The organism is Enterobacter sp. MGH 24 (assembly GCF_000493015.1).
Lineage (GTDB): Bacteria > Pseudomonadota > Gammaproteobacteria > Enterobacterales > Enterobacteriaceae > Enterobacter.
This window is the reverse complement of record NZ_KI535657.1, coordinates 1,030,442-1,145,784: the sequence shown is the minus strand read 5'-3', so window position 1 is coordinate 1,145,784 and position 115,343 is coordinate 1,030,442. Positions and strand designations below refer to the sequence as shown.

Below are 115,343 nucleotides of genomic sequence, written 5' to 3'. Positions count from 1 at the left end.
GTGCGCCAAGCTGCGGGAATGAGCCATACAGCGCGCGCTTGCGCGCCGGGGCGTTCTCGGTGGCCAGCAGCGCCGCGCCGCCCCATTCACCGCCCAGGCCCAGACCCTGACCAAAACGCGCCAGCGCCAGCAGGACCGGCGCCAGAATGCCGATGGTTTCATAGGTCGGCAGCAGACCGATGGCCACTGTGGAGATGCCCATCGTCAGCAGCGAGGCCACCAGGGTGACTTTGCGGCCAATGCGATCGCCAAAGTGTCCAAACAGCGCAGAGCCAATCGGACGCGCAACAAACGCGATGGCAAAGGTCGCCAGAGACTGCAGCGTAGCCGCCGTCGGATCGCCCTGCGGGAAGAAAATATGCGGGAAGACGATGACCGCGGCGGTGGCATAAATATAAAAGTCGAAGAACTCAATGGCAGTGCCAATCAGCGAGGCGACGACGACTTTATTGCGCGAGTTTACCGGAACGTTTTCCGTTCCTGAGTCGAGTGTGGTGGCTGTTGCTTGCATAATATTTTCTTATTTTTGTCGAACGAAAGGCCATATTACGCACAGCAAAAGCGACATTTCAATCTGTAACAAAGCCGCGTGCTGGTTATAAAAGCAACAAAAAGCGGATAATTTTCAGGCCAGCCAAAACACGTCTATGAAATGCTTCACAGATTTTAAATATCAGTCAATTAAACTGGTTTTTGGTTAAATAAAAGTTACGGACTGGATTTATATGCTGAAATGATGAATCGGGCTGAAATTTCAGCCCGAGAGCGGAGTTACCGGTGCGTTTTGCCCGGCATTCGCGGGTCGTCTTTGTACTCGGCAGTGGCGATCCACGCCGCGCAGAACAGGGTTAAACGGGCGAAGAAGTAGAAGAACGCCATCAGCCCCAGCACCGAGCCAAACGCCGCACCGGAAGGGGATTTAACCAGTGACGGTAAGGTGTACGTCATCACGATTTTAATCACTTCAAAGCCGATCGCCGCAATCAATGTACCGCGGATCAGCGCCTTCTTGCGCGGACGATGGCGGGGCAAGCGCCAGAAGATCCAGAAGAACAGGAGGTAGTTGGCGAAGATAGAAATGGCCAGCCCAATGCCGCGCCAGGCGGGCTTCAGCCATTCGATATAATCAAGATAGAGCGCGGAGATGATCATCTGCTGCGCCGAGCCCGCCACGGAGGTAATGGAAAGCGTCACGATCAGCGCGACGAGCAGGCCAATCAGCGAAACAAAATCGCGGAGATACTTAACCCAAATTTTCTCCTGGTCCTGTGGCTTACGCTCCCAGACGTCGCGCGACTGGGCGCGGATGGCCTCGCGCAGGTTGCCCATCCAGTTAACGCCGGAGTAAAGCGCAATCAGTAAACCGACGATGCCGACGGTAGTACGCTGCTGAACGGCGGTATTGATGGTGCTCTTGAGCGTGCTGGCAAGGGTCGGGTCACTGACGTTATTCAGGATCTTATTGAAGATATCCTGCAGCAGCGTCGGGTGCGACGCGAGCACAAAACCGGCTGCCGCAAACGACACCATCAGGATTGGGATCATCGACAGGAACGAAAAATAGGTGATGGCGGCGCCAAACTGATTTCCCATGCGGTCATTAAAACGCTCGGTCGCGCGGATCAGATGCGCCACCATGGGAAACTGCTGAATTCTCGCGGCGATGCCGGTGACGGTCCCCAGCGCTTTACTGGCGGTGCCTGGTGAAGTGGCCTCTTCGGGCCCGGTTTCCATCTTTTTGACGGGTTCATACTCTAAATGTTGGGTGGGTCGTTGCGGATTGTTTTCCGGCGTCACGCGTCTTTTCCTTTTCGTTGAGCTGGATGTGTTTTTGAATTATAGCCTGCGACTAGTCCACGTAAGCTTTTGTGAGTTCAGTTAGCCACTCCATGAACAAATGTACTCTTCGGGAGAGGTTGCGGCGGTGGGGATAAATCAGCGAGACAGGCATCGGTTCGGCCCGGTATTGCGGGAGGATCTCAATCAGTTTCTTCGCGCGCAGTAAATCACGCACCCCAACCCGCGGAACCTGAATAATGCCCAGCCCGGCGAGACAGGCGGCCTGGTAAGTTTCCGTGCTGTTGACGGTTAACACCCCGCCCGTTTTTATCCACTGGGTCGCACTGCCGTTATAAAACTCAAAGCCCTGTGGGCGGGCTCCCAGCATCGCGGCGTAGTGGATCACGGCGTGTGAGCCTAAATCGTCCAGCGTTTCCGGGTAGCCAAAACGCGCCAGATAATCCGGGCTGGCGCAGTTAATCACCGACAGCTTGCCCAGCGGACGGGCGATCAGCCCTGAATCCTTCAGCGTGCCGACGCGGACGACGCAATCAAACCCTTCACGGATCACATCCACCAGGCGATCGCTGCTGCTTAGTTCCAGTTCAATGCCCGGATAGTGCTGCAGAAAAGCAGGCAGTTTAGGGATGACTAAATTTCGAGCAACGCCGACGGGCATATCCACGCGGAGCCGACCGCTGATGCTGGAGGGATCGTGCTGAAACATGCCGTCGAGTTCATCAAGGTTTGCCAGCAGATCTTTTGCCCGCTCGTAATAGACCATGCCGTCCTGCGTCAGGCTGACTCGGCGCGTGGTGCGGTGCAATAGCTGGGTGCCAAGCCGGTTTTCCAGGGCCTGAATTTGCCGTGAAACGCTGCCTTTCGGCAGGGTTAATGTTTCGGCTGCGCGGGAAAAACTCTCCAGTTCCGCGACGCGAACGAATAACTGCATTGCGTGAATTTTATCCATAGAGGAAGCTCATTGTTGTTGCAGTTGAAACAGTGAAGCGTTCTAACCCATCTTTATTGATTTTCTATCACCTAATAAGCTCTTTCTCAATCTCCATAACAGCCAAAACGAGGTATATGATGAGTGAACGTATCGCATTAGTGACGGGTGGTAGCCGCGGTCTGGGTAAAAACGCTGCGTTAAAGCTGGCGGCAGACGGCACGGGAGTCATCCTGACATACAACCGTAGCCAGCAGGAAGCGCTGGATGTTGTGCATGAAATTCAGCAAAAAGGCGTTAATGCAGCGGCATTACGGCTGAACGTCGGGGATATTACGGGTTTTGATAATTTTGCTCGACAGCTTCAGGAAATCCTCAGGACCGTCTGGCAGCGTGAAACCTTTGACTATTTATTGAACAATGCCGGGACGGGTTTATATGCGCCCTATACCGACACGACGGAAGCCCAGTTCGATGAGGCGCTGAACATTCATTTCAAAGGACCTTTCTTCCTGACACAGCGCCTGCTGCCGCTGCTTAACGACGGGGGACGTATCCTCAACGTCTCCAGCGGTCTGGCCCGTTTTACCCAGCCGGGCTCAGGGACCTACGCGGCGATGAAGGGGGCGATGGAAGTGCTGACGCGTTATCAGGCGAAAGAGCTCGGCGCGCGTGGAATTTCCGTCAATATCATTGCGCCGGGCGCGATAGAAACTGACTTTGGCGGCGGACGCGTTCGCGACAACGCGGAGCTGAACCAGCTGCTGGCCTCGCAGACGGCGCTGGGACGGGTCGGGCTGCCGGACGATATTGGCGATGCCATTGCGGCACTGCTCAGCGATAAACTGGGCTGGATGAACGCGCAACGTATTGAAGTATCAGGCGGCATGTTCCTGTGATGTACGCGCTTAAGGAAATCCTTAAGGCGAATGTGTCCAGATACTGACAGATATAAAGAACACGGGGGATTTGTAACGTCTCCATTCGTTGAGTTTTTTCTTAAACAACCCCTCTGTAGAATCGCCCTTCGCTATTCTCAGAGGGAGAAAAACGATGCGAGTAATCATGTTTGACAGGCATTCACTCTTTATTCACGGAGCGATACACAGCCTTCAGGCGTTAATTCCGGAAATAGATATGACAGGGACCTGTCAGGCAGACGATTTATGGACCCAGGTTTCCGCTTCGCCGTCAGCTATCGTCATAATTGACGGTAATGTCATCCAGGACGACGGGAGCGCTTTGCTGGAAGAGATGACGCAACGCTTTCCGGCGATACGCGTGATTCTGGTTCTGGCGAAAAAAGAGGCCAGATGGGTTGAGCAGTTGCGGCAGCGAAACATCATGGCCATTATTCCCCGAAATGCCCACCCCGAGCGGTTTTCCGCCGTGCTGGATTCGGTGTCCAGAGGGATGGTCTGTTTTCCCGGAGAGTGGGTCAGCCTGCCGTCGTCGCCTCAGGCGTTATTATCCCTGAGCGAGCGTCAGCGCGACGTGCTGAAACTGCTGGCGGCGGGGGAGTCAAATAAAGAGATCGGACGCAATCTCAACATCAGTGCGGCCACGGTAAAAGCGCACCTCGAGGCGCTTTTCCGGCGGCTGGACGTGAAAAACAGAACGCAGGCGGCCCTGCTCTATACCCGTGCAACGGCCTGAAAAATCGCGTTTGGGAGTGAAGGCATCACGCCGAAACTGAATATCATCATAACCAGCGCATCATGCTGCTGTTGGGTTAATGGACGCGTCACATTTTCCCGCAGCAGCGCCTCACAGAGCTGAATATCGTCATGCAACAAATCTTCTGCCTCGGCAGGCGTGACGGGACCGTGAAAATCCGCCCGATCGCAGATCACGTGGCCGTAGCCAATAACCCATAATCCGTTCTCGTCACGATATTTCTCCAGAGAAAGACCCTGATGTTTTTTTATTAACGCAATGGCGGCAGAAGATATTTTCAGCGCATGACCTTTCATATTCGTTTCCTCTTAATAGCGATACTGTAGACGAAACGATGTCCGAGAAATATCCGCCAAATGGCTGTTGATCAGGAATTATTATTCAGGTATTCCTGCTGTAATAAACCAAATAGCCAGTCATTTTGCCAGCGCCCCGCAAGGTAATAGCTCTCGCGTAATTCGCCTTCCAGGCGAAAGCGGGCTTTTTCCAGCAGGCGTCGTGAAGCGACATTCCCCGCGGTGACGGTGGCGGTGAGTCGCCGTATACCGCCCTGATGAAAAGCGTAATCGCAAAGCGCTTTCAGGGATTCAAAGCCGTAGCCTTTCCCCTGCGCCTCGGGTGCGAAAAGGAAGCCCACTTCAGCGCAGTCCTCCTCCCGATGAATATACCCGGTAACGCCCAGCGGAACCTGTGAGGCGGTATCACGTACGACGAGACAAAGCCAGTGCGCGCTGCCTGGTGACCATGGCGTCAGGCGCGAATCAAACGCCTCGCGGATCGCCGCGACGGGGCGGTCTTCCGCCACAAAGCGCATAACGTCGGGATGCTGCTGTAGCGCCAGAAAAAAGGGCCAGTCTTGTTCCTGCAGGGGCGAACAGGTAAGGCGAGGGGTAATTAAAACCGGCATTCGGATTCTCCTGAAACATTTTAAATGATTTTAGGGTTGTCACTTTATTTCAACAGAAAGTCAGGTATGGTTAACCGCGTATAAATAAAAAGAAAAAGGGCCGTCTCGTGCCCATTCCGGATGTCTCGTTGTCGCTTAAGGAAAACAATGACTCTCAGCACATCACACCATATTCGCGAACAGTTCGAACACTGTCTGGCGGTCATTCGCCATGCGTCGGTGGAAATTTTGCTTCTTCTGAATGTACATGCTTCTGAGGGCAAAGATCCACGATGGTTCCTGGAACAACTCGACAGCGCGCGATTAGCTCTGGGCGGCTGGGGAGCCGTTGCGAAAAAACTCAACCTGAATGATGCCGAGATGTCGGAATTTACGCTCCAGCTGCGCCTGCTGCAGCAGCGCGTTCCGCAGTATGAAAGCGGACAGGATGTGAGTGAAAACCAGCTTATTGCGGCGATGCGGTTTGTGACCGCGCTGGAACACCTGCGCCTGCAGCAGCCGCTGTTGACCTACAGCACGGACCTGGCGCCGGGAAGCGAACTTCAGCAGCAGCAGGCGCAAAAGCAGGTACGCGCAATTGAGCTGATGATTAAAGGGCTCATCCAGCAGGCCTGGCCCGATCAGGTGCGGCTGAACAACCATCTTAAGACCCTGTTTAACGCTGACCGCGTGCGGCGCTGGCTGAAGCTTGGCGAGATCAACGATGTCCTGAGCGGCATGATGTTCAGCGAGCTGGCGCAGATGCTGGTGGATAAAAAAGAGTTCAGCCGCTATTACGCCTCGCTGTTCAGCGACCCGTCTATGCTGACGCTGCTGGTTGAACCGCGCAAAACGCTGCAAACCTTCCTCGATGACATTCGGCAAATCCGCAACAACATTACCGTTCAGAAAACGTTAAGCTCGGCGCAAATTCAGCTGCTGGATAACTACTACGCGCAGATCGCGCGGCCAGTGCAACGCGCGTTTGAGGAGGGGAGAACGCGCGTCAATCCGGCCGGATTTATGGCGGTAGATGCCAGCGAATTGCATACCTTCTGGGAAAAAGCGCAGAAAATGGATCGGGTCACCGGTGGGGATCTGTTTGAAGTCCGTGACACCATTGAAAAGCCGACCCAGCGCGCGCCGCGCACCCCAGAACAACGCGAGCAGCTCATTTCCGGTGCGCTATGGGGAGCGGTTGGCGTCATGGTGATTGCCATCGTGGCGGGGGGCTTCTGGCTGGTGACCAGCAGCAAACCGCAGCCAGCCAGCGCCAGAGCGGCTGAAGCGGCCCCTCCGCAGGAAATGCGCGAGACGCCTTCCTCGCGCGAAACGCTCACGCGTATGGGCGTGACCTGGGACGAGAATAATTTCCGCTCGGCCATTAACCGCAACGATACTCGCGTAAGCCTGCTATTTTTGCAGGGCGGTATGGACTGGAAGCTCTCCTGGACCGAAGAGGCGATGTCGGCAGGCTATGACGATGTGCTGGAGTTGATGTTGCGCTACCGGCAGAACATGGCGGAAGAGAAGCCGTGCCGTCGCTTCATCAACACGCTCAGCCACGCCATGTCGAACGGCGAGTCTCTGACCTCGGTACGTAAAGAGTACCTCAAAGCCTTCTGCACCGTGCCTGCCGTGGTGAAACGCCAGCAGCACGATCTCGACATGGCCACACGCCGCGCGCAGTCACAGCCGGATGCCACCACGAAAAAATGGCAGTCTATTCAGAGTGCCATTTATGAGGTGATTCGCTAAAATTTTTCCCCTCACCCCAGCCCTCTCCCCAAAGGGGCGAGGGAGATAAAGAGCGCACCGTGCAGTCCCCTCTCCCCTCTGGGGAGAGGGTTAGGGTTAGGGTTAGGGTTAGGGTGAGGGGTGAGGGCACCAGACCGCACCCCACTCAAGGCTCCCCATACAACCCAATCAGCCGCCGCACCACGCCGTTCGTCCAGCCGAAACCATCCTGCAGCGGATACTCACCCCCGCCACCTTCTCGCGGCGTACTGCTGGCGATGTGGTACTTCTCAATCAGCTTATGATGCGTCTGATAAAAATGGTTCACCGTATGCAGCCAGCTCCACGCGATCTCATCGCCCAGCGAATCGTTGCCGTACTGCTTGAACCCCTGAATCGCCATCCACTGCAGCGGCGCCCAGCCGTTGGGTTTATCCCACTGCTCGCCGGTTTCGTACTCGGTTGCCAGAATTCCGCCCGGGGTCAGCAGCCGCGCTTTGACCGCGTCAGACAGGCGCTCGGCCTGCTCGTGCGTCGCCATGCCAACGTACAGCGGCACAATGCTGGCGGCAGAAAACAGCGCCAGCTCTTCTCGCCGCCAGTCGTAATCGCGGTAACAGCCGCTCTCCTCATCCCACAGATAGCGGTTCACCGCCGCGCGGCGATCGTTGGCTTTCTGGCGGAATTCCTCTGCCGTCTCTTTATCCCCTTTCGACGCCGAAATGTTGGCGATAGCGCTTTCCAGCTTGAACAGGAAGGCGTTCAGATCGATAGGAATAAACTGCGTCGTGCGGATGCTGGCGAGCCGCGACGGATCGCGCAGCCAGCGGGACGAATAATCCCAGCCGGATGCCGCACCCGCGCGTAGATCGCGATACACCTCATTGGGCGGACGACCCGAGTGGCGGGCCGTTTCCACGTCCTCAATCCACGATTCGTCGCGTGGGGTATCACGGTCGTCCCAGTAGCGGTTGAGCAATGAACCGTCCGGCATGCGCACGGCGCTTCGGTAAGCCTGGTTAAGCAGCAGCGACTCCGCGCCGTCCATCCAGAAGGCGTACTCCATTTTAAGGTGATCCAGATAGCGTTTCGCACCGCGCACGCCGTCCTCCTCGAACAGCTCCACCATCAGGGCAAAGACCGGCGGCTGCGAACGGCTGAGATAATAGGTGCGGTTGCCGTTGGGGATATGGCCGTAGCGTTCAATCAGCCAGGCGAAGTTGTCCGCCATACATTTCAGCAGATCGTTACGGCCGCTCTCCGCCAGCCCCAGCATGGAGAAATAGGAATCCCAGTAGTAGGTCTCGCTGAAGCGCCCGCCGGGGACGATATAGGCCTGCGGCAGCGCCAGCAGGGAAGACCAGGGAATATGATCCTGCGGCTCGCGCGTCAGCACCGGCCACAGGTTATCGATGTGCTCTTTCAGGGAGAGTCCCGGGTCGGAGACATATTCTGTGCCGTAGGTTTCAGGCATCCAGAAGTGGTTCTCCACAAACTGGCGCAGGTCGAAATCCCGGTGGCGTCTGACCTTGCGGTAGCGGATCAGGATATCCAGCGGATCCATCTTCGGCGCACAGTCGGGGAAGGTTTTACTGTCCGCAAACAGCCGCGACGACTGCACGTGCTCGAACAGTTCAAGGTAGCGGTCTGCGGGCGTCAACGCATCGGAGGCGGGTAGCCCCTCGATCATTTCGGGTTCCGGCTCCGCCTCAATCATTTCATCCAGTTTCAACTCGCAGGGATCGGTCTCGTAGCGCAGCTCTTCTGCAATCTCGAATTCGATGTTCTCGGTAGCCTGTAGTTTCTGGTTGAACATGGTGATAGGGACCTCCGGTTGTGTGTTCAAAAGACAGGTTTATCCGGGCGTCTTATAAGCGTAGACATTCGCTTCGGTAGTTGGGGAGGGATATGTGCGGTAGATCACTATTTTCGGAGCATTCGTTTTGCAACGATTTATGAATGTTAAAAAAAATGCCCCTCCGGGGAGGGGCATCAGGATTAACGCATGGTCACAAACTCTTCCGCGGCCGTCGGGTGGATTGCCACCGTGTTGTCGAAGTCTTTCTTGGTTGCGCCCATCTTCAGCGCCACGGCGAAGCCCTGCAGGATTTCATCCATGCCGAAGCCGATGCCGTGGATACCGACAATCTTCTCGTCCGGACCGGCGCAGACCAGCTTCATGCGGCACGGCTGACGGTGCGAGGTAACGGCGGTATACATCGCGGTGAACGCTGATTTATACACTTTCACCTGATCGTCGCCGTACTGCTCGCGCGCCTGCGGCTCGGTTAAGCCGACGGTGCCGATTGGCGGGTGGCTAAAGACTACGGTTGGGATAAGGTTGTAATCCAGATGCTCGTCCGGCTTGTTGTTGAACAGGCGCTCGGAGAGACGACGACCCGCCGCAACGGCCACTGGCGTCAGCTCAACCGCGCCGGTGTTGTCACCGACTGCATAAATGCCCGGTACGCTGGTATTCTGGAATTTATCGACGACGATATAGCCTTTTTCGTCGGTTTTCACGCCGGTCACGCCCAGGTTGAAGTTATCGTTCGCCGGTTCACGGCCAATCGCCCAGATCAGGCAATCGACGGTCTGGCTGCGGCCATCTTCCAGCTCCAGGGTCAGGCTGCCGTCCGCATTTTTCACCACCGCTTTTGGCACGGCGTTGGTGTGCAGGGTTGGGCCTTCGGCGTTCATCACTTCAACCAGCGTGTCGACAATCAGCGGGTCAAAGCTGCGCAGCGGCGCGTGTTTACGCACGAACAGGTGCGCTTCTGCGCCCAGGCCGTTAATCACGCCGGCCAGCTCTACCGCGATGTAACCCGCGCCAACAACGGCAACGCGCTTAGGCAGGGCAGGCAGCTCGAAGAAACCGTCGGAGTCGATGCCGTATTCCACGCCCGGAATATTCGGGTGGCTCGGACGACCGCCGGTGGCGATCAGGATGTGATCGGCGGTGATCGTCTCGCCGTTCACTTCGATCGTTTTCGCGTCCACAAAGCGGGCGAAGCCGCGGATCACGTCGACGTTATTTTTGCCCAGCACGTTGTCGTACGAGGTGTGAATACGGTCGATGTAGGCGGTACGGCTGGCGATCAGTTTGTCCCAGTCGAAGTTATTGATGGTAGTGTCAAAGCCATAATCCGGACCGTACATATGGATAGCTTCACGGATTTGCGCCGCATGCCACATCACTTTTTTCGGTACACAACCCACGTTCACACAGGTGCCGCCCAGCGCTTTGGCTTCAATCAGCGCGCACTTCTGGCCGTACATGGCCGCACGGTTGATGGAGGCGATGCCGCCGCTGCCGCCGCCGATTGCGATGTAGTCATAATGCTTAGTCATAGCTTTTGTCCTTAATCGTGAATTGCCGCGATTGTATACCTGAAATCAATAGTTTCCACCGATGGCTGCGATTACTCCGGCACGATCCAACTGACGGTGGCGTGGCCTGTACCCGCTGGCACCAGCGTTTTATGCAGCCACGGCAGCACGTTGTTCATCTGCGCTTCGAGCTTCCACGGCGGGTTGATCACAATCATCCCGGAGGCGGTCATGCCGCGCTGATCGCTGTCCGGGCGTACCGCCAGCTCAATCTGCAGGATTTTGCGGATACCGGTCGCTTCCAGGTCTTTGATCATGCGTTTGATTTGCGCGCGCAGAACTACCGGGTACCACAGGGCGTATGTCCCGGTGGCGAAGCGTTTGTAGCCTTCGTGGATACCGGTCACCACCGCCTGATAGTCGGTTTTGATTTCGTACGGCGGGTCGATCAGCACCAGGCCGCGACGGGAAACCGGCGGCAGCTTGGCTTTCAGCTGCTGGTAGCCGTCGGATTTTTCCACGCGGGCGCGGCTGTCTTTCTGGAATTCAGAACGCAGCAGCGGGAAATCGCTCGGGTGCAGCTCGGTCAGCTGGAGGCTGTCCTGCTCGCGCAGCAGCTGGCGTGCAATCAGCGGCGAGCCCGGGTAATAACGCAGCTGGCCGTTGCGGTTGAAGTGATTCACCACGCCGATGTACGGCTCCAGCTCGGCAGGCAGGTCGTCCTGCTGCCAGATGCGGGCAATCCCTTCCAGATATTCACCGGTACGCTCGGCATGCTCGCCGCTCAGCTGATAACGGCCCGCGCCCGCGTGCGTGTCCAGATAGAGAAACGGCTTCTCTTTCTCTTTGAGCGATTCGATGATCAGGCTCTGAACGGTGTGTTTAAGGACGTCGGCGTGGTTGCCTGCGTGGAAGCTGTGGCGATAACTGAGCATGGGTAATGATATTCCGCTGAATTGACGATTTGCCACAGTTTACAGCAGAACGGCGCAGATTACCCGTAGGCCCGGCAAGCGCAGTGTCACCGGGCGTTTTTCGACAACCTTCGGCATTGAAATCCTCTACACTTAACCCCATTCTAGATCCCATATGCACAGCGCCGGATGCGCGCTTCATTCACCTATTTCAACAGGACAGCGTTTATGACCAATCCATTACTGACGCCTTTTTCGTTGCCGCCGTTTTCTAAAATCCTCCCTGAGCATGTGGTTCCAGCCGTTACGCAATCGCTGGACAACTGCCGCGCGGCGGTAGAAAGCGTGGTAGCGCAGGGCGCGCCGTACACCTGGGAAAATCTGTGTCAGCCGCTGGCCGAAGTGGACGACGTGCTGGGGCGTATCTTCTCCCCGGTGAGCCACCTGAACTCGGTAAAAAACAGCCCGGAACTGCGCGAAGCCTACGAACAGACCCTGCCGCTGCTCTCTGAGTACAGCACCTGGGTCGGCCAGCACGAAGGGCTCTACAAAGCCTACCGCGACCTGCGCGACGGCGATCATTATGCCGAACTGAACACGGCGCAGAAGAAATCGGTCGATAACGCGCTGCGTGATTTTGAGCTGTCCGGGATAGGCCTGCCAAAAGAGAAGCAGACCCGCTACGGTGAAATTGCCGCGCGTCTGTCCGAGCTGGGCAACCAGTACAGCAACAACGTCCTCGACGCCACCATGGGCTGGACGAAGCTGATTACCGACGAAGCCGAGCTGGCAGGCATGCCGGAAAGCGCGCTGGCGGCGGCGAAAGCCCAGGCCGAAGCGAAAGAGCAGGACGGTTTCCTGTTAACGCTGGATATCCCGAGCTATCTGCCGGTGATGACCTACTGCGACAACCAGGCCCTGCGCGAAGAGATGTACCGCGCCTACAGCACCCGCGCCTCCGATCAGGGGCCGAATGCCGGTAAGTGGGACAACAGCCCGGTAATGGCGGAAATCCTTGCCCTGCGTCACGAGCTGGCACAGCTGCTGGGCTTTGAAAACTACGCCGATAAATCCCTCGCCACCAAAATGGCGGAGAACCCGCAGCAGGTGCTCGACTTCCTGACCGATCTGGCGAAACGCGCCCGTCCTCAGGGTGAGAAAGAGCTGGCCCAGCTGCGCGCCTTCGCGAAAGCGGAGTTCGGCGTGGACGAGCTGCAGCCGTGGGACATCGCCTGGTACAGCGAAAAACAGAAACAGCACCTCTACAGCATCAGCGACGAGCAGCTGCGCCCGTACTTCCCGGAAAACAAAGCCGTCAACGGCCTGTTCGAGGTGGTAAAACGCATCTATGGCATCACCGCCAAAGAGCGTACCGATATCGACGTCTGGCACCCGGACGTGCGCTTCTTCGAGCTTTATGACGAGAAAAACGAGCTGCGCGGCAGCTTCTACCTCGATCTCTACGCGCGTGAGAACAAGCGCGGCGGGGCGTGGATGGACGACTGCGTGGGCCAGATGCGTAAAGCCGACGGCTCTTTGCAAAAGCCGGTCGCCTACCTGACCTGTAACTTTAACCGTCCGGTGAACGGCAAACCGGCGCTGTTCACCCATGATGAAGTGATCACCTTGTTCCACGAGTTCGGTCACGGTCTGCACCACATGCTGACCCGCATCGAAACCGCAGGCGTGGCGGGCATCAGCGGGGTGCCGTGGGATGCGGTCGAGCTGCCAAGCCAGTTTATGGAAAACTGGTGCTGGGAGCCGGACGCGCTGGCGTTTATCTCCGGTCACTATGAAACCGGCGAACCGCTGCCGAAGGAACTGCTGGATAAAATGCTGGCGGCGAAAAACTACCAGGCGGCGATGTTCATCCTGCGTCAGCTGGAGTTCGGCCTGTTCGACTTCCGCCTGCACGCGGAGTTCAGCCCGGAGCAGGGCGCGAAAATCCTTGAAACCCTGGCCGAGATTAAAAAGCAGGTTGCCGTTATTCCTGGACCAACCTGGGGCCGCTTCCCGCATGCCTTCAGCCACATCTTCGCTGGCGGCTACGCGGCGGGTTACTACAGCTACCTGTGGGCCGACGTACTGGCGGCAGATGCCTTCTCTCGCTTCGAAGAAGAGGGGATCTTCAACCGCGAAACCGGCCAGTCGTTCCTCGATAACATCCTGACCCGTGGCGGGTCTGAAGAGCCGATGGTGCTGTTCAAACGCTTCCGCGGCCGCGAGCCGCAGCTGGATGCGATGCTTGAGCATTACGGGATCAAAGGCTGATTGTTACGTGAAGATCTGCTTAGTGGATGAAACGGGCGCCGGAGACGGCGCCTTATCTGTTCTGGCCGCCCGCTGGGGGCTGGAGCACGAAGAAGAAAACCTGATGGCGCTGGTGATGACGACAGCGCATCTTGAATTACGCAAGCGCGACGAACCGAAGCTCGGCGGGATTTTTGTCGACTTTGTCGGCGGCGCGATGGCGCACCGGCGCAAGTTCGGCGGCGGTCGCGGCGAAGCGGTGGCTAAAGCGGTTGGGATTAAAGGAAGCTATCTGCCGGACGTGGTTGATGCCACGGCGGGGCTGGGTCGCGATGCATTTGTGCTGGCGTCTGTTGGCTGTCACGTGCGGATGCTGGAGCGTAATCCGGTGGTCGCTGCGCTGCTCGACGATGGGCTAGCGCGGGGCTATGCGGATCCGGAAATCGGCCCTTGGCTGCAGGAACGACTACAGCTGATCCACGCGTCCAGCCTGACGGCGCTGACGGATATCACCCCGCGCCCGCAGGTGGTCTATCTCGACCCTATGTTCCCGCATAAGCAGAAAAGCGCGCTGGTGAAGAAAGAGATGCGGGTGTTTCAGTCGCTGGTGGGGCCGGATTTGGATGCAGATGGCCTTCTGGAGCCAGCTCGTCAGCTTGCAACGAAGCGGGTGGTGGTAAAGCGCCCGGACTATGCGCCGCCGCTGGCGGACGTTGCCACAACTAACGCGGTGACCACCAAAGGGCACCGGTTTGATATTTATTTGGGAACGCCAGAATAAAAAAGCCGGGTGGCGGCTTCGCCTTACCCAGCCTACGTCCTCGATCTATCCCCTCTCCCTGTGGGAGAGGGTTAGGGTGAGGGGAATTTAACGCACTTACTCGTCTTCTTCGTCACGCAGCGGAACAATCAGCATATCCACGTGAACGGTGTTAATCAGCTGGCGCGCTGAAGACATCAGCTTGCTCCAGAAGTCCTGATGGTGACCGCACACCACCAGGTCCATGTCGTATTTCTTGATCGCATCAACCAGTACCTGACCCAGGTCGCCGCTGCCGCTCAGGGTTTCGGTAATCGGGTAGCCCGCGTTGGTGGACAGTTCGCTCAGGGCGTGGTGAGTCTCTTCGGAGATGCGTTTCTGCATATCGCCAAGATTCACGTCGATCAGACCGGTGTAGAGGTCGGAGTAATTCACGTCAACGTGAATCAGCGAAACTTTCGCGTTGTAAGGACGTGCCATGGATACCGCTTTATCAACCAGCACTTTGCTCTCCGGGGAGAGGTCAACCGCGATGAGAATGTGTTTGTAAGCCATAGTGTTACTCCTTCCTTAAGTTATCGATGACTAAATGGGAAAGCCGTCGTCTGATGCTTTCATTACGGCCCAGTTAAACATATTTTTCAAGCTTTGGTGTTGATAACGATTAACCTTGTGGCAAAAAAATTAACGGATCTCCTACACTATTAAATGAGCCGTTCGGATATTAAAACGCGAACCGGATCGACTTTTGGTCATTCTTTCACTGAACTGTCTGTCAGGGCATTGGGGTGCGGTAGCTCAGGAGCCTTGCTTCGTGGGCGGACGCCGGGGAGGATGTATGATTAGCACCGTCGCATTGTTTTGGGCGTTATGCGTGGTTTGCATAGTGAATATGGCGCGCTACTTCTCATCGTTACGTGCGCTGTTAGTGGTACTTCGTGGTTGCGATCCGTTGCTTTATCAGTATGTGGACGGTGGAGGTTTCTTCACCTCGCATGGACAGCCCAGCAAGCAGATGCGTCTGGTGGGATACATCTACTACCAGCGCTACCGCGATCATCACGATGAAGAGTTTATTCGTCGCTGCGAGCGCCTGCGTCGTCAGTTCATTTTGACCAGCGCCCTGTGCGGGCTGGTCGTGGTCAGTATGATTGCATTGATGATTTGGCACTGAGCACCACAGCAGGCGGGGTCAGCCCCGCCTTCTTTCCTCTGGCTCAGGGCTTAACTGAGAACCGGAGATCGGAGATATCGCTCTCAATCGAAATAACCTTCCCGCTATAGGCAATTTTCACTTCCCCGCTTGTATCAATACTGGCTGAGGTTATCGTGCCTGTACCTTCGATGACAGGATACTTCATAGCAAGCTGATGGATAATGTCAGTGTCTTTCCCTGCGAGCGCCCCAGAGAGATAGTATCGGTAAATTGGTGGTACGGTTGTGCCACCCTGATTGTTCACGGTCATATAGAGCCAGACGCTATCGGATAATTTATAAACGCGCTGAAGTTCATCGTGATTTCGCTGATTAGGCTGGTGGTTTAGCCATACAAATCCAATGATCAGAACCAGAAGCGAAACGGTAACAAGGCGATGAATCCATTTAGTAGCCGTTTTGAATGGCATAGTCTATTCCGTCATGGGTGTTGTTTGGATTGAGAACATTCGCGAGGATAATAGTTATTTGTGAACTAAAAATCTGAACAGATAGTGTTCAGATTGCCCTGATTACAGCACTGGGTTGAGTAAAAAAAACAGCCATAAAAAAAGCGGGTCAGTTTCCTGACCCGCTTTTTGTCGCCTTCAACCGATTAAATCAGCTTCAGCGAAATCCAGTACAAACCGCCAGACAGCAGGATTGAGGCCGGAAGGGTGAACACCCAGGCCATCAGAATGTTGGTCACGGTTTTGCGCTGCAGGCCGCCACCGTCAACAATCATGGTACCTGCCACGGACGAAGAGAGTACGTGGGTGGTGGATACCGGCATACCGGTGTAGCTCGCCAGACCGATAGACACTGCTGCCGTCATCTGCGCGGACATACCCTGCGCATAGGTCATGCCTTTCTTACCGATCTTCTCACCGATGGTGGTCGCCACACGACGCCAGCCAATCATCGTACCGATACCGAGCGCCAGCGCGACGGCCATGATGATCCAGATTGGCGCGTACTCGATGGTGTTGAGCATATCGCCTTTCAGTTTCTTCAGGAGACGCTGGTCGTCAGCATTCACGTCAGGCAGCTTCGCCACTTTATCCGTCACATCAGAGATGCACAGCATAATGCGACGCAGCTGACCACGCTGCTCTACGGTCAGTTTGTCATAGCTTTCGATATTGCCCAGCATGCCTTTCGCACGTTCCAGCGCGTTAATCGCGTTTGCCGGATGGCAGTGGAACTCACCTGGTGCAGTTGTGGCACCGGCTTCCGGAGAAGGGATTAACTGGTCAACGCCGGTCGCTTTTTTCAGCAGCTCAGGGTGCTGCTGGAAATAGGTTTCGACGTTGTTCACCGCATCGCGGGTACGGGTGATTTCGTAGCCAGAGGCGTTCATGTTGACCACGAATCCTGCCGGTGCGACGCCAATCAGTACCAGCATCACCAGACCAATGCCTTTCTGACCATCGTTCGCGCCGTGTGAGAAAGCCACGCCGATAGCGGAAATGATCAGGGCAATCCGCGTCCAGAATGGCGGCTTTTTCTTGCCGTCTTTCTTTTCACGCTCTGCCGGCGTCAGGTGAATACGGGAGCGCTTTTTAGTATTGCTCCAGTAACGACGCAGGATGAAGATCAGCCCGCCAGCCACCACCAGACCCACGATAGGGGAGACGATGAGTGAGGCGAAGATCCCCAGTACTTTCGGGATATTTAACGCATCAACAACCGATGTACCGGTCATGAGGGCGTTCGTTAACCCGATACCGATAATCGCGCCGATGAGTGTGTGAGAACTGGATGCAGGCAGGCCGAAATACCAGGTACCGAGGTTCCAGATAATTGCAGCAAGCAGCATTGAGAACACCATAGCGAGGCCATGGCCAGAACTAACGTTAAGCAGCAGATCCGTTGGCAGCATATGCACAATGGCATACGCAACGCTCAGTCCGCCCAGGAGGACACCAAAAAAGTTAAATACCGCCGCCATAACAACCGCAAGCTGCGATCGCATTGCGCGAGTGTAAATAACCGTCGCTACTGCGTTTGCAGTGTCGTGGAAGCCGTTGATCGCTTCGTAAAACAGTACAAAAACCAGAGCAAGCAATAATAAAAGCCCGGTATGTAAATCCAGGCCGGCAAACAAATGTAGCATAGGACGTTACGCCATTTTGAGGACATGAACGCGGCGCATTATCCAGGACAAATGCACGGCGGGCAAAGTGAAATATAGACTTTTTTTGACATACCATCTGATTTGAGAAAAGTGCCTGAAAGGATATTCTTTAAATTTCAATGAAATGGCTTTGTAATATCTTTTTACGCTGGTGTGACCACAGAGGAAACTTTACAATCCGCGGCAGTTAACAAAGAGGGTTTTGACGTGGAAAGGTTTGATGCCGTGGTAATTGGCGCCGGTGCGGCGGGTATGTTTTGTGCGGCCATGGCCGGACAGGCGGGTCGTCGCGTGCTGCTGCTGGATAACGGTAAAAAGCCAGGCCGTAAGATCCTGATGTCCGGCGGCGGGCGCTGTAACTTCACTAATCTGTATGTTGAACCCGCGGCCTATTTGAGCCAAAACCGTCATTTTTGTAAATCTGCGCTGGCGCGCTACACCCAATGGGATTTTATCGACCTGGTGGGTAAGCACGGCATCGCGTGGCATGAAAAGACGCTGGGACAGCTGTTCTGCGACGACTCCGCGCAGCAAATTGTCGATATGCTGGTGGCCGAGTGCGAGAAGGGCGGCGTCGTTATGCGCCTGCGCACGGAGGTGCTGGACGTCACGCGCGACGAGCAGGGCTACACGCTGCTGCTGAACGGTGAAACCGCCAGCGCGGACCGCCTGGTGATCGCCAGCGGCGGCCTGTCCATGCCGGGGCTGGGCGCTTCCCCGTTCGGCTATAAGATTGCCGAACAGTTTGGCCTGAAAGTCTTGCCCACGCGCGCCGGGCTGGTGCCGTTTACGCTGCATAAACCGCTTCTTGTACAGCTTCAAACGCTGTCTGGCGTGTCTGTTCCCTCCGTTATTACCGCCGAAGACGGGACGGTGTTCCGCGAAAATCTGCTCTTTACCCATCGCGGCCTCTCCGGCCCGGCGGTGCTGCAAATCTCCAGCTACTGGCAGCCGGGGGAATTTGTGACGGTAAACCTGGTACCGGACTGCGATCTGGACGCGTTCCTCAACGAGCAGCGTACCGCTCACCCGAATCAGAGCCTCAAAAATACCCTGGCGATGCAGCTGCCGAAGCGTCTGGTGGAGTGCCTGCAGGTGCTGGGGCAGATCCCGGACGTGTCGCTCAAGCAGCTTAACAGCCGCGAGCAGGAAACGCTGGTCGAGACGCTAACAAACTGGCGCGTGCAGCCAAACGGCACCGAAGGCTACCGTACGGCAGAGGTCACGCTGGGCGGGGTCGATACGAATGAGCTCTCGTCCCGCACCATGGAAGCACGCAACGTGCCGGGGCTTTATTTTATTGGCGAAGTGATGGATGTGACCGGCTGGCTCGGCGGATACAACTTCCAGTGGGCATGGGCAAGTGCCTGGGCGTGTGCTCAGGCGCTGGCAGAAGACAAGTGACATAAGATCGCTGCCACTCGTCGCGGCTGGCTTTACGGACCGACGGTGGTGATGTCCGTCACGGCCAGAATATTGCTTGCGGCCACGGTTCCCATCTTGATATATGACGCTGCGGTAACGCCGCCAATATGGGGTGAAATGACCACGTTTTCTACGGACTGCCAGAGATGCGGCGCGGTCAGCGGCTCGTGGGTAAAGCTGTCCAGCGCTGCGCTGTGCAGCGTGCCATCTCGAAGCGCCGCCAGTAACGACTCACTGTGGATCAGCCCACCGCGTGCCGTATTGACCAGAATGGCGTTCCGCTTGCAGTGTGCGAGCGTCTCGCTATTGATCATCCCCCGATTCTCATCGGTCAGCGGACAGTGCAAAGAGATGACATCGGAACGGGAAAGAAGTCCGGTGATCGTCTCTGCGCGTTCGCACAGGGCAGGCATGGACTTCGCATAGGGATCGTAAGCCAGCACCTTCATGCCGAAAGCGTGCCCAATAGTCGCCACGCGCGAGCCGATAGCACCCAGCCCAATTAACCCTAGCGTTAAGCCCTCCAGTTCAATGGATTTATGCGTCGCCTTATCCCAGTGCCCGTCTCGCAGCCGCTTGTCCAGAGGCACCACTGACTTTGCGCAGGCGAGGATCAGCGCCCAGGTATGTTCAGCCACTGCCGCCGCGTTTGCGCCCGGGGCAGCGCGGACGGCGATGTTGCGCTCGGCCGCTGCCGTCTGGTCTATCACATCGATCCCGCTTCCGTGCTTGGAAATAACCTGCAAAGCCGGGGCGGCATCCATGACTTTCGCGGTGATCCTGCCGTAACGTACCAGGATCGCCACAGGATTGTGTCGTTTACACAGCGCGATCAGGTCATCTTCTGTGGGCTGGCGGCCCGCAAACACCACCTCAAAGCCCTGCAACATCACCATGGCCTGCTCCGCCAGGTCGCTTCCGGTAACCAGAACGACGTCTTTGCCCCTCATCACAGCGTCTCCCCGTTGCTCAACATACCTGCCTTACGAAGCGCGTCATCAAGCCAGTGTGGACGTAAATCGCCTTCACGGATGGCAGCAAGACGCCGGGTCTCCATCTCCAGCTTTTCTTTTGCCAGAGCGATAACCTCCTGAACCTCATCGCGCGGAATAACGACCACGCCGTCGATATCCGCGACAACCAGATCCCCAGCCTGAACCGTCGCCCCGGCGACTGAAATAGGATGATTCACCCGGCCAGAAATTAATTTTGTCGGGCCGCAGGGGTTCAGACCGGCAGAAAAGACGGGGTAGTGACCTTTGCTCAGGGTTTCGGCGTCACGTACAGCCCCGTCAATAATAATGCCCGCAATGCCGCTCGCCTGAGCCTGAGTGGCCATGATCTCCCCAAGCAGCGCGCAGCTCAGATCGCCTTTGCCATCGACGATCAGGACATCGCCGGGCTGCGCCACCGCCATCGCGGCATGAATCGCCAGATTATCACCCGGACGGACTTCAACGGTGATGGCCGGACCCGCAACGGACATATGTGGGGCCAGCGGTTTGATGCGGCCATGAAGCGTACCGCGGCGGCCAGCCACGTCGGCCAGAATAGCTGCCTGATACTCGGCAGCCCGACGAACGTCCTCGGCAGAAACGCGCTCGAAATGGCGATTAATCGGTTTTTTTTCATTAACGGACATAAATGCCTCCATATTGTTTTACTGAGTACAATGCAGGTGTACAATATGAAACAACTATAGCGGTGTTGCTTTCCTTTTAGCCAGACCCGAGAGGGGGTTTGTGATGTAAACACGAAGTGACTCACAAAATTTGAGGTACACTCACTGCCGGGCTAACAAGGAGATAATGATGGGGAATGAAGGCGTTGTAGCGGTTGAAAAAGCGCTGGCTTTACTGGATTGCTTCCGTCCTGGAGATGAGAGCCTGACGCTGACCAAGCTGGCACAGCTGTCGGGTTATCATAAAACCACGGTTTACCGCTTGATGAATTCTCTTGAACGGATGAATTACGTCGTCAGGCATGAAGACGGCAATTATGCGCTTGGCCCACGTCTGCTTTACCTCGGCAAGCTGTATGAACAATCTTTCCATCTTTCCCGGGTTGTTCAGCCAGAGCTTCAGGCCCTCTCCCTGGCGTCTCAGGAGAGTGCCAGCTGGTATGTGCTGGAGGGAGGGCAGCGCCTTTGCCTGTTTCGCGCGGAAGCGTCGCACGGCCTGCGACACAGCAATCTTCCCGGCAGCCAGTTCCCGCTCGATAATTCGGCCATCAGCAAGGTATTACGTCATTGGGGGCTCAATGAGAGCCTGCCGGAGGAAGATGCTGAACTCCCTTTCTACACGTCAGGCGCACGCGATCCCCACACCGCTGCGTTTGCGATGCCTGTCTTCGGCGTTCACGACAAGCTGGTTGCGGCGTTAGCCCTGACCGGCCCCATCTCACGGCTGACGGAAGATCGTCGTGAGAAGGAGATAGGACAGTTGATGAAGGCGGCTGCAAGCCGTCTGTCGCAGAAAATGGGCGCCAGCAAGCCCTTCTGTCAGCAGTTCTTTGGTGAAGCGAGCGATACGGCGGAAGAAAATCTATAAACGCAGAAGCGGGACAAATGTCCCGCTTCTGTCATCGTTAATGCGTAACCTGTTTTTCGTGTAGCTGAGCGCGGCGGGCCTGCCGCCCCATAATCAGCACCGCGATACCCCCGGCCACGCACAGCGCGGCCAGCGGAAGCATAGCCAGCGTGTAGCTTCCCGTCCGCTCATTGATAATGCCGTATGCGTTTACCATCACCGCCCCGCCTATCAGGTTTGCGATGGCGCCAATCGCGGCCAGTCCTGCCGCCGCTGAGGTACTGCTCATCCAACCGGACGCCAGCGCCCAGAAAGGCCCTTTCATTGAATAAGCGCCTATCAGCATAATGCTGAGGATAACGATCGTGGCAGACAGCGAGACGCTCACAAAGGCGGCAAACACGCCTGCGGCAATCATGAATAGCGTGAGTGCGGTATGCCAGCGGCGTTCGTTGGTACGATCGGAATTCCGTCCCCATACGATCATGAGAACAGATGCCAGACCGTAAGGAATGGCGTTAAGCAGACCTGTCTCAAGGTTATCGAGATGGAAGGATTTCAGCAGTTGAGGAGACCAGACGCTGATGGTGGTGCCCGCGGACGATGCGCCCGCGTAAATCAGCGCCATCAGCCAGATCTGGCGATGCTTCAGCAGCTGCCACGTGGTCTGGTGTCCGATATTCTTTTGCTGATTGCGCTCGGTCTCAAGCGTCGTTTCCAGCCATTGTTTCTGTTCTCTGCTAAGCCAGCTCGCCTGATGCGGGCGATCCCGGAGAATAAACCAGGCTGCAATACCCAGCAGCACCGCCGGCAAGCCTTCAATAATGAACAGCAGATGCCAGCCGCGAAGACCCAGCCAGCCATCCAGTGACAGTATCAACCCGGAAAGCGGGGAGCCGATGAAGTTAGCGAGCGGGATAGCGACCATAAAGGACGCAATAATGCGTGCGCGGTAGCGGGACGGGATCCACCAGGTCAGATACAGCACGACGCCCGGGAAGAAGCCCGCCTCTGCGGCACCGAGAAGAAAACGGACGATATAGAGCGACGTGGTGTTCTGCACCAGGGACATACACATGGAAACGATGCCCCAGCTGATCATAATGCGCGGGATCCACAGCCGGGCGCCGACTTTCTGCATGGCCAGGTTGCTGGGTACTTCAAACAAAAAATAGGCCACGAAATAAAGGCTGCTGGCGAAGCCAAACGCCGCTTTGCTGAGGCCAAGGTCCTCATTCATCTGCAGCGAAGCCATGCCGATATTCCCGCGATCGATAATGGAGACCAGGTAACTGACAATCAGAAACGGGAGAATACGCCAGATCACCTTCCGCATCGTCTCTCTTTCTATGTCCTCGGTGGCGGTAGCGCCGTTACGTAAATGTTCTGTCATTGTGTCCTCGCAGGGTTTGTTCTTTGTTTTATTAGGTACAACTCAGTTTTATTAAACAAAACCACTATAGCGACGGCGCGTTATTTTTATCCAGTTAATGGAAGGTTTAAATGATGTAAATAAGAGGTGACTCACAGATAGTGCGCTTCAAATCTATCGATCACAGCAGTCGAACCAGCCGCAAAGAGGGCACGCTGAAAGGGAAATAATCACGCAACGCAATTATTGCACCAACTTTTCCTCCCGATTCAACTAAGCTTCGACCGGTTGCCCCGCCGCGTTCGTGGGGCCTTATTCCTTTTTGGTCGAGCACGCGTCATGCAGCTACTCAGTATTATTATTTTGCTTACCCTCACCGTGGTGATCCATTCGCTGTGGATGTTTGGCGTTTTAAAATTCATCAAATTAGAAGTCGATTCGGCGGTACGCATTGTTTTACGCAATGTCGGCATCGTGATCTCCATGATCTTCGCCCATCTTCTTGAAGCCGGACTGTTTGCTGCGTTTTATTTCGTCATCGACGCGTTTAATGACTGGAACACCAGCTTCTATTTTTCACTGGTCAGTTACGCCACGGTGGGATACGGCGACGTCACATTACCCCAGCACTGGCGGCTTATCGGCGGTGTGGAAGGGCTGGTGGGCGCGTTGATGGTGGGCTGGTCTGTGGCGGTTCTGGTGGCAGTTCTGCAGCGTTTGCGCGGCATGAGCGCCTAAACGGCAGATGCACGATCCCCTTCGGGTAAGGTAAAGTACACCCCTCTTTACGCAGCCGACAGGGCTGCGGCTTTGAGGGCGAAGAGGCTGATTATCGGCCCGCCCTTTTCTGTTCCTGGTTTACGCCAGTTTGCATGGTGTTTTGTCTGCCAAAAGGGTTTTGTATGTCTGCTGCTCATCTCGGTTTCCCGACGGAAACCGTTGTTGTCTTTGTGGTGATGGCCGTTGGGGCGATGTTTATCGACCTCTTTATGCACCGTCACGATAAACCCGTCTCGCTGAAAAGCGCGGCGATGTGGTCCATTTTCTGGGTCATGATGGCGATGGCCTTCGCCGGATTCCTGTATGTTCACCACGGCGCCGAGATGGCGAGCCTGTTTCTCACCGGCTATGCGCTGGAGGAGGTGCTCTCCGTCGACAACCTGTTTGTGATGATGGCGATCTTCGCCTGGTTCGGCGTGCCGGATAAGTACCGTCACCGCGTGCTCTACTGGGGCGTGCTGGGAGCGATTGTCTTCCGCGGCATCTTTGTGGCTATCGGCACCAGCCTGTTAAGCCTGGGGCCGTACGTTGAGGTGATTTTCGCGCTGGTCGTCGGCTGGACGGCGGTGATGATGCTCAGGCGCAATGAAGAGAGCGACGAAGTGGAAGATTACTCGGGTCATCTCGCCTATCGCCTGGTGAAGCGCTTCTATCCGGTCTGGCCGAAAATCAGCAGCAACGCCTTTATTCTGACCCAGAAAGAGGTGGATGCGGAGCTTGAAAAACCGGAAAACCAGGACGTGATGGTTGGACGCGTGAAGAAGGCGAAGCGCTATGCGACGCCGCTGCTGCTTTGCGTAGCCGTCGTCGAGCTCTCTGACGTCATGTTCGCTTTTGACTCCGTGCCGGCCATTATTGCCGTGAGCCGCGAACCGCTGATTATCTACAGCGCCATGATGTTCGCCATTCTCGGCCTGCGTACGCTCTACTTCGTGCTGGAAGCGCTGAAGCAGTATCTGGTGCACCTCGAGAAAGCCGTGGTGCTGCTGCTGTTCTTCGTGGCGTTCAAGCTGGGATTAAATGCCACCGACCACTTCTGGCACCACGGTTACAGCATTGGCGCGACCGCCAGTCTGTTTGTGGTATTAGGCGTGCTGGCGCTGGGGATTATTGCGAGCGTGATGTTCCCGGGGAAACGTACTGCCTGATGCATCGCCCGGTGGCGCTTCGCTTACCGGGCCTACTGTTCGAATGTAGGCCGGGTAAGGCGCAGCCGCCACCCGGCAAAAAGGCTACTTGATGGGTGAATTCCGGCGCTTGCGCGGGTGATGGAAGTGCCGCCAGTGCGGATCCTGTGCGGCCGCCAGCAGCTCGTGGTCGCCGCGGGTGTCGCCCCAGGCGCGCAGGTGGTAGGCGTTCAGATCGCCATACACTTTCTCCAGCCTTGCCACCTTCTGGGCGCAGCGGCAGTTATTGCCCGTGATGCGCCCCGTCAGCTTGCCGTCTTTCACTTCCAACTGCGTGCCAATCAGCTTAATGCCGAGTTTGTCAGCCCACGGCTGGAGCACCAGCGCCGGGGACGCGGAACAGATGGTCACTTCCGCACCGGAATTCACCTCCGCCGCCACCGCCAGAACCCCTTCGGGGCGCATCAGCTTGTTCCAGTATTTTTCGCAAAAGGCTTCCGCCTGCTGGCGCAGCCAGTGTTCATCCACGCCCGTCAGGAACGTTTTAATCAGCACTTCCTTCAGCTCATCGCGCGTCAGCTTGCGACGCACGCAGTGGAGCGTGGGCAGCGCCATACGCACCAGGCGGCCCGCGAAGTAACGTTTACCGAAGGCAAAACGCAGGAAAGGAATAAAGCTGTCGTGGTGCGTTAACGTCCCATCAAAGTCAAAGACGGAGAGCACGCTGGATTTTGCCACCGTCTCGTCGGCAATCATATTGGTCATAAATACGTCTTAGCTGAAATACACATTCTGCGGATCAGTTTACCTGCTTTAGCTGGACAGTCCTTATATCACCACCATTTTTTTCTCGATCTTGCGATCTCAAAGTGAGTCCAATTTTGGCCTCGATAAGGATTGGTGAAAAAACGAACTGTCTATATTATCGCCACATCGCAAGATATTTCGGGGAACCATTGGGCCCCACAGGTAAGGAAAAACTCACTCACTACTTCTTTATTGATATGACTCTTAGATCGTTTATTTCAATCCTCACGTTAAGTTTTGCTTCGTTTTCTGCGTTCAGCTTTCAACTCCCAGCGTCGATGCTATCGATGAACAGTGAGCTGGCGGTATCGCCGGCGAAATCTGCGCTGGTGCATCCTGAAACAGGCCCGCTGCGCTCGCGTATTCTCGATCAATACCAGAAATGGAAAGGCACCCAGTACCAGTGGGGCGGAACCACGCATCGCGGGGTGGATTGCTCCGCGCTGATGCAGCACCTGTTCAGCGATGCGGCGCATCTTAATTTACCGCGCACGACGCGCGAGCAGATCCATCGCGGCGTTCAGGTGGCGCAATACCGCCTGAGAGCCGGCGATCTGGTCTTCTTCCAGACCGGCCCGAACCGCAAGCACGTCGGCGTTTATATTGGCAATAGCCAGTTTATTCATGCCTCAAGCAGCCAGGGGGTAACGGTCTCAACCCTGACGGATGATTACTGGCAGGCGCACTACATTACCGCCCGTCGGATCGCAGGCAGTGCGGCCTGACAGCATCAGATGATGTCATCCACGACGCCGCCGTCGACGCGCAATGCCGCACCCGAAGTGGCGGATGCCTGTGGCGAACAGACATAAATCACCATATTGGCCACCTCTTCAACCGTGGCCGCGCGCTGAATAACCGAGCTGGGGCGGTTGGCCATCACAAACTCTTTCGCCAGCTGCTCCAGCGATTTGCCGGTTTTTTCGATTTCATCTTTCATCATCTCGGCGAAACCGTCAGACATCGTCGGGCCCGGCAGTATGCTGTTGACCGTCACGCCGCTCCCCGCCACGAACTTCGCCAGCCCGCGCGCCAGCGAGAGCTGCGCCGTTTTGGTCACGCCGTAGTGGATCATATCCGCCGGGATATTGCAGGCCGACTCGGAGGAGATAAACACCACGCGTCCCCAGCCTTTCTGCACCATGCCCGGCAGCAGGGCGCGGGACAGACGCACGCCGGACATCACGTTGGTCTGCCAGTAACGCTCCCAGGTCTCATCGTCGGTGGCATAGAAATCCTGTGGACCGTAGATCCCGGCGTTGTTGACCAGGATATCGACGTTATTCGCCACCTTCAGGAGCGACTCGACCCCTTCCGCCGTGCTGAGATCGGCAATCGCGGCGCGCACCTGCACGCCCGGCACCACCTGCTGGAGCTGCTGAATGCCTTTATTCACCGATTCCGTGCTGCGGCCATTGACGATCACTTCGGCACCGCTTTCTGCCAGACCTCTGGCAATGGCGAACCCGATCCCGCCGGTTGAGGCGGTCACCAGCGCCACTTTCCCCGTAAAGTCGATTTTCATCATCTGCTCCTTATCGTTTTAACGTTCGGACCTTAAAGCGTAGCAGGTGAGGATGACGGCTCCTGGCTAAAAAGGCGCAGCAGCGTCTCAACCTGCTCATCAAGCGGGGCGAGGGAGCGCTTAACGATCAGGTGAAGCGGCGTTGCCCTGCGCGCACCGTGGCTCAGCGGCAGGCGTTTCAGTACGCCTTGATCCAGCTGGGTCTGGATGCGTTCCTCTGGCAGCCAGCCGTACCCGACCTGAGAGACGACGGCCTCTATGGCGGCATCGATGGTGGAAAACGTCCACGACTCGCCGGCAGCACGCGCGGCGGGCTGGCTGTCCGCAATCTGGATAAGCGGCCACGGGCGCAGCATCTCATCATTGAGCGGCGCGTCGAGGTGAAAGAGGGGATGCTGGTGATGGGCCACGGCAACAAAGTCGATATTCATCAGCCATTCGCCGAGCCCGGTAATGTCCTGGCGGCGGGTTAAGATCATCACGTCGGCTTCGTCGTTAATGGCGTCGGCGCGGGTATTTTCCAGCACCTCGGTGAGACGGACCTGGGTCTGCGGATACTGCTGCTGGAACTGACGCAGGATGGCGAACAGGCGGCGGCGCGGGAAAATGGAGTCCACCACCAGATCCAACCGCGTGCGCATCCCGTTGCGAAGGGTCGCTGCGCGCGTCTCGACGTACGAAAACGCTTTCAGCAGCGGTTTAACCTGGTTGAGAAGCAGTTCGCCGGCCGGGGTTAACACCGCCCGTCGCCCCTCCGGGACCAGCAGCGCCACGCCGAGCCGCTCCTGCAGCAGCGACAGGTTATAGCTCACCGAGGACTGGCTGCGGTGGGTTTCTTCCGCGGCTTTGGCAAAGCTGCCCGCCTCAACCACCTTCGCCAGTAAGGACCATTGTTCCAGCGTCGTCTTGTGCATAATTTATCTAAAATTTGGATGAATTTGATTAAAACATAGCGTTATTCATTCATTTTTTGAAGGGGTACGATCGTCTCATCAAAACAAAGGAGACATCTTATGAGCACCTTCGACAAACACGACTTAAGCGGCTTCGTTGGCAAACACCTTGTTTATACTTACGATAACGGCTGGAACTACGAGATTTATGTAAAAAATGAGACCACGCTTGATTACCGTATTCACAGCGGTCTCGTGGCCAACCGTTGGGTGAAAGATCAGCAGGCTTACATCGTGCGGGTAGGGGAAAGCATCTATAAAATTTCCTGGACCGAACCAACCGGTACCGACGTCAGCCTGATCGTGAACCTGGGCGACAAACTGTTCCACGGCACCATCTTCTTCCCACGCTGGGTCATGAACAACCCGGAAAAAACCGTCTGCTTCCAGAACGACCATATTCCACTGATGAATAGCTATCGCGATGCGGGCCCGGCGTATCCAACGGAAGTGATTGATGAATTTGCCACAATCACCTTTGTACGCGACTGCGGTGCAAATAATGAAAGCGTTATCGCCTGCGCGGCCAGCGAATTACCGAATGATTTTCCTGCTAATCTTAACTAAGCGCGACAGTTGAATTCGCGACAATTGATATTAATAGAAAGTTCCCGGAGGATGACGGAATTCCCGCCCAAACCTCCGGGATTTTTATTTTGGTTGAGTATTCATTTACTTTTCTTATAATTTTAATGTAAACGAAATGAAATAGTAGAGTAATCGCTGTGAGTCCATCCACAAAAAACAAAAAAAATAGTTAGAATCGCTATCTTGCTGTTGTAAAACAATTTTCTATTCTCTTCTATGTACTGTTTCCCTTCTGCTTCTCGCCTGTCTTAATTTTTTCCTAAGAAAACGACGTTACTTTTGCTTCAGTTGATGGTTTGTTGACATAACTGGTATCGCGACTTAATTTTATTTGGTCTTTATTTAATAACCATCTTGCATGATCCCATTGAGCTGCCCATTACGACAGCGCAGTAAAAGATGACGCCTTTAATACAGCAAGGAAATTAATAATGAGTGATTTTCTGCCTTTTTCGCGACCGTCGATGGGCGCTGAGGAAATTGCGGCGCTTCAGGACGTTTTGATGTCGGGCTGGATCACCACGGGGCCTAAGAATCAGGAACTTGAAGAGGCATTCTGTCAACTTACCGGGAATCAGCATGCGATTGCCGTCTGTTCAGCCACCGCAGGTATGCACGTCACGCTGATGGCGCTGGATATTGGCCCGGGCGATGAAGTCATTACGCCTTCCCAGACCTGGGTATCCACGCTGAATATGATCGTGTTGCTGGGTGCCACGCCGGTCATGATCGATGTGGACAAAGATACATTAATGGTGACGCCAGAAGCCGTTGAAGCCGCCATTACCCCGCGTACCAAAGCCATTATTCCCGTTCATTATGCCGGCGCGCCGTGTGAAATCGACGCTATCCATGCCATCGGTGAACGTCACGGTATTCCGGTGATTGAAGATGCGGCCCATGCCGCCGGAACGTACTACAAGAACCGTCATGTGGGCTGGAAAGGGACGGCGATTTTTTCCTTCCACGCCATTAAAAATATGACCTGCGCGGAAGGCGGCTTAGTCGTCACGGATAATGCCCAGCTGGCACAGCGGATCCGCAGTCTGAAATTCCATGGCCTGGGCGTGGATGCCTATGACCGGCAGACGCACGGTCGTGCGCCGCAGGCGGAAGTGATCGCGCCGGGCTATAAATACAACCTGGCAGACATCAACGCCGCGCTGGCGCTGGTGCAGTTAGGCAAGCTGAAAGAGGCCAACAGACGCCGCCAGGACATCGCCGAACGCTACCTGCGGGAGCTTGCCGATACGCCGTTCCAGCCGCTCACCATTCCGTCATGGCCGCACGTGCACGCCTGGCACCTGTTTATTATTCGCGTTGATGAAGCGCGCTGTGGGATCTCACGCGACAACCTGATGGCGGCGCTGAAAGAGAAAGGCATCGGTACCGGCCTCCACTTCCGCGCGGCGCACACCCAAAAATACTACCGCGAGCGTTTTCCTGATGTATCGCTCCCGAATTCTGAATGGAATAGCGCGCGTATTTGTTCCCTCCCTCTTTTCCCGGATATGACTCATGACGACACAACCCGCGTCATTACCGCACTCCATCAGCTTGCAGGACATTGATATGTTCAGTGCACCGCCAGTACAAAAAGTTTCCGTGGTAATCCCGGTTTATAACGAGCAGGAGAGCCTGCCCGAACTGATCCGCCGTACAACGGCCGCCTGCGACACGATGGGCAAGGCTTACGAAATTCTGCTGGTGGATGACGGCAGTAGCGATAATTCCGCGCTAATGCTGACCGAGGCCGCGCAGGCTGAAGGCAGCCACATTGTTGCCGTGCTGCTCAACCGCAACTACGGCCAGCACTCGGCGATTATGGCGGGGTTTAGCCACGTCACGGGCGATCTGATCATCACCCTGGACGCTGACCTGCAAAACCCACCGGAAGAGATCCCGCGTCTGGTCGCCAAAGCCGATGAAGGCTATGACGTGGTTGGCACGGTACGTCAGAACCGACAGGACAGCCTGTTCCGCAAGCTGGCCTCACGTACCATCAACCGTCTTATCCAGCGTACGACCGGTAAAGCGATGGGCGATTACGGCTGCATGCTGCGCGCCTACCGCCGCCATATTGTCGACGCCATGCTGCATTGCCATGAGCGCAGCACGTTTATTCCGATCCTCGCCAACACCTTTGCCCGTAAGGCAACGGAAATTCCGGTTCTGCACGCCGAGCGCGAGCACGGGGAGTCGAAGTACAGCTTTATGCGTCTCATCAACCTGATGTATGACCTCATCACCTGCCTGACCACCACGCCGCTGCGTCTGCTGAGCGTGTTCGGCAGCATCATCGCCGTGGCCGGGTTCGCGCTGTCCGTTCTGCTGGTGGTGCTGCGACTGGTCTTTGGCCCGCAGTGGGCGGCGGAAGGGGTCTTCATGCTCTTTGCCGTGCTGTTTATGTTCATCGGCGCCCAGTTTGTCGGGATGGGCCTTCTCGGTGAATACATTGGCCGTATCTATAACGATGTTCGCGCGCGTCCGCGCTACTTTATTCAACGTGTTGTCCGTCAGGAACACAAAGCATCTCAAGAGGAAATTCACCCATGAAAGCTGTTGTATTTGCCTATCACGATATGGGGTGCACGGGCACGCTGGCCCTGCTGGAAGCGGGCTATGACATTGCGGCAATCTTTACCCATCCGGACACGGCCGGAGAGAATAACTTTTTTGGCTCCGTGGCGCGTATCGCCGCCGAGCGCGGGATCCCGGTTTATGCACCGGACGACGTAAACCATCCGCTGTGGGTGGATCGCATCCGCGCGCTCGCGCCTGACGCGATCTTCTCGTTCTACTATCGCAACCTGCTCTCCGACGAAATCTTAGGTCTGGCCGCAAAAGGTGCCTTTAATCTTCACGGCTCTCTGCTGCCTGCCTACCGTGGCCGCGCTCCGCTGAACTGGGTGCTGGTAAACGGTGAAACGGAAACGGGCGTGACGCTGCACCGCATGGTGCGCCGCGCGGACGCGGGCGCTATCGTGGCACAGCAGAAGGTCGCTATTGACGCGGACGAAACGGCGCTGCAGCTGCATCAAAAGCTGAATGCGACGGCGCAGACGCTGCTGCGTGATGCCCTTCCCGCCATCCTCAACGGTACCTTCAGCGAGACCGCGCAGGATGAGAGCAAGGCAAGCAGCTTTGGCCGCCGCACGCCGGAAGATGGTCGTCTGGACTGGAATAAACCCGCCCGCCAGCTGCACAACCTGGTGCGCGCCGTGACCGACCCGTGGCCGGGCGCGTACAGCTTTGCTGGCGTAAGCAAATTTATCGTCTGGAAATCCCGCGTGCGTGACGACATCCCTGCCGCTAAACCGGGCACCGTCGTTTCTGTCTCCCCGCTGATTGTGACCTGCGGCGAGCAGGCGCTGGAGATCGTCACCGGACAAACCGACAACGGCCTGTACGTTCAGGGCACGCAGCTGGCACAGTCTCTGGGTCTGGTGGCCGGGGCGCTCATCACCAGCGCACCGGTTGTCGCCATCAAACGCCGTACCCGCGTGCTGATCCTCGGCGTGAACGGCTTTATCGGTAACCACCTGACTGAACGTCTGCTCAAAGACGATAACTACGAAATCTACGGTCTGGATATTGGCTCTGATGCGATCAGCCGTTTCCTCGACAACCCGCGTTTCCACTTCGTGGAAGGGGATATCAGCATCCATTCCGAGTGGATCGAATACCACATTAAAAAATGCGACGTGGTGCTGCCGCTGGTCGCCATTGCCACGCCAATCGAGTACACCCGTAACCCGCTTCGCGTGTTCGAGCTGGACTTCGAAGAGAACCTGAAGATCATCCGCGACTGCGTGAAATACGACAAGCGCATCATCTTCCCGTCCACGTCTGAAGTGTACGGCATGTGCACCGATAAGAACTTCGATGAAGACACCTCCAACCTGGTGGTCGGGCCGATCAACAAACAGCGCTGGATTTACTCCGTCTCCAAACAGCTGCTGGACCGCGTGATTTGGGCCTACGGTGAGAAAGAAGGTCTGCGCTTTACCCTGTTCCGTCCGTTCAACTGGATGGGGCCGCGTCTGGATAACCTGAACGCGGCGCGTATCGGCAGCTCCCGTGCGATCACCCAGCTGATCCTGAACCTGGTCGAAGGCTCGCCAATTAAGCTTATCGAAGGCGGGAAACAGAAGCGCTGCTTTACGGATATCAGCGACGGTATCGAAGCGCTGTTCCGCATCATCGAAAACAAAGATAACCGCTGCAACGGTGAGATCATCAACATCGGTAACCCGGACAACGAAGCGAGCATTCGCGAGCTGGCAGAGATGCTGCTGGCCAGCTTTGAGCGCCATCCGCTGCGCGATAAGTTCCCGCCGTTTGCCGGTTTCCGCGAAGTGGAAAGCAGCAGCTACTACGGCAAAGGGTATCAGGACGTTGAGCACCGTAAGCCAAGCATCCGCAACGCGAAGCGCTGCCTCAACTGGACGCCGACGGTGAAGATGGAGCAGACCATTGACGAAACGCTCGATTTCTTCCTGCGCACCGTGGAGCTCTCGGATCAGGCCTCATGAGAAAAGTCGGTTTACGCATTGATGTCGATACCTTCAGGGGAACGCGTGACGGCGTACCCAAACTGCTGGAACTGCTGAGCAAGCACGGTGTGCGTTCCAGCATTTTCTTCAGCGTCGGGCCTGACAACATGGGACGCCATTTATGGCGTCTGGTTAAACCGGCATTTCTATTCAAAATGCTGCGCTCGCGCGCGGCATCCCTCTACGGCTGGGATATTTTGCTGGCCGGCACCGCCTGGCCAGGCAGACGCATCGGCGCGGGTAATGAAGCCGTTATCTGCGAGGCGGCCCGGCTACATGAGGTCGGCCTGCACGCCTGGGATCACCATGCCTGGCAAGCCTGGGCCGGCGTCTGGGACATCCCGCGCCTGGCCCGTGAGGTCGAGCGTGGGATGCTGGAGCTGGAGGCCATTACCGGTCAGCCCGTGCGCTGCTCCGCCGTGGCGGGATGGCGTGCGGATCAGCGCGTCGTGAAAGCCAAAGAAGCCTTCGCGTTTCGCTACAACAGCGATTGCCGCGGAACCGGGCCATTTTTGCCGCTGTTAGGCGAAAATCGCTACGGTACGGTGCAAATTCCGGTCACGCTTCCCACCTGGGATGAGGTGGTCGGGCGCGAGGTGAAGGCCGATGAGTTCAATCGTTACATTCTGGACCGCATCCATCGTGACGCCGGTACGCCGGTGTATACCATCCATGCCGAAGTGGAAGGGATTGCGTATCAGCATGATTTCGACGAACTGCTGACGATGGCCGCTCAGGAGGGCATTGAATTTTGCCCGTTGAGCGAGCTGCTGCCGGACGACCTCAGCACCCTGCCTGTGGGCAAAGTCGTACGTAATGAACTGGCTGGCCGGGAAGGCTGGCTTGGCTATCAACAAACCGTGAGTCCGGCCCCATGAAAACAGCCCGTTATGGCTTAGCGCTTCTCGCACTGTTTATCGTTTACTACCTCATTCCGGTCGATATCCGCCTGCTTTGGCAGCCCGATGAAACGCGCTATGCGGAAATCAGCCGCGAAATGCTGGCATCCGGAGACTGGGTTGTCCCGCATTTTCTGGGGCTGCGTTACTTTGAAAAACCGATTGCCGGCTACTGGATCAACAGTATCGGACAATTGCTGTTTGGGCATACGAACCTTGCCGTGCGCGCCGGATCCATATTCTCTACCGGGTTAACGGCGCTGCTGGTGATCTGGATGGCCTGGCGTCTCTGGCGGGATAAGCGGACGGCCATTTTCTCCGGCCTTATCTTCCTGACTCTGTTCCTGGTATATGGCATCGGCACGTATGCGGTGCTGGATCCTATCATCACCCTGTGGCTGGTGGCGGCGATGTGCAGCTTCTGGCTGGCGTCGCAGGCCCAAACCGTTGCCGGAAAAGCGGGTGGCTATGTGCTGCTTGGGCTGGCCTGCGGGATGGGGGTGATGACCAAAGGCTTCCTGGCGCTGGCGGTACCGGTGATTGGCGTCCTGCCGTGGGTAATTGCCCAGAAGCGCTGGAAAGAGGTGCTGATTTTTGGCTGGCTCGCGATCCTGAGCTGCGTGCTGATTGTTCTGCCGTGGGCGCTGGCCATTGCGCACCGTGAGCCTGATTTCTGGCGTTACTTCTTCTGGGTTGAGCATATTCAGCGTTTTGCCCAGAGCGACGCGCAGCACAAGGCCCCGTTCTGGTACTACCTGCCGTTCCTGATTGCGGGCAGCCTGCCGTGGCTGGCGCTGCTGCCCGGCGCGTTTCGTCTCGGCTGGAATGACAGGCAAAACGCCGGTGGCGGGTTCTATCTGCTGGGCTGGGTGGTGATGCCGCTGCTGTTCTTCAGCATCGCCAAAGGCAAGCTGCCGACCTATATCCTGCCGTGCTTTGCCCCGCTGGCTATCCTGATGGCGCGCTATGCCTGCCTCGCGGCGGAAAAAGGTGCCAGAGCGTTACGCATTAACGGCGGAATTAACCTGGCGTTTGGCGTCATCGGCGTGATAGCGGCGCTGGTGGTCTCGCCGTGGGGGCTGTCTAAGCATCCGGTCTGGACGTCGGTCGAACTGTATAAAGTCTTCTGTGCGGTGGTGGCGTTCCTCATCTGGGCGGCGGTAGGCTGGTTTACGTTCAGACAGAGCCAGCAGCGCTGGTGGCTGGCGGCACTGTGCCCAGCAGGGCTGGCGCTGCTGATTGGTTTTGCCATTCCTAATCTGGTGGTGGATTCCAAACAGCCGCAGTCGCTGGTGGATACTGTGCGCGAGCCGCTTCAGGACAGCCGATTCGTATTGGCCAATAACGTGGGCGTGGCCGCTGGCCTGGCCTGGGAGCTGAAGCGCAATGACATCACGATGTTCGATCAAAGCGGCGAACTGCGCTACGGGCTGGATTATCCCGATGCGAAAGATCGTTATGTTGATAAAGATGACTTCGCGCAGTGGTTGTCGGAGCATCGTCAGCAGGGGCGCGTATCGCTGGTGATTCTTCTGTCAAAACACGATGAAATCGCGCGTGCGAATCTGCCGAAACCGGACAGCCTGTATATCCAGGGCCGTCTGGCCTACCTGCAGTATCTGCCGAAGTGATGACCTGGATCTGGTTGATACTGGCAAGCTTGCTCAGCTGCGCGGGGCAGCTGTGTCAGAAACAAGCTACCCGTCCGGCGAAAGCCGGGCGGCGTGGGGTGCATATCGCACTGTGGCTGGGTTTGGCACTGCTGGCGCTGGGGAGTGGGATGCTGGTCTGGCTGGTGGTGCTGCAACGGCTGCCCGTTGGCATTGCCTACCCTATGCTGAGCCTCAATTTTGTCTGGGTGACGCTGGCTGCGAAGGCATTCTGGCGTGAGCACGTTGCTGCGCATCACTGGCTGGGCGTGGGGTTCATCATCATTGGGATTATTGTGCTGGGAGGAAGCCTGTGAAAGGGGCGTTCTGGGCATTATGCAGCGTGCTGTTAGTCAGCGCGGCGCAGCTGTTGCTGCGCGAGGCCATGCAGGCATTGCCACCGGTCAGTGAGGCCATGGTGTTTGTTTCCGCGCTGTGGCACTTCTCGTCCGGCACCGGTGCCCTGATGCTGGGGTTGATGGGGTACGTGGCCTCTATGGGCTGCTGGTATCTGGCGCTGCATCGTATGGCGCTCAGCAAAGCCTATGCCTTGCTGAGCCTCAGCTATATTCTGGTGTGGGGTGCCGCGATCCTGCTGCCGGGCTGGGAGGAGCGTTTTTCCTGGCACGGACTGGTGGGCGTCGGGTTTATTATTCTGGGGGTGTTGACGATTTTTCGGCCAGCACGTCGTTAGCGGAATGGATCAACCCAGCCCTGAGCTCAAAGGGCGTCTCGGTACAGACCGCAAGACTCAGCGAGTCTATCCGGCAGTGGCTTACTGAGTGAAATGCGCGGGCAGTACTGTCAATGCTAACCATTTGCCAGGCGTGACCGCCGCTCTGTTTAACGATCGCTTCCTTCCGCGTCCAGATGCGCCAGAATGCGCTAAGCTGGCTCTCTGGCGTTTCCTTTTCCAGCTCTTCATGCTCGGCGCTGCTGAAGACGGCATTGGCGAGCGTGTGCCAGTTATCCTGGGGGCGAATACGTTCCAGTGAACAACCCACGTTACCTTCGTCACTGATAATTAACGCAATGTCATCATCCGAGTGGCTAAGGCTGAACCACAGCGGATAGTCGCCGGCAAAAAGGGGTTTCCCCTGTTCGTTGTGGATAATCTCCGGGAGTGACTTCGGCGCCAGCAGACGCGAAAGCAACCCGCGTCCCGCCAGCCAGCGCGCGCGCTGGGTGCCTTCGGGCGCGTGTCGGGAGAGTGCCTCTGCCCAGCGATTGGTGCTCAGCGAGGAGATTTTTCCCAGAAAAACCTGGTACATATAACGTCTGGCCTTCAGTCAAAACAGAGAGAGTCGCAAAGTTTCGCGGTGAAACCATTACTATAATCTATTGTCCCCGGTAATGGCTAACCATACGAGAATGCTTACCCAGGCAACCGGCTTTTCGGCCTCCCCGGCCCGAGCAGGATTGCCAGCTTGCTGCCACCTTTGGTGGTTTCCATCCAGATTTTACATACGCTGGTCAGGGGGACCGACAGCAGCATGCCGACCGGGCCCAGCAGCCATCCCCAAATCAGTAAGGATAAAAACACCACCAGCGTCGACATGCCCAGCCGGTGCCCCATCATGCGCGGCTCAAGAATATTGCCCAGCACCATATGCACGACGAGGAACAGCGCGCCGACCAGCATGCATTCGTAGAAGCCGTTAAACAGAAACGCCTGAATCATCGGCGGCACGGCGGAAAGCACCGCGCCAATATTGGGCACGTAGTTCAGCAGAAAGGCCAGTACGCCCCACATCAGCGCGAACTGCACGTCCATCAGCATCAGCCCCAGCCAGACAATGATCCCGGTCCATACGCTCAGGAGCGTTTTCAGCGCCAGATATTTAGAGACGCCCTTCAGTGCCCGGTGTAAGCCGGCAATGTGAATTTGGGGATTATTTAACGCAAAGCGCAGCTTATAGGGAACGTGGCGCACTTCGAACAGCATAAATACCACCGTCATGACCAGCAGCAGAATGCTGGCCATCGCGCCGGAAAGCCCCGTCATCAGGGTGGTGGCGTAGGTCATGACTTTCTCGGAATCCATCCTGCGCAGCATCCGTTCGGGTGAGATATGCAGATTAAGGAAGGGCACCATCTCCTGCAGCGCCACAATCTTACGCGTCAGCTCTTTGTTGTACTGCGGCAGCATGGTGGAGAATTCGCTCAGCGAGGCCGCCAGCACGCCGACGAGCGCCGTCAGGGCAATCATCATCACGATGACGACGATGGTGATAGCGACCGGGCGGCTAACGCCCCGGCGGAGAAACCAGGTGACCAGAGGATTAAGCACAATGGCAAAAAAGAGCGCCAGCAGGAGCTGGACAATAATGTCGGCGGCAGCATGGATACCCGCAAGGATAACCACCAGACAGGCGAGTTTTAATAAGATGTGGAGTCCTGCTTTGTCGGACGGGTTAGCGATCATGCGTGTTCCTTAATGTGATGACCCGGTAAGTGTAGTGCCCGGGCTCCGCTTCGTCTGGCACCGTTAATCTGAAAGTCGGGGCTGATTTTCTTATTGCGCCGTGGTAATAGTGAAACACTGTTGTGAAAAACCCAGGTAGAACCCCATGCCCGAACCTGCCGCTGAACCGGCACTGAGCGGACTGCGCCTCAATCTGCGCATCGTTTCCGTTGTGATTTTCAACTTTGCCAGCTATCTGACCATTGGCCTGCCGCTGGCGGTCCTGCCGGGCTATGTCCATGACGTGATGGGCTTCAGCGCCTTCTGGGCGGGGCTGGTGATTAGCCTGCAATATTTCGCCACGCTCCTCAGCCGCCCGCATGCCGGGCGCTACGCGGACACGTTCGGTCCCAAAAGCATCGTGGTGGTGGGGCTGTGCGGCTGTTTCCTCAGTGGCCTGAGCTATCTGCTGGCTGCCGCAACCAGCCACTGGCCGCTGGTCAGCCTGGCGCTGCTCTGCCTGGGCCGCGTCATTCTGGGCATCGGGCAAAGTCTGGCGGGAACCGGCTCGACGCTGTGGGGCGTGGGGGTGGTTGGCGCGCCGCACATTGGCCGGGTGATCTCCTGGAACGGGATTGTCACCTACGGTGCGATGGCGCTCGGTGCGCCGCTCGGCGTGGCCTGCTATGCGCTTGGCGGGTTATATGGGCTGGCCATCACCATTATGGCGGTCGCGCTGCTGGCGATCCTCTTTGCGCTGCCGCGCCCGAAGGTGAAGGCCAGCAAAGGCAAGCCTCTGCCGTTTCGGGCGGTGCTGGGGCGCGTCTGGCCGTACGGCATGGCCCTGGCGCTGGCGACCACCGGCTTCGGCGTGATAGCGACCTTCATTACGCTGTTCTACGACGCCAAAGGCTGGGACGGCGCTGCCTTTGCATTAACCCTGTTCAGCTGTGCGTTTGTTGGTGCCCGCCTGCTTTTCCCTAACGGCATCAACCGTCTGGGCGGGCTGAATGTGGCAACGATCTGCTTTGCGATAGAGATTGTTGGGCTGCTGCTGACCGGAATAGCGATGGTGCCCTGGGTCGCCAAAGTGGGCGTGTTCCTCGCGGGGGCAGGCTTTTCCCTGGTCTTCCCGGCGCTGGGCGTGGTGGCGGTGAAAGCCGTGCCGCAGCAGAATCAGGGGGCGGCGCTGGCGACCTATACGGTATTTATGGATATGTCTTTAGGCATTACCGGCCCGCTGGCGGGGCTGGTGATGGCCTGGGCAGGTGTTCCGGTGATCTATCTTGCCGCAGCGGGTCTGGTGGTGATTGCGCTGCTGCTGACGTGGCGGCTAAAAAAATGGCCCCCGGTGCAGGCACCGGAAGCCACGTCATCGTCGTGAAGCGTTACTGGATCACGATGGTGTTAATGATGTTTTCAGCAGCCGTCTGCGCTTTCTGCTGATCTTCCGCTGGCAGGGTGATCTGCAGGGTCAGCAGTTTGTTATCAACCTTGCCCAGCACCACAGAAGAGTAGGCGGTCTGGCCTTTTGCAGAGATGATGCTGTCGAGCTGTTGCAGCGTGTGGCCTTTCAGCTCGATGGATTTATTGGTGACGACCTGCAGCTGCGGATCGCGGCCGCGCTGCTGATCTTCCAGACGTTTGGACAGAACGGCCAGGTCTTCGCTGGTGTCGTCGCCCACAATGACAATGACCGCTTTCTGCCCGGTTGCGTCGGAGTAAACGTGCATGTTGTTCGCCTGGGTGCCCAGCTTGCCGCTCTGGTCAGTCATATCGGCTGGCAGAGAGAAACTGAGTTTGCCATCCATCAGATTCACCGGCTGGCCGGTCGCGTTGCTCTCTGCGGATGCGCCCTGAGCAGGCGTTTTCGTGTCGCTGTTATCACAGGCTGCAAGACCCACAACCAGCAGGCCAATCCCGACATATTTAACCAGATTGCGCATTGACTTCTTCCTTTCGATAAACGGCCATAACGGCTCATTCGCTCATCTTATCACAACTGATAAAGCGAACCCTTAACCAGCCTGCAATGCCGTGATTTCAGATTTATCTGCCAGCCTTTTCAGCAGCATATTGAGCAGCACGCCGTACATCGGCAGGAAGAAGACAATGCTGATGAGGACCTTGAAGCAGTAGTCCACCAGCGCGATTTCCATCCAGTGTTCGGCCATGAATGCATCCGGGCTGCGCCAGAAGGCGATGAAGAAGAAGGCCAGCGTATCGCTCACGTTACCGAACAGCGTGGAGGCGGTGGGGGCCATCCACCAGCGATGATTCTGACGCAGGCGGTTAAACACGTGCACGTCGAGGATCTGCCCCAGCGCGTAGGCCATAAAGCTTGCCGCGGCGATACGGGCAACAAACAGGTTGAAGTGAGTTAACGCCTCAAAGCCCTGCCAGCTTCCCATATAAAACAGAGAGGAAACCCCGTACGAGATGAACAGCGCTGGGAGCATGACGGCAAAAATAATGCGGCGAGCCAGCGGTGCGCCAAAGATACGCACGGTCAAATCGGTCGCGAGGAAAATAAACGGGAAGCTGAACGCGCCCCAGGTGGTATGAAAACCAAAGATGGAGATCGGGAGTTGCACCAGATAGTTGCTGGAGGTGATCACCAGCAAATGGAAAAGCGAAAGCCAGAACAACGCTTTTACGCGCTGTGATTCAGAAAACGACGTCATATTGTGACCTTTTTATACGTTGGGGTGAGGGAACCCAATAAAAACCGCAGCATGATACTGCTTTGGCAGGACATTGCAATGGTTAGTTTTTACGCAATCGTTAACCTAGTTTGCATTGATCGCAACCGGGCGTAAACTACAGCCGTTTTTATCTGACCGAGAAGATCATGACCGACCTGTTTTCCAGCCCAGACCACACCCTTGATGCCCAGGGCCTTCGCTGCCCGGAGCCGGTAATGATGGTACGCAAAACCGTGCGCAACATGCAGACCGGTGAAACGCTGCTGATTATTGCCGACGACCCGGCCACGACCCGCGATATTCCCGGTTTTTGTACCTTTATGGAGCATGAGCTGGTGGCACAGCAGACCGAGGCGCTGCCGTACCGGTATTTGATTCGTAAGGGTTAGATGGGCTGTCCTCTGCGGCCTGATGCCCTCACCCCGACCCTCTCCCACGGGGAGAGGGAGCAAACACTAAAAACGGCAATCTTTGATTGCCGTTTTGCGTTTACCTAGCCTTTCATCCACGCGCGGATCCCGTCCAGGAACATCTGCGTCGCCATCATCACCAGAATCAGCCCCATCAGGCGTTCCAGCGCGTTTACCCCTTTTTCGCCCAACAGGCGCAGGAACAGGGACGACTGCAGCAGGATAATGAACGTCCCGCCCCAGGCGATCAGCAGGGCAATCACCAGATGGCTCATCTGATTCGGATACTGATGCGACAGCAGCATCAGCGTGGCCAGAATGGTCGGCCCGGCAACGAGGGGAATCGCCAGCGGCACAATAAACGGCTCTTCACCCGCAGGCAGGCCGCTGCTGCTGCCTTCCGCGCTCGGGAAAATCATCTTAATGGCAATCAGGAACAGAATAATCCCGCCGGAAATCGACACGGTTTCAGCGCGCAGGTTCAGGAACGCGAGAATTTTTTCACCCGCAAACAGGAAGATAAACATCACCAGCAGGGCGATGAGCAGCTCGCGGATCATGATTGCCCGCCGGCGCTTCGGCTCGGTGTGTTTCAGCACCGACATGAAGATCGGCAGGTTTCCCAGTGGATCCATTATCAGGATCAATAAAACCGCTGCGGAAATGATTTCACTCATGTAAATTATCCCTGAATTTCTCTATGGTTATTATGATAATTAGCTGTATTTCTGATTGCCGGGCAATCATCGATTAATTTCGCTTGCGACTTTGGCAGCATTTTGTAATGTGAAGCATATCCCAGTTCAATACTGGCTTGCACAAACAGCACACACCCTCAGCAGGAAAAAAATGCTATGAAAAACGTTGGTTTTATCGGCTGGCGCGGTATGGTCGGCTCTGTACTCATGCAACGCATGGTTGAAGAGCGCGATTTCGACGCTATCCGCCCGGTCTTCTTCTCCACTTCCCAGCTCGGCCAGGCTGCTCCGTCCTTTGGTGGTACCACAGGCACGTTGCAGGATGCTTACGATCTGGAAGCGCTGAAGGCACTCGACATTATTGTGACGTGCCAGGGCGGCGATTATACCAACGAAATCTATCCAAAGCTGCGTGAAAGCGGCTGGCAAGGCTACTGGATTGACGCGGCCTCTTCGCTGCGCATGAAAGACGATGCCATCATCATTCTCGACCCGGTTAACCAGGGGGTCATCACCGACGGCCTGAACAACGGCGTGAAAACCTTTGTCGGCGGCAACTGCACCGTCAGCCTGATGCTGATGTCCCTCGGCGGCCTGTTCGCGCAGGATCTGGTGGAGTGGGTCTCCGTGGCGACCTACCAGGCCGCGTCAGGCGGCGGCGCGCGTCACATGCGCGAGCTGCTGACCCAGATGGGCCAGCTTCACCACAGCGTTGCGACCGAGCTGGCAAACCCGGCGTCCGCGATTCTTGATATCGAGCGTAAGGTCACCCAACTGACCCGCAGCGGCGAGCTGCCGGTGGATAACTTCGGCGTACCGCTGGCCGGTGGCCTGATCCCGTGGATCGACAAACAGCTGGATAACGGCCAGACCCGCGAAGAGTGGAAGGGCCAGGCTGAGACCAACAAAATCCTCAATACCGCGAACACCATTCCGGTTGACGGTCTGTGCGTGCGTATCGGCGCGCTGCGCTGCCACAGCCAGGCCTTCACCATTAAACTGAAAAAAGATGTGTCTATTCCGACCGTGGAAGAGCTGCTGGCCGCGCACAACCCGTGGGCGAAAGTGGTGCCAAACGATCGCGATATCACCATGCGCGAGCTGACCCCGGCTGCCGTTACCGGCACGCTGACCACGCCGGTTGGCCGTCTGCGTAAGCTGAACATGGGGCCGGAGTATCTCTCCGCGTTCACCGTTGGCGACCAGCTCCTGTGGGGCGCCGCCGAGCCGCTGCGTCGCATGCTGCGCCAGCTGGCGTAATAATTTGTTAACTACAGGGGGTGATTTTCACCCCTTTTTTTTGCGTACTACATGGAGTAACACGCGTATGTCTTATTTTTTATCAGGAGTCATCTAGAGCGTTGGCTATGCTTTAAGGAAGAGTCATTTCTTACCTGAGGTTCGAACGGAGCAGAATGGATGCACATTTTTGTGCTGTCCCGTTCAGGTCACATTAAAAGTCGTCCCGGAGCGCTTAAAAAGGACGACATAAAAAACAGGATGAATACCATGTCCGATCGTGTGGATAGAGACGTGATTAATGCGCTTATTGCGGGTCATTTTGCTGACCCCTTTTCTGTGCTTGGGATGCATCAAACTGAGGATGGCCTTGAAGTTCGGGCACTGTTACCGGATGCCACAGAGGTCTGGGTGATTGAACCCAAAACCGGCCGCAAGGTCGGTAATCTTGAATGCCTCGATTCCCGTGGCTTCTTCTCGGGCGTAATGCCCCGCCGTAAAAACCCTTTTCGCTATCAGCTCGCCGTCCTCTGGCACGGTCAGCAAAACCTGATTGACGATCCTTACAGCTTTGGCCCTCTGCTTAAAGAGATGGATGCCTGGCTGCTCTCCGAAGGAACGCATCTTCGCCCTTATGAAACGCTGGGTGCCCATGCCGATACCATGGACGGCATTACCGGCACGCGGTTCGCCGTGTGGGCGCCTAACGCCCAGCGCGTCTCCGTTGTCGGTCAGTTCAACTACTGGGACGGTCGCCGCCATCCGATGCGCCTGCGCCGGGAAACCGGCATCTGGGAGCTGTTTATCCCCGGCGCGCACCCCGGGCAGCTTTATAAATTCGAGATGATCGACGCCAACGGCAAGCTGCGCATTAAAGCCGACCCGTATGCCTTCGAAGCGCAGATGCGCCCGGATACCGCGTCGCTGATTTGCGGCCTGCCTGAGAAGGTCGTCCAGACGGAGGAGCGCAAACAGGCCAACCGTTTTGACGCGCCCATCTCCGTCTATGAGGTACACCTTGGATCCTGGCGTCGCCACACCGATAACAACTTTTGGCTGAGCTACCGGGAGCTTGCCGACCAGCTGGTGCCGTATGCCAAATGGATGGGCTTTACTCACCTTGAGCTGCTGCCGGTCAACGAGCATCCGTTTGACGGCAGCTGGGGCTATCAGCCCACCGGGCTGTATGCGCCAACGCGCCGCTTCGGCACGCGCGATGACTTCCGCTATTTCATTGATGCCGCGCACGCCGCCGGGCTGAACGTCATCCTCGACTGGGTGCCGGGCCATTTCCCGTCGGATGATTTTGCGCTGGCAGAGTTTGACGGCACGAAGCTGTACGAGCACAGCGACCCGCGCGAAGGCTATCACCAGGACTGGAACACGCTGATCTACAACTATGGTCGCCGTGAGGTCTCAAACTACCTGGTCGGGAATGCCCTGTACTGGATCGAGCGGTTTGGTATTGATGCCCTGCGCGTCGATGCGGTGGCGTCGATGATCTACCGCGACTACAGCCGTAAAGAGGGCGAGTGGATCCCGAACGAGTTTGGCGGCCGTGAAAACCTGGAAGCGATTGAGTTCCTGCGCAATACCAACCGCATTATCGGCGAGCAGGTGGACGGTGCCGTGACCATGGCGGAAGAGTCGACCGACTTTGCGGGCGTCTCCCGTCCGCCGTCATTAGGCGGCCTGGGGTTCTGGTATAAGTGGAATCTGGGCTGGATGCACGACACGCTCGATTACATGAAGCTGGATCCGGTTCACCGCAAGTACCATCACGATAAGCTGACGTTCGGGATGCTCTACAATTACACCGAAAACTTCATGCTGCCGCTGTCCCACGATGAAGTGGTGCACGGCAAAAAATCCATTCTCGACCGCATGCCGGGCGACGCGTGGCAGAAGTTCGCCAACCTGCGCGCCTACTACGGCTGGATGTTTGCCTTCCCGGGCAAAAAACTGCTGTTTATGGGCAATGAGTTCGCCCAGGGACGCGAGTGGAACCACGACGCCAGCCTCGACTGGCATCTGCTGGAAGGCGGTGACAACTGGCACCACGGGGTGCAGCGTCTGGTGCGCGACCTGAACCTGACCTACCGCCACCACAAAGCGCTGCACGAGCTCGACTTCGATCCGTACGGCTTTGAGTGGCTGGTGGTGGACGACCACGAGCGCTCGGTGTTTGTCTTTGTGCGCCGCGACAAGGCGGGTAACGAGATCATCGTCGCCAGCAACTTCACGCCGGTGCCGCGCGAACACTACCGCTTCGGCATTAACCAGCCGGGCAAATGGCGCGAAATTCTGAATACCGACTCGATGCACTACCACGGCAGCAACGCCGGTAACGGCGGGCTGGTACAGAGCGATGCCATCGAAAGCCACGGGCGACCCAACTCCCTGAGCCTGACGCTGCCGCCGCTTGGCACCATCTGGCTGATGCGGGAGGGCGAATGACGCAGCTTACGGCAGGTAAACCCGAACCGCTCGGCGCGCGTTTTGACGGAAAGGGTGTCAATTTCACCCTCTTTTCCGCTCACGCTGAGCGGGTAGAACTGTGCGTGTTTGATGGGGAAGGTAACGAGCACCGTTACGATTTACCCGAGCGCGCGGGGGATACCTGGCACGGCTACCTGGCCGGAGGACGGCCAGGCATGCACTATGGCTTTCGCGTACACGGTCCGTGGGATCCGGCGCAGGGGCACTGGTTTAACCCGGCGAAGCTGTTGATTGACCCGTGCGCGCACCGCGTGGACGGCGAGTTTAAAGACGACCCGCTCTTCCACGTGGGCTACGGCGAGCCCGACCACCGCGACAGTGCGCCCGTCGCGCCAAAAAGCGTGGTGGTGAACGATCTTTATGACTGGGAAGACGATGCCCCGCCGCAGACGCCGTGGGGCAATACCGTCATTTATGAAGCTCACGTCAAAGGGCTGACGTACCTGCACCCGTCGATCCCCAAAGAGATGCGCGGCACCTATAAGGCGCTCGGGCATCCCACCATGATCGCCTACCTGAAACACCTCGGCATCACCGCCCTGGAACTGTTGCCCGTCGCCCATTTTGCCAGCGAGCCGCGTCTGCAGCGGCTGGGGCTGAGCAACTACTGGGGCTATAACCCGCTGGCGATGTTCGCGCTCGAGCCGCGCTATGCCGCCCATCCGGAAAAGGCGCGGGACGAGTTCCGCGATGCGGTGAAGGCGCTCCACGCGGCGGGCATTGAGGTCATTCTGGACGTGGTGCTGAACCACAGCGCAGAAAGCGATCTCGACGGTCCGACGCTCTCCATGCGCGGAATTGATAACCGTAGCTATTATTGGATCAGGCAGGATGGCGATTATGAGAACTGGACCGGCTGCGGTAACACGCTCAACCTCAGCCATCCGGCGGTCACGCATTTTGCGTATGAATGCCTGAAATACTGGGTGGAAACGTTCCACGTCGACGGTTTTCGTTTTGACCTGGCGCCCGTGATGGGGCGCACGCCGGCGTTTAGCCAGCAGGCGCCATTGTTTGAGGCGATAAAAAACTGTCCGGTGCTCTCGCAGGTGAAGCTCATCGCGGAGCCGTGGGACATCGGTGACGGCGGTTATCAGGTCGGGAATTTCCCGCCGCTGTTTGCCGAGTGGAACGACCACTACCGCGACGCCGCGCGACGCTTCTGGCTGGAGCGGAATCTGTCGCTGGGGGAGTTCGCCGGACGCTTTGCCGCATCCAGCGATCTCTTTAAGCGCGACGGCAAACGCCCGTCGGCCACCGTTAATCTGTTGACGGCGCATGACGGTTTTACGCTCAGGGACTGCGTTTGTTTCAATCAGAAACACAATGAGGCAAACGGCGAAGAGAATCGCGATGGCACTAACAATAACCATAGCTTTAATCATGGTATAGAAGGGTTAGGCGGAAGCCTTGACGTTATCGAGCGGCGACGCGCCAGCGTGCATGCGCTGCTGACAACGCTTTTACTGTCGCAGGGCACGCCGATGCTGCTGGCGGGCGATGAGCACGGCCATAGCCAGCACGGTAACAACAATGCGTATTGCCAGGATAACACCTTAACCTGGCTCGACTGGGGTGAAGCCAACAGTGGGCTGATTCATTTTACCGCTGCGCTGATCCATCTTCGCCAGCAGATCCCCGCGCTGACCGCCAACAGCTGGTGGGAAGAGGGTGACGGCAACGTCCGCTGGCTGAATAAAGACGCGCAACCGTTAAGCGCGCAAGAGTGGCAACACGGCGTACCACGCCTGCAAATCCTGCTCTCGGATAAATGGCTGGTTACGCTGAACGCGACGGATGACGTCGCAGAGATTGTTTTACCTGAAGGGGAATGGCGAGCTGTTCCCCCCTTTGCCGGAGCGGATAATCCGGTAGTAATGGCTGTCTGGCACGGGCCTGCGCACGGAGTGTGCGTATTCCAAAGATGATAAAAAAGGAGTTAGTCATGGTTAGATTAGAGAAGAACGATCCCTTAATGTTGGCACGCCAGCTACCATTAAAAACGGTTGCCCTGATACTTGCGGGTGGGCGTGGTACCCGTCTGAAAGATTTGACCATCAAGCGCGCCAAACCGGCTGTTCACTTTGGTGGTAAGTTCCGCATCATCGACTTTGCGCTCTCCAACTGCCTGAACTCGGGCATTCGCCGTATTGGCGTCATCACGCAGTATCAGTCGCACACGCTGGTTCAGCATATCCAGCGCGGCTGGTCATTCTTCAGCGAAGAGATGAACGAGTTTGTCGATCTCCTGCCCGCTCAGCAGCGCGTTCACGGCGAGAACTGGTACCGCGGGACGGCGGATGCGGTGACGCAGAACCTCGATATCATTCGTCGCTACAGCGCGGAATACATCGTGATCCTCGCCGGGGACCACATCTACAAGCAAGATTACTCCCACATGCTCATCGACCACGTCGAAAAAGGGGCGCGCTGCACCGTGGCGTGTCTGCCTGTGCCCGTTGCTGAAGCGACGGCGTTTGGCGTGATGCACGTGGATGCCGACGACAAAATTATCGACTTTGTTGAAAAACCGGCGAACCCGCCAACCATGCCGGGCGATGACACCAAATCGCTCGCCAGCATGGGGATTTATGTCTTTGATGCAGATTATCTTTATGAACTGCTGGAAGAGGACGACAAAGACGAAAACTCCAGCCACGACTTCGGGAAAGACATCATTCCGAAAATCACGAAAGCTGGCATGGCGTATGCACATCCTTTCCCGCTGTCCTGCGTGCAGTCCGACCCGAATGCGGAACCCTACTGGCGCGATGTGGGAACCCTGGAAGCGTACTGGAAAGCGAACCTCGACCTGGCGTCGGTTACGCCTGAGCTGGACATGTACGACCAGAACTGGCCGATTCGTACCCATATGGAATCGCTGCCGCCGGCCAAATTTGTTCAGGATCGCTCCGGCAGCCACGGCATGACGCTGAACTCGCTGGTGTCCGGCGGGTGCATTATCTCCGGTTCGGTGGTGGTGCAGTCGGTGCTGTTCCCGCGCGTGCGGATAAATTCATTCTGTAATATCGATTCGGCAGTCTTACTGCCTGATGTCTGGGTAGGTCGCTCGTGCCGTCTGCGTCGCTGCGTGATCGATCGTGCCTGCGTCATTCCCGAAGGGATGGTGATTGGTGAAAACGCCGAAGAAGACGCGCGTCGTTTCTATCGTTCGGAAGAGGGGATCGTGTTAGTCACACGGGAAATGTTGCGGAAGCTGCAGATCAAACAGGAGCGATGATGCAGGTTTTACACGTATGTTCTGAGATGTTCCCGTTGTTAAAAACGGGCGGTCTGGCAGATGTTCTGGGTGCATTACCGGCAGCGCAAATCGCCGGAGGCGTGGATACCCGAGTCCTGCTGCCCGCCTTTCCGGATATCCGGCGTGGTATTCCCGATGCAAAAGTGGTGACCCGCCGTGAAACGTTTGCCGGACGCATCACCCTGCTGTTTGGACATTACAATGGCGTAGGGATTTACCTGATCGACGCGCCTCACCTGTACGACCGACCGGGCAGCCCGTATCACGATACGAACCTGTTCGCCTATACCGACAACGTGCTGCGCTTTGCGCTGCTCGGCTGGGTCGGCGCCGAAATGGCGACGGGGCTGGATCCGTTCTGGCGCCCGGATGTGGTGCACGCGCACGACTGGCACGCCGGGCTCGCCCCGGCGTATCTCGCGGCGCGCGGCCATCCGGCCAAATCGGTCTTTACCGTGCATAACCTGGCGTATCAGGGGATGTACTATGCCCATCACATGAGTGAAATCGATCTGCCATTATCGTTCTATAACATGCACGGGCTGGAGTTTAACGGGCAGATCTCGTTCCTGAAAGCCGGGCTGTACTATGCCGATCACATCACGGCGGTGAGCCCAACCTACGCCCGTGAGATCACCCAGCCGGAGTTTGGCTACGGTATGGAAGGGTTGCTGCAGCAGCGCCATCGCGAAGGCCGCCTGTCGGGCATTCTGAACGGCGTGGATGAACAGATCTGGAGCCCGGAAACCGATCTCCTGCTGGCGGCGCGCTATGGCCGTGATTCCGTGGAAGACAAAGCGGAGAACAAACGCCAGCTGCAGATTGCGATGGGCCTGAAGGTGAACGATAAAGTGCCGCTGTTCGCGGTGGTCAGCCGCCTGACCAGCCAGAAAGGGTTGGATCTGGTGCTGGAGGCGCTGCCCGGTTTACTGGAGCAGGGCGGGCAGCTGGCGCTGCTCGGCGCGGGCGACCCGGTGCTGCAGGAAGGTTTCCTTGCCGCCGCGGCGGAACATCCGGGGCAGGTGGGCGTGCAGATTGGCTACCACGAAGCGTTCTCGCACCGCATCATGGGCGGCGCGGACGTCATCCTGGTGCCGAGCCGTTTCGAACCCTGCGGCCTGACGCAGCTTTACGGCCTGAAATACGGCACGCTGCCGCTGGTACGCCGCACGGGCGGGCTGGCGGATACCGTATCCGACAGCTCTCTGGAAAACCTGGCGGACGGTATCGCCAGCGGGTTTGTCTTTGAGGACAGTAATGCCTGGTCGCTGCTTCGGGCGATTCGGCGTGCTTTCGTCTTGTGGTCCCGTCCATCGCTCTGGCGTTACGTTCAGCGTCAGGCGATGTCCATGGACTTTAGCTGGCATGTCGCGGCGCAGTCATACCGCGATCTCTATCAACGCTTGATGTAACGAGGCGAAGTTACTGATATGAACGCTCCATTTAGCTACTCTTCACCCACGCTCAGCGTTGAGGCGTTAAAGCACTCCATCGCCTACAAGCTGATGTTCACCATCGGGAAAGATCCGGTTATCGCCAACAAGCACGAGTGGCTGAACGCCACCCTGTTTGCGGTGCGTGACCGCTTAGTTGAACGCTGGCTGCGCTCAAACCGCGCCCAGCTCTCGCAGGAAACGCGTCAGGTTTACTACCTGTCGATGGAATTTTTGATTGGCCGCACGCTGTCCAACGCGCTGCTGTCGCTCGGTATTTATGACGACGTCAAAACCGCACTGGAAGAGATGGGGTTAGATTTAGAAGAACTGATCGATGAAGAGAACGACCCGGGCCTCGGTAACGGCGGTCTGGGCCGTCTCGCCGCCTGCTTCCTCGACTCGCTGGCAACGCTGGCGCTGCCGGGCCGCGGCTACGGTATTCGCTACGACTACGGTATGTTCAAACAGAACATCGTCGACGGGCGCCAGAAAGAGTCGCCGGACTACTGGCTGGAGTACGGCAACCCGTGGGAGTTCAAGCGCCACAATACGCGCTACAAGGTGCGCTTTGGCGGGCGTATCCAGCAGGAAGGCAAAAAATCCCGCTGGGTAGAAACGGAAGAGATCCTGGCCGTGGCCTACGACCAGATTATCCCCGGCTATGACACCGATGCTACCAACACGCTGCGCCTGTGGAGTGCCCAGGCCAGTAGCGAAATCAACCTCGGTAAATTCAACCAGGGTGACTACTTTGCGGCGGTGGAAGATAAAAACCACTCCGAGAACGTGTCCCGCGTGCTCTACCCGGATGACTCGACCTACTCCGGCCGCGAGCTGCGCCTGCGACAGGAGTATTTCCTCGTCTCCTCGACGATTCAGGATATCCTCAGCCGCCACCATCAGCTGCACAAAACCTACGCCAACCTGGCGGAGAAAACCGCGATTCACCTTAACGACACCCACCCGGTGCTTTCCATTCCGGAGCTGATGCGCCTGCTGATCGACGAGCATAAGTTCAGCTGGGATGACGCGTTTGAAGTGACCTGTCAGGTGTTCTCCTACACCAACCACACGCTGATGAGTGAAGCGCTGGAAACGTGGCCGGTGGACATGCTCGGCAAAATCCTGCCGCGCCATCTGCAGATTATCTTTGAGATTAACGACTACTTCCTTAAGACGCTGCAGGAGCAGTACCCGAACGATACCGGGCTGCTGAGCCGCGCGTCCATCATTGATGAATCGAACGGTCGCCGCGTGCGCATGGCCTGGCTGGCGGTGGTCATCAGCCACAAGGTCAACGGCGTGTCCGAGCTCCACTCGAACCTGATGGTGCAGTCGCTGTTTGCGGACTTCGCGAAGATCTTCCCGACGCGGTTCTGCAACGTGACCAACGGCGTCACGCCGCGCCGCTGGCTGGCGCTGGCCAACCAGCCGCTCTCTGAGGTGCTGGACGAGAATATCGGCCGTACCTGGCGGACCGATTTGAGCCAGCTGAGCGAGCTGGAACAGCATATTGATTTCCCGACGGTGAACAAAGCCGTGCGCGAAGCCAAGCTGCTGAACAAAAAGCGTCTGGCGGTCTGGCTGGCGATGCATCTCAACGTGGTGGCAAACCCGAAAGCGCTGTTCGACGTGCAGATCAAACGCATCCACGAATACAAGCGTCAGCTGATGAACGTGCTGCACGTGATCACCCATTACAACCGCATCAAGGCCGATCCAACGGCCGAATGGGTGCCGCGCGTGAAGATTTTCGCCGGTAAGGCGGCTTCCGCCTACTACATGGCGAAGCACATCATTCATCTCATCAACGATGTGGCGAAGGTGGTTAACCAGGATCCGGAGATTGGCGACAAGCTGAAGGTGGTGTTCATTCCGAACTACAGCGTCAGCCTGGCGCAGCTGATCATCCCGGCGGCGGATCTCTCTGAGCAGATTTCCACGGCGGGCACGGAAGCATCCGGCACCAGTAACATGAAGTTTGCCCTTAACGGCGCGCTGACCATTGGTACGCTGGACGGGGCGAATGTCGAGATGCTGGAGCACGTGGGCGAAGAAAATATCTTTATCTTCGGTAATACGACGGAAGAGGTGGAGGCGCTGCGCAGGAAAGGCTACTCGCCACGTCAATATTACGAAGAGGATGAAGAGCTACGCCAGGTGCTGACGCAGATCGCGACCGGCGTGTTTAGCCCTGATGAGCCGAGCCGCTATCGCGACCTGGTGGATTCGCTGATTAACTTTGGCGATCACTACCAGGTGCTGGCGGATTATCGCAGCTACGTGGACTGTCAGGATAAGGTGGACGAACTGTATCGTCAGCAGGAGAAGTGGACCAGCGCCGCGATGTATAACATCGCCAATATGGGCTATTTCTCGTCCGACAGGACCATCAAGGAATATGCCGAGACGATCTGGCATATTGATCCGGTGAGGTTGTAAAAACAAAGCCGGGTGGCGGCTTCGCCTTACCCGGCCTACTCGATCCCGTAGGCCCGGTAAGCGCAGCGCCACCGGGCTTTTTTTCTAATTACGACGCGAGTGACAATTCACGCTTTCCCGCATTTTGCAGCAACCACTGCGCCACGCGAGATTGCTGCTCGGCGTTGAGCCACATCCCTTCTTTGGTACGACGCCAGATAGCATCATCCAGACGACGAACCCACTCGTGCTCAACCAGATAGCGCAGCTCGGCTTCGTACAGCTCGTGACCAAAATGCTCGCCCAGATCCGCAATGTCCTTCGCATCGGCCAGGAACAGCTCGGTATTGCTGCCGTAGGTTCGGGCATAGTGGCGCGCCATCCCTTCGGTGATGAACGGGAAGCGACGGCGCAGCTTCGCGGCGTAATCATCGCGGTTGTCGCCGATATCACCGCCGGGCAGTACCGCGCCTTTGGTCCATGCCGGGCCAATGCCTTTATAGTACGGCGCCAGTTTTTCCAGCGCGTGCTCGGCCAGCTTGCGGTAGGTGGTCAGCTTGCCGCCAAACACGGAAAGCAGCGGCGCCTGACCGTCAACGTCGTGAATATCGAGCGTATAGTCGCGGGTAATCGCCTGCGGCGAGTCAGACTCGTCATCGCACAGCGGACGCACGCCGGAGTAGGTCCAGACCACGTCATCGCGTGACAGCTGTTTCTTAAAGTGCGCGTTATACACTTTGAGCAGATAGTTCACTTCGCTTTCGTCGATCTCGACGTTCTTCGGATCGCCTTTGTACTCCACGTCGGTGGTACCGATGATCGAGAATTCGTCCATCCACGGGATCACAAACACGATGCGTTTATCTTCGTTTTGCAGAATGTAGGCCTGCTTCTGCGTATGCACGCGCGGCACCACAATGTGGCTGCCCTTGATCAGGCGAATACCGTACGGGGAAGGCAGATGCATGCCGTCATCGAAGAACTGCTTCACCCATGGGCCGGTAGCGTTCACCAGGCCGCGCGCTTTCCAGCTGAATTTCTCGCCGGTATCGATGTCTTCCGCTTCCACAATCCACAGGCCGTTTTCACGGCGCGCAGCGGTCGCGCGGGTACGGGTTTTCACCTCGCCGCCTTTCTTCTCGACCATCTGGGCATTCGCCAGCACCAGACGCGCATCGTCCACCCAGCAGTCGGAATATTCGAAACCGCGCACGATTTCAGGCTTAAGGACCGATTCTGAGCCAAAACGCAAACCTTTCGAACCCGGCAGGCTGGTGCGTTTACCCAGATGATCGTACATAAACAGACCAATTCGGATCATCCACGCCGGACGCAGATGCGGGCGATGGGGCAGGCGGAAGCGCATCGGAATCGCCAGATGCGGGGCCATTTTCAGCAGCACTTCGCGTTCGGCCAGCGCTTCGCTGACCAGGCGGAATTCGTAGTGTTCCAGGTAGCGCAGGCCACCGTGAATCAGTTTGGAGCTGGCGGACGACGTCGCGCAGGCGAGATCGTTAGCTTCCAGCATCAGTACGGATAAACCGCGTCCTGCGGCATCAACCGCAATACCGGCACCGTTGATGCCACCGCCTATCACAATCAGATCTTTGGTTTCCATAACACCCTCATGCACTTTCGTTAAAGCTCAGAAATGTTCGATATCGCTCATAATAGCAAAGGAACGCGCTTTTGGTAACATCAAAAAAACAATTTAGAGTGATATGGATAACATAATGGCGTTTACCCGCCGCCAGGACGTACACTACGGGGTAAAATCTTGTCGTTGACCACAGTAAAGAGAACACCATGGATCAGTTTGAATGTATTAACGTAGAAGAAGCCCACCAGAAGATGCACCAGGGAAAAGCGGTGCTGGTGGACATCCGCGATCCGCAGAGTTTTGCGATGGGCCATACGCCGGGCGCGTTCCATCTCACGAACGACACGCTGGGCGCGTTTATGCGCGATAACGACTTCGAGACGCCGGTCATGGTCATGTGCTACCACGGCAACAGCAGCAAAGGCGCGGCGCAGTATCTGCTTCAGCAGGGCTACGACGCGGTGTACAGCGTCGACGGCGGCTTCGACGCCTGGCATCGTCATTTCCCGGCAGAAGTGGAATACGCTTTTGAGCGCTGATCCCGCTATACTGTCCCCTTTTGTGTGGAAATAAGCGACCGCTGCTCATGTTGATGATCACCTCTTTTACCAACCCGCGCGTCGCCCAGGCGTTTGTCGACTATATGGCGACGCAGGGCGTTATTCTGACCATTCAGCAACATAACCAGACCGACGTCTGGCTGGCCGACGAGAGCCAGGCCGCGCGCGTAAACGAAGAGCTGGCGCGTTTTCTTGAGAATCCCGGCGACCCGCGCTATCTGGCGGCCAGCTGGCAGTCCGGGCAGACCGACAGCGGATTGCATTACAGCCGTTTTCCCTTCCTTGCCACCATCCGCGAACGCGCGGGCCCGTTTACGCTGCTGCTGATGGCGGCCTGCATTATCGTCTTCATTATTATGAACGTGGTGGGCGACCAGAGCGTGATGATTGCCCTGGCCTGGCCCTATGACCCGTCTCTTGAGTTTGACGTCTGGCGCTACTTTAGCCACGCGCTGATGCACTTCTCGGTGATGCATATCCTCTTTAACCTGCTCTGGTGGTGGTATCTCGGCGGTGCCGTTGAAAAGCGTCTGGGCAGCGGCAAGCTGATTGTTATCACCCTGATCAGCGCCCTGCTGAGCGGTTATGTGCAGCACAAGTTTAGCGGACCGTGGTTCGGCGGGCTGTCGGGCGTCGTGTATGCCCTGATGGGCTATGTCTGGCTTCGCGGGGAGCGCGATCCGGAAAGCGGCATCTATCTGCAACGCGGATTAATAACCTTTGCGTTAATATGGCTAATTGCCGGATGGTTTGATCTGTTTGGTATGTCTATCGCCAACGGTGCACACGTCGCCGGGCTGGCCGTGGGGCTGGCGATGGCGTTTGCCGACACGCTCCATGCGCGAAAACGAACATAATTCTCAGGGATAATTGATGAAACAAACACAACGTCATGACGCTATTATCGAACTGGTAAAAAAACAGGGATACGTCAGCACCGAAGAGCTGGTGGAGCAGTTTGCCGTCAGCCCACAAACCATCCGTCGTGACCTGAACGACCTGGCCGACCAGAACCGCATTCTTCGCCATCACGGCGGGGCGGCGCTGCCGTCCAGTTCAGTCAATACCTCCTGGCACGATCGTAAAGCCACGCAGACGGCAGAGAAAGAGCGTATTGCCCGCAAGGTCGCCAGCCAAATCCCGAACGGGGCGACGTTGTTTATTGATATCGGCACCACGCCGGAAGCGGTCGCCCATGCGCTGCTGGATCACGAGAACCTGCGCGTGGTCACCAACAACCTGAACGTGGCCAATACCCTGATGCAGAAAGACGATTTCCGCATCATCCTCGCGGGTGGCGAACTGCGCAGCCGCGACGGCGGGATTATCGGCGAAGCGACCCTCGATTTTATCTCTCAGTTCCGCCTCGACTTCGGCATTCTGGGGATTAGCGGCATCGACAGCGACGGCTCGCTGCTGGAGTTCGATTATCACGAGGTGCGCACCAAGCGCGCGATTATTGAAAACTCACGCCACGTGATGCTGGTGGTGGATCATTCGAAGTTTGGCCGTAACGCGATGGTGAACATGGGCAGCATCAGCATGGTGGATGCGGTCTATACCGACGTGATGCCGCCGGCGGGCGTGATGCAGGTGATTAAGGATAATAATTTGCAGCTGGAATTGTGCTAGGAGAAGTGTGTCGGTTGGCGCTGCGCTTACCCGACCTACAAAACCCGTAGGCCCGTGCAAGCGTAGCGCCGCCGGGCAATGAATTACACTCCGTATCCCATCATCTTCAACAGCTGCTGCGCATGCTGTACCGCATCCTGGCGATGCGCCACACCCAGCTTCTGATACAGATTGCGGATATGCGTTTTGATGGTGGTTGCTGCCACCGCCAGCTCGCCGGCAATCTGCTCGTTGCTGTAGCCTGAATAGATCAGCCCCAGAACCTGCCACTCACGCTGGGTCAGCGGGCTGGTGCGGATAAGCTCCGGCACTTCCGGGTGGTTAAGCAGACGTTCAACGAAGTTCTCATCAAAATGTGCGAACTTATGCCGATGGTGCTGGTTAATCTCACGCAGAATACGCTGGGCGCGATGCTGATCCAGCTCCGGCAGCGTGTTGAGCTGAATAAGCTGACGCAGCTGCTGCGCCATCACTTCACCTTCAATCACAAAGTGGCTGATAAACCCGGTGCGGTTAGCCAGCTGCAGCGCTTCCAGCAGCACGCGCTGGGCATCGTTTTTACGACCCGCCTGCCAGTAGAGCTGGTTCAGCAGCAGCAGGTTGCGGTTCAGGTCGCTCATCAGACGCAGGCTGCGCGCGTTCTCGTTCAGCTCCTCCAGCACAATCTCTGCGGGCTCTACTTCACCGAGCAGGATCTGCGCGCGGGCAATGTTGCGCCACTGGCTCTGCAGGAAGTGGTTGTTAGCAAATTCCGGTTTTGGCGTCTGACGCAGCCAGTTGGCGGCGGATTTTTTATCGCCGGTCATCTGCCAGTAAATCACCCGGACCTTATCGGCGTTAGAGACCCAGTCGCTATGATACTGACCGTTGCCGAGCAGGTTCTCCAGGCGGTTAAGATGGTTGCGGGCGTTATCGAGATCGCCGCGCGCCAGCGAGCACTGCACCAGCAGCGCCAGACACTGCAGCTGCTGCTGAGGCTGGAAGCTGGAAAGGACATCCACACCCTGGCGGGCGCAGCTTTCCGCTTCATCCAGACGCGACCATGCCCACAGCAGCTGGGCGCGAATACGCAACAGAAACTCGTGCATCGGCAGCTGTTCCAGGTGCTGTTCACGAATCAGCTGGAACGCTTTTTCCTGATTTTCCCAGGCGGCCTGCAGGAACCCCTGCGCGAATAAAATCTCGCTCTGTTGGATCAGGCTCCACAGCGCGTAATGCCAGACATCATGACGACGCGCCATCTGTTCGGTTTGCTGCATCAGTGAAAGCGAACGCGTGAGGTCGCCCTTGCAGTGCAGCACTTCGCCGTGTACTGAGGTCGCCACGATGCGGCTGTAGAAGTTAGCCAGCGGCAGCTCATCCAGCGCGACCATCGCCAGCCGTTCGGCTTCCTCCGGGTCACCGTCGTTAATCGCCACCTGCGCACGCAGCGCGTTGAACTCGCCGTGCAGGGTGGTATCCATTTCGCTTTCCATCTCCTGCTCGGCGCGCGCCAGCAGGGTGTTCACTTCGCTGTAGCGGTGCTGGCTCTGCATCAGCCAGGCCTGCAGCAGCACCAGACGCGGGTTCTCGAGCAGGCTTTCCCACGGCAGGGCTTTGAGAGACTCTTCCAGCAGCGTCAGCTCGCTGTGGTTAAACAGGCCCCACGCGTGATTGAGGAGGATATCGCGCAGCATGCTGGCATCACCGGCGGCCAGCGCGTGGTGGATGGCTTCGCTCGGGAAGCCTTGTGCCATCCAGCTTTCGGCAGCGGCGCGGTGGATATCCGGAAGTTCAACCGCCAGTTCCCACTGACAGCGCTGGCGCAGGAAGCTACCAAACAGAGGGTGATAGCTAAACCACTCGCCCGGATCGTCCATGCGCGTCAGGAAAAGGCCCTGACGTTCAATCTCTTCGAGCTGTAGCTGACCGTTTTCACAGCCCGTCACGCGCACGATGAGCGCATCGTTCATGGAACGCAGCAGGGAGCTTTTCAGCAGGAAATTACGCGTCGAGGGCTCGACGCTGTTCAGAACCTCATCCACGAGGTAGTCAGAAAGGTGGCTGGCGTTGATGCCCGCCAGACGCCGCGCAGACTGATGCGCCGGACTGTTGTTTTGTCGGGCAGAGAGCGCGATGAGCTGCAGCGCCGTGGCCCAGCCGGCAACGTCATCACACAGACGGCTGCTTTCGGCGGCCTCAATAGGTGATGTCAGGCGGCAGTCAAAGAACTGTTTCGCTTCCTGGTGGGTAAAGGCCAGCTGCTGGCTCCCCACTTCCAGAAGCTGATCGCGCACGCGCAGGTTGGCAATACCCAGCTGCGGCAGGTTGCGTGACAGCACGACTAAGGTCAGGTTTTCCGGCTGATGGCGCAGGAAGAAACGCATCGACTCATGAATCACCGGGTTAGTGATGAGATGGTAATCATCAATCACCACGTAAAGCGGGCGATGCCATTCGGCCAGTTCGATAAACAGCTGCGAGAAAAGGGAGGACAGGCTGGCGTACTGGCGCTTTTGCACCATCACCTCACTGGCGACGCAGTGTCCATGGGTTGCTTGCTGTATGGCGGCAATCAGATAGCTGGCAAAACGCTCTTGCTGGTTATCGCCCTCGTCGAGTGAGTACCAGCCGAGATCGCTTTTACCCGCGGCCCATTGCGAAATGAGCGTTGTTTTTCCATAGCCTGCAGGGCTCGTAACCAGCGCCAGTCGGAAATTATGCGCGCCGGAAAGTTTAGCCAACAGACGCTCGCGGACCACTGTATGGTCAAGACGAACCGGGCGACTTAATTTAGACGGAATCAACATAGGTTTCACTTCACTGTGGGGAACGAGAGTTTTTATTTTTTTTGCGCTTCGTAATTAATACGATATAAAGTCGGCCAGAAAGAGAACTATTGCAAGTTATGTCTGGATTTGGTGGCTCTGAATTTGCACTCTGTCACAAAACATTCAGACAGATGATGGAACTTTGTGAAAAGGGCGTTGACGCCGCGTCAATGCTGGCTTGTATGGCTGTGCTGCGGCTGCGCTGAAACTGGTTTCAGAAAGGGATAGTGACGTCAAATTTAATAAAGTCTGGGTAAAGTTAAGGGAGATTAATAATCTCCTTAGTTATTATCCGATTGCAGAAATATTATTCTACGTAAGTAATCATTTCAGCGGGTTTTAATTTCACCCGAAACCGCATTTCATTTCTTTGACATTCTCGATGGTTACTTTTTTATCTTCAGGGCACACTCGAACTATGCTCTGAGAGTGGCCTTGATCACACTTTTCTGCTCATCCCCGCTACTCCTCCCTGTCTAATCCCCCACGGGAGGAGGAAGAGGGGAAATGAGCCAGGCACACTAGCGCCAACTTGTGTTTTCTTTCTAAAGGATGCCGATCCCCTATGTCACAGCCTACCTTCAACAAAGCTCAATTCCAGGCTGCCCTGACGCGTCAGTGGCAGCGTTTTGGCCTTCATGCTGCAAACGAAATGACGCCTCACCAGTGGTGGCAGGCAGTGAGCGGTGCGCTCGCAGAACAGCTGGATGCTCAGCCTTTGGCAAAGCCGGTGAAGAACCAGCGTCATGTAAACTACATTTCAATGGAATTCCTGATTGGCCGTCTGACGGGCAACAACCTGTTGAACCTCGGCTGGTATCAGGAGGTAGGGGACGTGCTGAAAGAGCACGACATCAACCTGACCGACCTGCTGGAAGAAGAGATTGACCCGGCGCTCGGCAACGGCGGCCTGGGACGTCTGGCGGCCTGTTTCCTGGACTCTATGGCGACCGTCGGCCAGTCGGCGATTGGCTATGGCCTGAACTACCAGTACGGCCTGTTCCGTCAGTCGTTTGCCGATGGACATCAGATGGAAGCGCCGGACGACTGGCATCGCAATACCTACCCGTGGTTCCGCCACAATGCGCAGCTGGACGTGCAGGTAAGCATTGGCGGGAAAGTCACAAAGCAGGGGCTCTGGGAACCGGCGTTCACCCTTACCGGTGAAGCCTGGGATCTGCCGGTGCTCGGCTACCGTAACGGCGTGGCGCAGCCGCTGCGTCTGTGGCAGGCGAAGCACGCGCATCCGTTTAACCTGACCAAATTTAACGACGGCGATTTCCTGCGCGCCGAGCAGCAGGGTATCGACGCCGAGAAGCTGACCAAAGTCCTCTACCCGAACGACAACCACCTGGCGGGTAAAAAGCTGCGCCTGATGCAGCAGTACTTCCAGTGCGCCTGCTCCGTGGCGGACATTCTGCGTCGCCATCACCTGGCGGGCCGCAAGCTGGCGCAGCTGCCGGACTTCGAAGTGATTCAGCTCAACGACACGCACCCGACCATTGCCATCCCGGAACTGCTGCGCGTGCTGATCGACGAGCATCAGCTGAGCTGGGACGACGCCTGGGCCATCACCAGCCGTACCTTTGCCTACACCAACCACACCCTGATGCCGGAAGCGCTGGAGTGCTGGGATGAGAAGCTGGTGAAAACGCTGCTGCCGCGTCATATGCAGATCATCAACAAGATTAACGACCAGTTTAAAAAGCTCGTGGATAAAACCTGGCCGGGCAACAAAGCGGTCTGGGCGAAGCTGGCGGTGGTGCACGATAAGCAGGTGCGCATGGCGAACATGTGCGTGGTCAGCGGCTTTGCCGTTAACGGCGTGGCGGCGCTGCACTCGGACCTGGTGGTCAAAGATCTGTTCCCGGAATACCACCAGCTGTGGCCGACCAAATTCCACAACGTGACCAACGGCATCACGCCGCGTCGCTGGATCAAGCAGTGCAACCCGCTGCTGGCTGGCCTGCTGGATAAAACCCTAAAGAAAGAGTGGGCCAACGATCTGGACCAGCTCATCAACCTGGAAAAATACGCCGACGACGCGAAGTTCCGCGAGCAGTACCGCGCGATCAAGCTGGAGAACAAGGTTCGCCTGGCGGAGTTCGTGAAAATGCGTACCGGGATTGAGATCAACCCGAATGCTATTTTCGATATCCAGATCAAACGTCTGCACGAGTACAAACGTCAGCACCTGAACCTGCTGCACATTCTGGCGCTGTACAAAGAGATCCGCGAGAACCCGCAGGCCGACCGCGTGCCGCGCGTGTTCCTGTTCGGTGCGAAAGCGGCGCCGGGCTACTACCTGGCGAAAAACATTATCCTCGCCATCAATAAAGTGGCGGCGGCGATCAACAGCGATCCGAAAGTGGGCGACAAGCTAAAGGTCGTGTTCCTGCCGGATTACTGCGTCTCGGCGGCTGAAATGCTGATCCCGGCGGCGGATATCTCCGAGCAGATCTCAACCGCAGGGAAAGAAGCGTCCGGTACCGGCAACATGAAGCTGGCGCTGAACGGCGCGCTGACCGTCGGTACGCTCGACGGGGCAAACGTCGAAATCGCCGAGAAGGTGGGTGAAGAGAACATCTTTATCTTTGGCCATACCGTGGAAGAGGTGAAAGCCATCAAAGCCAAAGGCTATGACCCGGTGAAATGGCGTAAGAAAGACAAAGTGCTTGACGCGGTGCTGAAGGAGCTGGAAAGCGGCAAATACAGCGACGGCGACAAGCACGCGTTTGACCAGATGCTGCACAGCATGGACAAACACGGCGGTGACCCGTATCTGGTGATGGCGGACTTCACGGCCTATGTCGAAGCGCAAAAACAGGTCGACGTGCTCTATCGCGACCAGGAAGCGTGGACCCGCGCGTGCATTCTGAACACCGCCCGCTGCGGTATGTTCAGCTCTGACCGTTCAATCCGTGATTATCAGGCCCGTATCTGGCAGGCAAAACGCTAAGGAAGCGCGATGGAGAGTAAACGTCTGGACAGCGCCGCGCAGGCGGCGGGGATCAGCCTCAGTTACATTAATGCTCACGGCAAACCGCAGTCTATTGGCGCCGATACCAAAAGACGTTTGCTGGATGCCATGCACAAAGCCGACGCGAAAGCGTCGGTTGCGCCGGTGCCGAACGTGAAGGTATTCACCGCTGGCAAAAAGATGCCGCTGGCGGTGGAGGGGCGCGGCGAGTTTAGCTGGCTGCTTACCACCGAAGAGGGGCATCAGTACAAAGGCCACGCCACCGGCGGCAAAATGTTAAACCTTCCGGCGAAGCTGCCGGAGGGCTACCACACCCTCACGCTCACCCAGGACGAGCGGCGCTTCCACTGCCGGGTGATCGTCGCGCCAAAACGCTGCTACGAACCGCAGGCGTTGCTCGAAGGCAAAAAGCTGTGGGGCGCCTGCGTGCAGCTCTACACGCTGCGTTCCGACAGCAACTGGGGCATCGGTGATTTTGGCGATCTGAAAAAGATGCTGGCATCCGTGGGCGAGCGCGGCGGCGCGTTCATCGGCCTCAACCCGATCCACGCGCTCTATCCGGCCAACCCGGAGAGCGCCAGCCCGTATAGCCCGTCGTCCCGCCGCTGGCTGAACGTGATTTATATCGACGTTAACGCGTTAGATGACTTCAAAAGCAGCAAAGAGGCGCAGGCGTGGTGGAAACTCAGCACCACGCAGCAGGCACTGAAGCAGGCGCGCGACGCGGACTGGGTGGACTATTCCACCGTCACGGCGCTGAAAATGGCCGCGCTGCGTCTGGCGTGGAAAGGCTTTTCGCAGCGTGACGACGAGCAGATGGCCGCGTTCCGCCAGTTTGTGACGCAGGAGGGCGAGAGCCTGTACTGGCAGGCGGCGTTTGATGCGCTGCACGCGTATCAGGTGAAAGAGGATGAAATGCGCTGGGGCTGGCCGGTCTGGCCGGAAGCGTATCAGTCCGTCGACACGCCGGAGGTCAAAGCGTTCTGTAAAAATCATGCCGACGAGGTGGACTTCTACCTGTGGCTGCAGTGGCTGGCGTACAGCCAGTTTGCTGCCTGCTGGCAGGTGAGCCAGGGCTATAAGATGCCGATCGGCCTGTATCGTGACCTGGCCGTGGGCGTGGCAGAAGGCGGCGCGGAAACCTGGTGTGACCGTGAACTTTACTGTCTGAAAGCCTCCGTGGGTGCACCACCGGATATTCTTGGCCCGCTCGGGCAGAACTGGGGTTTGCCGCCGATGGATCCGCACGTCATGGCGGCGCGCGCCTACGAGCCGTTTATCGACCTGCTGCGCGCGAACATGCAGAACTGCGGGGCGCTGCGTATCGACCACGTGATGTCCGTGCTGCGCCTGTGGTGGATCCCGTACGGTGAAACGGCCGACCACGGGGCGTACGTGCAGTACCCGGTTGACGATCTGCTGTCGATCCTGGCGCTGGAAAGTAAGCGTCACCAGTGCATGGTGATCGGTGAAGATCTCGGTACCGTGCCGGTGGAAATTGTCAGCAAACTCCGCGACAGCGGCGTCTACTCCTATAAAGTGCTCTATTTTGAAAACGACCATGAGAAAACCTTCCGCGCGCCGAAAGCGTACCCTGAACAGTCAATGGCAGTCGCGACGACGCATGACCTTCCTACGCTTCGTGGCTATTGGGAAAGCGGCGATCTGACGCTCGGCAAAACGCTGGGCCTGTATCCTGATGAAGAGGTTTTGCGCGGCCTGTATCAGGATCGCGAGCTCTCGAAACAGGGGCTGCTGGATGCGCTGCACAAGCAGGGCTGTCTGCCGAAACGCGCCGGACATAAGGCGTCATTGATGTCGATGACCGCTACCCTCAATCGTGGTTTGCAGCGCTATATTGCCGACAGCAACAGCGCCCTGCTGGGCCTGCAGCCGGAAGACTGGATTGATATGGCGGAACCGGTGAACATCCCGGGTACCAGCTATCAGTACAAGAACTGGCGTCGCAAGCTCTCCACAACGCTTGAGAAGATGTTTGCCGATGACGGGGTGAACAGGCTGATTAAGGATTTGGACAAGCGGCGAAAAGCAGCTGCGAAGAAGTGATAAAAAAACCCGCCAGTGGCGGGTTTTTTATTGCCCGGTGGCGCTACGCTTACCGGGCCTACATTGAGCGAGTAGGTCGGGTAAGGCGTAGCCGCCACCCGACTTATGGCATCAGACCACCATATTCAACAGCAGCACCCCGACCAGACCGCATACCGAAATAATGGTTTCCAGCGCGGACCAGGACTTGATGGTCTCACCGATTGTCAGGTTGAAGTACTCCTTGAACAGCCAGAAGCCAGGGTCGTTAACGTGAGAGAAAATCACGCTACCGGAACCGACGGCGATAACCATCAGCTCAGGGCTCACGCCCGTGGTCGCAATCAGCGGGGCAACGATACCGCCTGCGGTAATCGCCGCAACGGTTGCAGAACCCAGCGCAATACGCAGAACCGCGGCAATAGACCAGGCCATCAGGAGCGGCGACACGTTGGTTTCATGCATCATGGCAGCGATGTATTTGTCCACGCCGCTGTCGACCAGAACCTGCTTGAATGCGCCGCCACCGCCGATGATCAGGAGCATCATGGCAATAATTTTGATGGAAGAGGTCAGCGTATCGTTGATCTGATCCATTGAACGACCGCGGTTAAGACCGAAGGTGAACATTGCGATCAGCACTGCAATCAGCGTGGCCATCACCGGGTCACCCAGGAATTCCGCAACGGACAGGAACGCGTGACCTTTCGGCAGGATCATCTCCGCCACGGCGCGCATCGCCATCAGGATAACCGGTACCAGAGAAGTCCAGACGCTGACGCCAAAGCCAGGCATCTCTTCTTCGGTGAAGGTTTTGGCGCTGTACAGACCTTCCGGGATCGGCTTATCAATGCCTTTCAGGAAGCGGGCATAAACCGGGCCCGCCAGAATCACCGTCGGGATGGCCAGAATCGTACCGAACAGCAGGGTTTTACCCATATCCGCGTGGAAGATGGTGGCGATAGCGGTTGGGCCCGGGTGCGGCGGCAGGAAGCCGTGGGTCACGGACAGCGCCGCAGCCATTGGCACACCGACATACAGCAGCGGGATGTTTGCCGCAGCCGCGATGGTGAACACCAGCGGCAGCATCAGCACGAAGCCCACTTCATAGAACAGCGCGAAGCCGACGGTAAAACCGGTTAAGACCACGGCCCACTGAATGTGCTGTTTACCGAATTTGGCAATCAGCGTGGTGGCAATACGCTGCGCGCCACCGCAGTCCGCCAGCATTTTGCCGAGCATGGCGCCGAAGCCCATGATCAGCGCCAGGCTGCCGAGCGTGCCGCCGACGCCGGCTTTAATCGAACTGATGACTTTCACCAGCGGCATCCCTTGCATCAGACCGACTGCAAGTGCCACCAGAACCAGAGCGATGAATCCGTTCATTTTGAAACGGATCATCAAGAGCAGTAATAACACAACACCGATAGCAACGATGACTAATGGCATGATTTACCTGGCCTTTGAATTGTTATGGGTAACGTCATTGTTTCAACGACAAATTCCGATTGTCCCAACTGGGAACAGAGTTTTAACGGCACTAATACTGATGCCTTGGAAACCATTAAGTTTAGTCGGCTGTTATGAGTGTGCTTAGTGCCCACGAGAATGATACGGGTAACATGATGTGATTGAGAATCACCCAGGCAGGCAAAATGTGAATTATGAGACGCAGGTCAACATATAGAGGGGAGAGGTGGGAAAACAAAAGCCGGGTGGCGGCTTCGCCTTACCCGGCCTACGACTCGTGCAGACTGTTTTTGTAGGCCCGGTAAGCGTAGGGTATGAACCGGAAACATGGGTAACACTTTAGACCGGATACATGGGTAACAGTTATAACTGGCATAGAAGAGGAGACTCGCTATGCCCTGGACTGAGACCCGACCTATGCAACGCCTTGATTTTATCCGTGCCTGCCATGCAGGTACGGATTCTTTTTCAGCCCTCTGCCGTCTCTTCGGCATCAGCCGAAAAACCGGTTACAAATGGCTTCAGCGTTTTGACCCCTCTGACCTGTCATCTCTCTCTGACCGGTCGCGTGCTCCGCATTCCCACTCCCGGACGGTTCCTGATGATATCGCCGGGCAGCTTACGGCTCTGAGGCAAAAACACCCTGACTGGGGGCCGAAAAAACTGCGGATGTGGCTGCTCAATCATCACGTCGATTTTACCGTCCCTGCTGCCAGCACTATCGGCGATATCCTCAAGCGTGAAGGCCTGGTTCCGGATAAAAAGCGAAAACGCCGAACCCCGGGCAATCGCCAGCCCCTGACCATCATCAGTGAGAACAATCAGGTCTGGAGCGCTGATTTTAAAGGCAAGTTCAGGCTGCTGAGCAGAGAGTACTGCCATCCCTTCACCCTGACCGACAATCACAGCCGGTATCTGCTGAGCTGCCGGGGAACGGACCGGGAGAGCGAGCCCTTCGTCAGACAGTGCCTGACGGATGCGTTCCTGGAGTACGGTCTGCCGGAAGTGCTCAGAACCGATAACGGGCAGCCCTTCGCGGGAACAGGGATAGGCGGACTAAGTCGTCTTGCCGTCTGGCTAATCAAGCTGGGCATCAGGCCGGAGCGTATCAGAAAGGGTCATCCGGAAGAAAACGGCCGTCATGAGCGAATGCACCGCTCCCTGAAAAGTGCGGTGAAACAGGGCAACACCTTCATGACGATGGAAGAACAACAGCGGTGGTTCAGTGACTACCGGGAGGAGTTTAACCACGAAAGGCCGCATGAAGCCCTGGCGGGTGCAACGCCCGGAACGGTGTGGAAACCCTCGAACCGGCACTGGGATGGCAGTGTTCCTGAATACGCGTATCCGGAAGGCGGTACGGTCTACAGGGTGAAATCGCGGGGGACACTTTATATGGGGAAAAAGGGGACGGTGTTCCTGAGTGAAGCGCTGACTGATGAGTACATCATGCTGGAAGAACAGGATGATGGCCTGGAGGCCATCATCTTTAACGGAATAACGCTTGCGTACTACGACCGAAAAACCCAGAGTGTGCTCCGGATAGACTAAAAAGTGTTACCTATGTTCCCGGTCTGATCTGTCACCTATGTATCCGGTCATACAGTAGCGCCACCGGGCAATACAGACGCGTACTGAATTAGTAGTAGGAGTGCTCGCCGCGCTGGTGCTCGGTCAGGTCACGCACGCCTTTCAGTTCCGGGAACTCGTTCAGCAGCTGCTTCTCGATCCCTTCTTTCAGCGTCACATCGACCATTGAACAGCCGTTACAGCCGCCGCCGAACTGAAGGATCGCCAGACCGTCTTCCGTGATTTCCATCAGGGAAACACGACCGCCGTGGCCCGCCAGCTGTGGGTTGATCTGGGATTGCAGCAGATACTCAACGCGCTCCATCAGCGGGGCATCGTCAGACACTTTACGCATTTTCGCGTTCGGCGCTTTCAGGGTCAGCTGAGAACCCAGCTGATCGGTGACGAAGTCGATCTCCGCATCTTCAAGATACGGTGCGCTCAGCTCATCAACGTAAGCGGTGAGCTGTTCAAATTTAAGGGCAGTGTCAGTCGCTTCCACAGCGTCCGGAGGACAATAAGAAACACCACATTCTGCATTCGGAGTGCCTGGATTAATCACAAACACGCGGATCTGCGTCCCTTCTTCCTGATTTGCCAGCAGTTTGGCAAAGTGCGCTTGTGCAGAATCGGAAATACGGATCATAGCTTTGGCCTAATAGTTGACTAAATTACCTGGGTATAATCATACGCCCATTGAAGAAGGGCTACAAGGTACGGCACAGACACCATACCTGAACCGACGCGGCGCCGCTTCGCAAAAGCAGTCGGGAAAGTTCAGCAACGGTACTGCCCGTGGTGACGACATCATCCACAATTGCGATATGGAGACCGTCGACCGGCAATTCAAGGCGAAAGGCATTTTTGAGGTTTCTTTTGCGAAGCCGGGCGCTGAGCTGATGCTGGATGGCCGTTGCATGAACGCGTGTAAGCGCCCTGGCATCGTACCGACAGCCGAGCCACCGGGCGAGGGGGCGGCAAATCAGGTCACTCTGGTTATAGCCGCGCCGCCAGTGCCGACGTCGGTATAAGGGGACATTCACCACCAGATCGACTTTCGGCAGTGCGCGATGACGCCGTGCCTGCAAAACCGCCAGCAACAGCAGGCGGGCAAGGGGCTGAGCCAGCGAACTCTGCCCGGAAAACTTCAGCGCGTGAATCAGCCTGCTCAACGGTGGAACATAATCATTCACGGCCACCAGCGCGCTCCATGGCGGGGATTTTTTCAGGCAACGGCCACAGGGCAAAGAGGGATTTGTGGCCGGTAAACCACATTGTGGACAGATCCCAATACGCCATTCCAGCGATCGCGTGCAGACGGAGCAGACGCCCCACCGGCTGAGCGCCAGCGGCATTCTGCATAGCCAGCACAACCCAGGTGCTGTTAGCATGTGCAACCTCCATGTGAAAAAAGAGAACAGTAACTGATGAAGACGCTGTGGTGGCAGACCGTAGGGACAGGAAATTGCCATCTTGTGCTGCTGCACGGATGGGGCCTGAATGCGGAGATATGGCATTGCATACGTGAGGAACTAGCCTCGCATTTCACGCTGCATCTGGTGGACTTACCCGGCTTTGGCCGCAGCCGCGGTTTTGGCGCGTTATCGCTAGATGAGATGGCGCAGCAGGTTCTGGACGCTGCGCCGCAAAACGCGGTTTGGCTGGGCTGGAGCCTGGGCGGGCTGGTGGCGAGCCAGATTGCGCTGTCGCGGCCTGACCGCGTAAAAGCGCTGGTGACGGTGGCGTCGTCGCCCTGTTTTAGCGCGCAGGACGCGTGGCCAGGGATCAAACCTGACGTGCTGGCGGGCTTCCAGCAGCAGCTGAGCGACGATTTCCAGCGGACCGTAGAGCGGTTCCTGGCATTGCAGACAATGGGCACTGACACCGCGCGTAAGGATGCCCGCACGCTGAAGCAGACCGTGCTTTCGCTGCCGATGCCGGAGGTTGAGGTGCTTAACGGGGGTCTTGAGCTCCTGAAAACGGTTGACCTGCGCGAGCCGCTGGCAGCTCTGACGGTGCCACACCTGCGTATCTACGGTTACCTCGACGGGATTGTGCCGCGCAAAGTGGTTCCGCTGCTGGATTCACTCTGGCCGGACAGTGAATCGCAAATCATTGCCAAAGCCGCGCATGCCCCGTTTATCTCTCATCCGACGGAATTTTGTTCAGCGCTGATTGCGTTAAGTCAACGTTTAGACTGATTATTTTCTATCCAGCCTGGAAAAAGTTACACACCGCAACCATACTCCTGATGTCGTTGCGGTTGTTCTGCCTACGATAATCAAAACAACAATCCTATGGAGAGTCAGGTTATGAAACTTGTTACAGGTATTGTCACTTCTCTGGTTATTGGGTCACTGTCATTTGGCGTCTTTGCGGCAAAAGAGCTGGAAAAAGATAAAGTTGCCGGCATGAATCTGACGAAAATTGGTGAGATTTCTACGTCTGACACCACCGCGCCGATGGACGCGAGAAAAGAGCTGTCGAAGAAAGCGGATGAGCTGGGCGGAACGTACTACGTCGTCACCAGCGCTGAAAAACAGACCAAAAACGTACGCGCAACGGCGGACGTCTACAAGTAATACGATAAAGCCAGGCAGCGATGCCTGGCTTGATTAACGCAGTGCCCACCACTCCCTGAGACAGGCCTTTCCTTCCGGACAGCTTTTACAACTGCCGGAGAGACAACCGTCCGCGTCTTCCTGAATCCGCACGGCTTTCCCCATGGCTTCCAGTCTTTCCAGAATGGCATCGATCATCGGCTGCGGCGTATGCAGGCTGAGGCTCAGCTGTTTCGCCTCCATTCGCCCTTGCAGTGCCAGCAGATCACGAACCTGAATCAACGATGCCATGGTGTGCTCCTTAGTGACAGTCGCCCGCCGGGCTGCTGCAGCAGGTCGCGGCGGTTTTACGGTTTGCCAGCAGGTCGATGTCGACGCGGCTGCGTGCCCGCCGCAGAAGACCGAGCACTATTATGTTAAACAGCACAACCGCGAGAATGCAGACCAGGCTGTAGCGCGGATGCTGGCTGAAGTTAACGGTTTGATAAAAGAGCGTCGACAGCGAGTACGCAATGTTTAACCCCCACAGGATGGAGAAGCCCATCCAGCCGCGGCTGGACTCGCGGGCAATCGCCCCCATCACCGAGATGCACGGAATGTAGAGCAGAACAAAGATGAGGTAGCTGTAGGCCGCGGACGCGCTGCCAAATTTCTCGCTCATCACGCCCATGGCTCCCGTCGCCATTTCACCGTCGCCTTTGCTCGCTTCAATTGGGTTCGCCAGCACGCTCAGGCTGAAGGTGTCTTTCAGGCTCTGCCAGGTCTCCTCTACGGCACCCAGCAGTTCATGACCGAGATGAAACTCTGCCGGATTAAATTCCTGTTCCTGAATGTTCTCAGCGGTATAAAGCGTGTTCAGGGTGCCGACAACCACCTCTTTTGCCATCGCACCGGTGAACAGCCCGACGGTTGCCTGCCAGTTATCCTCATGCACGCCAATCGGTTTGAAAACGGGCGTGATGACGCGGCTGACGGAGGCGAGGGCCGAGTCGTTGATGTTATCTGCCGCCTGCCCGCTGAGGGTGAAGCTGTTCAGCGCGCTCAGGAAAATGCTGACGATGACAATCACCTTACCGGCGCGCAGCACAAAGCCTTTCAGGCGCTGCCAGGTCTGGATCGCCAGGCTTTTCAGATGTGGCACGTGATACACCGGCAGCTCCATCACAAACGGTGACGCTTCACCGCGCATGATGGTGTGCTTCAGCATCAGACCGGTGAGGATCGCCATCACAATACCCAGCACATACAGCGAAAAGACCGCCAGCGCGCCCTGTTGGCCAAAGAAGGCTGCGGCAAAGACCGCAAAGATGGCCAGACGGGCACCGCAGGACATAAACGGCGCCATCATGATGGTCATCAGACGTTCACGCGGCGCATCAAGCGTGCGCGCGCCCATCACCGACGGCACGTTACAGCCGAAGCCGACAATCAGCGGGACGAAGGATTTACCCGGCAGACCCAGCGCCTGCATCAGACGATCCATCACGAACGCGGCGCGCGCCATGTAGCCGGAATCTTCCAGGAACGAGAGGAACAGATACATCATGCCGATCTGCGGCACCAGCGGCAGAACGGTGTTGATACCGCCGCCGATCCCCTGCGCGAGGAAGATGGTTAACCATTCCGGGAAGTGCAGGGTGTAACCCACCCACTGAATACCGTGGACGAAGATCGCGACGGAACCGGCGTCGAAAATAGGCTGGAGTGCGCCGCCGATGTTAATGGCGAGCAGGAACATCACGTACATCACCAGCAGGAAGATGGGCAAACCGAGGAAGCGGTTAAGCACCACTTTATCCACCGCCGCCGTAAAGCGGCTGGGTTCTGCCGTCAGGGCGTTACTGACCACGTCGCAAATCGAGGCGATGGCCTGGTAACGTGCATCGGCGATGTGCAGCGCCGGGTCGTCCAGCTCGTCGCTAAGACGAGCTACCGTCGCGTCCAGCTTATCTGCCGCATGCCCGGCGTAAGCGCGGCTGTAGATATCCCCTTCCAGCATCTGCAGACCAAGCCACAGGCGCTGTTTCGCAGGCATGCTTGTGTCCATCTCCTGCGCCAGCACATAGGCTTCGCGCAGGAGAGGCTGTGCGTAATGCACCAGCTCAATGTCGCGATTACCCTGGTGACGGTCAATGGCCAGCTTCAGCGCATCAATACCGCGAGCGCGCGTCGAGACCAGCGGAACGACCGGGCAACCCAGGCGCGCGGAGAGGGCATCGACGTCGATACGCAGCTTTTGTTTCTCCGCTATGTCGAGCATGTTGAGCGCCACGATGCAGGGGATCCCCAGCTCCAGCAACTGCAGCGTCAGATAAAGGTTACGTTCGAGATTGGAAGCGTCGACCACGTTGATCAGCAGGTCCGCGTCGCCGCCAAGAATATAGTGGCAGGCAATCTGCTCATCCAGCGAAGTTTGCGACGAAATGGTGGTTAAGGAGTAGGTGCCGGGAAGGTCAACCAGCGTCACCTGGCTGTCCGTTGTCGTGAACTGGCCCTCTTTACGCTCAACCGTCACGCCCGCCCAGTTGCCCACGCGCTGGCGGGCTCCGGTCAGCTGGTTAAAAAGGGTGGTCTTGCCGGAATTAGGATTGCCAATTAAGCCAATAGTTAACTTTTTCATTTTTTTTAGACTCACTGAAACCGCTGGCTTGTTATCGGGATAAGGCTTCGACTTCAATTAACGCGAGGTCTTTCTTACGCAGCACCAGATTCACGCGGCGGGTTTCGATATGAACCGGGTCACCTAGCGGCGCCACGCGCACGACCTGGAATGACGAGCCGGGCAGCATGCCCAGCGACAGCAGCTTTTGCCGATAGGCCGGGCTAATTTCGCGGGTAAAACCGGTAATCTTCCATGCACTGTCTGGAGTGAATTGCATAACGCCTGATTCCACGAAAGGTTAAATTATCTACTATGGGATGATAATGAGAATAGTTTTTATCAGCAATATTAAAACTGTGACGGAATGTTGTTTGCGGTATTAATTTACGGCCTGTTTGACCTTGCTCAATATTTGCTGAATTGCCAGGAAAACGAAAAGGGGAGTATTTGTTAACGGGGTGATAATTCGTGGTTTAAATATGGCTACATCCTATTTATTTTAATTCGCTGCGGCCTGCTTGCCGGGCGGCACTGCGTTTGCCCGGCCTACAAAAGCGTAGGCCCGGTAAGCGCAGCGCCACCGGGCGTTGACAACCTTAGCGTTTCTTACCCATCGCTGCCGCCAGCGCATCCATCATCGCGCTGTTGCCTGCAGGCTGTGCATCACGTCCGCGAGGTTTCGCGGCCTTCGCGGCCGGGCGCTGCTGCTCGCGACCACCGCCATTGCCGCCACGACGCGCGTTGGTGTCGCCCGGCTGCTCGTCCAGACGCATGGTCAGGGCGATACGCTTGCGCTGCAGATCCACTTCCAGCACTTTGACCTTCACGATGTCGCCCGCTTTGACCACGGTGTGCGGGTCTTCAACGAACTTGTCGGCGAGGGATGAGATATGCACCAGACCGTCCTGATGCACGCCGATATCCACAAACGCGCCAAAGTTGGTGACGTTGGTCACCGCGCCTTCCAGCACCATGCCGGGCAGCAGGTCGTTCATGGTTTCCACGCCGTCAGCAAAGGTCGCCGTTTTGAACTCAGGACGCGGATCGCGGCCCGGCTTTTCCAGCTCTTTGATGATGTCGGTGACGGTTGGAACACCAAATTTGTCGTCGGTGAAATCAACGGCTTTCAGGTTGCGCAGGGCGCTGCTGTCGCCCATCAGGTCTTTCAGCGCCTGCTGGGTGGCGGCCAGAATACGCTCGACAACCGGATAGGCTTCCGGGTGAACGGTAGAGGCATCCAGCGGGTTATCGCCGTGGTTGATGCGCAGGAAGCCCGCACACTGCTCAAAGGCTTTTGGCCCCAGACGGCTCACCTTCAGCAGCTGCTGACGGTTCTGGAACTGACCGTTCTCATCACGCCAGGCGACGATGTTCTGCGCCATCATGCGCGTTAAGCCCGCCACGCGGGTCAGCAGCGGAACGGAGGCGGTGTTCAGGTCAACGCCGACGGCGTTTACGCAGTCTTCCACGACAGCATCCAGCTTGCGCGCCAGCTGCGTCTGGCTCACGTCGTGCTGATACTGGCCCACGCCGATGGATTTCGGGTCGATCTTCACCAGCTCCGCCAGCGGATCCTGCAGGCGGCGAGCGATCGAGACCGCGCCGCGCAGGGAAACGTCCAGGTCCGGGAACTCTTGCGCCGCCAGCTCGGACGCGGAATAGACGGATGCCCCCGCTTCGCTGACGATCACTTTCTGCGCCGTCACTTTCGGGAACTGCTTCTGCACGTCGAGGTAGAAACGCTCGGTTTCGCGTGAGGCCGTACCGTTACCGATGGCAACCAGCTCCACGTTGTATTTTTCGCACAGCGCCGCCACCACGACGGCCGCTTTCGCCGCCTGGCCGGTGTGCGGGTAAATGGTGTCGGTGGCAACCAGCTTGCCGGTGCCGTCAACCACGGCGACCTTCACGCCGGTACGCAGACCCGGATCGAGACCCATGGTGGCGCGCAGGCCAGCAGGAGCAGCCATCAGCAGGTCGTGCAGGTTACGGGCGAAGACGTTGATCGCTTCGTCTTCGGCGCGCTCGCGCACGGTGCCCATCAGCTCGGTTTCGAGGTGCATCAGCACCTTGATGCGCCAGGTCCAGCTCACCACGCCTTTGCGCCAGCTGTCCGCCGGGGCGTTGTTCAGGCGCAGGCCAAGATGGTCGATAATGATCTGCTCGCAGTGGCTCTCTTTCGGCGGCTCGTCGAACTGCGGGTCGGCGTTCAGGGAGAGCTGGAGCACGCCTTCGTTGCGGCCGCGGAACATCGCCAGCGCGCGGTGTGAAGGCGTAGTGGAGATCGGTTCGTGGTGATCGAAGTAGTCACGGAATTTCGCGCCTTCTTCCTCTTTACCCGCGACGACGGTAGAGACGATGTGGGCATTCTTCCACAGGTAATCACGCACTTTAGCGAGCAGGGCGGCGTCTTCGGCGAAGCGCTCCATCAGAATGTAGCGCGCGCCGTCGAGGGCGGCCTTGGTGTCCGCTACGCCTTTGTCGGCGTCGATAAATTTCGCCGCTTCGGTTTCCGGGTCATGGGACGGCTCGTTCCACAGCAGGTCGGCCAGCGGCTCAAGGCCCGCTTCAATCGCAATCTGCCCGCGCGTGCGGCGCTTTGGTTTATACGGAAGATAGAGATCTTCGAGTTCGGTTTTGCTCAGGGTACCGTTAATGGCGCTTTCCAGCTCGCCGGTCAGCTTGCCCTGTTCGCCGATGGATTTGAGGATCGCCTGACGACGTTCTTCCAGCTCGCGCAGATAGCCCAGACGGGTCTCCAGGTTACGCAGCTGCGTGTCGTCCAGACCGCCGGTGACTTCCTTACGATAGCGTGCAATAAACGGCACGGTGTTCCCTTCATCAAGCAGGCGAACGGCAGCTTCTACCTGTTCGGCTCTGGCCTGAATATCACCCGCAATAATGCGGCAGAGCGAATCTTTCATCATGGCTTTATCATCTGTTGAGTCGAAAAATCAGGGGATAGTTATACGGGCTGACACGGCAAAATGCCAGCCGGGGAGGGCGCTCTCGGACTATTTTACGTAGACGATCTCATTGACGTACCAGCTGGCTTCTCCGGCTGGGGTCTGAACGACGGCCAGGTCGCCCACTTCCTTTTTCAGCAGCGCGCGGGCCATCGGGGAGTCGATGGAGATGTAATCCTTACGACCAAAAATTTCATCGTAGCCGACAATACGAAAACGCAGGGTGTCACCGTCGTCGTTTTCAATCTCCACCCACGCGCCGAAGAACACTTTGCCCTCCTGCTGCGGGGAGTAATCGACAATTTTGAGATTCTCGAGGCACTTGGTCAGATAGCGAACCCGGCGGTCAATTTCGCGCAGCCGCTTTTTATTGTACTGGTAGTCAGCGTTTTCGCTGCGATCGCCCAGGCTTGCTGCCCAGGTGACCTTTTTGGTTACTTCAGGACGCTCCTCGCGCCAGAGGTAATCCATCTCTTTTTTGAGCTTTTCGTACCCTTCGCGGGTGATCAGGGGCGTTTTCATGGTAAAGCCTTTGCTGCCTGCCGGTTAACTGTCTTGCGCACAATACGTACCACACAGTGTAACAGACAGGATTAATAATGATTTATGTGATGAAATGAGCAGATAAGCTGCTGTTAAATATGCTTTGTAACAATTTCGACTAGAATTTATACCAGAATTAGCTGGTCGAATACGTGCACTTTTTTAGAATACGCTGTTACAAAGACTATCCGAACCTTTGGGAGTACACACAATGCAAGAGAACTACAAAATTCTGGTCGTGGATGACGACATGCGCCTGCGTGCGCTGCTGGAACGTTATCTGACCGAGCAGGGCTTCCAGGTTCGTAGCGTCGCGAACGCTGAGCAGATGGACCGTCTGCTGACCCGTGAATCTTTCCACCTGATGGTTCTCGACCTGATGCTGCCTGGCGAAGATGGGCTCTCTATCTGCCGCCGTCTGCGCAGCCAGAGCAACCCGATGCCGATCATCATGGTGACGGCGAAGGGCGAAGAAGTTGACCGTATCGTGGGCCTCGAAATCGGCGCCGACGACTATATTCCAAAACCGTTTAACCCGCGTGAACTGCTGGCGCGTATTCGCGCTGTTCTCCGCCGTCAGGCGAACGAACTGCCTGGCGCACCGTCGCAGGAAGAAGCCGTCATCGCCTTCGGCAAGTTCAAGCTGAACCTCGGCACGCGCGAGATGTTCCGTGAAGACGAGCCAATGCCGCTCACCAGCGGCGAGTTTGCGGTCCTGAAAGCGCTGGTCAGCCACCCGCGTGAACCGCTTTCCCGTGACAAGCTGATGAACCTGGCGCGCGGTCGCGAATACTCCGCAATGGAACGCTCTATCGACGTGCAGATCTCCCGTCTGCGCCGCATGGTGGAAGAAGATCCTGCGCATCCTCGTTATATTCAGACCGTATGGGGTCTGGGCTACGTGTTCGTCCCGGACGGCTCTAAAGCATGAGGCGAATGCGCTTCTCGCCGCGTAGCTCGTTTGCCCGCACCCTGTTATTGATCGTCACCCTGCTGTTCGTCAGCCTGGTGACGACCTATCTGGTGGTGCTGAACTTTGCGATCCTGCCGAGCCTCCAGCAGTTTAATAAGGTCCTGGCCTACGAAGTCCGTATGCTGATGACCGATAAACTGCAGCTGGAGGACGGCACGCAGCTCGTCGTTCCCCCGGCGTTTCGCCGTGAAATCTACCGTGAGCTGGGCATTTCGCTCTACTCCAACGAAGCGGCGGAAGACGCTGGCCTGCGCTGGGCGCAGCACTACGAATTCCTGAGCCAGCAGATGGCGCAGCAATTGGGCGGCCCAACGGAAGTGCGCGTTGAGGTCAACAAAAGCTCGCCCGTCGTCTGGCTGAAAACCTGGCTTTCACCCAATATCTGGGTGCGCGTCCCGCTGACCGAAATCCATCAGGGCGACTTCTCGCCGCTGTTCCGCTATACCCTGGCGATCATGCTGCTGGCGATAGGCGGGGCCTGGCTGTTTATCCGTATACAGAACCGACCGCTGGTCGACCTGGAGCACGCTGCGCTGCAGGTCGGTAAAGGGATTATTCCTCCTCCGCTGCGCGAGTATGGCGCTTCGGAAGTCCGTTCGGTGACGCGCGCGTTTAACCATATGGCGGCAGGCGTGAAGCAGCTGGCGGATGACCGTACGCTGCTGATGGCGGGCGTCAGCCATGACCTGCGCACGCCGCTAACGCGTATTCGTCTGGCGACGGAGATGATGGGGGAAGAGGACGGTTACCTTGCCGAGTCCATCAACAAGGATATCGAAGAGTGTAACGCTATCATCGAGCAGTTTATTGACTACCTGCGCACCGGACAGGAGATGCCAATGGAGATGGCGGATCTGAACGCGGTGCTGGGCGAAGTGGTGGCGGCGGAAAGCGGCTACGAGCGTGAAATTGATACCGACCTTCAGACGGGAGAGATCCAGGTTCGCATGCACCCGCTCTCCATCAAACGCGCGGTGGCCAACATGGTGGTCAACGCGGCGCGCTACGGCAACGGCTGGATTAAGGTCAGCAGCGGGTCTGAACTCAACCGCGCCTGGTTCCAGGTAGAAGACGACGGCCCGGGCATCAAGCCCGAGCAGCGTAAGCATCTGTTCCAGCCGTTTGTGCGCGGCGACAGCGCGCGCAGCACCAGCGGTACGGGCTTAGGCCTGGCGATTGTTCAGCGTATCATTGATAACCACAACGGGCTGCTGGAGATTGGCACCAGCGAGCGGGGTGGGTTGAGCATTCGCGCCTGGCTGCCGGTACCGGTGACGCGAGGGCAGGTGAAAGAGAGTTGAAAAAAGGGTGGCACGAGCCACCCTTTTTTGTAGGTCGGGTAAGGCGAAGCCGCCACCCGACATGGACTACAGTTTTGGACCCGCACTCACCAGCGCAGCACCCGCCGGGGTATCGGTGTACTTCTCGAAGTTCTCGATAAACAGCTTAGCCAGCGATTCCGCCTTCTCGCGCCACTGCTCCGGCGAACCGTACGTATTGCGCGGGTCGAGGATATGCGTATCCACACCCGGCAGCGACGTTGGGATCGCCAGGTCAAACATCGGCAGCGTGAAGGTTTCGGCGTCGTCCAGAGAACCATCCAGAATGGCGTCGATAATGGCGCGGGTATCTTTGATAGAGATACGTTTGCCGGTACCGTTCCAGCCGGTGTTCACCAGGTAAGCCTGCGCGCCGGATGCCTGCATGCGTTTCACCAGCACTTCAGCGTACTGCGTCGGGTGCAGCGACAGGAAGGCCGCGCCGAAGCAGGCGGAGAAGGTTGGGGTTGGCTCCGTCACGCCGCGCTCGGTACCCGCCAGCTTGGCGGTGAAGCCCGAGAGGAAGTGGTACTGCGTCTGGCTGGCCGTCAGGCGAGACACCGGAGGCAGCACGCCGAACGCATCCGCCGTCAGGAAAATGACCTTCGTGGCGTGACCCGCTTTTGAAACCGGCTTCACGATATTGTCGATGTGGTAGATCGGGTAAGAGACGCGGGTGTTTTCCGTTTTCGACGCATCGTCGAAGTCGATGGAGCCGTCTGCACGCACGGTGACGTTTTCCAGCAGCGCATCGCGACGGATCGCGTGGAAGATATCCGGCTCTGCCTCTTCAGACAGGCGAATGGTCTTCGCGTAGCAGCCGCCTTCAAAGTTGAATACGCCGTCGTCATCCCAGCCGTGTTCGTCATCGCCAATCAGGCGACGTTTTGGATCGGTGGACAGGGTGGTTTTCCCGGTGCCGGACAGGCCGAAGAATACCGCCACGTCGCCTTTTTCACCGACGTTAGCCGAGCAGTGCATGGAGGCGATGCCCCGCAGCGGCAGCAGGTAGTTCATGACGGAGAACATCCCTTTCTTCATTTCGCCGCCGTACCAGGTACCGCCGATCAGCTGGATACGCTCGGTCAGGTTGAAGGCAACAAAGTTTTCGGAGTTCAGGCCCTGCTCTTTCCACTGTGGGTTCGTGCATTTCGCCCCGTTCATCACGATGAAATCCGGAGTGAAATCCTGCAGCTCTTCGTCGGTTGGACGAATAAACATGTTTTTCACGAAATGCGCCTGCCAGGCCACTTCAGTGATAAAACGCACGGAGAGACGGGTGTCGGCGTTAGCGCCGCAGAAAGCGTCGACAATGAACAGACGCTTGCCGGAAAGTTGATGGGTGACGAGCCCTTTCAGGTGCTGCCAGGTTTCCGGAGAGAGCGGTTTGTTGTCGTTCTTCCCTTTGCCCTTGTCAGCCCACCACAGCGTATCGCGGGTGGTTTCGTCTCGGACGATATACTTATCTTTCGGCGAACGACCGGTAAAGATACCGGTATCGACGGCGATAGCACCAAGATTCGTCAACACACCGCGCTCGTATCCTTCCAGTGCTGGATTGAGCTCTTCCTGATACAGCGTATCGTAGTCGGGGTTGTAGACGATTTCCTGGACGTCGTGAATTCCATAAGCCTTGAGATCTTGCGGGGTTAAACCAGTAACACGCATATCACTGCTCCTTAGCCAATATGTACTGCCTGAAATTGTAGGGTTTTTCTGAGGTTGTTAACCGCGACGGGGCTCATAGATTTACGCATCTGGACAAAACCCTTACTAACGGAAAACGCTGCGACTCCAGTCACAGCGCAGGCGGATTATCGCAGGAATCGCTTTTTGGTTGGGGAAAATGTTCCGAAAAGGTTAAAGAGTGGTGATTTTATCGGAAAGAATGTGAATGTAATCGCATACACGTAAGAAAATTACGTAAGAGTTACATAGGGAAAACGATTCAGCTTATGCGGGGATTTTGACCCTCATCCCAAAGGGGAGAGGGTCAGGGTAAGGGGAAGAGGTTTAGTGAACCTGCGGATCCGCCGGGGAGGCGTTATTGCGGATCTCAGCGATATCCATCGAATTGAACACGTAGTGGGTACCGCAGTAGTCACAGTGCATATCAATTTCGCCGTCTTCCGCCATGATGCTGTCGATCTCTTCATCCGGCAGGGTTTTCAGTGCGCCAGCGCAGCGCTCGCGTGAGCAGGTGCACTTAAATTCCACCGCCTGCGGGTCGTAGACCGTCACTTCTTCTTCGTGGTACAGACGCCACAGCACGTCGGTCGCCGACAGGTTGAACAGCTCTTCCGCTTTGATGGTTTCGGTCAGCGTTGCCAGGTGCTCAAAGTCATTGGTCTGTGCGTCCTGCGCAGGCAGAACCTGCAGCAGCATACCGCCCGCAGCAGGCTGACCGTCCACTTCACCGGTGCGGATGAAGAGACGCGTCGGCAGCTGTTCAGAACGCATGAAGTAATCTTCCAGGCAGGCTGCCAGCGTATCGCCTTCCAGACCCACCACGCCCTGATAGCGCTCGCCTTCCTCAGGAGAGATGGTGATCACCAGGTAGCCATTACCCACCAGCGTCTTGAGGTCCGCATTTTCAGGCACGTCGCCCTGAACGCGCGCCACGCCGCGCATTTGCTGCTGGTTGTTGCCGTTGATCACCGCCAGCGTCATCGGGCCGTCACCCTGCAGCTGCACGGTGATATCACCGGCAAACTTCAGCGTCGCCGTCAGCAGGCTGGTGGCAACCAGCAGTTCGCCCAACAGGGTCTTCACCGGCAGCGGGTAGTTGTGGTTTTCCAGAATCTGTTTCCAGGTTTCCGATACGGTGACCAGCTCGCCGCGCACGGCGAATTGTTCAAACAGATAGCGGTGTAATTGGTCGTGTTGGGCCATTTTCATCTCTCGTGCGGGTGAGGTTACTCGGTCTCACCGTGTTTAAATTTCATCAGATCGCGGCGCTCTTTTTTATCCGGTCGCCTGTCCGGGTGAGGCATCGTCAGCGCGTTCATTTTGCGCGCCAGCGCGGTCTTCTCGCGTTTTTCAATGCTCTCCGCCGTCTCTTCATAAAGCAGTACGGCTTCTGTTGCGGGTCGACGCTGTTCGGTAATGGCTTTAATCACCACCGTACGTTCATCGTTGCCCTGACGCAGCGTTAAGGTGGCATTCAGCTCAACCAGCTTGCTCGGTTTGCTGCGCTGGCCGTTGTAATGCACTTTTCCGCCGTCAACCATCTCGCGGGCAAGGGCGCGTGTTTTATAAAAACGCGCTGCCCACAGCCATTTGTCCAGTCTTACCCCGTCAGAGGGTTTTTCTTTCATGGCGTCTCCTTCACGGTCAGTGAGGGGATCATCTGGCGATAGTCGTTCAGCCCAGGGTGGCGCAGATAGCTTTTTTCATCCAGGCCAGAGTCAGGATTGGTCACGCCCAGACAGTAGCGAATGCCAAACCTTGCCGCGGAATCCAGAATGGGCTCGCTGTCATCAATGAACAGCGTACGTTCTGGCTGCAAACCCGTCTCTTCCTTCACCGCATGCCACAACCGCTGATCCTCTTTCGGATAACCAAATGTGTGGGTGGAAAGTAATAAATCAAGGTGCGACGCCAGACCGGTGTGCTCCAGCTTCACCGCCAGATTATGTGGATGCGCGTTGGTCAGCAAAATACGGCGCTTGCCGCTTGCTTTCAGCGCATCCAGAAAGGGCACGGTATCCTCGCGCAGAACGGCGCGCGGGCCCTGGGCGGTGGTCATGGCACAAATATCCAAACCGAGGCGCTCGCTCCAGTAGTCAAGACAGTACCAGTTTAGCGTATGTTGCACCGCGCTATATTGCGAACGAATGAATGCCTGCGCTTCTGCCGGGGAGATCCCCTGCTGTTCGCCGTAGGTTTCAGGAACCAGCGTTTGCCAGAAATAGTTATCAAAGGCGAGATCGAGCAGCGTGCCGTCCATATCCAGCAGAACGGTATCAACCTCCTGCCAGGCGATATCAAGATGCATTAGGGGGAACTCCAGCCAGAAGAAACGTGCGCGACAGGGTAGCACATCTTGCCGCGCAACGACGTTATCAGATCAGGCTCTCAGACGAGGGGATCAGCTTAGGATTGAGGCAGTTTTCATAATACTGCTGGATGTCGGCAAGCCGGGTGCGCGAGCGCTGGTAGCGGCGCAGGGCCATAAAGCCGTTCCAGAAAATGGCGATCAGCATCGCGGTCATCAGCAGAGAGGTGCCAATGTAACGCCATAAACCTGCGCTATCCGGCATCCGGTGCAGCCCGATATGGCGGGTGCCGTTAGCATCGGTGTAGATGCTTGTGACAATCCCTTCGGCGCTGAACGGCGTTTGCATCAGCATCTGCGCCAGGCGCTGGAACTGGCTCCACTGCTCCTGCGCCGGGTAGTCATAAAGCGCGACCTGCGGGTAAGGCTGATCGACCAGGTCGCTGCCCTCATCGCTGACAATCACAAACCCGCCCGGTGCCGGGCTGTTCAGCGCCTGAGCCGCACGGGTGGTTTCGCGCATCATGAACGGCGAGGTCGAGGTGGCGACCAGGTTATCCAGCGATTCAGCGCTCACCGGACGGAGCAGCACGTTAACGCCGTCCAGCCGTCCCGCTTCGGCGCGCTTTACCAGCGAGTCCCAGTCTTTGCTGTTCCCCAGGTTGACCAGCGCATTCTTGAGGCGGATACACTCATCCTGCGAGGAGCAGAGATCTTCAGTTTTCAGGACGATGTCACCAAAATCATCCAGCAGAACCATGCCTGATTTCTGAATGGCCGAGCGCAGCGCAGGGCTGACGCGCGAATCATCGTCCGGTTTCGGGTGCAGCTGGCGGTTCACCGTCTGGGTAAGCGCCGTGGCCTTATTCACCACTTCGGATTCCGGCAGCGGCAGCGGCGGCGCGTCGTTCCAGATAATTTGCGAGCAGTCGAACGGCATGAACGGCGAGTTCTGGCGGGTGTTCCACGCCCCCGGGGTGTGAATATTACACATCCCGGTACCTTTCAGGCGCAGCGTGTCCCCCACGCGCACACCGGCTTCATCCAGTTTGTTGACGCTGCTCGCTTCAATGGTTTGCGCCCCTTTGATCCACGACAGAGTGAATTTTATGGGCATATCCAGCGGCACGAAAAGCAGCAGCATGGCTAAGACCAGCGCAGCGCCGCCGGCAATGACCGCGCTGCGCAGCCAGTGCTGAAGCGGGAAATTTTTCACTTCATCATGCAGAGACAGGAAGCGTCCCTGACGCACAACGTGGCGGTCAAGGTAGATATCAATATCGGTTTTCTGCCCTAAGTCCTGCGCAATCCACGGTTGCCAGTGGCGCGGGTAGATCAGGTCGATAATACCGAGCGAAATATTGTTGAGATGTTCTTGATCGTTTTCACCGAACAGGCCCCAGCGCTTTGGCGTACCGCGCAGGCAGTGGATCTCGCGCAGCGAGGTTTTGGCCGGTGGGGCAAAGAGCCCCCAAAGCCCGGCAGCCAGCAGCAGCACCGCGCCGCCAGCCAGCCAGGGGACAAACACATCCGGCGTGAGCAGGCAGATAAAAAAGAGCAGGAAGGACGCGACGATCAGAATAGCTTCACGGATGCCGTCCGGGCGGCTCAGGGCGTACTCTTCATGCGTTTCCTGGCGAATGTTCAGCAGTTCGATCTGCTCCGTCTCTTCGCCACGAATGGAAGCCTGCGTTGAACTCGCGCGCTCCAGCGCAAAACGCGGAGCTTCCTGAAGGTATTCATTCAGCGTATGGCCGTTAAGCGAAATAACCAGGGGCAACGAATCGGTGTGAATCAGCTCAACGCTGTTTTCGTCATTAATGTATTGCTCCCAGGACGGGGGCAGATGCACTTCGACGGAATCAAGGTAATAGCGCCATTTATTGGGGTCATCAGTGGTGATGCCATAGCGCGTGATGGAGCGCGTCACGCAGAGCACGGTATCACTTTGCGCATTAAGCTTTAGCGCGACGGGCGCAGCGGTGGCACCCGTTGGCCCAGGCGTTAACTGAGTACGGTTCAGGATTTCGAGATAGTTTTCAACCGCATCACGCTCGTCTTGCGTGAGTTTACGCGTGCTCGCACCCGCAAATGCATTTAAAAAGGGCAGACGATAACGGCGCTGTACCCGGCGCCTGTACAACCACCCTGCAACCAATGCGCTGGCCAGCATAGCAGCGAGAACAATCAAAATGGTGCTCATGCTTTCCCCATCTTACTTATCTTACAGGTGTAGTCAGTAGCACCTTTACATTGAATGAGAGTCTGTGGTTGGCTATCGGCAAGTATGGAGTCGAACTTGAGCATTCTGAAGCGCATCCCAGTGACCGGTGATGATAGCAAAGCCTGTTATGGCGCGATATCAGCAAATTCCTGGAAACATTTCAACCTCTTGACATTTGTTTTGAATTGAGGATTGATCCCTGCTACGTTGCATAAATGTAAATAAAGAACGATTGACATTGCCGAAACCGTGCGGCATATCGCACAATAACGCCAGTTCTCACTGCTAAGACCCATCACGATGAGCAAACCACTACAAAAACCCACCATTCTGAATGTTGAAACTGTCGCCAAATCGCGCCTGTTTAATGTCGAAAGTGTGGACCTGGAGTTCAGCAACGGTGTGCGTCGCGTTTATGAACGTATGCGCCCCTCTTCGCGCGAAGCGGTGATGATTATTCCCATTATCGACGATCATCTGATTTTGATCCGCGAATATGCTGTGGGAACGGAATCTTACGAGCTTGGTTTCTCGAAAGGGCTTATCGACCCGGGTGAAACCGTCTTTGAAGCGGCAAACCGCGAGCTGAAAGAAGAGGTCGGCTTCGGGGCGAATGAGCTTTCATTCCTGAAAAAACTGAGCATGGCGCCGTCCTATTTTTCCAGCAAAATGAATATCGTGGTGGCCGAAGATCTCTATCCTGAATCGCTCGAAGGGGATGAGCCGGAGCCGCTGCCGCAGGTTCGCTGGCCGCTAGCGCACCTGATGGATCTGCTGGAAGACCCTGACTTTAATGAGGCTCGCAACGTGAGCGCGCTGTTCCTGGTACGAGAGTGGCTGAAGGGGCAGGGGCGACTGTAGGCCATAAAAAAAGCCGGGTGGCGGCTTCGCCTTACCCGGCCTACGATGCTTTGCCCGGTTTTTACCGGGCATTTTTATTTTAGAACAGCTCGTGCGTTTCGCCGTTATCAATAATCTCTGTACCCACCTCATGCACCGCCTGCGTGGTCGGCTGCGTGCCCTCGATGAAATACTCTTCGCGACTATTACCGCCGTTGGCGAGCTGACCCGTGCTGCGGTCGATATTGACCGTGACCACGCCTGGCGGTGGCGTCAACGGCTGCTCCGGCACGCCTTCAAGAACGGACTTCATGTAGGCGTCCCAGGCCGGCTGCGCGCTCTTCGCTCCGCCTTCGTAGCCGGAAATCTGATCCTTAATCGCGCCGGATGCCGTTGTACGACCTAAGTCACGGCGGTGATCGTCGAAACCGATCCAGACCGATGTCACCACGCCCGGGCCGTAGCCGGAGAACCACGCATCTTTCGAACTGTTGGTTGTCCCCGTTTTACCGCCGATGTCATGGCGCTGCAAATCACGCCCTGCGCGCCAGCCTGTGCCCTGCCAGCCCGGTTCGCCGAAGATGTTGGTGTTCAGCGCGCTTTTGATCAGGAACGACAGCGGCGTGTTGATCACATGCGGGGCATACTCCGGCGCACCGGTCTGTGCCACCAGCGACTGGTTAGCCTGCTCGAGCTGCGGCTGCGGCACGACGCCGTTCTGCTGCTCCTGAGACACGGCAGGATCTTCCATGTCCTTGTTTTCAAGCACCTCGGATTTCGGCGTATTGCCATAAATGACCGGAATATCGCAGTCAGGACAGGCAATTTTCGGTTTTGCTTCGAACAGCACGCCGCCCTGATCGTTTTCGATCTTGCTGATGAAGTACGGGTCAATCAGGAAGCCGCCGTTGGCCATCACCGAGTACCCGCGTGCGACCTGAAGCGGCGTAAAGGAGGCGGAACCTAACGCCAGCGACTCGGTGCGAACGATGTTCTGCGCCGGGAAACCGAAGCGCTGCAGATACTCTGCGGCATAGTCGACGCCCATCGCGCGCATGGCGCGCACCATCACCACGTTTTTCGACTGTCCCAGACCCTGACGGAGACGAATAGGACCGGCATACTCCGCAGGGGAGTTCTTCGGCTGCCAGTCGGAACCGGCACCGGCATCCCAGCGGGAGATTGGCACGTCGTTCAGGATGCTGGCGAGGGTCAAGCCTTTATCCATCGCGGCCGTGTAGAGGAACGGTTTGATATTGGAACCGACCTGACGCAGCGCCTGGGTGGCGCGGTTAAATTTGCTCTGGTTGAAATCAAACCCGCCGACCAGGGCCAGGATGGCACCGTTCTGTGGATTGATAGAGACCAGGGCCGAGTTGACGTCCGGCACCTGCGCCAGCCACCAGGATTCGCCTACCTTGCGCACCCAGATTTGCTGCCCGGTTTGTACCGCATCGGTCACTTTACGCGGCGTTGCGCCCTGCAGGGTATCCGAGCGATAAGGACGCGCCCAGCGGATACCGTCCATACGCAGGGAGACGGAGGTACCGTCCGCGAGCGTCGCAACGGCCTCCTGAGGATCGGCCTGCGTCACCACGGCAGGAAGGAGCGGACCATAGGTCGGCAGCGCCTTCAGCGTACGGGTGATTTTTTTGTTGTCCCACGCGCTTTCGCCCACTTTCCAGAGCACGTTTGACGGGCCGCGATAGCCGTGACGCATATCGTAGTCCATCACGTTGTTCCGCACCGCTTCCTGAGCCGCCTGTTGGACTTTGCGGGTGACGGTGGTGTACACGCGATAGCCATCTTCATAGGCCTTGTCGCCATAACGATTCACCATCTCCTGGCGAACCATTTCGGTCAGGTAAGGGGACGCGAAGGCGATCTCAGGGGCATGGTAGTTAGCGTCAATGACATCGTTACGCGCCTGCTCGTACTCGCTCTGGCTGATGTAGCCTTCGCTCAGCATACGTGACAGGACGACGTTACGACGCGCGGTGGCGCGATCGAGCGAATAGAGCGGGTTAAACGTGGACGGCGCTTTCGGCAGACCGGCAATGGTTGCCATTTCGCTTAAGGTGAGTTGCTCAACAGGCTTACCGAAGTACACCTGTGCGGCAGCCCCCACGCCATAGGCGCGGTAGCCCAGGTAGATTTTATTGAGGTACAGCTCAAGGATTTCGTCTTTGCTCAGCAGCTGCTCAATACGAATCGCAAGGAACACCTCTTTGATCTTACGTATCAGCGTCTTTTCAGGGCTGAGGAAGAAGTTACGCGCCAGCTGCTGCGTAATGGTACTCGCCCCCTGAGAGGCGTGGCCAGAGAACAACGCAATGCTCGCGGCACGGAAAATCCCCACCGGATCGACACCGTGGTGCTCGTAAAAACGGCTGTCCTCCGTGGCGATAAAGGCTTTCACCATCACGGGGGGGATTTGGTTTAAGGTCAGCGGAATACGACGCTTCTCGCCATACTGCGCCATCAGCTCGCCATCGGCGCTATAGACTTGCATCGGGATCTGGAGTCGTACATCGCGAAGCGTGGCGACATCAGGTAGCTGTGGCTCAATATATTTGTACAAACCGTAAATCGAGCCTGCTCCCAGCAGAATGCAACAGACTGCAAGGATGAATAAATACTTTACGAACTTCACCGGAGATTTCCCATTTGGTTTCACTTGGGCAGTTTCTAAACAATCGCGCGGTAGTATAAAGGCAAGCCTGATTCATTGATATAGCCGTCAAGACGACGGGCGATAAGGAGATCGTGAAGCATGGCTTTCAAAACATGGCAAACGGGCGTTCATATTCAACAGGATAGGGTGCTGATCGTTGCGTTGGCCCGGGACAAGTCCGGCTGGTGCTTGCGCCGCTGGTGGGCGATTCCTCTGGCCGAAGGCATCCTTCGTGACGGCAAAATTTATCAGCCAGAACAGCTGGTTGATGCGTTACGCGACTGGCGGAAAACGCTGCCGCACTACCATCGGGTGTTCCTCTCTTTCCCGGCAGCACGCACCCTGCAACGGTCGCTTCCTCGTCCGACCGTTGCGCTGCGCGACAGCGAGCAGCTCTCATGGCTTGGCGCGGCGCTCGCGCGTGAACTGGAGGTGTCTGCCGATACGCTCTGTTTCGATTACGCGCAGGATACCTTCAGCAATAGCTTTCAGGTGACTGCCGCGCAAAACAACGAGGTCGAGACCCTTCTGGCGCTGGCGAAAGCGCTGCGTTTGCGGCTGGTAGCCATTACGCCGGATGCCAGCGCGCTGGCGAATCTTCTTCCTGCGGTGGCGCCAGCGACGTGCGTTGCCTGGCGGGACGATCGGCAGTGGCTGTGGGCGATGCGCCACCAGTGGGGGCGCCGCTTTACCACAGAAGCCGAAAGCGTGGCCGAGCTGTCGGCGCTGCTGGCGCTTGGTCCGGATGACATCGCGCTGTTTGATAACCGACGTCACCCGTGGGAAATCCTGAAACGCTGCCATGCCCCGCTACCGGGCTGCGGCGCTGATTATACCGTTGCGCTGGCGCTGGCCATGAGCGAGGTGCCCGGATGAGCATCATGAATTTTCTGCCGTGGCGACAGCAGCGGCGCGCGCGATGCCTGCGTTTCTGGGGCGCAATGTCTGTCGGCACCGTGCTTTTGATGTTCGTGGTTATGTTCGGTCTGCGGATGAACCCTCTTATGAGGCTGCACGTGCTGCAAACGGATCTGACGGGAATGCAGACCGTGCAGCATGCGCTTCTCTCCCGGCAGAAACTCGCCTCACAGGCACAGAAGCCAGCGCAGACGCTTCAACAACGCGCATGGCAACCGGTGCTGGAGTCGCTTTCCCGCACCATTCCTGACCAGGTCTGGCTGGCAGAGCTTCGCTATCAGCCGCCTGCGCTGATGCTGAGCGGGTATGCCCTAACCCTGCCGGCCCTTTCTGCTCTGCGCGATGCGCTTGGACAAATTACCGGCTTCACGCCCGGGACGGCGGGTGAGCTTCGGCAGGACAGCCAGGGGCGCTGGACGTTCACCCTTCATCTTAAAAGCGAGGGTTAACGCGTGGATTTCCTGTTAGAACGCTGGTGCGAAAGCCGTCCCTGGAATCGGGTGCTCTTCTGGTGTCTGGGGAGCCTCCTGGCAGGACTGGCCGCGTGGGGCACCTTGCTCAGGCCGGTAGACAGGCAGTGTGCTGAACGACAACGCCAGCTGATTCAGGACGCGAGAGCTAACGCGGCGTTATGGCCTGTCGTCAGAAAGGGGCCGTTTCGTCCGAAGGCAACGGAATCAAGAGAGTTGACGCCGTTTTCTCCGCTCGATTTTCAGGGCGATAACACGACGCTGGTTTACTGGAAGCCGCTGCCAAAGGGAGGGGAACTGATGCTGGAGCTTGAGTGGCAGGCGCTGCCGGCGCTTTTTTCCCGGCTGGCGCAGCGGGATGTGCAGATCGCCGCTTTCGCGATTGCACCACAAGGTACAGCGCTGCGCCTGCGGCTGGAGCTGGAACATGCGAAATAGCGCGCGATATCTGCTGGTTTGCTCAGCGCTGCTATTGACCGGCATGCGCGATCCGTTTCGCCCGCCGGACGATCCCTGCGCCATTGCCGAGCTGGCGCAGTGGCACTATCGCGGCATGGTGGGAGGGCCGCAGGCTATCGGCATTTTACAGGATGGGCAAAAGCGCTGGTACCGGCTGAAAATGCATGAGCGCTTCCCGGTGGGCTGGACGATAACAGCCATCAATGAAACGGAACTGGTTGTTGATGTGGGTGACACATGTGAACCAGGAAAATGGACGTGGCAACGAGAAGGAACGGATAAGAATGAATTTACGGATAATGCTGTGGCTGCTGGCGTTCAGCCATCCGCTGTGGGCCGCCGCGCCAAAACCGGTCACGCTGGTGGTGGATGACGTGCCTGTTGTCCAGGTGCTGCAGAGCCTGGCCGCACAGGAGAACCGTAATCTGGTGATATCGCCCGATGTCGGCGGCTCGCTTTCGCTTAACCTGACGCGCGTCCCCTGGCGGCAGGCATTACAGACGGTTGTCACCAGCGCTGGCCTCGTTTTGCGAGAGGAGGGCGGCATTTTTTACGTGCATACCGCCGCCTGGCAGCGTGAACAGCAGGAACGCTCAGAGCAGGAGCGGGCGCGTCGACAGCTTGATGCGCCGCTGGTGTCTCACAGCATCCCTTTTTCCTATGCCGATGCCGGAGAGCTGCAAAAAGCCGCGGAAAAACTCCTGAGTCCAAAGGGAAGTTTATCTGTCGACAAACGCACCAACCGCCTGCTGATTCGGGATAACCGGACGGTGGTGGAGACGCTGCAAAGCTGGGCCGCTCAGATGGATATTCCCGTCGAACAGGTCGAGCTGGCGGCGCATATTGTGACCATGAATGAAAAAAGCCTGCGTGAATTGGGAGTGAAGTGGAATCTCGCCGACGCCACCGACGCGGGCAAGGTTGGTCAGCTCACCACGCTTGGCAGCGATCTTTCCGTCGCTAGCGCCACCAGCCACGTGGGTTTTAACATCGGGCGAATCAATGGTCGGCTGCTGGATCTGGAGCTCTCTGCGCTGGAGCAAAAACAGCAGGTCGATATCATCGCCAGCCCGCGGCTGCTGGCCTCGCATATGCAGCCGGCCAGCATCAAGCAGGGGAGTGAAATTCCGTATCAGGTTTCAAGCGGTGAAAGCGGCGCCACCTCCGTTGAGTTTAAGGAGGCGGTATTAGGGATGGAGGTCACGCCGGTGGTTTTACCGGGAGGGCGCGTGCGCCTGAAATTACATATCAGCGAAAATATGCCGGGACAGGTTCTGCAGCAGGCGGACGGCGAAACCCTGGCGATCGACAAACAGGAGATTGAAACCCAGGTGGAGGTAAAAAGTGGAGAAACGCTGGCGTTGGGCGGAATTTTTTCGCAGAAGAACAAAACCGGCAGTGACAGCGTGCCGGGGCTGGGAAAAATCCCCTGGCTTGGGCAGCTTTTTCGCCATGATGGGAAGGATAATGAACGGCGCGAGCTAGTGGTGTTTATTACGCCACGTCTGGTCGGTATTCGCTGACGGGTGACGATCCCCGCAATGATTTTGCATTCAGTTTGTTGCAGATGTTTGACGTGGGGCATGAATTAGCATACAAGGAGTACCGATTTGAGTTGGACTTACGTCTTATTACCTTATGCGCCCGACGCGGTGATTTAATCAGTTGCCAAACAAGCCGGAGTATTGAGATAATTTTTAGTCTGACTCTCGCTCTATTGCATATGAGGTTTCAGTTCATGTCCTGCTACGCTGAGTGTCTGCGCAGCGGGGATTACCATTAACGAATAGTCTTAGTAGTACCGATAAAATGGCAGAGAAACGCAATATCTTTCTGGTTGGGCCTATGGGTGCCGGCAAAAGCACTATTGGGCGTCAGTTAGCTCAACAACTCAATATGGAATTTTACGATTCTGATCAAGAGATTGAGAAACGAACCGGAGCTGATGTGGGCTGGGTTTTCGACGTAGAAGGCGAAGAAGGTTTCCGTGACCGAGAAGAAAAAGTGATCAACGAACTCACGGAAAAACAGGGCATCGTTCTGGCAACAGGCGGCGGCTCTGTGAAATCTCGCGAAACCCGCAACCGTCTCTCCGCCCGTGGCGTAGTGGTCTATCTTGAGACGACCATCGAGAAACAGCTGGCACGTACGCAGCGCGATAAAAAGCGCCCGCTGCTGCAGGTTGAAACGCCACCACGCGAAGTTCTGGAAGCGTTGGCCGATGAACGCAATCCGCTGTATGAAGAGATTGCCGATGTGACCATTCGTACTGACGACCAGAGCGCTAAAGTGGTTGCAAACCAGATTATTCATATGCTGGAAAGCAACTGATTCTGGCTTTATATACACTCGCCTGCGGGTAAAAGCATTAAAGGTGGATGTCGCGTCATGGAGAGGATTACAGTTACTCTCGGGGAACGTAGTTACCCTATCACCATCGCGGCTGGTTTGTTTAACGACCCAGCTTCCTTTTTACCACTGAAAGAGGGTGATCAGGCGATGCTGGTCACCAATGAGACGCTGGCTCCGCTTTATCTCGACCGCGTACGCCACCTGCTTGAGCAGGCGGGCGTAAAAGTCGACAGTGTGATTCTCCCCGATGGCGAGCAGTATAAAAGCCTGACGGTACTGGATACCGTCTTTACCGCATTGCTGCAAAAACCGCACGGTCGCGATACAACACTGCTTGCCCTGGGCGGCGGTGTTGTGGGCGATCTGACCGGCTTTGCGGCCGCAAGCTATCAACGTGGCGTCCGTTTTATTCAAATCCCGACCACGTTGCTGTCCCAGGTCGACTCCTCTGTGGGTGGCAAAACGGCAGTGAACCATCCGCTCGGCAAAAACATGATTGGCGCGTTCTACCAGCCCGCATCGGTGGTGGTGGATCTCGACTGTCTGAAAACCCTGCCGAAGCGCGAGCTGGCTTCTGGTCTGGCGGAAGTGATCAAATACGGCATTATTCTGGACGGCGAGTTCTTTAACTGGCTTGAAGAGAATATGGATGCGCTGCTGCGCCTGGATGAGGCTAAACTGGCATACTGCATCCGTCGTTGTTGTGAGCTGAAAGCAGAAGTTGTCGCAGCAGACGAGCGTGAAACGGGCTTACGTGCTTTACTGAATCTTGGGCATACGTTTGGTCACGCGATTGAAGCCGAAATGGGTTACGGTAACTGGCTGCACGGTGAAGCCGTCGCGGCCGGAATGGTAATGGCTGCCCGTACTTCAGAACGTCTCGGGCAGTTCACACCGGAAGAGACGGCACGCATCATTGCGCTGCTTGAGCGTGCAGGTTTGCCGGTGACCGGACCGCAGGCGATGTCGGCGCAAGCGTATTTACCCCACATGATGCGCGATAAAAAAGTATTGGCAGGCGAGATGCGTCTTGTACTCCCGCTTGCAATAGGGAAGAGTGAAGTGCGCGGCGGAGTGCCGCACGATGTCGTTCTTGGCGCTATCGCTGATTGTCAGCAGGCGTAACAACTAGAAAGGTCAGGCCACTGTCGCAGGTGGTCGTTTAGCTTCAGGTGAAATGCAAAGTCGTTAGCATAAGCCTTTGAGTGGGGTGTTAAATGGATGAATTCAAACCAGAAGACGAGCTGAAACCCGATCCCAGCGATCGTCGTACTGGTCGTTCTCGTCAATCTTCAGAACGTGATAACGAGCCGCAGATCAACTTTGACGATGTTGATCTGGATGCAGACGATCGTCGCCCTTCGCGCAGCCGCAACGCGCACGAAGAGCGAGCAGAAGAGGATTATGAGTCCGAAGAAGATTCAATGGACGAACAGCCTGTAGAGCGTCGCCCGCGTAAACGTAAAAAAGCCGCTGCGCCAAAACCGGCTTCCCGCCAGTACATTATGATGGGCCTGGGCGTTCTGGTGCTTGTGCTGCTGATTGTCGGCATTGGCTCCGCGCTTAAAGCACCGTCAACGAACTCAACCGAGCAAACTGCTTCCGCTGAGAAGAGCATCAACCTGTCCGGTAACGATGCGTCCAATCAGGCGAATGGCGCACAGCCTGCACCGGGTGCAACTTCCGCAGAGCAGACCGCAGGTAACACCACAGCGCCGCAGGATGTTTCTCTGCCGCCCGTTTCTTCAACCCCTGCTCAGGGTCAGACACCTGCTACGCCTGAAGGCCAGCAGCGCGTAGAAGTTCAGGGAGACCTGAACAATGCGCTGACGCAGCCGCAGAACCAGCAGCAGGTTGATAACGTCGTGGTTAACTCCACGCTGCCAACTGAGCCGGCAACCGTTGCCCCAATTCGCGGTGGTAATGCTCAGCCACAAACGGCTGCGACGGAAACCAAGCCGCGCCAGACGCAAACTGCGACACGTCCTGAACGTAAGCAGGCGGTGATTGAGCCTAAGCGTGAAACCAAACCTCAGGCAGTTGTCAAAGCGCCTGAAGTGAAAGCCGCACCGGCACAGCCGAAACACACCGAAACGGCTGCGGTGAGCGAGCCTGCTAAAGCGCCAGTCACGCAGACTGCGCCGAAAGCAACGGCGACCACAACGGCACCGGCTGCCACAGCTGCGCCTGCGGCAACGGCAACAGCCTCCAGCGGCGCGGCAGGTAAAACTGCAGGTAACGTCGGTTCGCTGAAATCTGCGCCATCCAGCAACTACACGCTGCAGCTGAGCAGTTCGTCTAACTATGACAACCTCAACGGTTGGGCGAAGAAATCAAATCTGAAAAACTACGTGGTTTATCAGACGACCCGTAACGGTCAGCCGTGGTATGTGCTGGTGAGCGGTGTGTATGCTTCCAAAGATGAAGCAAAACGTGCCGTGGCGGCACTGCCAGCAGACGTTCAGGCGAAAAACCCGTGGGCGAAGCCGATTCATCAGGTTCAGGCCGATCTGAAGTAATGTTTAAAGCGCAGGATGCTGTCGGAGCTTTCTCCACAGCCGGAGAAGGTGTAATCAGTTAGTCAGCATGAAAAAAAATCGCGCTTTTCTGAAATGGGCAGGGGGGAAATACCCCCTGCTCGATGATATTAAAAAGCACCTGCCTAAAGGCGAGTGTCTTATCGAGCCTTTCGTGGGCGCAGGATCGGTGTTCCTCAACACCGATTTTTCTCGTTATATCCTGGCGGATATCAACAACGACCTTATCAGTCTCTATAACATCGTTAAGCTGCGTACCGAAGAGTATGTTGCAGAGGCGCGCAAACTGTTTACGCCCGAGAATAATCTCCCGGACGTTTACTACCAGTTCCGCACGGAGTTTAACCAGAGCCAGGATCCGTTCCGCAGAGCGCTGCTGTTCCTCTATCTCAACCGCCATGGTTACAACGGCCTGTGCCGGTATAACCTGCGCGGGGAGTTTAACGTGCCGTTTGGTCGCTATAAGCGCCCGTATTTCCCGCAGGACGAGCTGTATCACTTTGCCGAAAAAGCGCAGAACGCAGAGTTTCATTGCCTCTCCTATGAAGAGTGTATGGAACTGGCAGGCGTAAACTCGGTGGTCTACTGTGACCCGCCTTACGCCCCGCTGTCTGCAACGGCGAATTTCACCGCTTATCACACCAACAGCTTCAGCCCGGCTGAACAGGCTCGTCTGGCGGAGATGGCGGAAAAGCTGGTCAGCAAAAGAATTCCGGTGTTAATTTCGAATCACGATACCCCTGATACGCGCGAATGGTACAAAGCCGCGAAGCATTTTCAGGTCAAAGTGCGGCGTAGCATTAGCAGCAACGGCGGCACACGTAAAAAGGTGGACGAACTTCTGGCTCTTTATCGCCCCTGAGCCGTTTTGCCCGCCGGTAAACACATTTCAAGGAGAAGCGGATGAAACAGTTTTTGATTGCTCCCTCAATTCTGTCGGCCGATTTTGCCCGCCTGGGTGAAGACACCGCCGAAGCTCTCGCGGCTGGTGCAGATGTCGTCCATTTCGACGTTATGGACAACCACTACGTCCCGAATCTGACCATTGGCCCAATGGTGCTCAAGGCATTGCGTAACTATGGCATTACCGCGCCGATCGACGTTCACCTGATGGTGAAGCCTGTCGATCGCATTGTGCCTGACTTCGCCGCAGCGGGTGCCAGCATCATCACTTTCCATCCGGAAGCCTCTGAACACGTCGACCGCACGCTGCAGCTGATCAAAGAGAACGGCTGTAAAGCGGGGCTGGTGTTTAACCCGGCCACGCCGCTGAGCTATCTCGACTATGTCATGGACAAGCTGGACGTGATTCTGCTGATGTCCGTTAACCCGGGCTTTGGCGGTCAGTCGTTCATTCCCCACACGCTGGATAAGCTGCGTGAAGTGCGCCGTCGTATTGATGAGTCAGGTTACGATATTCGCCTGGAAGTGGACGGCGGCGTGAAAGTAAATAACATTGGTGAAATTGCGGCAGCCGGCGCGGATATGTTCGTTGCAGGTTCGGCCATTTTCGACCAACCGGATTACAAAAAAGTCATTGATGAAATGCGCCGTGAGCTGGCGAAGGTAAGTCATGGATAAATTGCAGGCAATTCGGGGTGTGGCATTCGACCTCGACGGTACGCTGGTCGACAGCGCGCCGGGCTTAACGAGCGCCGTAGACCAGGCGCTGTACGCACTTGAACTCCCCGTTGCGGGGGAAGATCGCGTGGTAACGTGGATTGGCAACGGCGCCGATGTTCTGATGGAGCGCGCGTTGACGTGGGCGCGTCAGGAGCGTGCGTCACAGCGTTCCGCCCAGGGTAAACCGAGCGTTGATCACGCTGATATTCCTAAGGATGAGCAGCTGCGTATTCTGCGCAAACTGTTCGATCGTTTCTATGAAGAGACCGTCGAGGAGGGCAGCTTCCTGTTCCCGGACGTTCAGGAAACGCTGAGCGCGCTGCACGCTAAGGGCATCCCGCTGGGGCTGGTGACCAACAAACCGACGCCGTTTGTTGCGCCTCTGCTGGAAGCGCTGGATATCGCGAAGTACTTCTCCGTGATTGTGGGCGGCGACGATGTTCAAAACAAAAAGCCGCATCCGGAACCGCTGCTGCTGGTGGCAGGAAAATTATCCTTAACGCCTGCGGAGCTGCTCTTTGTCGGGGATTCGCGCAATGATATTCTGGCTGCCCGAGCGGCAGGGTGTCCTTCCGTCGGATTAACCTATGGCTACAACTACGGTGAAGCTATCACGCTAAGTGAGCCGGATGTGGTCTTCGACCACTTCAAAGATTTGTTGCCCGCACTCGGGCTTTCGCACAGTGAACATCAGGAATTGAATAATGACTAAGCCCATCGTTTTTAGTGGCGCACAGCCCTCAGGTGAATTGACCATTGGTAACTACATGGGTGCGTTACGTCAGTGGGTCAGCATGCAGGATGACTATCATTGCATTTACTGCATCGTCGATCTCCACGCGATTACCGCGCGTCAGGATCCTGAGAAGCTGCGTAAAGCCACCCTGGATACGCTGGCGCTGTACCTGGCCTGCGGCATCGATCCAGAGAAGAGCACCATTTTCGTTCAGTCTCACGTACCAGAGCACGCGCAACTGGGCTGGGCGCTGAACTGCTACACCTATTTCGGCGAGCTGAGCCGCATGACCCAGTTCAAGGATAAATCCGCGCGCTACTCCGAAAACATCAACGCCGGCCTGTTCGACTATCCGGTGCTGATGGCGGCGGATATCCTGCTGTATCAAACCAACCAGGTGCCGGTGGGTGAAGACCAGAAGCAGCACCTGGAGCTGAGCCGCGATATCGCCCAGCGCTTTAACGCGATTTACGGCGATGTGTTCAAAGTGCCAGAGCCGTTTATTCCGAAATCCGGTGCGCGCGTGATGTCGCTGCTGGAGCCGACCAAGAAGATGTCCAAGTCTGACGATAACCGCAACAACGTTATCGGCCTTCTGGAAGATCCGAAATCAGTGGTGAAAAAGCTCAAGCGTGCGGTGACCGATTCCGACGAGCCGCCTGTTGTGCGCTACGACGTGCAGAACAAAGCGGGCGTCTCCAACCTGCTGGATATTCTCTCCGGTGTCACCGGCCAGAGCATTCCTGAGCTGGAGCAGCACTTCGAAGGCAAGATGTACGGCCACCTGAAAGGTGAAGTGGCAGACGCCGTTTCCGGCATGCTAACCGAGCTGCAGGAGCGCTATAACCGCTACCGTAACGACGAAGCTTTCCTGCAGAAAGTGATGAAAGAGGGCGCGGAAAAAGCCAGCGCGCGCGCGTCAGAAACCCTGAAAGCAGTGTATGAAGCGATTGGGTTTGTGGGTAAGCCTTAAGCCTGCGTTGCCGGGTGGCGCTGACGCTTACCCGGCCTACGGGATCGTGTAGGTCGGGTAAGGCGAAGCCGCCACCCGACGAAAAACTGCCCAAACAAAAAAACCGGGAAATGCCCGGTTTTTTTACGCCTGTAAAACGCTTACTGCTGCGCTGCCGGGCCGCAACCGCCGATGATTTTCGAAATGGAGATCGCCGGGTGCAGCAGATAATCGTAGCTGCAATTATTTTTGGTGTTCTGTACGTGACCGGTGCAGGCCGTCAGCGTCGATAACAGGCCAACCAGAACGGCGGCTTTTGCCAGTTTGAACATATGCATTCCTTGTCTAAAAAATGGATGTAATACGAGGGAATAAATGGAAAAGTTCCACTATGCGGGCGGTATGTTATCGGTAGTGGTATGAGGGGAGTAGTCCGCTTAAGGACTACTCCAGGAAGGGAGAATATGCGTTAGTGATTGGAGAACCAGTTCAGCTTGTCGCGCAGTTCAACCACGCGGCCCACCACAATCAGCGCCGGGCTTTCAACCTGCTGCGCCAGTTCGCCTAACTGCGTCAGCACTCCATCCACCACGCGCTGCGTAATAGCGGTACCGTTTTCCACCAGCGCTACCGGCATATCTGCCTCCATGCCGTGCTCCAGCAGCTTCGCCTGAATCGTGGCGGCCTGATTGAGCCCCATGTAGAACACCAGCGTCTGCTTTTCGGCGGCCAGGTTATGCCAGTCCAGCTCGCTGCCGGTCTTCAGGTGGCCCGTCACCAGGCGTACGCTTTGGGCGTAATCCCGGTGGGTCAGCGGAATGCCAGAGTACGCTGAACAGCCGGACGCCGCCGTAATGCCGGGCACCACGGAGAACGGAATACCCGCGTCACACAGGGTTTCCAGCTCCTCGCCGCCACGACCAAAGATAAACGGATCGCCACCCTTAAGGCGCACCACGCGCTTGCCTTTCTGCGCCTCGCGCAGCAGGATCTGGTTAATCTCCTCCTGCGGCACGCAGTGGTAGCCAGCCCGTTTGCCGACGAATACGCGGTCGGCGTCGCGACGCACCAGGTTCATGATGTCATCGGAGACAAGACGATCGTAAACCACGATATCCGCCTGCTGGATCTGCTGCAGCCCTTTCAGCGTCAGCAGGCCCGCATCGCCGGGCCCGGCCCCCACCAGCACCACTTCACCGCGGTGGTCCAGCGGCTCGCTCAGGAGCCGTTCGGTCGTCTCTTCAACGGCTTGGGTGTCCTGATTGGCCAGCGATTGCGCCAGCCTGTCGTTCACAAAGAATTTCTCCCAGAAGCGACGGCGCTCGCCCACGGTCGCGAAGGTTTGCTTCACGCGTGAACGCAGCTGCCCGGCATAATGCGCAATCTGTCCAAGATGCTGGGGCAGTATGGCTTCCAGTTTTTCCCGCAGCAGACGCGCGAGAACCGGCGAGCGACCGCCGGACGACACCGCAATCATCAGCGGCGAACGGTCGATAATCGACGGCATGATGAAGCTGGCCTCTTTCGGCGCATCCACCACGTTACAGAAGATACGGCGTTCTTCGCAGGCGTCGCTAACGCGCTGGTTCACTTCATCGTTATCCGTCGCAGCGATGGTCAGCCAGCAGGTATCCAGCAGGGATTCATTAAACTCACCCTGTTCCAGCGTGAGCATCCCTTCCTGCGCCCAGACGTCAAACTGAGGGGCGAAGGCGAGGGCGTTGACGGTCAGCCGGGCGCCCGCCTCTAACAGCAGGCGCGCCTTGCGTTCAGCCACGTCGCCGCCGCCCACGAGCAGGCAGTCGCGGTTGCGTAATTGACAAAAAATCGGCAGGTGATCCACGACGTTACCTCACAGCATTCATGGCGGGGGAAGAATTGACGTCAGGATAACAGCAGGGATCGTACAGAACATACGACTTTCCTGCCGTTATCCCTAAAAGGGCGGGGGATTAGCCTTTCAACTGCACCTTACCGTCCTTCACGCGGACGTCGTAGTGTTTGACCGAGAAGCTTTCATCTTCCATGCAGAGTCCGTCGGTTAAGCGGAAACGCTGCTTTTTCAACGGGCTGGCGACCCACAGTTCACCCTGGTGCTCGGCAATCAGGCCTCGAGAGAGCACGCTGGCCTCGAAGAACGGGTCGATATTGCTGATGGCAAAAACCTGTTCATCGTGGCGAGGGCGGAAAATCGCGACCTGCTCGCAGCCCAGCAGCGCGCACACGCCGGTTGCCGGGATGATGTCGTTAATATCGCAAATGTTTATCCACTGGCTCATGCGTTTTCCTCCACCAGCGTCACCGGAATACGTTCATACGGTGTCGCCGGACGATGCTGTTCACGCTCCGGCACAACCTGTACGTTCGGGTCGCGCCGGGTGCTGTTGATAAAGTGTTTGAAGCGCGTCTGCGCCGCCGGGGTGTTGACGGTTTCCGTCCACTCGCAGATCACCGCCTCGCGCAGGCGAGCCATCTCCGCTTCCAGATGCTCGTTCAGGCCCAGCTTGTCGTCGATGATGACCGATTTCAGGTAGTCGATGCCGCCTTCCAGGTTATCGAGCCAGGAAGCGGTACGGGTCAGCTTATCGGCGGTACGGATGTAGAACATCATGAAGCGGTCGAGGTACTGAATCAGCGTGTCGCGATCGAGATCCGCCGCCAGCAGGTCCGCGTGGCGTGGCTTCATCCCGCCGTTGCCGCAGACGTACAGGTTCCAGCCCTTCTCGGTGGCGATGATACCCACGTCTTTACCCTGCGCTTCCGCGCATTCGCGGGTACAGCCGGAGACGCCAAACTTCATTTTGTGCGGGGTGCGGATGCCTTTGTAGCGGTTTTCCAGCTCCACGCCGAAGCCCACGCTGTCGCCCACGCCGTAGCGGCACCAGGTGCTGCCCACGCAGGTTTTTGCCATGCGCAGCGCTTTGGCGTACGCGTGACCGGTTTCGAAGCCGGCTTCAATCAGCTGACGCCAGATTTCCGGCAGGTCGTCTTTCTGCGCACCAAACAGGCCGATACGCTGGGAACCGGTGATTTTGGTGTAGAGGTTAAATTCACGTGCAATACGGCCCACCGCGACCAGCCCTTCCGGCGTAATTTCGCCACCGGCAGAGCGCGGAATGACGGAGTAAGTACCGTCTTTCTGGATGTTCGCCAGGAAGTTGTCGTTGGTATCCTGCAGCGGCGTATGCTCGGGCTGGAGCACGTATTCGTTCCAGCAGGAGGCCAGCAGGGAGCCTACGGTCGGCTTACACGCTTCGCAGCCGTAGCCCTGGCCGTGCTTCGCCAGCAGTTCGTCGAAGGATTTGATGCCTTCCACGCGGATCAGGTGGTACAGCTCCTGGCGAGAATACGCGAAGTGCTCGCACAGGTTGTTGTTCACTTCGATGCCCTGTTTTGCCAGCTCGGCGTTCAGCACCTGAGTGACCAGCGGAATACAGCCGCCGCAGCCGGTACCGGCTTTGGTTTCCGCTTTCAGCGCCGCCACGGTATGGCAGCCTTTGTTGATGGCGGAGATCAGCATGCCTTTGGTGACGTCGAAGCAGGAGCAAATCTGCGCGCTGTCCGGCAGTTTATCCACGCCGATAGACGGCTTGCCGCTGGAGGCATGCGCCGGGAGGATCAGCGCGTCCGGGTTTTCCGGCAGCTCGATGGCGTTCAGCACCAGCTGGAGCAGGTTGCCGAAGTCGCTGGTGTCCCCCACCAGTACCGCACCGAGCAGGGTTTTGTTGTCCTGGCTGACGATCAGGCGTTTGTAGACTTCTTTACTTTCGTCGAGGTAGACGTAGCTGCGGGAATTCGGGGTACGACCGTGCGCATCGCCAATCCCGCCTACGTCCACACCCAGCAGCTTCAGCTTGGCGCTCATGTCTGCGCCGGTAAACGCGTTTTCGGTGCCGAGAATGTGGTCAACGGCGACCTGCGCCATTTTGTAGCCCGGCGCCACCAGACCGTATACGCGGTTGTTCCAGCTGGCGCATTCGCCTATAGCGTAGATATCCGCATCGGAGGTCTGGCAGGCGTCGTTAATCATGATCCCGCCGCGCTGCGCCACGGCCAGACCGCACTGGGTCGCCAGCTTGTCGCGCGGACGAATACCGGTGGAGAAGACGATGAAGTCCACTTCCAGCTCGCTGCCGTCGGCAAAGCGCATGGTTTTGCGTGCTTCAGTCCCTTCCTGAACGATCTCTTTAGTGTTCTTGCTGGTGTGAACCTTCACGCCCATGCTTTCGATTTTACGGCGCAGCTGGTCACCGCCCATATGGTCCAGCTGTTCGGCCATCAGCATCGGGGCAAATTCGATAACGTGGGTTTCAACGCCGAGGTTTTTGAGCGCGCCAGCCGCTTCCAGACCCAGCAGTCCGCCGCCGACAACCGCGCCGCGTTTGCTTCGGCGCGCGCAGGATTCGATGGCGTTGAGGTCTTCAATGGTACGGTAGACGAAGCAATCCTGAGTTTCTGAGCCTTTAATCGGTGGGATCCACGGATAGGAGCCTGTCGCCATGATCAGCTTGTCGTAAAAAACCGTACGCCCGGCGCTGGAGTGGATCACTTTTTCCTGACGGTTGATGGTGATAGCGCGTTCGCCCACCAGCACTTTTACGCCATGCTTCTCGTAGAAACCTTCACGCACCAGAGAGAGCTCTTCGGCGGTATGATGGGAGAAGTAGGAAGACAGGTGCACACGGTCGTACGCCTTGCGGGGTTCTTCACAGAACACGGTAATATCGAAACGGTCAGCGTCGGCTTTATCGAGAAGATCCTCAATAAAGCGGTGGCCGACCATGCCGTTACCGATGATAGCGAGTCTGACTTTGCTCATTTTTGCCTCGATTTCTTTTCTATTACTGCCTACCTTAACGATTCAGCAGGGGCACTTATTGATGCAAATCAAATACGCCTTCACCTACCCACAAGGTGGTATATGACTGATTTGTCAGGATTTTTATAAGTTATGGAATTTGCTGGCTTTTCGTATTCGTCGATTTTGTGTACAAAATAGAGTGCGTTTTTTGAAAATGCGTACTCCTAAATATCAGCCGTGTTTTTCGGGAGAAAGGTATGTCTACAACACCGCTTTGGCTTGTCCAGAATGTTCGCTTACCGGGTCGGGAAGGGCTGTGGCAAATCGCCATCGAGAACGGTCGTTTTGGTGATATCACACCAATGGATGATACCCACGCCGAAAGTTATGAAGTCTTGAACGCGCGAGGTGGGCTGGCTATCCCGCCGTTTATCGAGCCGCATATTCATCTCGATACCACCCAGACGGCGGGGGAGCCGAACTGGAACCAGTCCGGAACCCTGTTCGAAGGTATTGAACGCTGGGCCGAGCGCAAGGTGTTGCTCAGCCATGAGGATGTCAAAGCGCGCGCCTGGAAAACGCTGAAGTGGCAAATTGCCAACGGCATCCAGTTTGTGCGCACGCACGTCGATGTTTCTGATCCAACCCTAACCGCCCTGAAGGCGATGCTGGAGGTGAAGCAGGAGGTTGCCCCGTGGGTGACGCTGCAAATCGTCGCGTTCCCGCAGGAAGGTATTCTCTCTTACCCGAACGGCGCGGCGCTGCTGGAAGAGGCGTTAAGGCTGGGGGCCGACGTGGTGGGGGCGATCCCACACTTCGAGTTCACCCGCGAGTATGGCGTGCAGTCGCTGCATATCGCGTTTGACCTGGCGAAGAAGTATGACCGTCCGCTGGATATCCACTGCGATGAAATCGACGACGAGCAGTCGCGGTTTGTCGAGACGGTGGCGGCGCTGGCTTATGAAGCAGGTCTCGGCCCGCGCGTGACGGCCAGCCACACCACCGCCATGCACTCCTACAACGGCGCGTACACCTCGCGGCTCTTCCGCCTGCTGAAAATGTCGGGGATTAACTTCGTCGCCAACCCGCTGGTCAATATTCACCTGCAGGGGCGCTTTGATGACTATCCGAAGCGCCGCGGCATCACCCGGGTGAAAGAGCTCCAGGAGGCGGGCATTAACGTCTGCTTCGGTCATGACGACGTCTTCGACCCGTGGTACCCGCTCGGCACCGGCAACATGCTGCAGGTGCTGCACATGGGGCTGCACGTCTGCCAGATGATGGGCTATCCGCAAATCGACAGCGGCCTGAATCTGATCACCCATAACAGCGCCCGGACCTTTGGCCTGAGCGATTACGGCATTGAAACCGGAAACCCGGCGAACCTGATTATCCTGCCTGCGGAGAGCGGGTTTGAAGCGGTGCGCTGCCAGGTGCCGGTGCGCTGGTCGATTCGTCAGGGACGGGTGATCGCTACAACGCAGCTGGCGCAGACGTGGATCCAGACGGACGTCGGGGGAGAAGAGGTAAGCTTTGCCAGAAACAGCCCCTCTGCGTAATGCAAAGGGGCGCAGGGTTTAGTGAGACGCTGCCGCCGCGTTGTGCTGGCGGTGGCGGGTCACGAAGCCCAGGATGAAGCACATAATGAACACCACGGCATACAGACCGTTAGCGGTGTGCAGCGCCGCCAGCGGGCCGCTGTGGGCCACGATCGGGCCAGTGACCACGAAGGTCAGCATGGTGCCGATGGTGCCGCAGGTCAGGACGAAGTTAACCAGCTTCGGCGAGGCCACTTTGGTCTGCAGGGAGCCCAGGGTGATGATCGAGGTATAAATGGCGCTGGAGAAGAAGCCCAGGGTCAGAATGAACCACGGCATATGCTCCGGCGAACCGTTGATGAACAGGTACATCAGCACGGTTGCCAGGCCCGCCAGCACGGTCAAAATGCGCTGCAGGTCGAAGAAGCGCAGGATGAAGCTAAACGCCCACATGCCGAACATGTAAGACATCCAGAAATCGCTCACCAGTTGACCCGCATCGTTCAGGCTCATGCCCAGACCTTTGGCGTATTCCGGTACCCAGGAGATAAAACCCAGCTGGCCCAGGATGTAGCACAGGGCGGCAACGGAGAGGAAAAGCACCCCGATACCCCATTTTTCTTTCGCAACGGGCTCTGCGGTGGTTTGCGCTTTCTTGCCCAGCACCGGGAACTCACAGCCGAAGGTCAGAATAAAGATCGCCACGTAGACCAGACCAATGCAGGCATAAACCCAGTACCACTCGATGCTGCGCGCCAGCAGAACGGCCGCGACCATCGGGAAAATCATTCCGGCCATGCTGAAGAAGGAGTCGGTAAACAGCAGGCGCGCGCCGCGCTGGCGGCCTTCATACATATGGGTAATCAGGAACGTACCGATCGACATGGTGATCCCGCTGACCAGACCGAGCACGAACATCGCGGCGGAGAACAGCGCGATGCTGTGGCTCAGCATCAGGCCCGCCACGGCGGCGACCATCAGCACAAAGCCAAAACGCAGCTGCGTTTTCAGCGGAACGATTTCCATCAGCCAGGCATTCAGGAAGATAGAGATCAGGATCCCGGCGTTGAGGAAGGTGAAGGTATTACTCATGCTGGAAACGGGCAGCTGGAAGTAGTCTGCGATATTCCCCATCACCATCCCGGTGACGATCACCAACGCGCCGGTCAGAGCGTAGGAGAAGAAGCTGATCCATGTGAGCTTGATGCGATTGCTGTTAGTCATGTCTGGCCTGTTCAGAAAAAGAAAAAGCGCCCAGGGGGCGCTGAGAGCGGGCAGATTTTAGACATTAAAGTGATCTATTCATATCTTTTAAGAGAGATTAGAAGTTCATTGCATGGTTTTGTGTGATCTTGATCACACAAAAAGGCGCGAAAGCCAACCGTTTGCGCGGTTACAACTGTTTCAATTTCGTAAAATTAGGTAAAAGGCTGGTCTCCGTTCATACTGCTCTTTAGAATCAAGCCATTCGCTTTTTATACTGCGCTTTGTTAAGGAATTCTCATGCTCAAATCAACACTGGCGGCTGTCGCAGCTGTGTTTGCTCTTTCTGCCGTTTCCCCTGCTGCGCTGGCAGCCAAAGGGGACCCTCACGTTCTGCTGACCACCTCCGCCGGGAACATTGAGCTGGAACTGAATAGCCAGAAAGCACCTGTTTCTGTCAAAAACTTCCTCGACTACGTGAACAGTGGTTTCTATAACAACACCACTTTCCACCGCGTGATCCCGGGCTTCATGATTCAGGGTGGCGGCTTCAACGAGCAGATGCAGCAGAAGCAGCCGAACCCGCCTATTAAAAACGAAGCGGACAACGGCCTGCTGAACAAGCGCGGCACCATCTCCATGGCGCGTACCGCAGACAAAGACAGCGCGACCAGCCAGTTCTTCCTGAACGTGGCGGATAACGCCTTCCTCGACCACGGTCAGCGCGACTTTGGCTATGCCGTTTTCGGTAAGATTGTGAAGGGCATGGACGTGGCCGATAAGATTTCTCAGGTACCTACTCACGACGTCGGTCCGTATCAGAATGTGCCGTCAAAACCGGTGGTTATCCTCTCCGCGAAAGTTCTGCCGTAATTCTTCTGAACGCGGGCTTCTTCTGCCCGCGTTATGTCGCCCTCCCTGCGAAAGCGCGTTTTGCTGCTTATACTTGTGGCAAACGGACTATTCAGGGAGGCGTTAAGTGAAAAAACTCACCGACAAGCAAAAATCCCGTCTCTGGGAGCAGCAGCGTAACGTCAATTTACAGGCCAGTTGTCTCCTTGAAAAAGGTAATGGTCCCTCAGAACCCCATATTGAGACGCTGGGGCTTGGGCCTTCCGCGCCCGGGTTGCCCCATCTGTGCCTTATTCATCGTCATTTGTACCGCAGCGAGATGAAGCGGGCTGGCGAGCTCCGTACCGACGATATTTTTAAAGGAGACATTCCCTTCTGCCACTTTGAGTACATCGAAAAGATGGGCAACGAGCTGATGGCGGCGCTGGAAAGCGAAAAGTATCTTGTGGGTCTTGAGAAAGCGGCGTTTGTTGACAGAGTTAGCCACTATTACTGCGAAATCAACATGCTGCATCCCTTCATGCGCGGCAACGGTATTGCCCAGCGCGTTTTCTTCGAGCAATTGGCACTCCACGCGGGCTATGCGCTGGACTGGCGCGATATCGATCCCGAGCAGTGGGTGGCGGCTAACCGAAGTGGCGCAACGGGAGATTTAACCGCGTTAAACGCTATCTTTGCCAAAGTAGTGAGCGAAGCGCGGGAATCTGAGTAGAATAGGGCGGCATTTTTTTCGGGAGCCGCCATGATTCTGCTGATTGATAACTACGATTCCTTCACCTGGAACCTTTACCAGTATTTTTGTGAACTGGGTGCAGAGGTGGTTGTCCGCCGCAACGATGAGATCGATCTCGCCGATATCGAGACGCTGGCTCCGCAGAAAATCGTGATTTCTCCGGGGCCGTGTACGCCGTCAGAGTCGGGTATTTCGCTGGAGGTTATCCAGCACTATGCCGGCAAGCTGCCGATCCTGGGCGTCTGTCTGGGCCATCAGGCCATTGCCCAGGCGTTTGGTGCCACCATCGTGCGCGCCGCCAAAGTGATGCACGGTAAAACCTCTCCGGTCACGCACTCCGGCACCGGGGTATTCACGGGGCTCAATAACCCGTTAACCGTGACGCGCTACCATTCGCTGGTGATTGACCCGCCGACGCTGCCCGCCTGCTTTGAGGTGACCGCCTGGAGCGATACGCAGGAGATCATGGGAATTCGCCACCGCGAATGGGATCTCGAAGGCGTGCAGTTCCACCCGGAAAGCATCCTCAGCGAGCAGGGGCACGCGCTGCTGGCAAATTTCCTCCATCGCTGAATATCTGTTGCCTTACTGTGATTTTTTATGCATATTTTGTGATTATATTTTCACAATCATTGTGACATAAAATGGATGGTCATGACATGGCAACTGAACAACCAGCAATTACCCGCGCGACATTCGATGAAGTGATCCTGCCGATTTATGCACCGGCTGAGTTTATCCCGGTGAAGGGAAAGGGCAGCCGCGTATGGGATCAGCAGGGTAAAGAGTATGTGGATTTCGCGGGCGGGATTGCGGTCACGGCGCTGGGTCATTGCCATCCCGCGCTGGTCGAAGCGCTGAAAACTCAGGGCGAAACCCTGTGGCACACCAGCAACGTGTTTACCAACGAACCGGCGCTGCGCCTGGGGCGTAAGATCATTGATGCCACGTTTGCCGAGCGCGTGCTGTTTATGAACTCCGGCACCGAAGCCAACGAAACCGCCTTCAAGCTGGCGCGCTACTACGCGACAACGCGCCACAGCCCGTATAAAACCAAAATCATCGCCTTCCACAATGCCTTCCACGGACGCTCCTTCTTTACCGTCTCCGTTGGTGGCCAGCCGAAGTATTCCGACGGGTTTGGCCCGAAACCGGCCGATATCGTCCACGTGCCGTTTAACGATCTGCACGCGGTGAAAGCGGTAATGGACGACCATACCTGCGCGGTGGTGGTCGAGCCGATCCAGGGTGAAGGCGGCGTGACCGCGGCAACCCCGGAATTCCTGAAAGGGCTGCGCGCCCTGTGCGACGAGCATCAGGCGCTGCTGGTCTTCGATGAAGTGCAGTGCGGGATGGGGCGCACCGGCGATCTGTTCGCCTATATGCACTACGGCGTAACGCCGGATATTCTGACCAGCGCCAAAGCGCTCGGCGGCGGTTTCCCGGTGAGTGCAGTACTCACGACGCAGGAGATCGCCTCGGCGTTCCACGTCGGCTCTCACGGCTCTACCTACGGCGGTAACCCACTGGCGAGCGCCGTGGCGGGCGCTGCATTCGACATTATCAACACGCCGGAGGTGTTGAACGCCGTGAGCGCAAAGCGCGAGCTGTTCGTAAAACACCTGCAAAAGATTGATGAGCAGTACGACGTGTTCAGCGAAATCCGCGGGATGGGGCTGTTGATTGGCGCCGAGCTGAAGCCGCAGTACAAAGGCCGCGCGCGTGATTTCCTGCACGCCGCCGCGCACGAAGGGGTGATGGTGCTGAACGCGGGGCCGGACGTGATGCGCTTTGCGCCGTCGCTGGTGGTAGAAGACAAAGACATCGAAGACGGGTTAATCCGCTTTGCCGCGGCGGTCGCGAAGATCGTTAAAGGCTAATACTCGGTTCGCTTTAACACGCGCGTTAACCAAACCCCGTGATGCGGACGCTGACGCCATGCCACCGACGAAATGGTGTGCATGGTGTTCAGATGTCCCAGAACGCGCTGCAAATGTTGCTCCAGGGTGCTCATTGGCCCGTGGGTTAACGTCTCCGGCGCTTCCAGAATGTTCGAATCTCCCGACTCGCCCGGCGAGTCATACTCCAGACGCTGCTGACACCTCTGCAACGCAATTTCACACGACTGCAAATAGCGCTGCGCCAGATCCGGCGTCAGCATCGTGTGCTCGCGCGCCAGCGTGGTCATGGCGTTAATGTGTTCGACGATAAACTGGCTGTGCGTCACCCAGAGCTTCATGTCTGCCAGATAGTGCGAGTTAAAGCCCGGCTCCTGCATGGCCTGGTTGAGCGAGTTAAACAGCGCATTGTGTGCCTGGTTGACCTTCATCCGCTGATACGCCAGCGGGGAGGGCTGCGGGTCGTCGCTCAGGATCAGGCGAATGGCCTGCTGGTCGGCTTCCAGCGCGTCGTGGGCGTTCTGGCGCAGCAGTCCGCTTTGCCACTGCGGCCACAGCCAGACCATGCCGCCAAAGGCAATCAGACAGCCGATCAGAGTATCAATCAGCCTGGCGACAATAAACTGTTCGCCATTGAGCGTGAGCAGCTGCAGGGTATATACCGCCGTCACCGTAAAGCCCACCATCGCCCAGCCGTAGTTTTTGCGGATAATCAGGTAGCTCACCAGCGTGATCGCCAGCATGCCTGCCAGGGTATAGCCTTCCGGCACGTGGAAGTGCAGCGTCACGCCCGCAATGATCAGCCCGGCCATCGTTCCGCCAGCCCGGTGCAGAATACGCACCCGCGTCGCGCCGTAGCCGTTCTGGGTGACAAACAGCACGGTCATTAAGATCCAGTAGGGTTTCGGCAGATGCAGCGCCATGCCCATCAGGCTGGCGGTACTGAGCATCACGCTAATCCTTGCGGCGTTGCGCAGGGCGGACGATTTAAGAGAAAGATAGCTTTTGAGCGCGGGCAGTAGCGGCAGCCGTTTCTGCTTATCCGCCATCAGGTCGCGGGGATAAAGCGGGCGCTGGGTGCGCAGCACGCGCGCGATACGGCTGAAGTGCCAGGCGGCAAACTGGCCGACGGGGTTATCCGGATGCTGACGGGCGATTTTCTCCAGCGCGCCCAGCTGTTTATCCATGCTAAAGCGCGTCGGGTAGCGGTGATAGAGAATATCATCGGCCAGCACCCGCAGGCGTGCCGAGACGGTCTGCGCGTTCCAGCGGATCACCGCTTCGGCGTGGCTGCGCTCGACCAGCTTTTGCACCTCCTGCGGGTGGTGCAGGCTAACGGAGATATGCTCCTGCAGATCCAGCCCGACCTGGAAGGTGCGCAGCAGCCGCTTGTACTCGTGGTTCTTGTTGGCGGCGAGCATATGCAGCTGCTGATAGCACTGGCTTATCAGATCCACCACCTTTTGCTGGCGCGTCAGCAGCGGCGGTAAGGATTTCTCCGGATCGGTATGCTGGGTGAGCAGGGTGTATTTGGCTTCGCAGTAATCCGCAAGCTGCACGTAGAGCAGGCTCAGGGATTCACGCAGCGGCTGTTCCCGCCACAGCCAGAACCAAAACCAGTTAAACAGCCCGTACCATAATGTCCCCAGGGCGTAGATCAGCAGCGGCTCCCACACCGGCATATTCCCGGCGAGGCTCAGCGTGAAAATGGCCGCAATCAGCGAAGCGGGAAGCAGGCGGGCGTGCAGCGAACTGATTTCCGCCGTCACGCCGAGGGTCATGGCCAGTACGGTCAGGATCAGCGGCAGCGGGATATCCCGAGCCAGTAAAAGCTGTACGGCGAGGCTGCAGCCAGCAAACAGGCAGCCACCGATAATCAGGCGTTTAAAAAAGCGCTTATGCGGCGTGTCAAGACCGGCGATGTTGCAGCAGGCGGGCACGAGGGAAAACAGCAGGCCTTGCTGGAGGTGTCCGAGGATCAGACCTATGGCCACAGGAAGGCACAACACCAGCGTTTGCCGCAGTGCGTAGTTAACTTCCGGGTGATAGATCAGCCTGCGCCACATGGGGAGTAGAGACAAAAACGGCGTGACACCTTGCGATGGCACGCCGTTTAAGCGGAATTAACGCGTTCCGTAGACCACGATGGTTTTACCGTGGGCGGAGATCAGGTTTTGATCTTCCAGCATTTTCAGGATACGGCCCACTGTTTCACGGGAGCAACCGACGATCTGACCAATTTCCTGACGGGTAATTTTAATTTGCATGCCGTCCGGGTGGGTCATGGCGTCTGGCTGTTTCGCCAGGTTCAGCAGGGTCTGCGCGATACGGCCTGTCACGTCCAGGAAGGCGAGGTTACCCACTTTTTCTGACGTGACCTGCAGACGGCGCGCCATCTGGGAAGAAAGACGCATCAGGATGTCAGGGTTAACCTGAATCAGCTGACGGAACTTCTTGTAAGAAATTTCAGCCACTTCACATGCTGTCTTTGCACGAACCCAGGCGCTACGTTCCTGGCCCTCTTCAAACAGGCCCAGTTCACCGATGAAATCGCCCTGGTTCAGATAAGAAAGGATCATCTCTTTCCCTTCTTCATCTTTGATCAGCACTGCCACCGAGCCTTTAACGATGTAATACAACGTTTCCGCTTTTTCACCCTGGTGAATCAGCGTGCTCTTTGATGGGTACTTATGAATGTGGCAATGAGACAAGAACCATTCGAGAGTCGGGTCTGTTTGCGGTTTGCCAAGCACCATGCGCTGTTATCCTCTGTTATAAGCTGTCACCAGAGTCATCAGATGCATCCGGACTCTGGGGTTGCAATCGAATTCTTACCCATACCCTGGGAAGTCGGCTACCGTAACGTTTCGCAGCCAGTAAAGTTTGATGTCCTCTGCATACATGTGTAACGTCAATGTATTACTGTAGCATCCAGAGTGTTTTAGCATAGCTTTCGCCGCGTGTCTCCTGGTGTCTCGCTTCAGCATGATGCAGGTCGCCTTCCATTGCGAGAAATGTAACGCACGCGTAATCTGTCACCAAAAATGCAACGTTGGAGTTTAAGAATATGCAAGCGCGCGTGAAATGGGTTGAAGGTTTAACGTTCCTGGGCGAGTCCGCTTCAGGACACCAGATTTTGATGGACGGTAACTCCGGCGATAAAGCACCAAGCCCAATGGAAATGGTGCTAATGGCGGCAGGGGGATGCAGCGCAATTGACGTGGTGTCGATCCTGCAAAAAGGTCGTCATGACGTGACGGATTGTGAAGTCAAACTCACGTCAGAACGTCGCGAAGAGGCGCCACGCCTGTTCACCCATATTAACCTGCACTTTGTGGTCACCGGTAAAGAGCTGAAAGACGCGGCGGTCTCGCGTGCGGTGGACCTGTCTGCGGAGAAGTACTGCTCTGTGGCGTTAATGCTGGAGAAAGCGGTAAAAATCACGCATTCGTATGAAGTGATCGAGGCTTAAAAAACAAAGCCCGGTGGCGCTGCGCTTACCGGGCCTACAACTGCACGAACGTAGGCCGGATAAGCGAAGCGCCATCCGGCAACAGGCGTCACGCAATCTGCTTCCCTTCCATCAGTCGCTCCACCAGCGGCGTCATGATGAGCTCCATCGCCAGCCCCATTTTTCCGCCCGGCACCACTAACGTATTCATGTGCGAAATAAACGAGCCCTGCAGCATGGCCAGCAGCCAGGGGTAATCAATGCCGTCGAGGTTGCGGAAATGGATCACCACGAAGCTCTCATCCAGGGACGGGATACTTTTGGCGGCAAAGGGGTTGGAGGTGTCCACCGTCGGCACGCGCTGGAAGTTGATATGGGTGCGGGAAAACTGCGGCGTCAGGAAGTTAATATAATCCTCCATGGAGCGCACCACGGAGTCCATCACCGCTTCGCGAGAATGGCCGCGCTCGCTCATGTCACGCGTCAGCTTCTGGATCCACTCCAGGTTAACGATAGGGACCACGCCGACCAGCAGATCCACGTGGCGCGCCACGTCGTGTTGAGGGGTGACCACGCCGCCGTGCAATCCTTCGTAAAACAGGACGTCGGTGGGTTCCGGCAGCGGCTGCCACGGGGTAAAGGTTCCCGGCACCTGATTCCAGGGAACGGCTTCATCATAGGTATGCAGATATTTGCGGGACTGCCCTTTACCGCTCTGACCGTACTCGATAAAGGTTTGTTCCAGCAGGCCGAAGTCATTGGCCTCCGGGCCGAAGTAGCTGATGTGTTTACCCAGATCGCGCGCCTTACGGATGGCCATGTCCATCTCCGGACGCGTGTAGCGGTGAAAGCTGTCGCCTTCGACCTCCGCCGCACGGAGATTCAGCTGGGCGAAAATCTTGCGAAATGCGAGGCTGGTGGTAGTGGTTCCCGCACCACTCGACCCCGTAACGGCAATAACCGGATGTCTGGCAGACATAGCAACTCCCTGACTGAAAAGGGTGGAAGATCAGCCGTGAAACGCGTTGCGGGGCATGATATTGACCGTCTCATGCAGTTCTGACCACACCAGCACCACGTCGCCGCTTTTTAGCTGGCGCTTTACATCGTTGACCTTTTGCTCAAGCGAGCGTTCCTGTTCACCATAATCGGTGCCTTCACGTAATACAAAGCTTTCAATCAGATTATCGAGCGTTTCGGGAGCCAGATCCTGCCAGGGAATAATCATTTTGCACCCTCCAGATAAGGAGTCAGCCAGTCAGGAATGCGCGCCTCAAGCCACATTTTCGGGCGGCGCAGCGTGCCGCCGATAAACCCGACGTGGCCGCCGTGCTCGGTCAACTGATAGTGAACGTTGTCGGGCAGGAATTCCTGAGAGGGGATAGAGTGATGATCCATAAACGGGTCATCTTTGGCATGAATAATCAGCGTCGGCTGCGTGATCTTGCTGAGCAGCGGCATGGCGCTGCACTGACGATAATAGTCAATCGCATCGGCGAAGCCGTGGATTTTCGCGGTGATCAGGTCGTCGAACTCGCGAATACGGCGCACCTTTTTCAGCTGGCGCAGGCTGACTGGCAGGGTATCCGGGTAGGCCTTCAGCTTACGCGCCGCGTTGGCCTTCAGCAGGTTGAGCAGGTAGCGCTGATAGACGCGGGAAAAGCCTTTATCCATGTGGTAGCTGCACTGCTCCAGCATAAACGGCGCGGAGACAATGACGGCGGCATCCAGCGGGACGCTTTCACCCTCCTTGGCCAGCAGACAGGCCAGCATATTTCCGCCCAGCGAGTAGCCCACCGCGGCGGTGGGCACGGTGCCAAAGTTGTCCCGCAGCCAGTGTAAAAACCACGTCCCGTCTTCGGTTTCACCCGAGTGATAAATGCGTTTCTGACGATTCGGTTCGCCGCTGCAGCCGCGAAAATGCATCACCACGCCGAGCCAGCCGCGCGCTTTTGCCGCCTCAATTAATCCATGCGCATACGGGCTGTGCAGGCTGCCTTCCAGACCGTGAAAGACCACCAGACGCGGCTTATGGCGGGCCTGTTCCGGCGCTTCGCTCCAGGCGAGATCCAGAAAATCACCGTCTGGCAGGTCAAGCCGTTGCCAGTGTGGGGTGAACTGAACCTTGCGGCGGATCAGTCGCGGCAGCATGGTCTGCAGGTGGGGGTTAGCCACGCCGCGCATGGGCACGAACTCAGTGCTGTCTTCGGCCGCAATGTCGAAGCCTGATGGAATGATTTGGGTCATAAGGGCGATGCTGATTCTTGTCAGAAATTTACGGTACTTTCCGAATTGTACCCCGTTTAGCCTGGTTTTCCGAAACATGAACTGATCCCGATCACAAATCTTTACCTTGATTATTACTCTCAGGCTAATGATTCCGCTCTACGCTTAATTGATGCCTTTCTCACCAGAGCGCACACTTTACTCAACGTTAAGCAAATCAAAATGATTAGCTGAATCAGGAGGTTAATAATGTTATCTGGGCAAACACCCACCCGGCAATGGAACACGCGACGTAGCGAAAAAGCGCGTCGTCTGGCCTCCGTACCGGTGCA

Annotated in this window: 105 protein-coding genes (2 of these 105 running past the window's edge); 57 read left to right on the top strand and 48 right to left on the bottom strand. The window is 57.0% G+C overall.

Annotation, left to right across the window (positions count from 1 at the left end):
* The 3 genes from L370_RS16310 to L370_RS16320 all read right to left on the bottom strand — a co-directional run.
* Positions 1-511, bottom strand: partial view of an MFS transporter gene (locus tag L370_RS16310; RefSeq protein WP_023333763.1) — the start only. It extends 812 nt beyond the left edge of the window; the window shows 511 of its 1,323 coding nt (coding positions 1-511); it begins with the start codon at positions 509-511; its stop codon lies beyond the left edge, outside the window.
* 260 nt (positions 512-771) lie between these two features.
* Complete coding sequence (gene yhjD / locus L370_RS16315; RefSeq protein WP_023333762.1) at positions 772-1,797, bottom strand: inner membrane protein YhjD; 1,026 nt, start codon at positions 1,795-1,797, stop codon at positions 772-774.
* A 52-nt stretch (positions 1,798-1,849) separates the two neighbouring features.
* Positions 1,850-2,749, bottom strand: coding sequence for a LysR family transcriptional regulator (locus L370_RS16320; protein ID WP_023333761.1), 900 nt, complete (start codon positions 2,747-2,749; stop codon positions 1,850-1,852).
* Between the two features lie 119 nt (positions 2,750-2,868).
* Between L370_RS16320 and L370_RS16325 the strand changes: the two genes are divergently transcribed.
* The gene (locus L370_RS16325; RefSeq protein ID WP_023333760.1) at positions 2,869-3,627 is read left to right on the top strand and encodes an SDR family NAD(P)-dependent oxidoreductase; all 759 of its coding nucleotides are present in this window, start codon (positions 2,869-2,871) and stop codon (positions 3,625-3,627) included.
* 154 nt (positions 3,628-3,781) lie between these two features.
* A complete protein-coding gene (locus L370_RS16330) occupies positions 3,782-4,384 on the top strand; it encodes a response regulator transcription factor (protein ID WP_023333759.1) in 603 nt (200 codons plus the stop codon).
* Here the strand turns inward: L370_RS16330 and L370_RS16335 are convergent.
* Both L370_RS16335 and L370_RS16340 read right to left on the bottom strand, forming a co-directional pair.
* Entirely contained in the window at positions 4,363-4,701 is a 339-nt protein-coding gene (locus L370_RS16335; RefSeq protein ID WP_023333758.1) for a lysozyme, read from the bottom strand. The two genes, L370_RS16330 and L370_RS16335, sit on opposite strands and share 22 nt — an antisense overlap.
* 71 nt (positions 4,702-4,772) lie before the next feature.
* A complete protein-coding gene (locus L370_RS16340) occupies positions 4,773-5,312 on the bottom strand; it encodes a GNAT family N-acetyltransferase (RefSeq protein WP_023333757.1) in 540 nt (179 codons plus the stop codon).
* 147 nt (positions 5,313-5,459) lie between these two features.
* Here L370_RS16340 and L370_RS16345 point away from each other — a divergent pair, with 147 nt between their 5' ends.
* Positions 5,460-7,049 carry an STY4199 family HEPN domain-containing protein gene (locus tag L370_RS16345; protein ID WP_023333756.1) on the top strand — a complete coding sequence of 530 codons (1,590 nt, stop codon included), beginning with the start codon at positions 5,460-5,462 and terminating at the stop codon, positions 7,047-7,049.
* Positions 7,050-7,194: 145 nt separating this feature from the next.
* On the opposite strand, the gene L370_RS16350 is transcribed toward L370_RS16345, so the two are convergent.
* The 3 genes from L370_RS16350 to L370_RS16360 form a co-directional block, all read right to left on the bottom strand.
* Complete coding sequence (locus L370_RS16350) at positions 7,195-8,844, bottom strand: alpha,alpha-trehalase (RefSeq protein ID WP_023333755.1); 1,650 nt, start codon at positions 8,842-8,844, stop codon at positions 7,195-7,197.
* Between the two features lie 182 nt (positions 8,845-9,026).
* Positions 9,027-10,379, bottom strand: coding sequence for a glutathione-disulfide reductase (gene gorA / locus L370_RS16355; RefSeq protein WP_023333754.1), 1,353 nt, complete (start codon positions 10,377-10,379; stop codon positions 9,027-9,029).
* 71 nt (positions 10,380-10,450) lie between these two features.
* The gene (locus L370_RS16360; protein ID WP_023333753.1) at positions 10,451-11,293 is read right to left on the bottom strand and encodes a 23S rRNA (adenine(2030)-N(6))-methyltransferase RlmJ; all 843 of its coding nucleotides are present in this window, start codon (positions 11,291-11,293) and stop codon (positions 10,451-10,453) included.
* A gap of 207 nt (positions 11,294-11,500) precedes the next feature.
* On the opposite strand from L370_RS16360, the gene prlC reads away from it, so the two are divergent.
* Positions 11,501-13,543, top strand: a complete 2,043-nt coding sequence (prlC, locus tag L370_RS16365; RefSeq protein WP_023333752.1) for an oligopeptidase A — start codon at positions 11,501-11,503, stop codon at positions 13,541-13,543.
* A gap of 7 nt (positions 13,544-13,550) precedes the next feature.
* A complete protein-coding gene (rsmJ, locus tag L370_RS16370) occupies positions 13,551-14,303 on the top strand; it encodes a 16S rRNA (guanine(1516)-N(2))-methyltransferase RsmJ (protein ID WP_032666551.1) in 753 nt (250 codons plus the stop codon).
* 96 nt (positions 14,304-14,399) lie between these two features.
* Here the strand turns inward: rsmJ and uspA are convergent, their stop codons facing one another.
* Positions 14,400-14,837 carry a universal stress protein UspA gene (uspA, locus tag L370_RS16375; protein ID WP_003861223.1) on the bottom strand — a complete coding sequence of 146 codons (438 nt, stop codon included), beginning with the start codon at positions 14,835-14,837 and terminating at the stop codon, positions 14,400-14,402.
* Positions 14,838-15,120: 283 nt separating this feature from the next.
* On the opposite strand from uspA, the gene uspB reads away from it, so the two are divergent.
* Positions 15,121-15,456, top strand: coding sequence for a universal stress protein UspB (gene uspB, locus L370_RS16380; RefSeq protein WP_003861224.1), 336 nt, complete (start codon positions 15,121-15,123; stop codon positions 15,454-15,456).
* A 43-nt stretch (positions 15,457-15,499) separates the two neighbouring features.
* Here the strand turns inward: uspB and L370_RS16385 are convergent, their stop codons facing one another.
* Together L370_RS16385 and pitA are read right to left on the bottom strand one after the other, a co-directional pair.
* Positions 15,500-15,907 carry a hypothetical protein gene (locus tag L370_RS16385; RefSeq protein ID WP_023333750.1) on the bottom strand — a complete coding sequence of 136 codons (408 nt, stop codon included), beginning with the start codon at positions 15,905-15,907 and terminating at the stop codon, positions 15,500-15,502.
* A gap of 185 nt (positions 15,908-16,092) precedes the next feature.
* A complete protein-coding gene (gene pitA / locus L370_RS16390; protein ID WP_008503116.1) occupies positions 16,093-17,592 on the bottom strand; it encodes an inorganic phosphate transporter PitA in 1,500 nt (499 codons plus the stop codon).
* 228 nt (positions 17,593-17,820) lie between these two features.
* Between pitA and L370_RS16395 the strand changes: the two genes are divergently transcribed.
* Positions 17,821-19,017, top strand: a complete 1,197-nt coding sequence (locus L370_RS16395) for a BaiN/RdsA family NAD(P)/FAD-dependent oxidoreductase (RefSeq protein ID WP_023333749.1) — start codon at positions 17,821-17,823, stop codon at positions 19,015-19,017.
* 32 nt (positions 19,018-19,049) lie between these two features.
* Here L370_RS16395 and L370_RS16400 read toward each other — a convergent pair whose 3' ends face one another.
* Together L370_RS16400 and L370_RS16405 are read right to left on the bottom strand one after the other, a co-directional pair.
* Complete coding sequence (locus L370_RS16400) at positions 19,050-19,988, bottom strand: NAD(P)-dependent oxidoreductase (protein WP_023333748.1); 939 nt, start codon at positions 19,986-19,988, stop codon at positions 19,050-19,052.
* Positions 19,988-20,680, bottom strand: a complete 693-nt coding sequence (locus L370_RS16405; protein WP_023333747.1) for an RraA family protein — start codon at positions 20,678-20,680, stop codon at positions 19,988-19,990. The genes L370_RS16400 and L370_RS16405 overlap by 1 nt, the downstream gene beginning before the upstream one ends.
* Positions 20,681-20,849: 169 nt before the next feature.
* Here L370_RS16405 and L370_RS16410 point away from each other — a divergent pair, with 169 nt between their 5' ends.
* Positions 20,850-21,587: an IclR family transcriptional regulator gene (locus tag L370_RS16410; protein WP_023333746.1), complete on the top strand. Its 738-nt coding sequence runs from the start codon at positions 20,850-20,852 to the stop codon at positions 21,585-21,587.
* Between the two features lie 37 nt (positions 21,588-21,624).
* On the opposite strand, the gene L370_RS16415 is transcribed toward L370_RS16410, so the two are convergent.
* The gene (locus L370_RS16415; protein ID WP_023333745.1) at positions 21,625-22,959 is read right to left on the bottom strand and encodes an MFS transporter; all 1,335 of its coding nucleotides are present in this window, start codon (positions 22,957-22,959) and stop codon (positions 21,625-21,627) included.
* 318 nt (positions 22,960-23,277) lie between these two features.
* Between L370_RS16415 and L370_RS16420 the strand changes: the two genes are divergently transcribed.
* A complete protein-coding gene (locus L370_RS16420) occupies positions 23,278-23,676 on the top strand; it encodes a potassium channel family protein (protein WP_023309546.1) in 399 nt (132 codons plus the stop codon).
* Between the two features lie 164 nt (positions 23,677-23,840).
* Entirely contained in the window at positions 23,841-24,866 is a 1,026-nt protein-coding gene (locus L370_RS16425; RefSeq protein ID WP_023333744.1) for a TerC/Alx family metal homeostasis membrane protein, read from the top strand.
* A gap of 84 nt (positions 24,867-24,950) precedes the next feature.
* Here the strand turns inward: L370_RS16425 and L370_RS16430 are convergent, their stop codons facing one another.
* Complete coding sequence (locus tag L370_RS16430) at positions 24,951-25,610, bottom strand: HAD family hydrolase (RefSeq protein WP_023333743.1); 660 nt, start codon at positions 25,608-25,610, stop codon at positions 24,951-24,953.
* Positions 25,611-25,930: 320 nt separating this feature from the next.
* Here L370_RS16430 and L370_RS16435 point away from each other — a divergent pair, with 320 nt between their 5' ends.
* On the top strand, positions 25,931-26,377 hold the full coding sequence (locus L370_RS16435; RefSeq protein ID WP_023333742.1) for an NlpC/P60 family protein: 447 nt from the start codon (positions 25,931-25,933) through the stop codon (positions 26,375-26,377).
* Positions 26,378-26,382: 5 nt separating this feature from the next.
* On the opposite strand, the gene L370_RS16440 is transcribed toward L370_RS16435, so the two are convergent.
* The gene (locus L370_RS16440; protein ID WP_023333741.1) at positions 26,383-27,177 is read right to left on the bottom strand and encodes an SDR family NAD(P)-dependent oxidoreductase; all 795 of its coding nucleotides are present in this window, start codon (positions 27,175-27,177) and stop codon (positions 26,383-26,385) included.
* Between the two features lie 32 nt (positions 27,178-27,209).
* Positions 27,210-28,091: a LysR family transcriptional regulator gene (locus L370_RS16445; RefSeq protein WP_023333740.1), complete on the bottom strand. Its 882-nt coding sequence runs from the start codon at positions 28,089-28,091 to the stop codon at positions 27,210-27,212.
* Positions 28,092-28,190: 99 nt separating this feature from the next.
* Here L370_RS16445 and L370_RS16450 point away from each other — a divergent pair, with 99 nt between their 5' ends.
* The 8 genes from L370_RS16450 to arnF all read left to right on the top strand — a co-directional run bounded on the left by L370_RS16450 (position 28,191) and on the right by arnF (position 36,516).
* The gene (locus L370_RS16450; protein ID WP_023333739.1) at positions 28,191-28,697 is read left to right on the top strand and encodes a phenolic acid decarboxylase; all 507 of its coding nucleotides are present in this window, start codon (positions 28,191-28,193) and stop codon (positions 28,695-28,697) included.
* Positions 28,698-29,149: 452 nt separating this feature from the next.
* Positions 29,150-30,289, top strand: a complete 1,140-nt coding sequence (gene arnB, locus L370_RS16455; protein ID WP_023333738.1) for a UDP-4-amino-4-deoxy-L-arabinose aminotransferase — start codon at positions 29,150-29,152, stop codon at positions 30,287-30,289.
* Between the two features lies 1 nt (position 30,290).
* The gene (arnC, locus tag L370_RS16460; protein WP_023333737.1) at positions 30,291-31,274 is read left to right on the top strand and encodes an undecaprenyl-phosphate 4-deoxy-4-formamido-L-arabinose transferase; all 984 of its coding nucleotides are present in this window, start codon (positions 30,291-30,293) and stop codon (positions 31,272-31,274) included.
* Positions 31,271-33,253, top strand: coding sequence for a bifunctional UDP-4-amino-4-deoxy-L-arabinose formyltransferase/UDP-glucuronic acid oxidase ArnA (gene arnA / locus L370_RS16465; protein ID WP_023333736.1), 1,983 nt, complete (start codon positions 31,271-31,273; stop codon positions 33,251-33,253). The genes arnC and arnA overlap by 4 nt, the downstream gene beginning before the upstream one ends.
* Positions 33,250-34,152, top strand: a complete 903-nt coding sequence (arnD, locus tag L370_RS16470) for a 4-deoxy-4-formamido-L-arabinose-phosphoundecaprenol deformylase (protein ID WP_023333735.1) — start codon at positions 33,250-33,252, stop codon at positions 34,150-34,152. Before arnA ends, arnD begins: the two co-directional genes overlap by 4 nt.
* A complete protein-coding gene (arnT, locus tag L370_RS16475) occupies positions 34,149-35,804 on the top strand; it encodes a lipid IV(A) 4-amino-4-deoxy-L-arabinosyltransferase (RefSeq protein ID WP_023333734.1) in 1,656 nt (551 codons plus the stop codon). The genes arnD and arnT overlap by 4 nt, the downstream gene beginning before the upstream one ends.
* Positions 35,804-36,139, top strand: coding sequence for a 4-amino-4-deoxy-L-arabinose-phosphoundecaprenol flippase subunit ArnE (gene arnE, locus L370_RS16480; RefSeq protein ID WP_023333733.1), 336 nt, complete (start codon positions 35,804-35,806; stop codon positions 36,137-36,139). The genes arnT and arnE overlap by 1 nt, the downstream gene beginning before the upstream one ends.
* Positions 36,136-36,516, top strand: coding sequence for a 4-amino-4-deoxy-L-arabinose-phosphoundecaprenol flippase subunit ArnF (arnF, locus tag L370_RS16485; protein ID WP_023333732.1), 381 nt, complete (start codon positions 36,136-36,138; stop codon positions 36,514-36,516). Before arnE ends, arnF begins: the two co-directional genes overlap by 4 nt.
* Here arnF and acpT read toward each other — a convergent pair.
* Positions 36,473-37,093 carry a 4'-phosphopantetheinyl transferase AcpT gene (gene acpT, locus L370_RS16490; protein ID WP_023333731.1) on the bottom strand — a complete coding sequence of 207 codons (621 nt, stop codon included), beginning with the start codon at positions 37,091-37,093 and terminating at the stop codon, positions 36,473-36,475. The two genes, arnF and acpT, sit on opposite strands and share 44 nt — an antisense overlap.
* 104 nt (positions 37,094-37,197) lie before the next feature.
* A complete protein-coding gene (locus L370_RS16495) occupies positions 37,198-38,247 on the bottom strand; it encodes an AI-2E family transporter (protein WP_023333730.1) in 1,050 nt (349 codons plus the stop codon).
* A 145-nt stretch (positions 38,248-38,392) separates the two neighbouring features.
* Here L370_RS16495 and L370_RS16500 point away from each other — a divergent pair, with 145 nt between their 5' ends.
* Complete coding sequence (locus L370_RS16500; RefSeq protein WP_023333729.1) at positions 38,393-39,610, top strand: MFS transporter; 1,218 nt, start codon at positions 38,393-38,395, stop codon at positions 39,608-39,610.
* A gap of 4 nt (positions 39,611-39,614) precedes the next feature.
* Here the strand turns inward: L370_RS16500 and L370_RS16505 are convergent, their stop codons facing one another.
* Positions 39,615-40,172 (bottom strand): DcrB family lipoprotein, encoded by a 558-nt coding sequence (locus L370_RS16505; protein WP_023309515.1) that lies wholly within the window; start codon positions 40,170-40,172, stop codon positions 39,615-39,617.
* A gap of 72 nt (positions 40,173-40,244) precedes the next feature.
* The gene (locus tag L370_RS16510) at positions 40,245-40,910 is read right to left on the bottom strand and encodes a 7-cyano-7-deazaguanine/7-aminomethyl-7-deazaguanine transporter (RefSeq protein ID WP_023333728.1); all 666 of its coding nucleotides are present in this window, start codon (positions 40,908-40,910) and stop codon (positions 40,245-40,247) included.
* Between the two features lie 167 nt (positions 40,911-41,077).
* On the opposite strand from L370_RS16510, the gene tusA reads away from it, so the two are divergent.
* On the top strand, positions 41,078-41,320 hold the full coding sequence (tusA, locus tag L370_RS16515) for a sulfurtransferase TusA (RefSeq protein ID WP_008503071.1): 243 nt from the start codon (positions 41,078-41,080) through the stop codon (positions 41,318-41,320).
* Between the two features lie 104 nt (positions 41,321-41,424).
* Here the strand turns inward: tusA and yhgN are convergent, their stop codons facing one another.
* A complete protein-coding gene (gene yhgN, locus L370_RS16520) occupies positions 41,425-42,018 on the bottom strand; it encodes an NAAT family transporter YhgN (RefSeq protein ID WP_003861574.1) in 594 nt (197 codons plus the stop codon).
* A gap of 177 nt (positions 42,019-42,195) precedes the next feature.
* Between yhgN and asd the strand changes: the two genes are divergently transcribed.
* The 6 genes from asd to glgP all read left to right on the top strand — a co-directional run bounded on the left by asd (position 42,196) and on the right by glgP (position 52,917).
* A complete protein-coding gene (gene asd / locus L370_RS16525; RefSeq protein ID WP_023333727.1) occupies positions 42,196-43,299 on the top strand; it encodes an aspartate-semialdehyde dehydrogenase in 1,104 nt (367 codons plus the stop codon).
* 249 nt (positions 43,300-43,548) lie between these two features.
* Positions 43,549-45,735 (top strand): 1,4-alpha-glucan branching enzyme, encoded by a 2,187-nt coding sequence (glgB, locus tag L370_RS16530; protein ID WP_032666679.1) that lies wholly within the window; start codon positions 43,549-43,551, stop codon positions 45,733-45,735.
* The gene (gene glgX / locus L370_RS16535) at positions 45,732-47,705 is read left to right on the top strand and encodes a glycogen debranching protein GlgX (RefSeq protein ID WP_023333725.1); all 1,974 of its coding nucleotides are present in this window, start codon (positions 45,732-45,734) and stop codon (positions 47,703-47,705) included. The genes glgB and glgX overlap by 4 nt, the downstream gene beginning before the upstream one ends.
* Positions 47,706-47,722: 17 nt before the next feature.
* Positions 47,723-49,018: a glucose-1-phosphate adenylyltransferase gene (gene glgC / locus L370_RS16540; RefSeq protein ID WP_023333724.1), complete on the top strand. Its 1,296-nt coding sequence runs from the start codon at positions 47,723-47,725 to the stop codon at positions 49,016-49,018.
* On the top strand, positions 49,018-50,451 hold the full coding sequence (gene glgA / locus L370_RS16545) for a glycogen synthase GlgA (RefSeq protein ID WP_023309509.1): 1,434 nt from the start codon (positions 49,018-49,020) through the stop codon (positions 50,449-50,451). The genes glgC and glgA overlap by 1 nt, the downstream gene beginning before the upstream one ends.
* An 18-nt stretch (positions 50,452-50,469) precedes the next feature.
* Positions 50,470-52,917 (top strand): glycogen phosphorylase, encoded by a 2,448-nt coding sequence (glgP, locus tag L370_RS16550; protein WP_023333723.1) that lies wholly within the window; start codon positions 50,470-50,472, stop codon positions 52,915-52,917.
* A gap of 88 nt (positions 52,918-53,005) precedes the next feature.
* On the opposite strand, the gene glpD is transcribed toward glgP, so the two are convergent.
* Positions 53,006-54,514: a glycerol-3-phosphate dehydrogenase gene (gene glpD / locus L370_RS16555; RefSeq protein WP_023333722.1), complete on the bottom strand. Its 1,509-nt coding sequence runs from the start codon at positions 54,512-54,514 to the stop codon at positions 53,006-53,008.
* Between the two features lie 188 nt (positions 54,515-54,702).
* On the opposite strand from glpD, the gene glpE reads away from it, so the two are divergent.
* The 3 genes from glpE to L370_RS16570 are packed head-to-tail and all read left to right on the top strand — an operon-like array spanning position 54,703 to position 56,688.
* A complete protein-coding gene (gene glpE, locus L370_RS16560; RefSeq protein ID WP_006177908.1) occupies positions 54,703-55,035 on the top strand; it encodes a thiosulfate sulfurtransferase GlpE in 333 nt (110 codons plus the stop codon).
* 47 nt (positions 55,036-55,082) lie between these two features.
* Positions 55,083-55,913 (top strand): rhomboid family intramembrane serine protease GlpG, encoded by an 831-nt coding sequence (glpG, locus tag L370_RS16565; protein WP_023309506.1) that lies wholly within the window; start codon positions 55,083-55,085, stop codon positions 55,911-55,913.
* A gap of 16 nt (positions 55,914-55,929) precedes the next feature.
* The gene (locus L370_RS16570; protein ID WP_008503060.1) at positions 55,930-56,688 is read left to right on the top strand and encodes a DeoR/GlpR family transcriptional regulator; all 759 of its coding nucleotides are present in this window, start codon (positions 55,930-55,932) and stop codon (positions 56,686-56,688) included.
* Between the two features lie 83 nt (positions 56,689-56,771).
* Here L370_RS16570 and malT read toward each other — a convergent pair whose 3' ends face one another.
* Positions 56,772-59,477 (bottom strand): HTH-type transcriptional regulator MalT, encoded by a 2,706-nt coding sequence (gene malT / locus L370_RS16575; protein ID WP_023333721.1) that lies wholly within the window; start codon positions 59,475-59,477, stop codon positions 56,772-56,774.
* A gap of 586 nt (positions 59,478-60,063) precedes the next feature.
* Here malT and malP point away from each other — a divergent pair.
* Both malP and malQ read left to right on the top strand, forming a co-directional pair.
* Complete coding sequence (gene malP, locus L370_RS16580; RefSeq protein WP_023333720.1) at positions 60,064-62,457, top strand: maltodextrin phosphorylase; 2,394 nt, start codon at positions 60,064-60,066, stop codon at positions 62,455-62,457.
* Between the two features lie 9 nt (positions 62,458-62,466).
* Positions 62,467-64,545, top strand: coding sequence for a 4-alpha-glucanotransferase (gene malQ / locus L370_RS16585; RefSeq protein ID WP_023333719.1), 2,079 nt, complete (start codon positions 62,467-62,469; stop codon positions 64,543-64,545).
* 111 nt (positions 64,546-64,656) lie between these two features.
* Here the strand turns inward: malQ and gntT are convergent, their stop codons facing one another.
* Positions 64,657-65,973 (bottom strand): gluconate transporter, encoded by a 1,317-nt coding sequence (gntT, locus tag L370_RS16590; protein WP_023333718.1) that lies wholly within the window; start codon positions 65,971-65,973, stop codon positions 64,657-64,659.
* Between the two features lie 414 nt (positions 65,974-66,387).
* On the opposite strand from gntT, the gene L370_RS16595 reads away from it, so the two are divergent.
* Positions 66,388-67,545: a DDE-type integrase/transposase/recombinase gene (locus L370_RS16595; protein ID WP_023332995.1), complete on the top strand. Its 1,158-nt coding sequence runs from the start codon at positions 66,388-66,390 to the stop codon at positions 67,543-67,545.
* Positions 67,546-67,633: 88 nt separating this feature from the next.
* Here L370_RS16595 and nfuA read toward each other — a convergent pair whose 3' ends face one another.
* Both nfuA and gntX read right to left on the bottom strand, forming a co-directional pair.
* Positions 67,634-68,209, bottom strand: coding sequence for a Fe-S biogenesis protein NfuA (nfuA, locus tag L370_RS16600; protein ID WP_003861601.1), 576 nt, complete (start codon positions 68,207-68,209; stop codon positions 67,634-67,636).
* Between the two features lie 61 nt (positions 68,210-68,270).
* Complete coding sequence (gene gntX / locus L370_RS16605) at positions 68,271-68,954, bottom strand: DNA utilization protein GntX (protein ID WP_023333717.1); 684 nt, start codon at positions 68,952-68,954, stop codon at positions 68,271-68,273.
* Between the two features lie 36 nt (positions 68,955-68,990).
* Between gntX and bioH the strand changes: the two genes are divergently transcribed.
* Together bioH and L370_RS16615 are read left to right on the top strand one after the other, a co-directional pair.
* Positions 68,991-69,764, top strand: a complete 774-nt coding sequence (gene bioH / locus L370_RS16610; RefSeq protein WP_023333716.1) for a pimeloyl-ACP methyl ester esterase BioH — start codon at positions 68,991-68,993, stop codon at positions 69,762-69,764.
* A gap of 111 nt (positions 69,765-69,875) precedes the next feature.
* Entirely contained in the window at positions 69,876-70,145 is a 270-nt protein-coding gene (locus L370_RS16615) for a YdgH/BhsA/McbA-like domain containing protein (RefSeq protein WP_023309499.1), read from the top strand.
* 33 nt (positions 70,146-70,178) lie between these two features.
* On the opposite strand, the gene feoC is transcribed toward L370_RS16615, so the two are convergent.
* The 5 genes from feoC to greB all read right to left on the bottom strand — a co-directional run bounded on the left by feoC (position 70,179) and on the right by greB (position 76,214).
* Positions 70,179-70,415 (bottom strand): [Fe-S]-dependent transcriptional repressor FeoC, encoded by a 237-nt coding sequence (gene feoC / locus L370_RS16620; RefSeq protein ID WP_023333715.1) that lies wholly within the window; start codon positions 70,413-70,415, stop codon positions 70,179-70,181.
* A gap of 10 nt (positions 70,416-70,425) precedes the next feature.
* Entirely contained in the window at positions 70,426-72,744 is a 2,319-nt protein-coding gene (gene feoB / locus L370_RS16625; protein ID WP_023333714.1) for a Fe(2+) transporter permease subunit FeoB, read from the bottom strand.
* A gap of 31 nt (positions 72,745-72,775) precedes the next feature.
* Positions 72,776-73,003, bottom strand: coding sequence for a ferrous iron transporter A (gene feoA / locus L370_RS16630; protein ID WP_008503050.1), 228 nt, complete (start codon positions 73,001-73,003; stop codon positions 72,776-72,778).
* 319 nt (positions 73,004-73,322) lie between these two features.
* Positions 73,323-75,653 carry a Tex family protein gene (locus L370_RS16635; RefSeq protein ID WP_023333713.1) on the bottom strand — a complete coding sequence of 777 codons (2,331 nt, stop codon included), beginning with the start codon at positions 75,651-75,653 and terminating at the stop codon, positions 73,323-73,325.
* Between the two features lie 87 nt (positions 75,654-75,740).
* On the bottom strand, positions 75,741-76,214 hold the full coding sequence (gene greB, locus L370_RS16640; RefSeq protein ID WP_014885539.1) for a transcription elongation factor GreB: 474 nt from the start codon (positions 76,212-76,214) through the stop codon (positions 75,741-75,743).
* 232 nt (positions 76,215-76,446) lie between these two features.
* Between greB and ompR the strand changes: the two genes are divergently transcribed.
* Both ompR and envZ read left to right on the top strand, forming a co-directional pair.
* The gene (ompR, locus tag L370_RS16645) at positions 76,447-77,166 is read left to right on the top strand and encodes an osmolarity response regulator transcription factor OmpR (RefSeq protein ID WP_001157751.1); all 720 of its coding nucleotides are present in this window, start codon (positions 76,447-76,449) and stop codon (positions 77,164-77,166) included.
* On the top strand, positions 77,163-78,509 hold the full coding sequence (gene envZ / locus L370_RS16650) for a two-component system sensor histidine kinase EnvZ (protein ID WP_023333712.1): 1,347 nt from the start codon (positions 77,163-77,165) through the stop codon (positions 78,507-78,509). Before ompR ends, envZ begins: the two co-directional genes overlap by 4 nt.
* A 66-nt stretch (positions 78,510-78,575) precedes the next feature.
* On the opposite strand, the gene pckA is transcribed toward envZ, so the two are convergent.
* From pckA to L370_RS16675, 5 genes are all read right to left on the bottom strand, one after another.
* Positions 78,576-80,195: a phosphoenolpyruvate carboxykinase (ATP) gene (pckA, locus tag L370_RS16655; protein ID WP_023309493.1), complete on the bottom strand. Its 1,620-nt coding sequence runs from the start codon at positions 80,193-80,195 to the stop codon at positions 78,576-78,578.
* A gap of 345 nt (positions 80,196-80,540) precedes the next feature.
* The gene (hslO, locus tag L370_RS16660; RefSeq protein ID WP_162269339.1) at positions 80,541-81,425 is read right to left on the bottom strand and encodes an Hsp33 family molecular chaperone HslO; all 885 of its coding nucleotides are present in this window, start codon (positions 81,423-81,425) and stop codon (positions 80,541-80,543) included.
* Between the two features lie 17 nt (positions 81,426-81,442).
* Positions 81,443-81,844 (bottom strand): ribosome-associated heat shock protein Hsp15, encoded by a 402-nt coding sequence (gene hslR / locus L370_RS16665; protein ID WP_023333710.1) that lies wholly within the window; start codon positions 81,842-81,844, stop codon positions 81,443-81,445.
* Entirely contained in the window at positions 81,841-82,524 is a 684-nt protein-coding gene (gene yrfG / locus L370_RS16670) for a GMP/IMP nucleotidase (protein WP_023333709.1), read from the bottom strand. Before yrfG ends, hslR begins: the two co-directional genes overlap by 4 nt.
* Before the next feature lie 67 nt (positions 82,525-82,591).
* Positions 82,592-84,727 carry an intracellular growth attenuator family protein gene (locus L370_RS16675; protein ID WP_023333708.1) on the bottom strand — a complete coding sequence of 712 codons (2,136 nt, stop codon included), beginning with the start codon at positions 84,725-84,727 and terminating at the stop codon, positions 82,592-82,594.
* A 321-nt stretch (positions 84,728-85,048) separates the two neighbouring features.
* Between L370_RS16675 and nudE the strand changes: the two genes are divergently transcribed.
* Entirely contained in the window at positions 85,049-85,609 is a 561-nt protein-coding gene (nudE, locus tag L370_RS16680) for an ADP compounds hydrolase NudE (protein ID WP_023333707.1), read from the top strand.
* Between the two features lie 79 nt (positions 85,610-85,688).
* Here the strand turns inward: nudE and mrcA are convergent, their stop codons facing one another.
* Positions 85,689-88,241 carry a peptidoglycan glycosyltransferase/peptidoglycan DD-transpeptidase MrcA gene (gene mrcA / locus L370_RS16685; RefSeq protein ID WP_023333706.1) on the bottom strand — a complete coding sequence of 851 codons (2,553 nt, stop codon included), beginning with the start codon at positions 88,239-88,241 and terminating at the stop codon, positions 85,689-85,691.
* Positions 88,242-88,361: 120 nt separating this feature from the next.
* On the opposite strand from mrcA, the gene L370_RS16690 reads away from it, so the two are divergent.
* The 12 genes from L370_RS16690 (at position 88,362) to trpS (ending at position 98,330) form a co-directional block, all read left to right on the top strand.
* Positions 88,362-89,138, top strand: a complete 777-nt coding sequence (locus tag L370_RS16690; RefSeq protein ID WP_023333705.1) for a hypothetical protein — start codon at positions 88,362-88,364, stop codon at positions 89,136-89,138.
* Entirely contained in the window at positions 89,135-89,629 is a 495-nt protein-coding gene (locus L370_RS16695) for a PilN domain-containing protein (RefSeq protein ID WP_023333704.1), read from the top strand. Before L370_RS16690 ends, L370_RS16695 begins: the two co-directional genes overlap by 4 nt.
* A 3-nt stretch (positions 89,630-89,632) precedes the next feature.
* On the top strand, positions 89,633-90,088 hold the full coding sequence (locus tag L370_RS16700; RefSeq protein WP_023333703.1) for a HofO family protein: 456 nt from the start codon (positions 89,633-89,635) through the stop codon (positions 90,086-90,088).
* Positions 90,078-90,482: a HofP DNA utilization family protein gene (locus L370_RS0121810; protein WP_032666550.1), complete on the top strand. Its 405-nt coding sequence runs from the start codon at positions 90,078-90,080 to the stop codon at positions 90,480-90,482. Before L370_RS16700 ends, L370_RS0121810 begins: the two co-directional genes overlap by 11 nt.
* Complete coding sequence (gene hofQ, locus L370_RS16705; protein ID WP_255344042.1) at positions 90,409-91,632, top strand: DNA uptake porin HofQ; 1,224 nt, start codon at positions 90,409-90,411, stop codon at positions 91,630-91,632. The genes L370_RS0121810 and hofQ overlap by 74 nt, the downstream gene beginning before the upstream one ends.
* A 286-nt stretch (positions 91,633-91,918) precedes the next feature.
* Positions 91,919-92,440, top strand: a complete 522-nt coding sequence (gene aroK, locus L370_RS16710) for a shikimate kinase AroK (protein ID WP_003861630.1) — start codon at positions 91,919-91,921, stop codon at positions 92,438-92,440.
* 57 nt (positions 92,441-92,497) lie between these two features.
* Positions 92,498-93,586 carry a 3-dehydroquinate synthase gene (gene aroB / locus L370_RS16715; RefSeq protein ID WP_023333701.1) on the top strand — a complete coding sequence of 363 codons (1,089 nt, stop codon included), beginning with the start codon at positions 92,498-92,500 and terminating at the stop codon, positions 93,584-93,586.
* Between the two features lie 92 nt (positions 93,587-93,678).
* Positions 93,679-94,980 carry a cell division protein DamX gene (gene damX, locus L370_RS16720; protein ID WP_023333700.1) on the top strand — a complete coding sequence of 434 codons (1,302 nt, stop codon included), beginning with the start codon at positions 93,679-93,681 and terminating at the stop codon, positions 94,978-94,980.
* A gap of 67 nt (positions 94,981-95,047) precedes the next feature.
* On the top strand, positions 95,048-95,860 hold the full coding sequence (gene dam / locus L370_RS16725; RefSeq protein ID WP_023333699.1) for an adenine-specific DNA-methyltransferase: 813 nt from the start codon (positions 95,048-95,050) through the stop codon (positions 95,858-95,860).
* Between the two features lie 41 nt (positions 95,861-95,901).
* Complete coding sequence (gene rpe / locus L370_RS16730) at positions 95,902-96,579, top strand: ribulose-phosphate 3-epimerase (RefSeq protein ID WP_023333698.1); 678 nt, start codon at positions 95,902-95,904, stop codon at positions 96,577-96,579.
* On the top strand, positions 96,572-97,333 hold the full coding sequence (gene gph / locus L370_RS16735; protein WP_023333697.1) for a phosphoglycolate phosphatase: 762 nt from the start codon (positions 96,572-96,574) through the stop codon (positions 97,331-97,333). The genes rpe and gph overlap by 8 nt, the downstream gene beginning before the upstream one ends.
* On the top strand, positions 97,326-98,330 hold the full coding sequence (trpS, locus tag L370_RS16740) for a tryptophan--tRNA ligase (protein ID WP_023333696.1): 1,005 nt from the start codon (positions 97,326-97,328) through the stop codon (positions 98,328-98,330). The genes gph and trpS overlap by 8 nt, the downstream gene beginning before the upstream one ends.
* A gap of 140 nt (positions 98,331-98,470) precedes the next feature.
* On the opposite strand, the gene L370_RS16745 is transcribed toward trpS, so the two are convergent.
* From L370_RS16745 to nirB, 4 genes are all read right to left on the bottom strand, one after another.
* Positions 98,471-98,641, bottom strand: a complete 171-nt coding sequence (locus L370_RS16745) for a YhfL family protein (protein WP_008503029.1) — start codon at positions 98,639-98,641, stop codon at positions 98,471-98,473.
* Positions 98,642-98,778: 137 nt separating this feature from the next.
* A complete protein-coding gene (gene cysG / locus L370_RS16750) occupies positions 98,779-100,152 on the bottom strand; it encodes a siroheme synthase CysG (protein WP_023333695.1) in 1,374 nt (457 codons plus the stop codon).
* A gap of 109 nt (positions 100,153-100,261) precedes the next feature.
* Positions 100,262-100,588: a nitrite reductase small subunit NirD gene (nirD, locus tag L370_RS16755; RefSeq protein ID WP_023333694.1), complete on the bottom strand. Its 327-nt coding sequence runs from the start codon at positions 100,586-100,588 to the stop codon at positions 100,262-100,264.
* Entirely contained in the window at positions 100,585-103,128 is a 2,544-nt protein-coding gene (nirB, locus tag L370_RS16760; protein WP_023333693.1) for a nitrite reductase large subunit NirB, read from the bottom strand. The genes nirD and nirB overlap by 4 nt, the downstream gene beginning before the upstream one ends.
* Positions 103,129-103,367: 239 nt before the next feature.
* Here nirB and L370_RS16765 point away from each other — a divergent pair, with 239 nt between their 5' ends.
* Complete coding sequence (locus L370_RS16765; RefSeq protein ID WP_023333692.1) at positions 103,368-104,669, top strand: cytosine deaminase; 1,302 nt, start codon at positions 103,368-103,370, stop codon at positions 104,667-104,669.
* A gap of 18 nt (positions 104,670-104,687) precedes the next feature.
* Here the strand turns inward: L370_RS16765 and tsgA are convergent, their stop codons facing one another.
* A complete protein-coding gene (gene tsgA / locus L370_RS16770) occupies positions 104,688-105,872 on the bottom strand; it encodes an MFS transporter TsgA (RefSeq protein WP_023333691.1) in 1,185 nt (394 codons plus the stop codon).
* A gap of 279 nt (positions 105,873-106,151) precedes the next feature.
* Here tsgA and ppiA point away from each other — a divergent pair, with 279 nt between their 5' ends.
* The 4 genes from ppiA (at position 106,152) to L370_RS16790 (ending at position 109,316) form a co-directional block, all read left to right on the top strand.
* Positions 106,152-106,724: a peptidylprolyl isomerase A gene (gene ppiA, locus L370_RS16775; RefSeq protein ID WP_014885514.1), complete on the top strand. Its 573-nt coding sequence runs from the start codon at positions 106,152-106,154 to the stop codon at positions 106,722-106,724.
* Between the two features lie 106 nt (positions 106,725-106,830).
* A complete protein-coding gene (locus L370_RS16780) occupies positions 106,831-107,415 on the top strand; it encodes a putative adenosine monophosphate-protein transferase Fic (protein ID WP_023333690.1) in 585 nt (194 codons plus the stop codon).
* Positions 107,416-107,445: 30 nt separating this feature from the next.
* The gene (pabA, locus tag L370_RS16785; protein WP_023333689.1) at positions 107,446-108,009 is read left to right on the top strand and encodes an aminodeoxychorismate synthase component 2; all 564 of its coding nucleotides are present in this window, start codon (positions 107,446-107,448) and stop codon (positions 108,007-108,009) included.
* A gap of 86 nt (positions 108,010-108,095) precedes the next feature.
* Positions 108,096-109,316: a bifunctional acetylornithine/succinyldiaminopimelate transaminase gene (locus L370_RS16790; RefSeq protein WP_023333688.1), complete on the top strand. Its 1,221-nt coding sequence runs from the start codon at positions 108,096-108,098 to the stop codon at positions 109,314-109,316.
* Here L370_RS16790 and L370_RS16795 read toward each other — a convergent pair.
* Positions 109,313-111,400, bottom strand: coding sequence for a YccS/YhfK family putative transporter (locus L370_RS16795; protein WP_023333687.1), 2,088 nt, complete (start codon positions 111,398-111,400; stop codon positions 109,313-109,315). The two genes, L370_RS16790 and L370_RS16795, sit on opposite strands and share 4 nt — an antisense overlap.
* Positions 111,401-111,457: 57 nt before the next feature.
* Complete coding sequence (gene crp, locus L370_RS16800; RefSeq protein ID WP_000242758.1) at positions 111,458-112,090, bottom strand: cAMP-activated global transcriptional regulator CRP; 633 nt, start codon at positions 112,088-112,090, stop codon at positions 111,458-111,460.
* A 311-nt stretch (positions 112,091-112,401) separates the two neighbouring features.
* Between crp and L370_RS16805 the strand changes: the two genes are divergently transcribed.
* Positions 112,402-112,806: an OsmC family protein gene (locus tag L370_RS16805; RefSeq protein WP_008503018.1), complete on the top strand. Its 405-nt coding sequence runs from the start codon at positions 112,402-112,404 to the stop codon at positions 112,804-112,806.
* A gap of 88 nt (positions 112,807-112,894) precedes the next feature.
* On the opposite strand, the gene L370_RS16810 is transcribed toward L370_RS16805, so the two are convergent.
* From L370_RS16810 to L370_RS16820, 3 genes are read right to left on the bottom strand one after another with little or no spacing between them, the layout of a single operon-like run.
* Entirely contained in the window at positions 112,895-113,764 is an 870-nt protein-coding gene (locus L370_RS16810) for a phosphoribulokinase (protein WP_023333686.1), read from the bottom strand.
* A 30-nt stretch (positions 113,765-113,794) separates the two neighbouring features.
* Positions 113,795-114,013, bottom strand: coding sequence for a YheU family protein (locus L370_RS16815; RefSeq protein ID WP_008503016.1), 219 nt, complete (start codon positions 114,011-114,013; stop codon positions 113,795-113,797).
* On the bottom strand, positions 114,010-115,032 hold the full coding sequence (locus tag L370_RS16820; RefSeq protein WP_032666548.1) for a hydrolase: 1,023 nt from the start codon (positions 115,030-115,032) through the stop codon (positions 114,010-114,012). The genes L370_RS16815 and L370_RS16820 overlap by 4 nt, the downstream gene beginning before the upstream one ends.
* A 228-nt stretch (positions 115,033-115,260) precedes the next feature.
* On the opposite strand from L370_RS16820, the gene mdcA reads away from it, so the two are divergent.
* On the top strand, positions 115,261-115,343 hold the beginning of the coding sequence (gene mdcA / locus L370_RS16825; protein WP_010436323.1) for a malonate decarboxylase subunit alpha. 1,573 nt of this gene lie beyond the right edge of the window; the window shows 83 of its 1,656 coding nt (coding positions 1-83); the start codon lies at positions 115,261-115,263; the stop codon falls past the right edge of the window.

Bases quoted from the DNA above. Each gene is read 5' to 3' on its own strand.
- L370_RS16320 (WP_023333761.1), bottom strand. From the start codon at position 2,749: ATGGATAAAATTCACGCAATGCAGTTATTCGTTCGCGTCGCGGAACTG.
- L370_RS16325 (WP_023333760.1), top strand. From the start codon at position 2,869: ATGAGTGAACGTATCGCATTAGTGACGGGTGGTAGCCGCGGTCTGGGT.
- L370_RS16330 (WP_023333759.1), top strand. From the start codon at position 3,782: ATGCGAGTAATCATGTTTGACAGGCATTCACTCTTTATTCACGGAGCG.
- L370_RS16335 (WP_023333758.1), bottom strand. From the start codon at position 4,701: ATGAAAGGTCATGCGCTGAAAATATCTTCTGCCGCCATTGCGTTAATA.
- L370_RS16340 (WP_023333757.1), bottom strand. From the start codon at position 5,312: ATGCCGGTTTTAATTACCCCTCGCCTTACCTGTTCGCCCCTGCAGGAA.
- L370_RS16345 (WP_023333756.1), top strand. From the start codon at position 5,460: ATGACTCTCAGCACATCACACCATATTCGCGAACAGTTCGAACACTGT.
- L370_RS16350 (WP_023333755.1), bottom strand. From the start codon at position 8,844: ATGTTCAACCAGAAACTACAGGCTACCGAGAACATCGAATTCGAGATT.
- gorA (WP_023333754.1), bottom strand. From the start codon at position 10,379: ATGACTAAGCATTATGACTACATCGCAATCGGCGGCGGCAGCGGCGGC.
- L370_RS16360 (WP_023333753.1), bottom strand. From the start codon at position 11,293: ATGCTCAGTTATCGCCACAGCTTCCACGCAGGCAACCACGCCGACGTC.
- prlC (WP_023333752.1), top strand. From the start codon at position 11,501: ATGACCAATCCATTACTGACGCCTTTTTCGTTGCCGCCGTTTTCTAAA.
- uspA (WP_003861223.1), bottom strand. From the start codon at position 14,837: ATGGCTTACAAACACATTCTCATCGCGGTTGACCTCTCCCCGGAGAGC.
- uspB (WP_003861224.1), top strand. From the start codon at position 15,121: ATGATTAGCACCGTCGCATTGTTTTGGGCGTTATGCGTGGTTTGCATA.
- L370_RS16385 (WP_023333750.1), bottom strand. From the start codon at position 15,907: ATGCCATTCAAAACGGCTACTAAATGGATTCATCGCCTTGTTACCGTT.
- pitA (WP_008503116.1), bottom strand. From the start codon at position 17,592: ATGCTACATTTGTTTGCCGGCCTGGATTTACATACCGGGCTTTTATTA.
- L370_RS16400 (WP_023333748.1), bottom strand. From the start codon at position 19,988: ATGAGGGGCAAAGACGTCGTTCTGGTTACCGGAAGCGACCTGGCGGAG.
- L370_RS16405 (WP_023333747.1), bottom strand. From the start codon at position 20,680: ATGTCCGTTAATGAAAAAAAACCGATTAATCGCCATTTCGAGCGCGTT.
- L370_RS16410 (WP_023333746.1), top strand. From the start codon at position 20,850: ATGGGGAATGAAGGCGTTGTAGCGGTTGAAAAAGCGCTGGCTTTACTG.
- L370_RS16415 (WP_023333745.1), bottom strand. From the start codon at position 22,959: ATGACAGAACATTTACGTAACGGCGCTACCGCCACCGAGGACATAGAA.
- L370_RS16420 (WP_023309546.1), top strand. From the start codon at position 23,278: ATGCAGCTACTCAGTATTATTATTTTGCTTACCCTCACCGTGGTGATC.
- L370_RS16425 (WP_023333744.1), top strand. From the start codon at position 23,841: ATGTCTGCTGCTCATCTCGGTTTCCCGACGGAAACCGTTGTTGTCTTT.
- L370_RS16430 (WP_023333743.1), bottom strand. From the start codon at position 25,610: ATGACCAATATGATTGCCGACGAGACGGTGGCAAAATCCAGCGTGCTC.
- L370_RS16435 (WP_023333742.1), top strand. From the start codon at position 25,931: ATGCTATCGATGAACAGTGAGCTGGCGGTATCGCCGGCGAAATCTGCG.
- L370_RS16440 (WP_023333741.1), bottom strand. From the start codon at position 27,177: ATGAAAATCGACTTTACGGGGAAAGTGGCGCTGGTGACCGCCTCAACC.
- L370_RS16445 (WP_023333740.1), bottom strand. From the start codon at position 28,091: ATGCACAAGACGACGCTGGAACAATGGTCCTTACTGGCGAAGGTGGTT.
- L370_RS16450 (WP_023333739.1), top strand. From the start codon at position 28,191: ATGAGCACCTTCGACAAACACGACTTAAGCGGCTTCGTTGGCAAACAC.
- arnB (WP_023333738.1), top strand. From the start codon at position 29,150: ATGAGTGATTTTCTGCCTTTTTCGCGACCGTCGATGGGCGCTGAGGAA.
- arnC (WP_023333737.1), top strand. From the start codon at position 30,291: ATGTTCAGTGCACCGCCAGTACAAAAAGTTTCCGTGGTAATCCCGGTT.
- arnA (WP_023333736.1), top strand. From the start codon at position 31,271: ATGAAAGCTGTTGTATTTGCCTATCACGATATGGGGTGCACGGGCACG.
- arnD (WP_023333735.1), top strand. From the start codon at position 33,250: ATGAGAAAAGTCGGTTTACGCATTGATGTCGATACCTTCAGGGGAACG.
- arnT (WP_023333734.1), top strand. From the start codon at position 34,149: ATGAAAACAGCCCGTTATGGCTTAGCGCTTCTCGCACTGTTTATCGTT.
- arnE (WP_023333733.1), top strand. From the start codon at position 35,804: ATGACCTGGATCTGGTTGATACTGGCAAGCTTGCTCAGCTGCGCGGGG.
- acpT (WP_023333731.1), bottom strand. From the start codon at position 37,093: ATGTACCAGGTTTTTCTGGGAAAAATCTCCTCGCTGAGCACCAATCGC.
- L370_RS16495 (WP_023333730.1), bottom strand. From the start codon at position 38,247: ATGATCGCTAACCCGTCCGACAAAGCAGGACTCCACATCTTATTAAAA.
- L370_RS16500 (WP_023333729.1), top strand. From the start codon at position 38,393: ATGCCCGAACCTGCCGCTGAACCGGCACTGAGCGGACTGCGCCTCAAT.
- L370_RS16505 (WP_023309515.1), bottom strand. From the start codon at position 40,172: ATGCGCAATCTGGTTAAATATGTCGGGATTGGCCTGCTGGTTGTGGGT.
- L370_RS16510 (WP_023333728.1), bottom strand. From the start codon at position 40,910: ATGACGTCGTTTTCTGAATCACAGCGCGTAAAAGCGTTGTTCTGGCTT.
- tusA (WP_008503071.1), top strand. From the start codon at position 41,078: ATGACCGACCTGTTTTCCAGCCCAGACCACACCCTTGATGCCCAGGGC.
- yhgN (WP_003861574.1), bottom strand. From the start codon at position 42,018: ATGAGTGAAATCATTTCCGCAGCGGTTTTATTGATCCTGATAATGGAT.
- asd (WP_023333727.1), top strand. From the start codon at position 42,196: ATGAAAAACGTTGGTTTTATCGGCTGGCGCGGTATGGTCGGCTCTGTA.
- glgB (WP_032666679.1), top strand. From the start codon at position 43,549: ATGTCCGATCGTGTGGATAGAGACGTGATTAATGCGCTTATTGCGGGT.
- glgX (WP_023333725.1), top strand. From the start codon at position 45,732: ATGACGCAGCTTACGGCAGGTAAACCCGAACCGCTCGGCGCGCGTTTT.
- glgC (WP_023333724.1), top strand. From the start codon at position 47,723: ATGGTTAGATTAGAGAAGAACGATCCCTTAATGTTGGCACGCCAGCTA.
- glgA (WP_023309509.1), top strand. From the start codon at position 49,018: ATGCAGGTTTTACACGTATGTTCTGAGATGTTCCCGTTGTTAAAAACG.
- glgP (WP_023333723.1), top strand. From the start codon at position 50,470: ATGAACGCTCCATTTAGCTACTCTTCACCCACGCTCAGCGTTGAGGCG.
- glpD (WP_023333722.1), bottom strand. From the start codon at position 54,514: ATGGAAACCAAAGATCTGATTGTGATAGGCGGTGGCATCAACGGTGCC.
- glpE (WP_006177908.1), top strand. From the start codon at position 54,703: ATGGATCAGTTTGAATGTATTAACGTAGAAGAAGCCCACCAGAAGATG.
- glpG (WP_023309506.1), top strand. From the start codon at position 55,083: ATGTTGATGATCACCTCTTTTACCAACCCGCGCGTCGCCCAGGCGTTT.
- L370_RS16570 (WP_008503060.1), top strand. From the start codon at position 55,930: ATGAAACAAACACAACGTCATGACGCTATTATCGAACTGGTAAAAAAA.
- malT (WP_023333721.1), bottom strand. From the start codon at position 59,477: ATGTTGATTCCGTCTAAATTAAGTCGCCCGGTTCGTCTTGACCATACA.
- malP (WP_023333720.1), top strand. From the start codon at position 60,064: ATGTCACAGCCTACCTTCAACAAAGCTCAATTCCAGGCTGCCCTGACG.
- malQ (WP_023333719.1), top strand. From the start codon at position 62,467: ATGGAGAGTAAACGTCTGGACAGCGCCGCGCAGGCGGCGGGGATCAGC.
- gntT (WP_023333718.1), bottom strand. From the start codon at position 65,973: ATGCCATTAGTCATCGTTGCTATCGGTGTTGTGTTATTACTGCTCTTG.
- L370_RS16595 (WP_023332995.1), top strand. From the start codon at position 66,388: ATGCCCTGGACTGAGACCCGACCTATGCAACGCCTTGATTTTATCCGT.
- nfuA (WP_003861601.1), bottom strand. From the start codon at position 68,209: ATGATCCGTATTTCCGATTCTGCACAAGCGCACTTTGCCAAACTGCTG.
- gntX (WP_023333717.1), bottom strand. From the start codon at position 68,954: ATGCTAACAGCACCTGGGTTGTGCTGGCTATGCAGAATGCCGCTGGCG.
- bioH (WP_023333716.1), top strand. From the start codon at position 68,991: ATGAAGACGCTGTGGTGGCAGACCGTAGGGACAGGAAATTGCCATCTT.
- L370_RS16615 (WP_023309499.1), top strand. From the start codon at position 69,876: ATGAAACTTGTTACAGGTATTGTCACTTCTCTGGTTATTGGGTCACTG.
- feoC (WP_023333715.1), bottom strand. From the start codon at position 70,415: ATGGCATCGTTGATTCAGGTTCGTGATCTGCTGGCACTGCAAGGGCGA.
- feoB (WP_023333714.1), bottom strand. From the start codon at position 72,744: ATGAAAAAGTTAACTATTGGCTTAATTGGCAATCCTAATTCCGGCAAG.
- feoA (WP_008503050.1), bottom strand. From the start codon at position 73,003: ATGCAATTCACTCCAGACAGTGCATGGAAGATTACCGGTTTTACCCGC.
- L370_RS16635 (WP_023333713.1), bottom strand. From the start codon at position 75,653: ATGATGAAAGATTCGCTCTGCCGCATTATTGCGGGTGATATTCAGGCC.
- greB (WP_014885539.1), bottom strand. From the start codon at position 76,214: ATGAAAACGCCCCTGATCACCCGCGAAGGGTACGAAAAGCTCAAAAAA.
- ompR (WP_001157751.1), top strand. From the start codon at position 76,447: ATGCAAGAGAACTACAAAATTCTGGTCGTGGATGACGACATGCGCCTG.
- envZ (WP_023333712.1), top strand. From the start codon at position 77,163: ATGAGGCGAATGCGCTTCTCGCCGCGTAGCTCGTTTGCCCGCACCCTG.
- pckA (WP_023309493.1), bottom strand. From the start codon at position 80,195: ATGCGTGTTACTGGTTTAACCCCGCAAGATCTCAAGGCTTATGGAATT.
- hslO (WP_162269339.1), bottom strand. From the start codon at position 81,425: ATGAAAATGGCCCAACACGACCAATTACACCGCTATCTGTTTGAACAA.
- hslR (WP_023333710.1), bottom strand. From the start codon at position 81,844: ATGAAAGAAAAACCCTCTGACGGGGTAAGACTGGACAAATGGCTGTGG.
- yrfG (WP_023333709.1), bottom strand. From the start codon at position 82,524: ATGCATCTTGATATCGCCTGGCAGGAGGTTGATACCGTTCTGCTGGAT.
- L370_RS16675 (WP_023333708.1), bottom strand. From the start codon at position 84,727: ATGAGCACCATTTTGATTGTTCTCGCTGCTATGCTGGCCAGCGCATTG.
- nudE (WP_023333707.1), top strand. From the start codon at position 85,049: ATGAGCAAACCACTACAAAAACCCACCATTCTGAATGTTGAAACTGTC.
- L370_RS16690 (WP_023333705.1), top strand. From the start codon at position 88,362: ATGGCTTTCAAAACATGGCAAACGGGCGTTCATATTCAACAGGATAGG.
- L370_RS16695 (WP_023333704.1), top strand. From the start codon at position 89,135: ATGAGCATCATGAATTTTCTGCCGTGGCGACAGCAGCGGCGCGCGCGA.
- L370_RS0121810 (WP_032666550.1), top strand. From the start codon at position 90,078: ATGCGAAATAGCGCGCGATATCTGCTGGTTTGCTCAGCGCTGCTATTG.
- hofQ (WP_255344042.1), top strand. From the start codon at position 90,409: ATGCTGTGGCTGCTGGCGTTCAGCCATCCGCTGTGGGCCGCCGCGCCA.
- aroK (WP_003861630.1), top strand. From the start codon at position 91,919: ATGGCAGAGAAACGCAATATCTTTCTGGTTGGGCCTATGGGTGCCGGC.
- aroB (WP_023333701.1), top strand. From the start codon at position 92,498: ATGGAGAGGATTACAGTTACTCTCGGGGAACGTAGTTACCCTATCACC.
- damX (WP_023333700.1), top strand. From the start codon at position 93,679: ATGGATGAATTCAAACCAGAAGACGAGCTGAAACCCGATCCCAGCGAT.
- dam (WP_023333699.1), top strand. From the start codon at position 95,048: ATGAAAAAAAATCGCGCTTTTCTGAAATGGGCAGGGGGGAAATACCCC.
- rpe (WP_023333698.1), top strand. From the start codon at position 95,902: ATGAAACAGTTTTTGATTGCTCCCTCAATTCTGTCGGCCGATTTTGCC.
- gph (WP_023333697.1), top strand. From the start codon at position 96,572: ATGGATAAATTGCAGGCAATTCGGGGTGTGGCATTCGACCTCGACGGT.
- trpS (WP_023333696.1), top strand. From the start codon at position 97,326: ATGACTAAGCCCATCGTTTTTAGTGGCGCACAGCCCTCAGGTGAATTG.
- L370_RS16745 (WP_008503029.1), bottom strand. From the start codon at position 98,641: ATGTTCAAACTGGCAAAAGCCGCCGTTCTGGTTGGCCTGTTATCGACG.
- nirD (WP_023333694.1), bottom strand. From the start codon at position 100,588: ATGAGCCAGTGGATAAACATTTGCGATATTAACGACATCATCCCGGCA.
- nirB (WP_023333693.1), bottom strand. From the start codon at position 103,128: ATGAGCAAAGTCAGACTCGCTATCATCGGTAACGGCATGGTCGGCCAC.
- L370_RS16765 (WP_023333692.1), top strand. From the start codon at position 103,368: ATGTCTACAACACCGCTTTGGCTTGTCCAGAATGTTCGCTTACCGGGT.
- tsgA (WP_023333691.1), bottom strand. From the start codon at position 105,872: ATGACTAACAGCAATCGCATCAAGCTCACATGGATCAGCTTCTTCTCC.
- ppiA (WP_014885514.1), top strand. From the start codon at position 106,152: ATGCTCAAATCAACACTGGCGGCTGTCGCAGCTGTGTTTGCTCTTTCT.
- pabA (WP_023333689.1), top strand. From the start codon at position 107,446: ATGATTCTGCTGATTGATAACTACGATTCCTTCACCTGGAACCTTTAC.
- L370_RS16790 (WP_023333688.1), top strand. From the start codon at position 108,096: ATGGCAACTGAACAACCAGCAATTACCCGCGCGACATTCGATGAAGTG.
- L370_RS16795 (WP_023333687.1), bottom strand. From the start codon at position 111,400: ATGTGGCGCAGGCTGATCTATCACCCGGAAGTTAACTACGCACTGCGG.
- crp (WP_000242758.1), bottom strand. From the start codon at position 112,090: ATGGTGCTTGGCAAACCGCAAACAGACCCGACTCTCGAATGGTTCTTG.
- L370_RS16805 (WP_008503018.1), top strand. From the start codon at position 112,402: ATGCAAGCGCGCGTGAAATGGGTTGAAGGTTTAACGTTCCTGGGCGAG.
- L370_RS16810 (WP_023333686.1), bottom strand. From the start codon at position 113,764: ATGTCTGCCAGACATCCGGTTATTGCCGTTACGGGGTCGAGTGGTGCG.
- L370_RS16815 (WP_008503016.1), bottom strand. From the start codon at position 114,013: ATGATTATTCCCTGGCAGGATCTGGCTCCCGAAACGCTCGATAATCTG.
- L370_RS16820 (WP_032666548.1), bottom strand. From the start codon at position 115,032: ATGACCCAAATCATTCCATCAGGCTTCGACATTGCGGCCGAAGACAGC.